This is a genomic window from Acinetobacter pullicarnis, assembly GCF_006352475.1.
GTDB classification, from domain to species: domain Bacteria; phylum Pseudomonadota; class Gammaproteobacteria; order Pseudomonadales; family Moraxellaceae; genus Acinetobacter; species Acinetobacter pullicarnis.
This window is the reverse complement of sequence record NZ_VCMZ01000001.1, coordinates 2,710,557-2,825,899: the sequence shown is the minus strand read 5'-3', so window position 1 is coordinate 2,825,899 and position 115,343 is coordinate 2,710,557. Positions and strand designations below refer to the sequence as shown.

The 115,343-nt window shown below is 40.6% G+C and carries 108 protein-coding genes, 5 tRNA genes and 2 pseudogenes (2 of these 115 cut by a window edge); 53 read left to right on the top strand and 62 right to left on the bottom strand.

From position 1 onward, the window contains the following. Positions 1-201, bottom strand: partial view of a DOMON-like domain-containing protein gene (locus tag FD716_RS12515; RefSeq protein ID WP_139852645.1) — the 5' portion only. 339 nt of this gene lie to the left of the window's left edge; the window shows 201 of its 540 coding nt (coding positions 1-201); its start codon is at positions 199-201; the stop codon falls past the left edge of the window. A gap of 12 nt (positions 202-213) precedes the next feature. Further along, complete coding sequence (yhbY, locus tag FD716_RS12510; RefSeq protein ID WP_139852644.1) at positions 214-537, bottom strand: ribosome assembly RNA-binding protein YhbY; 324 nt, start codon at positions 535-537, stop codon at positions 214-216. 194 nt (positions 538-731) lie between these two features. Here yhbY and rlmE point away from each other — a divergent pair, with 194 nt between their 5' ends. The 3 genes from rlmE to folP all read left to right on the top strand — a co-directional run bounded on the left by rlmE (position 732) and on the right by folP (position 4,425). Continuing rightward, positions 732-1,382, top strand: a complete 651-nt coding sequence (gene rlmE / locus FD716_RS12505) for a 23S rRNA (uridine(2552)-2'-O)-methyltransferase RlmE (protein WP_139852643.1) — start codon at positions 732-734, stop codon at positions 1,380-1,382. Between the two features lie 136 nt (positions 1,383-1,518). After that, the gene (ftsH, locus tag FD716_RS12500) at positions 1,519-3,411 is read left to right on the top strand and encodes an ATP-dependent zinc metalloprotease FtsH (RefSeq protein WP_139852642.1); all 1,893 of its coding nucleotides are present in this window, start codon (positions 1,519-1,521) and stop codon (positions 3,409-3,411) included. A 162-nt stretch (positions 3,412-3,573) separates the two neighbouring features. Next, complete coding sequence (folP, locus tag FD716_RS12495; RefSeq protein ID WP_139852641.1) at positions 3,574-4,425, top strand: dihydropteroate synthase; 852 nt, start codon at positions 3,574-3,576, stop codon at positions 4,423-4,425. 281 nt (positions 4,426-4,706) lie between these two features. Here folP and FD716_RS12490 read toward each other — a convergent pair. After that, positions 4,707-4,792 (bottom strand) — tRNA-Leu (locus tag FD716_RS12490). A 293-nt stretch (positions 4,793-5,085) separates the two neighbouring features. On the opposite strand from FD716_RS12490, the gene FD716_RS12485 reads away from it, so the two are divergent. Then, the gene (locus tag FD716_RS12485) at positions 5,086-6,852 is read left to right on the top strand and encodes an alkaline phosphatase D family protein (protein ID WP_139852640.1); all 1,767 of its coding nucleotides are present in this window, start codon (positions 5,086-5,088) and stop codon (positions 6,850-6,852) included. Positions 6,853-7,010: 158 nt separating this feature from the next. On the opposite strand, the gene FD716_RS12480 is transcribed toward FD716_RS12485, so the two are convergent. Both FD716_RS12480 and FD716_RS12475 read right to left on the bottom strand, forming a co-directional pair. Next, a tRNA-Leu gene (locus FD716_RS12480) sits at positions 7,011-7,096 on the bottom strand. Between the two features lie 13 nt (positions 7,097-7,109). Continuing rightward, positions 7,110-7,183 (bottom strand) — tRNA-Cys (locus FD716_RS12475). A 151-nt stretch (positions 7,184-7,334) separates the two neighbouring features. Between FD716_RS12475 and folD the strand changes: the two genes are divergently transcribed. Further along, positions 7,335-8,183: a bifunctional methylenetetrahydrofolate dehydrogenase/methenyltetrahydrofolate cyclohydrolase FolD gene (gene folD / locus FD716_RS12470; RefSeq protein ID WP_139852639.1), complete on the top strand. Its 849-nt coding sequence runs from the start codon at positions 7,335-7,337 to the stop codon at positions 8,181-8,183. A gap of 92 nt (positions 8,184-8,275) precedes the next feature. Next, entirely contained in the window at positions 8,276-8,953 is a 678-nt protein-coding gene (locus FD716_RS12465; RefSeq protein WP_139852638.1) for a class I SAM-dependent methyltransferase, read from the top strand. 69 nt (positions 8,954-9,022) lie between these two features. On the opposite strand, the gene FD716_RS12460 is transcribed toward FD716_RS12465, so the two are convergent. Continuing rightward, a complete protein-coding gene (locus tag FD716_RS12460) occupies positions 9,023-9,451 on the bottom strand; it encodes a hypothetical protein (RefSeq protein WP_139852637.1) in 429 nt (142 codons plus the stop codon). A 337-nt stretch (positions 9,452-9,788) separates the two neighbouring features. Between FD716_RS12460 and glpD the strand changes: the two genes are divergently transcribed. After that, positions 9,789-11,303: a glycerol-3-phosphate dehydrogenase gene (gene glpD / locus FD716_RS12455; protein WP_139852636.1), complete on the top strand. Its 1,515-nt coding sequence runs from the start codon at positions 9,789-9,791 to the stop codon at positions 11,301-11,303. Positions 11,304-11,366: 63 nt separating this feature from the next. Here glpD and FD716_RS12450 read toward each other — a convergent pair whose 3' ends face one another. Genes FD716_RS12450 through FD716_RS12435 form a run of 4 tightly spaced genes read right to left on the bottom strand, consistent with a single transcriptional unit; the run spans position 11,367 to position 13,711 of the window. Then, complete coding sequence (locus FD716_RS12450) at positions 11,367-11,768, bottom strand: DMT family transporter (protein WP_139852635.1); 402 nt, start codon at positions 11,766-11,768, stop codon at positions 11,367-11,369. Then, positions 11,765-12,127 (bottom strand): EamA family transporter, encoded by a 363-nt coding sequence (locus FD716_RS12445; protein WP_139852634.1) that lies wholly within the window; start codon positions 12,125-12,127, stop codon positions 11,765-11,767. Before FD716_RS12445 ends, FD716_RS12450 begins: the two co-directional genes overlap by 4 nt. A 13-nt stretch (positions 12,128-12,140) precedes the next feature. Further along, positions 12,141-12,998 (bottom strand): alpha/beta hydrolase, encoded by an 858-nt coding sequence (locus FD716_RS12440; protein ID WP_139852633.1) that lies wholly within the window; start codon positions 12,996-12,998, stop codon positions 12,141-12,143. Further along, complete coding sequence (locus FD716_RS12435) at positions 12,995-13,711, bottom strand: MtnX-like HAD-IB family phosphatase (protein WP_139852632.1); 717 nt, start codon at positions 13,709-13,711, stop codon at positions 12,995-12,997. The genes FD716_RS12440 and FD716_RS12435 overlap by 4 nt, the downstream gene beginning before the upstream one ends. A gap of 655 nt (positions 13,712-14,366) precedes the next feature. Here FD716_RS12435 and FD716_RS12430 point away from each other — a divergent pair. From FD716_RS12430 to FD716_RS12415, 4 genes are all read left to right on the top strand, one after another. Continuing rightward, the gene (locus tag FD716_RS12430) at positions 14,367-15,134 is read left to right on the top strand and encodes a MipA/OmpV family protein (protein WP_139852631.1); all 768 of its coding nucleotides are present in this window, start codon (positions 14,367-14,369) and stop codon (positions 15,132-15,134) included. 131 nt (positions 15,135-15,265) lie between these two features. After that, complete coding sequence (locus tag FD716_RS12425) at positions 15,266-16,645, top strand: aspartate aminotransferase family protein (RefSeq protein ID WP_139852630.1); 1,380 nt, start codon at positions 15,266-15,268, stop codon at positions 16,643-16,645. A 9-nt stretch (positions 16,646-16,654) separates the two neighbouring features. Next, positions 16,655-17,725, top strand: a complete 1,071-nt coding sequence (locus tag FD716_RS12420) for a GNAT family N-acetyltransferase (protein WP_139852629.1) — start codon at positions 16,655-16,657, stop codon at positions 17,723-17,725. Beyond that, positions 17,722-18,609 carry a hypothetical protein gene (locus tag FD716_RS12415; protein ID WP_171477040.1) on the top strand — a complete coding sequence of 296 codons (888 nt, stop codon included), beginning with the start codon at positions 17,722-17,724 and terminating at the stop codon, positions 18,607-18,609. Before FD716_RS12420 ends, FD716_RS12415 begins: the two co-directional genes overlap by 4 nt. Positions 18,610-18,685: 76 nt before the next feature. On the opposite strand, the gene FD716_RS12410 is transcribed toward FD716_RS12415, so the two are convergent. From FD716_RS12410 to FD716_RS12375, 8 genes are all read right to left on the bottom strand, one after another. Then, positions 18,686-19,141: an Mpo1 family 2-hydroxy fatty acid dioxygenase gene (locus tag FD716_RS12410; RefSeq protein ID WP_139852628.1), complete on the bottom strand. Its 456-nt coding sequence runs from the start codon at positions 19,139-19,141 to the stop codon at positions 18,686-18,688. 294 nt (positions 19,142-19,435) lie between these two features. Beyond that, the gene (locus tag FD716_RS12405; protein WP_139852627.1) at positions 19,436-20,047 is read right to left on the bottom strand and encodes a septal ring lytic transglycosylase RlpA family protein; all 612 of its coding nucleotides are present in this window, start codon (positions 20,045-20,047) and stop codon (positions 19,436-19,438) included. 284 nt (positions 20,048-20,331) lie between these two features. Beyond that, the gene (gene mltB, locus FD716_RS12400; RefSeq protein WP_139852626.1) at positions 20,332-21,333 is read right to left on the bottom strand and encodes a lytic murein transglycosylase B; all 1,002 of its coding nucleotides are present in this window, start codon (positions 21,331-21,333) and stop codon (positions 20,332-20,334) included. A 17-nt stretch (positions 21,334-21,350) separates the two neighbouring features. Further along, entirely contained in the window at positions 21,351-22,493 is a 1,143-nt protein-coding gene (gene rodA / locus FD716_RS12395; RefSeq protein WP_139852625.1) for a rod shape-determining protein RodA, read from the bottom strand. 127 nt (positions 22,494-22,620) lie between these two features. Then, positions 22,621-23,274, bottom strand: coding sequence for a hypothetical protein (locus FD716_RS12390; protein WP_139852624.1), 654 nt, complete (start codon positions 23,272-23,274; stop codon positions 22,621-22,623). Between the two features lie 22 nt (positions 23,275-23,296). After that, positions 23,297-24,130 carry an NADPH-dependent 7-cyano-7-deazaguanine reductase QueF gene (gene queF, locus FD716_RS12385; protein ID WP_139852623.1) on the bottom strand — a complete coding sequence of 278 codons (834 nt, stop codon included), beginning with the start codon at positions 24,128-24,130 and terminating at the stop codon, positions 23,297-23,299. After that, the gene (locus FD716_RS12380) at positions 24,130-24,903 is read right to left on the bottom strand and encodes an ABC transporter permease (protein WP_139852622.1); all 774 of its coding nucleotides are present in this window, start codon (positions 24,901-24,903) and stop codon (positions 24,130-24,132) included. The genes queF and FD716_RS12380 overlap by 1 nt, the downstream gene beginning before the upstream one ends. Then, entirely contained in the window at positions 24,900-25,835 is a 936-nt protein-coding gene (locus FD716_RS12375; protein ID WP_139852621.1) for an ABC transporter ATP-binding protein, read from the bottom strand. Before FD716_RS12375 ends, FD716_RS12380 begins: the two co-directional genes overlap by 4 nt. 186 nt (positions 25,836-26,021) lie before the next feature. On the opposite strand from FD716_RS12375, the gene FD716_RS12370 reads away from it, so the two are divergent. Further along, positions 26,022-26,097, top strand: a tRNA-Arg gene (locus tag FD716_RS12370). A gap of 243 nt (positions 26,098-26,340) precedes the next feature. On the opposite strand, the gene FD716_RS12365 is transcribed toward FD716_RS12370, so the two are convergent. Then, positions 26,341-27,075 (bottom strand): DUF1266 domain-containing protein, encoded by a 735-nt coding sequence (locus FD716_RS12365; RefSeq protein ID WP_139852620.1) that lies wholly within the window; start codon positions 27,073-27,075, stop codon positions 26,341-26,343. A gap of 301 nt (positions 27,076-27,376) precedes the next feature. Here FD716_RS12365 and FD716_RS12360 point away from each other — a divergent pair, with 301 nt between their 5' ends. The 5 genes from FD716_RS12360 (at position 27,377) to FD716_RS12340 (ending at position 29,379) form a co-directional block, all read left to right on the top strand. Continuing rightward, the gene (locus FD716_RS12360) at positions 27,377-27,760 is read left to right on the top strand and encodes a hypothetical protein (protein ID WP_139852619.1); all 384 of its coding nucleotides are present in this window, start codon (positions 27,377-27,379) and stop codon (positions 27,758-27,760) included. Positions 27,761-28,018: 258 nt separating this feature from the next. After that, entirely contained in the window at positions 28,019-28,216 is a 198-nt protein-coding gene (locus FD716_RS12355) for a hypothetical protein (RefSeq protein ID WP_139852618.1), read from the top strand. Positions 28,217-28,405: 189 nt separating this feature from the next. Further along, positions 28,406-28,660: a putative hemolysin gene (locus FD716_RS12350; RefSeq protein ID WP_139852617.1), complete on the top strand. Its 255-nt coding sequence runs from the start codon at positions 28,406-28,408 to the stop codon at positions 28,658-28,660. Between the two features lie 162 nt (positions 28,661-28,822). Further along, positions 28,823-29,017: a hypothetical protein gene (locus FD716_RS12345; protein WP_139852616.1), complete on the top strand. Its 195-nt coding sequence runs from the start codon at positions 28,823-28,825 to the stop codon at positions 29,015-29,017. Between the two features lie 104 nt (positions 29,018-29,121). Further along, positions 29,122-29,379, top strand: coding sequence for a hypothetical protein (locus tag FD716_RS12340; protein ID WP_139852615.1), 258 nt, complete (start codon positions 29,122-29,124; stop codon positions 29,377-29,379). A 291-nt stretch (positions 29,380-29,670) separates the two neighbouring features. Here the strand turns inward: FD716_RS12340 and FD716_RS12335 are convergent. Together FD716_RS12335 and FD716_RS12330 are read right to left on the bottom strand one after the other, a co-directional pair. Then, positions 29,671-30,761, bottom strand: a protein-coding gene (locus FD716_RS12335; RefSeq protein WP_088631513.1) for an IS4-like element ISAba1 family transposase whose coding sequence is annotated in 2 segments (ribosomal slippage) — positions 29,671-30,221 and positions 30,221-30,761 — 1,092 coding nt in all. Because the reading frame shifts where the segments join, the coding sequence is not laid out codon by codon here. A gap of 137 nt (positions 30,762-30,898) precedes the next feature. Then, positions 30,899-31,600 carry an exonuclease domain-containing protein gene (locus FD716_RS12330; protein ID WP_139852614.1) on the bottom strand — a complete coding sequence of 234 codons (702 nt, stop codon included), beginning with the start codon at positions 31,598-31,600 and terminating at the stop codon, positions 30,899-30,901. A 346-nt stretch (positions 31,601-31,946) separates the two neighbouring features. On the opposite strand from FD716_RS12330, the gene glyA reads away from it, so the two are divergent. Beyond that, on the top strand, positions 31,947-33,197 hold the full coding sequence (glyA, locus tag FD716_RS12325) for a serine hydroxymethyltransferase (protein ID WP_139852613.1): 1,251 nt from the start codon (positions 31,947-31,949) through the stop codon (positions 33,195-33,197). A 192-nt stretch (positions 33,198-33,389) separates the two neighbouring features. Then, a complete protein-coding gene (rnk, locus tag FD716_RS12320) occupies positions 33,390-33,794 on the top strand; it encodes a nucleoside diphosphate kinase regulator (protein ID WP_139852612.1) in 405 nt (134 codons plus the stop codon). A 168-nt stretch (positions 33,795-33,962) separates the two neighbouring features. On the opposite strand, the gene FD716_RS12315 is transcribed toward rnk, so the two are convergent. From FD716_RS12315 to FD716_RS12290, 6 genes are all read right to left on the bottom strand, one after another. Further along, positions 33,963-35,513 carry a DUF4139 domain-containing protein gene (locus FD716_RS12315; protein WP_228714948.1) on the bottom strand — a complete coding sequence of 517 codons (1,551 nt, stop codon included), beginning with the start codon at positions 35,511-35,513 and terminating at the stop codon, positions 33,963-33,965. Between the two features lie 202 nt (positions 35,514-35,715). Further along, the gene (locus FD716_RS12310; protein WP_139852610.1) at positions 35,716-36,117 is read right to left on the bottom strand and encodes a DUF3106 domain-containing protein; all 402 of its coding nucleotides are present in this window, start codon (positions 36,115-36,117) and stop codon (positions 35,716-35,718) included. Continuing rightward, positions 36,107-36,430, bottom strand: coding sequence for a hypothetical protein (locus tag FD716_RS12305; RefSeq protein ID WP_139852609.1), 324 nt, complete (start codon positions 36,428-36,430; stop codon positions 36,107-36,109). The genes FD716_RS12310 and FD716_RS12305 overlap by 11 nt, the downstream gene beginning before the upstream one ends. Next, the gene (locus FD716_RS12300; RefSeq protein WP_171477099.1) at positions 36,420-37,040 is read right to left on the bottom strand and encodes an RNA polymerase sigma factor; all 621 of its coding nucleotides are present in this window, start codon (positions 37,038-37,040) and stop codon (positions 36,420-36,422) included. The genes FD716_RS12305 and FD716_RS12300 overlap by 11 nt, the downstream gene beginning before the upstream one ends. A 158-nt stretch (positions 37,041-37,198) precedes the next feature. Continuing rightward, entirely contained in the window at positions 37,199-37,975 is a 777-nt protein-coding gene (locus FD716_RS12295; protein ID WP_139852607.1) for a TrmH family RNA methyltransferase, read from the bottom strand. 49 nt (positions 37,976-38,024) lie between these two features. Further along, the gene (locus FD716_RS12290) at positions 38,025-38,999 is read right to left on the bottom strand and encodes a class 1 fructose-bisphosphatase (RefSeq protein WP_139852606.1); all 975 of its coding nucleotides are present in this window, start codon (positions 38,997-38,999) and stop codon (positions 38,025-38,027) included. A 175-nt stretch (positions 39,000-39,174) separates the two neighbouring features. Between FD716_RS12290 and FD716_RS12285 the strand changes: the two genes are divergently transcribed. Then, a complete protein-coding gene (locus FD716_RS12285) occupies positions 39,175-39,354 on the top strand; it encodes an NF038105 family protein (protein ID WP_139852605.1) in 180 nt (59 codons plus the stop codon). Between the two features lie 94 nt (positions 39,355-39,448). Here FD716_RS12285 and pal read toward each other — a convergent pair whose 3' ends face one another. The 6 genes from pal to ybgC all read right to left on the bottom strand — a co-directional run bounded on the left by pal (position 39,449) and on the right by ybgC (position 44,687). Next, on the bottom strand, positions 39,449-40,021 hold the full coding sequence (gene pal / locus FD716_RS12280) for a peptidoglycan-associated lipoprotein Pal (protein ID WP_139852604.1): 573 nt from the start codon (positions 40,019-40,021) through the stop codon (positions 39,449-39,451). 52 nt (positions 40,022-40,073) lie between these two features. Then, positions 40,074-41,357: a Tol-Pal system beta propeller repeat protein TolB gene (gene tolB / locus FD716_RS12275; protein ID WP_139852603.1), complete on the bottom strand. Its 1,284-nt coding sequence runs from the start codon at positions 41,355-41,357 to the stop codon at positions 40,074-40,076. A gap of 368 nt (positions 41,358-41,725) precedes the next feature. Beyond that, positions 41,726-43,105 carry a cell envelope integrity protein TolA gene (tolA, locus tag FD716_RS12270; protein WP_139852602.1) on the bottom strand — a complete coding sequence of 460 codons (1,380 nt, stop codon included), beginning with the start codon at positions 43,103-43,105 and terminating at the stop codon, positions 41,726-41,728. 3 nt (positions 43,106-43,108) lie between these two features. Further along, positions 43,109-43,558 carry a protein TolR gene (gene tolR / locus FD716_RS12265; protein ID WP_139852601.1) on the bottom strand — a complete coding sequence of 150 codons (450 nt, stop codon included), beginning with the start codon at positions 43,556-43,558 and terminating at the stop codon, positions 43,109-43,111. Further along, the gene (tolQ, locus tag FD716_RS12260; protein ID WP_139852600.1) at positions 43,558-44,256 is read right to left on the bottom strand and encodes a protein TolQ; all 699 of its coding nucleotides are present in this window, start codon (positions 44,254-44,256) and stop codon (positions 43,558-43,560) included. The genes tolR and tolQ overlap by 1 nt, the downstream gene beginning before the upstream one ends. Before the next feature lie 23 nt (positions 44,257-44,279). After that, a complete protein-coding gene (gene ybgC / locus FD716_RS12255) occupies positions 44,280-44,687 on the bottom strand; it encodes a tol-pal system-associated acyl-CoA thioesterase (RefSeq protein WP_139852599.1) in 408 nt (135 codons plus the stop codon). A gap of 560 nt (positions 44,688-45,247) precedes the next feature. Here ybgC and FD716_RS12250 point away from each other — a divergent pair. Continuing rightward, positions 45,248-45,661, top strand: coding sequence for a hypothetical protein (locus tag FD716_RS12250; protein ID WP_139852598.1), 414 nt, complete (start codon positions 45,248-45,250; stop codon positions 45,659-45,661). 685 nt (positions 45,662-46,346) lie between these two features. Here the strand turns inward: FD716_RS12250 and FD716_RS12245 are convergent. Further along, a pseudogene (locus FD716_RS12245) lies at positions 46,347-46,493 on the bottom strand (ISNCY family transposase); the annotation flags it as partial. Positions 46,494-46,659: 166 nt separating this feature from the next. Here FD716_RS12245 and FD716_RS12240 point away from each other — a divergent pair. Both FD716_RS12240 and FD716_RS12235 read left to right on the top strand, forming a co-directional pair. After that, positions 46,660-47,040, top strand: coding sequence for a hypothetical protein (locus FD716_RS12240; protein WP_139852597.1), 381 nt, complete (start codon positions 46,660-46,662; stop codon positions 47,038-47,040). A gap of 515 nt (positions 47,041-47,555) precedes the next feature. Then, entirely contained in the window at positions 47,556-48,224 is a 669-nt protein-coding gene (locus FD716_RS12235) for a hypothetical protein (RefSeq protein ID WP_139852596.1), read from the top strand. Positions 48,225-48,350: 126 nt separating this feature from the next. Here FD716_RS12235 and ruvB read toward each other — a convergent pair whose 3' ends face one another. The 3 genes from ruvB to FD716_RS12220 form a co-directional block, all read right to left on the bottom strand. Beyond that, on the bottom strand, positions 48,351-49,358 hold the full coding sequence (ruvB, locus tag FD716_RS12230) for a Holliday junction branch migration DNA helicase RuvB (RefSeq protein WP_139852595.1): 1,008 nt from the start codon (positions 49,356-49,358) through the stop codon (positions 48,351-48,353). A gap of 14 nt (positions 49,359-49,372) precedes the next feature. Beyond that, positions 49,373-49,975 carry a Holliday junction branch migration protein RuvA gene (ruvA, locus tag FD716_RS12225; protein WP_139852594.1) on the bottom strand — a complete coding sequence of 201 codons (603 nt, stop codon included), beginning with the start codon at positions 49,973-49,975 and terminating at the stop codon, positions 49,373-49,375. Positions 49,976-50,138: 163 nt separating this feature from the next. After that, a complete protein-coding gene (locus tag FD716_RS12220) occupies positions 50,139-51,479 on the bottom strand; it encodes a deoxyguanosinetriphosphate triphosphohydrolase (RefSeq protein WP_139852593.1) in 1,341 nt (446 codons plus the stop codon). A 352-nt stretch (positions 51,480-51,831) separates the two neighbouring features. On the opposite strand from FD716_RS12220, the gene purL reads away from it, so the two are divergent. The 5 genes from purL to FD716_RS12200 all read left to right on the top strand — a co-directional run bounded on the left by purL (position 51,832) and on the right by FD716_RS12200 (position 58,089). Further along, the gene (gene purL, locus FD716_RS12215) at positions 51,832-55,671 is read left to right on the top strand and encodes a phosphoribosylformylglycinamidine synthase (protein ID WP_139852592.1); all 3,840 of its coding nucleotides are present in this window, start codon (positions 51,832-51,834) and stop codon (positions 55,669-55,671) included. Between the two features lie 252 nt (positions 55,672-55,923). Next, positions 55,924-56,064 (top strand): KGW motif small protein, encoded by a 141-nt coding sequence (locus tag FD716_RS18915; RefSeq protein ID WP_171477039.1) that lies wholly within the window; start codon positions 55,924-55,926, stop codon positions 56,062-56,064. A gap of 155 nt (positions 56,065-56,219) precedes the next feature. Continuing rightward, positions 56,220-56,717 carry a hypothetical protein gene (locus FD716_RS12210; RefSeq protein ID WP_139852591.1) on the top strand — a complete coding sequence of 166 codons (498 nt, stop codon included), beginning with the start codon at positions 56,220-56,222 and terminating at the stop codon, positions 56,715-56,717. A 177-nt stretch (positions 56,718-56,894) separates the two neighbouring features. Then, positions 56,895-57,209, top strand: a complete 315-nt coding sequence (locus tag FD716_RS12205) for an NGG1p interacting factor NIF3 (protein ID WP_139852590.1) — start codon at positions 56,895-56,897, stop codon at positions 57,207-57,209. 193 nt (positions 57,210-57,402) lie between these two features. Then, positions 57,403-58,089 (top strand): hypothetical protein, encoded by a 687-nt coding sequence (locus FD716_RS12200; RefSeq protein ID WP_139852589.1) that lies wholly within the window; start codon positions 57,403-57,405, stop codon positions 58,087-58,089. Positions 58,090-58,171: 82 nt separating this feature from the next. Here FD716_RS12200 and FD716_RS12195 read toward each other — a convergent pair whose 3' ends face one another. Next, on the bottom strand, positions 58,172-58,750 hold the full coding sequence (locus tag FD716_RS12195; RefSeq protein WP_139852588.1) for a DJ-1/PfpI family protein: 579 nt from the start codon (positions 58,748-58,750) through the stop codon (positions 58,172-58,174). Positions 58,751-58,977: 227 nt separating this feature from the next. Next, positions 58,978-59,778 (bottom strand): enoyl-CoA hydratase-related protein, encoded by an 801-nt coding sequence (locus FD716_RS12190; RefSeq protein WP_139852587.1) that lies wholly within the window; start codon positions 59,776-59,778, stop codon positions 58,978-58,980. 101 nt (positions 59,779-59,879) lie between these two features. Between FD716_RS12190 and FD716_RS12185 the strand changes: the two genes are divergently transcribed. After that, complete coding sequence (locus tag FD716_RS12185) at positions 59,880-60,467, top strand: nicotinate-nicotinamide nucleotide adenylyltransferase (protein ID WP_139852586.1); 588 nt, start codon at positions 59,880-59,882, stop codon at positions 60,465-60,467. Positions 60,468-60,486: 19 nt separating this feature from the next. Here FD716_RS12185 and FD716_RS12180 read toward each other — a convergent pair whose 3' ends face one another. Then, a complete protein-coding gene (locus FD716_RS12180) occupies positions 60,487-61,407 on the bottom strand; it encodes a LysR family transcriptional regulator ArgP (protein ID WP_139852585.1) in 921 nt (306 codons plus the stop codon). A gap of 107 nt (positions 61,408-61,514) precedes the next feature. On the opposite strand from FD716_RS12180, the gene FD716_RS12175 reads away from it, so the two are divergent. The 3 genes from FD716_RS12175 (at position 61,515) to FD716_RS19095 (ending at position 63,295) form a co-directional block, all read left to right on the top strand. Beyond that, a complete protein-coding gene (locus FD716_RS12175) occupies positions 61,515-62,123 on the top strand; it encodes a LysE/ArgO family amino acid transporter (protein WP_139852584.1) in 609 nt (202 codons plus the stop codon). A gap of 103 nt (positions 62,124-62,226) precedes the next feature. Next, a complete protein-coding gene (locus tag FD716_RS12170) occupies positions 62,227-62,529 on the top strand; it encodes a hypothetical protein (protein ID WP_139852583.1) in 303 nt (100 codons plus the stop codon). A gap of 652 nt (positions 62,530-63,181) precedes the next feature. Further along, entirely contained in the window at positions 63,182-63,295 is a 114-nt protein-coding gene (locus tag FD716_RS19095; RefSeq protein ID WP_228714947.1) for a hypothetical protein, read from the top strand. Between the two features lie 380 nt (positions 63,296-63,675). Here FD716_RS19095 and FD716_RS12165 read toward each other — a convergent pair whose 3' ends face one another. The 6 genes from FD716_RS12165 to tssH all read right to left on the bottom strand — a co-directional run bounded on the left by FD716_RS12165 (position 63,676) and on the right by tssH (position 71,571). Then, positions 63,676-64,650 (bottom strand): M15 family metallopeptidase, encoded by a 975-nt coding sequence (locus FD716_RS12165; protein WP_139852582.1) that lies wholly within the window; start codon positions 64,648-64,650, stop codon positions 63,676-63,678. A 1-nt stretch (position 64,651) separates the two neighbouring features. After that, positions 64,652-65,296 carry a hypothetical protein gene (locus tag FD716_RS12160; RefSeq protein ID WP_139852581.1) on the bottom strand — a complete coding sequence of 215 codons (645 nt, stop codon included), beginning with the start codon at positions 65,294-65,296 and terminating at the stop codon, positions 64,652-64,654. Positions 65,297-65,308: 12 nt separating this feature from the next. Further along, the gene (icmH, locus tag FD716_RS12155) at positions 65,309-66,112 is read right to left on the bottom strand and encodes a type IVB secretion system protein IcmH/DotU (protein WP_139852580.1); all 804 of its coding nucleotides are present in this window, start codon (positions 66,110-66,112) and stop codon (positions 65,309-65,311) included. Positions 66,113-66,239: 127 nt separating this feature from the next. Further along, positions 66,240-67,604 (bottom strand): type VI secretion system baseplate subunit TssK, encoded by a 1,365-nt coding sequence (gene tssK, locus FD716_RS12150; protein ID WP_139852579.1) that lies wholly within the window; start codon positions 67,602-67,604, stop codon positions 66,240-66,242. Positions 67,605-67,610: 6 nt separating this feature from the next. After that, positions 67,611-68,702, bottom strand: coding sequence for a type VI secretion system protein TssA (gene tssA / locus FD716_RS12145; protein WP_139853680.1), 1,092 nt, complete (start codon positions 68,700-68,702; stop codon positions 67,611-67,613). A gap of 91 nt (positions 68,703-68,793) precedes the next feature. After that, positions 68,794-71,571 carry a type VI secretion system ATPase TssH gene (tssH, locus tag FD716_RS12140; protein WP_139852578.1) on the bottom strand — a complete coding sequence of 926 codons (2,778 nt, stop codon included), beginning with the start codon at positions 71,569-71,571 and terminating at the stop codon, positions 68,794-68,796. 332 nt (positions 71,572-71,903) lie between these two features. On the opposite strand from tssH, the gene FD716_RS12135 reads away from it, so the two are divergent. The 11 genes from FD716_RS12135 to FD716_RS12085 all read left to right on the top strand — a co-directional run bounded on the left by FD716_RS12135 (position 71,904) and on the right by FD716_RS12085 (position 85,833). Next, positions 71,904-72,542, top strand: coding sequence for a hypothetical protein (locus FD716_RS12135; protein ID WP_139852577.1), 639 nt, complete (start codon positions 71,904-71,906; stop codon positions 72,540-72,542). 26 nt (positions 72,543-72,568) lie between these two features. Next, positions 72,569-73,078: a type VI secretion system contractile sheath small subunit gene (tssB, locus tag FD716_RS12130; RefSeq protein WP_139852576.1), complete on the top strand. Its 510-nt coding sequence runs from the start codon at positions 72,569-72,571 to the stop codon at positions 73,076-73,078. Next, entirely contained in the window at positions 73,071-74,552 is a 1,482-nt protein-coding gene (tssC, locus tag FD716_RS12125) for a type VI secretion system contractile sheath large subunit (RefSeq protein ID WP_139852575.1), read from the top strand. Before tssB ends, tssC begins: the two co-directional genes overlap by 8 nt. A gap of 43 nt (positions 74,553-74,595) precedes the next feature. Beyond that, on the top strand, positions 74,596-75,099 hold the full coding sequence (locus tag FD716_RS12120) for an Hcp family type VI secretion system effector (RefSeq protein WP_139852574.1): 504 nt from the start codon (positions 74,596-74,598) through the stop codon (positions 75,097-75,099). A 342-nt stretch (positions 75,100-75,441) separates the two neighbouring features. Further along, a complete protein-coding gene (tssE, locus tag FD716_RS12115) occupies positions 75,442-75,915 on the top strand; it encodes a type VI secretion system baseplate subunit TssE (protein ID WP_139852573.1) in 474 nt (157 codons plus the stop codon). Between the two features lie 15 nt (positions 75,916-75,930). After that, entirely contained in the window at positions 75,931-77,739 is a 1,809-nt protein-coding gene (tssF, locus tag FD716_RS12110) for a type VI secretion system baseplate subunit TssF (RefSeq protein WP_139852572.1), read from the top strand. Beyond that, on the top strand, positions 77,703-78,698 hold the full coding sequence (gene tssG, locus FD716_RS12105) for a type VI secretion system baseplate subunit TssG (RefSeq protein ID WP_139852571.1): 996 nt from the start codon (positions 77,703-77,705) through the stop codon (positions 78,696-78,698). The genes tssF and tssG overlap by 37 nt, the downstream gene beginning before the upstream one ends. Continuing rightward, a complete protein-coding gene (locus FD716_RS12100; protein ID WP_139852570.1) occupies positions 78,695-80,086 on the top strand; it encodes a hypothetical protein in 1,392 nt (463 codons plus the stop codon). Before tssG ends, FD716_RS12100 begins: the two co-directional genes overlap by 4 nt. 99 nt (positions 80,087-80,185) lie before the next feature. Next, positions 80,186-83,998 carry a type VI secretion system membrane subunit TssM gene (gene tssM / locus FD716_RS12095; protein ID WP_139852569.1) on the top strand — a complete coding sequence of 1,271 codons (3,813 nt, stop codon included), beginning with the start codon at positions 80,186-80,188 and terminating at the stop codon, positions 83,996-83,998. 105 nt (positions 83,999-84,103) lie between these two features. Beyond that, positions 84,104-85,069: a type VI secretion system-associated protein TagF gene (gene tagF, locus FD716_RS12090; protein ID WP_139852568.1), complete on the top strand. Its 966-nt coding sequence runs from the start codon at positions 84,104-84,106 to the stop codon at positions 85,067-85,069. Continuing rightward, positions 85,066-85,833, top strand: coding sequence for an OmpA family protein (locus tag FD716_RS12085; RefSeq protein WP_139852567.1), 768 nt, complete (start codon positions 85,066-85,068; stop codon positions 85,831-85,833). The genes tagF and FD716_RS12085 overlap by 4 nt, the downstream gene beginning before the upstream one ends. An 89-nt stretch (positions 85,834-85,922) precedes the next feature. Here FD716_RS12085 and FD716_RS12080 read toward each other — a convergent pair whose 3' ends face one another. After that, positions 85,923-87,110, bottom strand: coding sequence for a L,D-transpeptidase family protein (locus tag FD716_RS12080; protein ID WP_139852566.1), 1,188 nt, complete (start codon positions 87,108-87,110; stop codon positions 85,923-85,925). A gap of 207 nt (positions 87,111-87,317) precedes the next feature. Here FD716_RS12080 and hemE point away from each other — a divergent pair, with 207 nt between their 5' ends. The 5 genes from hemE (at position 87,318) to FD716_RS12055 (ending at position 92,212) form a co-directional block, all read left to right on the top strand. Further along, positions 87,318-88,394, top strand: coding sequence for a uroporphyrinogen decarboxylase (gene hemE / locus FD716_RS12075; protein WP_139852565.1), 1,077 nt, complete (start codon positions 87,318-87,320; stop codon positions 88,392-88,394). Between the two features lie 23 nt (positions 88,395-88,417). After that, positions 88,418-89,212, top strand: coding sequence for a DUF817 family protein (locus FD716_RS12070; RefSeq protein WP_215895465.1), 795 nt, complete (start codon positions 88,418-88,420; stop codon positions 89,210-89,212). A 291-nt stretch (positions 89,213-89,503) separates the two neighbouring features. Next, a complete protein-coding gene (locus FD716_RS12065; protein WP_407641893.1) occupies positions 89,504-91,540 on the top strand; it encodes an FAD-dependent oxidoreductase in 2,037 nt (678 codons plus the stop codon). An 86-nt stretch (positions 91,541-91,626) separates the two neighbouring features. Further along, positions 91,627-91,716, top strand: a tRNA-Ser gene (locus FD716_RS12060). Between the two features lie 136 nt (positions 91,717-91,852). Continuing rightward, complete coding sequence (locus FD716_RS12055) at positions 91,853-92,212, top strand: hypothetical protein (protein WP_139852562.1); 360 nt, start codon at positions 91,853-91,855, stop codon at positions 92,210-92,212. Positions 92,213-92,274: 62 nt separating this feature from the next. Here the strand turns inward: FD716_RS12055 and FD716_RS12050 are convergent. Continuing rightward, positions 92,275-92,571 (bottom strand): annotated as a pseudogene (locus tag FD716_RS12050) (tyrosine-type recombinase/integrase); the annotation flags it as partial. Between the two features lie 284 nt (positions 92,572-92,855). Beyond that, positions 92,856-93,716: a formate/nitrite transporter family protein gene (locus FD716_RS12045; protein WP_139852561.1), complete on the bottom strand. Its 861-nt coding sequence runs from the start codon at positions 93,714-93,716 to the stop codon at positions 92,856-92,858. 881 nt (positions 93,717-94,597) lie between these two features. Here FD716_RS12045 and FD716_RS12040 point away from each other — a divergent pair. The 4 genes from FD716_RS12040 (at position 94,598) to FD716_RS12025 (ending at position 99,637) form a co-directional block, all read left to right on the top strand. After that, entirely contained in the window at positions 94,598-95,131 is a 534-nt protein-coding gene (locus FD716_RS12040) for a fimbrial protein (protein ID WP_139852560.1), read from the top strand. Between the two features lie 78 nt (positions 95,132-95,209). Next, on the top strand, positions 95,210-95,935 hold the full coding sequence (locus FD716_RS12035) for a fimbrial biogenesis chaperone (protein ID WP_139852559.1): 726 nt from the start codon (positions 95,210-95,212) through the stop codon (positions 95,933-95,935). A 151-nt stretch (positions 95,936-96,086) separates the two neighbouring features. Beyond that, complete coding sequence (locus FD716_RS12030) at positions 96,087-98,648, top strand: fimbria/pilus outer membrane usher protein (RefSeq protein WP_171477038.1); 2,562 nt, start codon at positions 96,087-96,089, stop codon at positions 98,646-98,648. Beyond that, positions 98,645-99,637, top strand: a complete 993-nt coding sequence (locus FD716_RS12025; RefSeq protein ID WP_139852557.1) for a fimbrial protein — start codon at positions 98,645-98,647, stop codon at positions 99,635-99,637. The genes FD716_RS12030 and FD716_RS12025 overlap by 4 nt, the downstream gene beginning before the upstream one ends. An 87-nt stretch (positions 99,638-99,724) precedes the next feature. On the opposite strand, the gene folE is transcribed toward FD716_RS12025, so the two are convergent. From folE to FD716_RS12000, 5 genes are all read right to left on the bottom strand, one after another. Continuing rightward, complete coding sequence (folE, locus tag FD716_RS12020) at positions 99,725-100,273, bottom strand: GTP cyclohydrolase I FolE (RefSeq protein WP_171477097.1); 549 nt, start codon at positions 100,271-100,273, stop codon at positions 99,725-99,727. A gap of 91 nt (positions 100,274-100,364) precedes the next feature. Then, positions 100,365-101,057: a Smr/MutS family protein gene (locus FD716_RS12015; protein ID WP_139852555.1), complete on the bottom strand. Its 693-nt coding sequence runs from the start codon at positions 101,055-101,057 to the stop codon at positions 100,365-100,367. 20 nt (positions 101,058-101,077) lie between these two features. Continuing rightward, positions 101,078-101,884, bottom strand: coding sequence for an indole-3-glycerol phosphate synthase TrpC (trpC, locus tag FD716_RS12010; RefSeq protein ID WP_139852554.1), 807 nt, complete (start codon positions 101,882-101,884; stop codon positions 101,078-101,080). 10 nt (positions 101,885-101,894) lie between these two features. Further along, positions 101,895-102,941 carry an anthranilate phosphoribosyltransferase gene (gene trpD, locus FD716_RS12005; protein WP_139852553.1) on the bottom strand — a complete coding sequence of 349 codons (1,047 nt, stop codon included), beginning with the start codon at positions 102,939-102,941 and terminating at the stop codon, positions 101,895-101,897. 9 nt (positions 102,942-102,950) lie between these two features. Continuing rightward, the gene (locus FD716_RS12000; RefSeq protein ID WP_139852552.1) at positions 102,951-103,535 is read right to left on the bottom strand and encodes an anthranilate synthase component II; all 585 of its coding nucleotides are present in this window, start codon (positions 103,533-103,535) and stop codon (positions 102,951-102,953) included. 402 nt (positions 103,536-103,937) lie between these two features. Between FD716_RS12000 and FD716_RS11995 the strand changes: the two genes are divergently transcribed. Next, positions 103,938-104,228 carry a hypothetical protein gene (locus FD716_RS11995; RefSeq protein WP_139852551.1) on the top strand — a complete coding sequence of 97 codons (291 nt, stop codon included), beginning with the start codon at positions 103,938-103,940 and terminating at the stop codon, positions 104,226-104,228. A gap of 326 nt (positions 104,229-104,554) precedes the next feature. Here FD716_RS11995 and FD716_RS11990 read toward each other — a convergent pair whose 3' ends face one another. From FD716_RS11990 to FD716_RS11955, 8 genes are all read right to left on the bottom strand, one after another. Further along, positions 104,555-105,073, bottom strand: a complete 519-nt coding sequence (locus FD716_RS11990) for a tetratricopeptide repeat protein (protein ID WP_139853679.1) — start codon at positions 105,071-105,073, stop codon at positions 104,555-104,557. Positions 105,074-105,483: 410 nt separating this feature from the next. Continuing rightward, entirely contained in the window at positions 105,484-106,233 is a 750-nt protein-coding gene (locus FD716_RS11985; protein WP_139852550.1) for a HesA/MoeB/ThiF family protein, read from the bottom strand. 83 nt (positions 106,234-106,316) lie between these two features. Beyond that, positions 106,317-107,000, bottom strand: coding sequence for a respiratory nitrate reductase subunit gamma (narI, locus tag FD716_RS11980; protein WP_125298085.1), 684 nt, complete (start codon positions 106,998-107,000; stop codon positions 106,317-106,319). Then, positions 106,997-107,662 carry a nitrate reductase molybdenum cofactor assembly chaperone gene (gene narJ / locus FD716_RS11975; RefSeq protein WP_125298087.1) on the bottom strand — a complete coding sequence of 222 codons (666 nt, stop codon included), beginning with the start codon at positions 107,660-107,662 and terminating at the stop codon, positions 106,997-106,999. The genes narI and narJ overlap by 4 nt, the downstream gene beginning before the upstream one ends. A gap of 3 nt (positions 107,663-107,665) precedes the next feature. After that, positions 107,666-109,204, bottom strand: a complete 1,539-nt coding sequence (gene narH, locus FD716_RS11970; protein ID WP_139852549.1) for a nitrate reductase subunit beta — start codon at positions 109,202-109,204, stop codon at positions 107,666-107,668. Between the two features lie 23 nt (positions 109,205-109,227). After that, positions 109,228-112,929 (bottom strand): nitrate reductase subunit alpha, encoded by a 3,702-nt coding sequence (locus FD716_RS11965; RefSeq protein WP_139852548.1) that lies wholly within the window; start codon positions 112,927-112,929, stop codon positions 109,228-109,230. Between the two features lie 403 nt (positions 112,930-113,332). Then, the gene (locus FD716_RS11960; RefSeq protein WP_139852547.1) at positions 113,333-114,715 is read right to left on the bottom strand and encodes a NarK family nitrate/nitrite MFS transporter; all 1,383 of its coding nucleotides are present in this window, start codon (positions 114,713-114,715) and stop codon (positions 113,333-113,335) included. Positions 114,716-114,725: 10 nt separating this feature from the next. Beyond that, positions 114,726-115,343: the 3' portion of an MFS transporter gene (locus tag FD716_RS11955; RefSeq protein ID WP_125298094.1), read on the bottom strand. Its footprint extends 624 nt past the window's final position; the window shows 618 of its 1,242 coding nt (coding positions 625-1,242); the start codon falls outside the window, past its right edge; it ends in the stop codon at positions 114,726-114,728.

Genomic DNA, 115,343 nt, shown 5'->3' with positions numbered 1-115,343 from the left:
GAAAATTTCGAAGCAGGATTTTTCCCACAAAAAATCTTCACGTGGATGTGCGCTGACGATTTGTGGCCAAATGATCGATTGCTCTGGATCATTTAACCAAAAACCAACATTTAAAATATTTGGACTTTGCTGTTCGATTGCCGCAACCACAGAAATGGCGTGAAAGTGGCGATCAAAGGCAGCGAGTTCGTAACTTGCCATAAATCAGACAGCTCAGTTAGATAGGTGCGCGTGACGAACAAGATTAGAAAGTTTAGGATTTTGTTGTTTTGCTTTTTTATAAAGCAATGCAACTTTACCAATACTTTGTACCAATTGAGCCTCAGTCGCTTCAATCACTGCGGTGATCGCTGCACTACGTGCTTCGCGATCTTCGCCTGCAATTTTGATTTTGATGAGTTCATGATCGTTTAGTGCGCGGTGCGTCTCTTCGATGACTGATTCAGTCAAGCCTTGTCCACCAATCATCACAACAGGGTTGAGTGCGTGCCCAATTTGACGTAAACGTTTACGCTCTTGGATAGATAAAGCCGCCATTACATATAACCTAAGACTGAAAACGGCTTAGTATAACAAATGAGGTATTTAAACGCTGCATAAATACAGAAAAAATTCAGTTTATAGCATTAGTGTTGTTAAAATTTTGAGAATTTAGATACAGATGTATACTGCAATAGCCACTATTTTCACGTACAATAAAAAATTAGATGATTTTGTATATATAGAGAGTTATGGCAACACGCATTACCAACCAAAAGTTATCCAAAAGTAGTCGCGAATGGATGAGAGAACATCTCGATGATCCATTTGTGAAAAAAGCACAAAAAGAAGGCTATCGTGCTCGTGCAGCATATAAACTACTGGAAATGCAGGAAAAATATAAACTCATCAAACCTGGTATGACGGTTGTTGATTTAGGTGCTGCGCCAGGCAGTTGGTCACAAATCGCTGGAAAGTTGGTGGGTGATAAAGGTTTAGTGATCGCTTCTGATATTTTAGAAATGGATGCTTTACCAGATGTTACATTCCTGCAAGGTGACTTTCGTGAGCAAGAGTTTTTCGATAAATTGTTAAATCTTTTAAATGGACGCAAGGTAGACGTTGTAATTTCAGATATGGCCCCCAATACTTCAGGTAATAAGGCAGTAGATCAGCCGCGCCAAATCTATTTATGTGAACTTGCTTTAGATTTTGCCAACAAGGTGTTAGATACAAAAGGGCAACTTGTGGTAAAAGTATTCCAAGGTGTTGGTTTTGATGAATTTCGAAAACAAGTGGTTGACAGTTTTGATGTGTTAAAGACTGCCAAACCCGCTGCATCTCGGGCGCGTTCGAAGGAAGTTTTTTTAATTGGACAAGGCCGTAAAAAGGTATCGCGATAAACTTTGCTTGCCAAGGATCTAAAAATTGTGCATTTTGTATCTTTTTTAGAAATTGTTGCGAAACGATTTACTCACTTTTGTTAAAGGTCATCCATGTTAGGCATGATCAGAATTAGATTGATATGGGAATAAAGCTTTGAGCGATCTCTTCAAAAATGCCGTGTTGTGGCTCATTATACTGGGTGTACTGATTCTAATTTTCAGTAACATCAATAGCAGCGAGAAGCCATCAGCGATGAATTATTCTGAATTCGTCACTGCGGTGAATGCTGGTCAAGTAAAGCAAGTGACAATAGACGGTTTGCAAATCACGGGTGAAAAAACCAATGGTACTCAGTTTGAGAGTGTTCGTCCTTCTATAGAAGACACTCAATTGATGCCTAGCCTAACGAAGAATAATGTCGTTATTGAGGGCACTGCGCCACAGCGTCAAGGTTTGATGATGCAGTTGCTTATCGCCAGCTTCCCTGTACTTTTAATTATTTTGTTATTCATGTTCTTTATGCGCAATATGGGTGGCGGTGCAGGTGGCAAGAACGGCCCAATGAGTTTTGGTAAGTCAAAAGCGAAAATGCTGACTGAAGACCAAATCAAAGTAACGTTTACTGATGTTGCGGGTTGTGATGAAGCGAAACAAGAAGTTGTCGAAATTGTTGATTTCTTAAAAGACCCTGCAAAATTCAAACGCTTAGGTGCAACGATTCCTAAGGGTGTATTGATGGTGGGTCCACCGGGGACAGGTAAAACTTTACTTGCGAAGGCCATTGCTGGCGAAGCAAAAGTTCCATTCTTTAGTATCTCAGGTTCTGATTTCGTTGAAATGTTTGTGGGGGTCGGCGCATCACGTGTACGTGATATGTTTGAACAAGCAAAACGTCATGCACCATGTATTATCTTTATTGATGAAATTGATGCAGTCGGTCGTCATCGTGGTTCGGGTACAGGTGGTGGTCATGATGAACGTGAGCAAACCCTGAACCAGATGTTGGTTGAGATGGATGGTTTTGAGGGCAATGAAGGTATTATTGTTATTGCTGCAACCAACCGTGCTGACGTACTCGATAAAGCATTATTGCGTCCAGGTCGTTTTGACCGCCAAGTGATGGTTGGTCTGCCAGACATCAAAGGACGTGAACAGATTCTGAAAGTACATTTGAAAAAATTGCCTTCAGTTACTGGTGTTGATTTGAAAGTGCTGGCACGTGGTACACCGGGTTTTTCTGGTGCACAGCTTGCCAATCTTGTGAACGAAGCGGCTTTATTTGCTGCACGTCGCAATAAAAATACAGTCGACATGCATGACTTTGAGGATGCTAAAGACAAGATCTATATGGGTCCTGAACGTAAATCGATGGTCATTCGTGAAGAAGAGCGTCGTGCGACGGCTTATCATGAATCTGGCCATGCCATCGTTGCTGAAATTCTTCCTGGCACTGACCCAGTGCATAAGGTTACGATTATGCCGCGTGGTTGGGCTTTGGGTGTGACATGGCAACTGCCTGAACATGACCAAACCAGTCACTATAAAGACAAGATGTTAAATGAAATATCGATTCTTTTTGGTGGTCGGATTGCTGAAGAAATATTTGTAAATCAGCAGTCTACTGGTGCATCAAACGACTTTGAGCGTGCAACGAAAATGGCACGTGCGATGGTGACCAAATATGGTATGTCAGATAAGTTAGGTGTGATGGTTTACGAAGAGGATTCTCAGCAGTCTTTCTTGGGTAGTATTGGTAGTCGTACGATTTCTGAAGCAACGCAACAACAAGTTGATTTGGAAGTACGTCGCATTCTAGATGAGCAATATAAAGTCGCATGGGATATCTTGGAAAATAACAAAGATATGGCGCATGCGATGGTGAAAGCACTGTTGGAATGGGAAACTGTAGATCGTGATCAGATCCGTGACATTATCGAAGGTCGTGAACCACAGCCACCGAAAGTGTATATAGCTGACAATCCAGTTGTGGATACCTTACCACCGGTAGATGGCCCATCAACGCCACCGCCGCTTCCTGCAAGCTAAAAGATCGAAGAAGATAGCCTCGTTAAGAGGCTTTTTTTATGGCTAGCGCTTGGTTTTATGGTTTAGTAACTTGTGAGTATTTGAATATTTGAGTATTTAGCTCATTTATATTTGGGCATCATGTTGATGTTGTTGATATTGAATTTTTGAAAGGAAAAAAGCATGCGCTTAATGCCTCTACCGCAGCGACAACTAAGTTGTGGACGTTTGAATTTGGACTTGTCTATTCCACATGTGATGGGGATTTTAAATGTTACCCCAGATTCATTTAGTGATGGTGGTAAATACCAGCATGTAGCGTTGGCGGTTCAGCATGCAAAAGAGATGATGGCTGCAGGGGCAAGCATTATCGATATTGGTGGTGAGTCTACGCGGCCTGGTGCATCTGCTGTCGCGGTGGGGGAAGAGATCGATCGTGTGATTCCAGTCGTACAGGCACTTTCTCAGCATGATGTGGTCATTTCCATCGATACCTCAGCACCTGAAGTTATTCGAGCAGCTGTGGCCGCTGGGGCGCATATTTGGAATGATGTTCGTGCATTGACACGTGACGGTGCATTACAAACAGCCGTTGATTTGGATATTCCTGTCATTGTGATGCATATGCGTGGTGAGCCGACCACCATGAATGATTTGGATCATTATCTGGATGTAACCCAAGATGTGATTACTGAGCTACAACAGCGTGTCGATGTCGCATTGGCCGCAGGCATTAAACCTGAACATATTTTGATTGATCCTGGCTTTGGTTTTGCTAAAAATGCGGAACAAAATCTAAAATTACTGCACGAGTTTGATCAGTTAAATGTGATGGGATATCCCATCGTCTCGGCATTGTCACGCAAACGTTTTATTGGTGCTGTCGTTGGTGGCACAGAGGCGAAAGATCGTGTCATTGGCTCCGTTGCTGCGCATCTGATCAGTGTGCAACAGGGGGCATGCATTGTTCGTGCGCATGATGTCAAAGAAACAGTAGATGCCTTAAAAATGTGGCAGGCACTACAATCGAGTTGAGTGCGATAGGTGGGCTGCTTATGGTCAGCAACTGCGTGGAGATGAATATAGCGGTCAAATAACTTGATCGGATATCGTTATTTTAGCAAAAGCTGCAAAGCAAACCGAGAAATTGGGCCTACGTACTGAATTTGTTGAGTTGGCTGAAACGGCGCAGAAGTTAAGCAGTCAGTCTTAAGTTCTATAATGCAAGTTATGCGTTATGGTTCGAGATCAAATCAATAGACATAAAAAAACCAGCAATCGCTGGTTTTTTTGACACCATTTCCATTGCATGAAAATGGTGCCCGGGGCCGGACTCGAACCGGCACGCTTTGTGGGCGGGGGATTTTAAATCCCCTGTGTCTACCTATTTCACCACCCGGGCATGTGCGCAATCATAATGTACCCGCCATGTCTTGGCAAGATGTCGTGCAATAGTTTGCTTCCTTTTCAATCAATTCAGCAGGTTGATTGTACAAAGCTTTGGCAATATTGAAAAAAATCAAATTATTGAGGCGTTCAGTGAGTGGTGCTATTGGCGAGCATTGAGCTGCATCTGTTGCTGTTGATTGCTGAAAGGGGGTGATTAAAATGTTTCGCTGTATAGGACGCCAGCGTTTTAATATAATTGAGATATTTTTTGGTTAAATTAAAAAAATAACATTTTTGGAAAATAACATGTCATTTAAAATATCCCGTCGTGAGCTTATACAAAAAACACTCGCTAGCTTCGGTGCTTTATCGGTTCCTGTTGCATTGACTGCGTGTGGGAGTGATGACAAGGAAGCCGCTGCACCTTTGGTGAATGCTGAGTTTTTACATGGGGTGGCCAGTGGTGATCCATTAAAGGATCGGGTCATTCTATGGACGCGCCTTACACCACAAGATTCATCTGCAAGACTTGAATTGGTTTGGGAAATTGCCACTGATGATAAATTTGTTCAAATCATCAATAGTGGTCGAGTACAGACGTCAAAAGCGCAAGACTTCACTGTTAAGGTGGATGCTCAAAAATTAAAATCGGATCAACGTTATTTTTATCGTTTTCGTTATGGTAGCGTGATTTCACCTGTAGGGCAGACCAAAACGTTGGCAGAAAGTACCCAGTCGGTAAAATTTGCGGTGTGTTCTTGTTCGAATTATCCTGCGGGATATTTTCATGTCTATCGGGAGATGGCCAAACAAGATGTGGATGTGGTTATTCATCTTGGTGATTATATTTATGAATATGGCGCAAATGGTTATGCGACTGAAGATGCAGAAGAATTAGGGCGGAGTTTGCCAGAAGATAACAATAAAGAAATTATTAAGCTCGATGACTACCGTAAGCGCTATGCCTTGTATCGTAAGGATAAAGATTTACAAGCAGCACATCATCGTCATCCGTTTATCGTGATTTGGGATGATCATGAGTTGGCCAATGATACATGGAAAGCCGGTGCAGAGAACCATCAGCCCGATGAGGGCTCATTTGTTGAGCGTAAGTTGGCTGCATTACAGGCATATTTTGAGTGGATGCCAATTCGACCCGTTGCTGAAAATAATCATCTGAATATTTATCGACAGTTTGAGTTTGGCAATTTGGTACAACTCACCATGTTGGATACGCGTATTTTGGCGCGAGATCAGCAGTTGGACTACGCCGACTACCTAACTGCACAAGGTATGGACCTTTCGCGCTTTCAAGCAGACCTGAGCAATCCTAAGCGTACCATTATGGGGTATGAGCAGCGTGAGTGGTTACAAGCACAGCTGGCGCAATCTAAGGCGACATGGCAGGTGCTTGGGCAGCAAGTGTTGATGAGTAAAATGTTAATTCCTGCTGAGTTGCTGACAGCTTTGGGAGGAATTATGAATGGTCAGGCAGATGAGGCGAGCATTGCCAAGCTTTATCAGCAGGTCGAAGAGTTGGTGATATTGAAATTACGCTTTAAGGGAAATGATCCAAGCTTGACCCAATTAGAGCTTGCGCGGATTAACACGGTTGCACCGTATAATTTGGATGCATGGGATGGTTATTTTGCAGAGCGTGAGATCATCTATCAAAGCTTAAAAGCCATGAATAAAAAAGCGGTGGTCCTAGCAGGAGATACTCATAATGCTTGGTCATCGACATTACACACCCTACAAAATGATTTTATTGGGGTTGAGTTGGCTTGTAGTTCGGTTTCTTCACCAGGAATGGAACAATATCTAAAAATTCCAGTGGAGCAGTTGCAGCAAATTGAGATGGCATTTATGACATTAATTGATGAGCTGGATTACTGTAACCTAAATCAGCGTGGCTATTTGCTGGTGAATTTTAATGCGAAAGATTTGAAAGCAGAATGGGTGTTTGTTGACACGATTAAGTCGAAATTATATCAGGTTGATCAAAGTCGCGGTTTTGAGTTGGCGCTAAATACTGATTTAAAGAAAATGAATCATGTGATGAGTGAGGCTTAGGGGCGTCGTACCGCACATTGGTGGGTCATATGTGTTAGAGAAGCCAAGTCAATGACTTGGCTTTTTAACTTTTTAATTGGTATAGATCACAAAGTGACAGGCGAAAAAAAACCAGCCTAAGCTGGAAGTTTTTACACCATCTTTCATTGTGTGAAAAATGGTGCCCGGGGCCGGACTCGAACCGGCACGCTTTGTGGGCGGGGGATTTTAAATCCCCTGTGTCTACCTATTTCACCACCCGGGCGTTACACAAGATTTGGAGGCGGAGGTCGGAATCGAACCGGCGTACACGGAGTTGCAGTCCGCTGCATGACCACTCTGCCACCCCGCCATCTCTTGGTGATGCACATATTAGCAACCTTTGAGAAAAAAACAATAGAAAATTCAGTGAAGATGGACATAAAAGCAACACCCAAAAGAATTTGAGCCCAATTATCATGTATTATTTGCAAAATTATTCATATCTAGTTCGGAGATGTGCCGTGGCGTTGCTTTTAGATGGTCGAGCATTAGCAAAAAAAATTGAAGCAGATTTGTTGGTACGCGTAGAAGCGTTAAAAGCAAAATCAGGACGTACCCCAATTTTAGCGACGATTTTAGTCGGTGATGATGGTGCTTCTGCGACATATGTACGCATGAAAGGTAATGCATGTCGTCGTGTTGGCATGGATTCCATTAAAGTTGAATTACCTACAGAAACCACCACTGCGCAATTATTGGCTGAAATTGAAAAACTCAATGCCAATCCAGATGTGCACGGTATTTTGTTGCAGCATCCAGTACCCGCTCAAATTGATGAGCGCGCTTGTTTTGATGCGATTTCTTTACAGAAAGACGTGGATGGTGTGACCTGTCTTGGTTTTGGTCGTATGGCAATGGGGGAGTCTGCTTATGGCTCTGCAACGCCTGCAGGCATTATGACCATTTTGCAAGAAAACCAAATTGAAATCGCAGGTAAACATGCGGTTGTGGTGGGTCGTTCGGCTATTTTGGGCAAACCAATGGCAATGATGTTGCTACAAGCCAATGCCACCGTAACGATTTGTCATTCACGCACGCAGAACCTCGCAGAGTTGGTGAAACAAGCCGATATTATTGTTGGTGCTGTAGGCAAAGCTGAATTAATTCAAAAAGATTGGATTAAACAAGGTGCAGTTGTGGTTGATGCTGGCTTCCATCCACGTGATGGCGGTGGTGTCGGTGATATTCAACTTGAAGGCATTGAAGATATTGCTTCTGCTTATACCCCAGTTCCTGGTGGTGTTGGTCCAATGACCATTACGACGCTGATCCGTCAATCTGTTGAAGCTGCAGAAAAATCAATCGGTTAATTCATTATTAATTTTCTAATTGTGATGCCACACTGACAGATTGTTCGTGTGGCATTTTATTATGATTTATAAATATTGCTAAAGGCGTGAATATGCAAGAAATCCACGATTCTGTTGATGCTGCGCAAGCACCACAACATTTATTAGATGCATTGCAGCTGGTCATTCCAAATTGTACCTTGATGGCGCAACAACTCCCCGATACGCCAATCTCACTGTGGTTAATTCCACCGGTATTTCCGACTGATCGTTTAGATGATGAGGTAATTCGGCGCATTTGGGCAGATACCCCATATTGGATTTTTTGTTGGGCATCGGGCTTAGCCATGGCACAGTGGTTATTGGCAGAGCCACAACAGGTAAAAGATAAAGTGGTTTTAGACTTTGGCGCAGGATCAGGGGTCGTTGCGATTGCTGCAAAAATGGCAGGTGCGCGTCGTGTGATTTGCTGTGATATTGACCCGATCAGTTTGGCTGCCTGCCGTGAAAATGCATTATTAAATGGCGTTGAACTTGAATACCTTGATGATTTATACCAAGCCGAGCAAGTTGATGTATTGCTTGCCGCAGATGTGCTGTATGACCAGTGCAATCGTTTTTTCTTGGATGAGTTTCTGAAGTTTTCTAGCACTGTTTGGGTCGCAGACAGTCGCGTTAGAAACTTTAGCCATCCTGAATATATTAAAATGGATGAGCGTAGTGCGAGCACTTGGCCAGACCTCGATGAGGCCAAAGAATTTCGTAATGTGAGCTTTTATAAAACAAAATAACGGCCACTTGTTTGACAAGTGACCGTTATAGAAATGCAGTATTAATAAGCAGTAGTAAAGGTTAAAGGCTTAAGAGCAAGAGTAGCGAACCACACGAAGCGTACTTGGTTTGGTTTCAAGTGCTTGGCGAGTTGCATAGCCTTCAGAATTGTTAAGATCTGGCGTATTAGACAAGCTAAAAGAAGTATGTGATTTACCCAGTTGCACGCCAGGCTGTGCTGCTTGAATAGCGGCAGGATTGGCAATTTCATTAATACTTAAGACTTTAAGTTGATAGGTCTTGTTGTTATTGAGAACTTTCTGGCAAGCACGCTGTAACTTTTCTTTATCTAACTCTCGATCAGCACGGCCTGCAAGTGTATAGGCTAAGATCGCGCTATTATTATCTTGAGATTCTATTTGATAACCTGTAATTCCATTATATTGTCTAGGTGTGGTTTGGCAGCCAGCAAGAGCTAAAACGATACAACTTAAACCCAGTATTTTAATATTTCTCATGTCAAAGAGTTCCTAAAAGTGCTTGAACGCAGTATGCCATAGCATTAAAAAATAAACGATCAGCTTTGTATAGAATTTTAATCTGCGAAAATGCAGATTGTGGTATTCGCAGGCCTCGAGTGAGTGCAAATAATCCCAGCATTTAATTCTTTATTGAGCATATCTGCTTATAGCCGATTGAGCGACATAAGATTCAATACGTCCTTTTATACTGGCTATTTTTGCTTTATTGAAGTTGGAAAACCAGTTGTGTATTAAATCTCGTCATCGTCGGTTAATATGAATGAACTTATAATCAATTTAATAATAAATTTGCCCTGCAATTGAGGTAACTGTAATGCAAGACAATATAAAAATTTATGACATGGTCATTATTGGTGGTGGTATTAATGGAACAGGAATTGCTGCTGATGCTGCAGGGCGGGGCTTGTCAGTTTATCTGTGCGAAAAAGATGATCTTGCCAACCATACTTCATCTGCAAGCAGTAAGTTAATTCACGGTGGTTTACGCTATTTGGAACATAAAGCTTTTCGTTTGGTGCGAGAAGCTTTAGCAGAAAGAGAAGTATTATTAAACAAGGCCCCACATTTAATTAAAGCCATGCGGTTTATTCTGCCGCATCGACCACATTTGCGCCCAGCTTGGTTAATACGTACAGGGTTATTTTTTTATGATCACTTGGGGAAGCGGAAAAAATTAGCTGAATCACGGTTCATCTCTTTGGCCAATGCGGAGAGTCCTTTAAAGGCAGAAATTACCCAAGGCTTTGAATATTCGGACTGCACGGTTGATGATTCGCGTTTGGTGGTGTTGAATGCGATGCAAGCGCGTGAAAAGGGAGCTGATATTCAGACACGGACACGTTGTATTGCCGCACAGCGCGAAGCAGACTACTGGTTGATTAAACTTGAAAATCAGCAGGGTATATTTCAGATCAAGGCAAAAGCATTGGTCAATGCCGCAGGCGCATGGGTCGCACAATTTATTCAAACGCAACTAAAATTACAATCTCCTTATAAGATGCGTTTAATTCAAGGCAGTCATATTATTGTACCTAGGCTTCAACAGGATGATCGTGCATTTATTTTGCAAAATGAAGATCAGCGAATTGTATTTGTGATTCCATATTTAGATCAATACAGTTTAATTGGCACGACAGATCGTGAATATTCTGCCGATCCTGCAAATGTTGTGATTAGTCATCAAGAAATTGATTATCTGTTGAAAGTTTCCAATGATCATTTTAAAACGCAGTTAAATCGCACTGATATTATTTCTTGTTACTCAGGGGTACGGCCTTTATACGATGATGCATCAGATAATCCATCTACGATTACCCGAGATTATATTTTGGCATTATCATCCGAACAGCAATTGCCATTGCTTTCCGTGTTTGGCGGGAAGATTACAACCTATCGAAAGTTGGCAGAAGCTGCATTAGAACAACTCCAAGTATTCTTTCCTAAAATGACAGGTGCATGGACTGCGACTGAAGTTTTGCCAGGAGCTGAAAACTTAAATCATCTTGAGGATTTAGTGTTCGAGATTCAGCATCAAATTGCTGATGTACCTCTACAGCTTGCACAGCGGTGGGCCAATGCTTATGGAACACGGGTATGGCGTATGTTAAATCAAGCCAACTCTTTACACGATTTAGGTCATGATTTTGGGCATGGCCTCTACGCGAAGGAAGTTGACTATCTTGTAGAGGTCGAATGGGGCATGTGTAGTGATGATATTTTATGGCGTCGCAGTAAACTTGGATTGCTGTTTAGTCAGTCTGAAATAGCGAATTTAGATGAATATCTTGTCAAATTGCAGCGCTTACGTGCGCGTGAAGACGCTGCATAACGACCCAAGGTCTCCATAATATTGTTTTTAGGGAGACCTTGCGGATCACGTTGAAGTGCTGACTTAAGGGTGCGGAGATTTAACCACTTGCACATCTTCTTCGGTTTCTTCTTTGGCTAATAAAATTACCCCAAGTAAGATAAATCCTGCACCAACAACTTTGGCGATTGTGAGGGGTTCATTGAACAACCAGATAGAGAATAACGTGACAGTGATTAATTCAAGGTGAGAGGCGGCAAAAGCTGGGCCAATTGGCGCATGCTTGAGCAAAGTCATCCAGGTGAAAAAAGCACCAATATAGCCAATAAATGCCCCATAAATCCAAGGGTGACTAAAGACCCGCGCAAGCCATGCCACATCGAATGTGATCGGCATTGCATGTATAGATGCGAATTTAAAACTAATTTGAGTGAGGGTGTCAAAAGACATGAGAATTAAAAAACCAACAATATAAAAATATCTCATGAATTACCCAGTCCGACTATTGCGACGCCAATGGAGATGAAAATCACACCTAAGAGTCGATTTCGAGTGAGTTTTTCTTTAAAAAATAAACGTCCAGCAATGAGAATAACGGCAATATTAATACTGCCAAGCATGACACCATCGGAGAGTGGTACCAGTGAAAGAAATGCCAACCAAATGACAAACTCAAACACATAGCAAATAATCCCAGCCCAAAGCCAAGGACGACCAAACAGTTTGCGCCAATAGGTTAGTCCTGCATGGGTTTTATTCTCTAAAGCTGCTGCTTTAAAAGCCAATTGACCAACAGTATCGATGAGGATCGTAAAAAACCAAACCGTGATAACAATGGCACTCATAAAGTGTCCTCGATTAGACCGAGCTATGCTGGGTCATGGTTTGGGGGTGATCGTTCATATTCACTTTAGAATGCTTTTGAATGAAATTTATACTTTCACTAATCACTTGCTTGCGATCGTTATCTATGGTGATCATGTGATAGCTGTTATGCAACCAGACCAGTTTTTTCTCACCTTGAACGCGATCATAAATAATTTGGCTGTTATTTCGGTCTGCCACATCATCGTTATAGGCATGGATCGAAAGGCTAGGTGCTTTGATCTTGCTAAGGTTTTTCTTCACTTGGCGTGATAGGCGTTGTAACTGGTAGAGCGAATGCCAAGGATTGCCTGGAAGTCCTGCTTCAGCACTATCACCACTTTGCATGGAATGTACAATACGTGCACGCAGTGGTTCGTTCTTTATGCCATAAGGTTCGGCTTCATCAAAAGTACGATTTGGAAAAAGATTAAGATGATAGATCGGAGGAAGAAGAAGTGGCCCAGCCAGTTTTGACCAGCGTGGAATACTCCAACCGTCATAACGAAAGGTTGGGCTATAACTAATCACACCCGAAACTGGATATTGAGAGGCGTACTGCAATGCCAATAATGCTCCCATGGACAAGCCTGCTACAAAAATCTCATCAACATGTTTTTTAAGAATAAGTGCGCCTTGATAAACACTTGCGAACCAGTCTTCCCAGCGTGTTTGTACCAAGTCCTCTAAACTGCCGCAGTGCCCCGCCAGCTGTACGCCATATACGCTATAGCCTGCTTGGTTCAGGGTTCGAGCAATGCCACGCATTTCATTTGGGGTACCAGTTAAACCATGAATCAGAAGAACACCAGTACGGCTACCTGGAAGATAAAAAGAATGATCATTTATCATGAATTTACCAATAAATCGTTTTCAAAATGCATGCTTTGATTTTGTAAAAGTTGTGTAATTGGCTGAATGAGCTCAGATAAACTTTCAAATGGCATATGTGCGATTTGTTTATCCTGACAATGTTTAATTAAACTTTTTTTTGCAAAGACATAGTCGGCTTGTTCCGCAAGGCAGTAGTCAGAGCGGCCATCGCCAATCAATAACACGCGATTCAGTAGGGGGTGTTGTGCAACATTACATTTGCAGGTACCACTTTGGCTCATGCAATCCGCTTGTGCATATGGGAAATTAAGTTCCCAAGTACGTTGTGCGCGTTGGGTGAGCTTATTGGCGATAATTGGTAAATGTTCAAGTTGATGTTTTTTTAAAATATAGCGAATAGCCAAATCTAAACCATCACTGACCACACTGAGTTTGATTTTAGATTGGGCAAATAAATTGACGATTTCAATAAAACCAGGATCAATCTCGATTTGATCTAAGCACGCATGAAACTCTTGTTCAGACATATCCAGTAGAGCGATTTGTTTTTGCATGCACACTTTAGAGCCAATGAGTCCATCTTCCCACTGTTTTTCAATTTCTAACCAACCATCTTGGGCAAATAAATTTAATAATTGGTCGGTTGTATCTTTTTGACTAATCGTACCATCGAAGTCACATATGATATGCCAAGAGTGGTCTAGGTTTAAGTTTTGGCGAATAAATGACATGTATCATCTCACTGTACGATCTTGTAACTTTTAATGGTTTTGGTATTTCTTTGTGATAAGAAATATAGATGAACCTGAAATTCTCTTAGATTCAAGTAAGAAGTGCAAGATCAGCTTGGTAAATAATCCTTGATATATTACATGAATGAATTGCATTTAATCTATAAGGTTCTTAAAAAATGATTATAAAGTCGATGATTTTTTTATAATTAAAATATCCGCATCGTGTTTAAAGTAAATGGAAGTATTCATTTTTTATAATAAAAAAATAGGAAACAATATTTAGAGGTTTACCGTGTTAATTTTGAATGGAAGTAGTGTGTAGAGTATGTGGATATAGTGTGGATTAATAGCGTAGAATTAATTGATGCTGATTTTTTAAACAGGATTTTTTCAAAATAATAATGTGGAAGTATTTAATTATAAATAATTTGATATTAGGGCTTGATCTTGTATCTTATTTTATTAAATAATAGCTGGATAAATATCAATAAATAATACAGTGTTAGCTAAATATAAAATTTATATAGTTGATTTGTTATTGTTTATTTAATTTTAACTATTTTGGGTAATTACTTTTTTTCAGTTATTTCATTATTTCGATTTAATGATTTATAGATCCTACTGCTCATATGCTTTCTTAAAGTGATGTTCTATGTCAAAAAACAGTATTTTGTTGAGCTCATTTGAATTTACTAAAAGCGCTTTGTTTTTATGTCTGGCGGGATCGACGTCGGTATTTGCTGAGCAGGAACAGCCGAAGCTCACTGTTGGTCTTAGCGTTGCCGCTGATTATCAGGCCTATAAGGGGCATCGAATTGAGTACAGCGTGTTGCCTGATTTTTTTTATGACAATGATCGTATCTATGCCGAAGGGGATGAGGCGGGCGTCTACTTGCTCAATGATGATGAAAATGAATTAAGGCTGAATGCATATTATGACGGAAGCAGTTATAGACCCAGCGGACCATTACATGAATTAGATAAAAGACAGTGGTCGGTCATGATGGGGGCGAGTTATATGCATATAACCCCTTTTGGTGGTTTTAAACTGCAAGTTGGGCAAGATGTTTTAGGGCGTCATAAGGGAATGGTAAGTCGCTTGGCCTATTTGGCTGAGTTTAAAGAGGGTCCTTGGTCTGTATATCCTGAGCTTGGTATGCAATGGAATAATGCCAAATATAATCAATATTATTTTGGAGTTAGTGCAGAAGAATCTGCGCGAAGTGGAATAGATCCTTATACCGCTCAGAATAGCGTACAGCCATATGCAAGTATGGTGATTGATTATCGCATGAATAAACATTGGGATTTTTTCACAGTTTTTGATTTTAATTATTTATCGAATCAACAATATCGCAGTCCAATGATTTCGTCTCGCTATGAGTTTGAGCCGAGAATTGGGTTGAACTATACATTTTAACGGTATTTCTTTGGTGAAATACTAAATAACAGCATCGATTTACGAGTGGCGTAATGAAATGTTGTTGGGTGAACATTTTTAATGACAAGTTATGTTTAAACATAACAATTAAACTCTCGAAGGAAAGTCTTATGACAATTAATGAAGCTCAACTTTTAGAAGATGAAGCGCTTTATTGTTCGCATGGTGATACAGTTCACTATGTAAATCCCCCTAAAATCTTCACCAATTGTCAGGGAAGTTATTTATATGACGATCAGGATATTCCATATCTAGATTTACAGATGTGGTATTCAGCAGTTAACTTTGGTTATAAAAACCCACGCTTAGATAAAGTGCTTATTGATCAGATTAATACACTGCCACAAATCGCGAGTCAGTATTTACACCCAACTAAAATTGAATTGAGCAAGGTCATTGCACAAGACATCCTGAAAAAAACTGGGGTTAAAGGTCGCGTTCATTATAATGTTGGTGGTTCACAATCTATCGAAGATTCATTGAAATTGGTTCGTAACTTTTGCGGTGGTAAGAGTCGTATGTTTGCCTTTGAAGGCGGCTATCATGGTCGTACTTTAGGTGCTTCTTCTATTACCTCAAGCTATCGTTATCGCCGTCGTTATGGCCATTTTGGTGAACGTGCACAGTTTGTACCATTCCCATATCCTTTTCGCCGTCCAAAAGGAATGACACCTGAGGAATATGCAGAGAAGTTAATTGCTGAATTTGCACGTTTATTTGAAACTGAGTATCACGGTGTATGGGATCCGAAAGCACAAGAAAGTGAATTTGCTGCATTCTATATCGAGACGATTCAGGGCACAGGTGGTTATGTTATTCCACCGATGAACTTCTATCCAGGTCTTAAAAAAGTACTTGATCAACATGGTATATTATTGGTTGTTGATGAAGTGCAAATGGGCTTCTATCGTACGGGTAAATTGTGGTCATTTGAACATTTTGATATTAAGCCTGATGTCGTGGTCTTCGGTAAAGCATTGACCAATGGTTTAAATCCATTGGCTGGTTTGTGGGCGAAAGAAGAAATGATTAACCCCGAAATCTTCCCAGTGGGTTCTACGCACTCTACTTTTGCATCAAATCCGTTGGGTACTGCGGTTGGTCTTGAAGTGATGCGTATGACAGCTGAAAGAGATTATGAACAACAAATTATGCAAAGTGGTGCTTACTTCTTGGAAGGCCTAAAAGACTTACAATCTCGCCATGTTGAAATCGGGGATGTGGATGGTCTTGGTTTGGCGCTACGTGCTGAAATTTGCCAGAAAGATGGCTTTACACCAAACAAAGAACTGTTAGACAAAATGGTTGATATCGGTTTGTCTGGTACCTTGGAATATCAAGGTCAAAAATGTGGTTTAGTCCTTGATGTTGGCGGTTATTACAAAAACGTGATTACTTTTGCTCCATCACTCGAAATTAGTCGTGCTGAAATTGATCAAGCGATGGTATTGCTTGAGCAATTGTTGAGCCGTGCTAAACGCGAACTATAAAATAGGCTTATGCAAACTAATCTTAATCAATTAGAACCGCAAAGTTTGGTGGATGCTTTTTTAAAGCATCCACCTCAAAATTTTAATGTGCAAAATTATGCAGATTTTCTACCATTTTTTAGCACAGATTTTGATTTGCTCACCACCTTAGATACACCTGTACGTCAGCGTATTAGTAAACTTCCGGCTTATGCCTATTGGGGAAAGTTGCTGCACTTGTCCACCTGTTTTATTGGGACGACAGTGACAGAATATAGCTTGCTCAGCCCAGCATTGGCGGTTGATGTGCTATTACGGAAGCTGAAGCAAAATGTACGTAAAAATACACTGACAATTATTAAAGATTTACCAATCAACTCACCTTTGTTGAGTACAGAAGAAAATACCTACAGTGCCGAATTGGTGTGTCAGTCTGAAAATCAGGGTTTTATTACAGTTGAAGGCCAAGCCTTGGCTTACGTACCTATTGATTTTCAGAATCGTGCCGAATATTTGGCACGCTTGTCGCGGAGTCGTCGAAAAAATTTAAATCGCAAACTCAAAAGTTTGGATCTTCTGCGCGTCGAAGTACTGGCCACAGGTGATTCACGTTTTGCCAATGCTATTTTTCGCGATCAACTCTATCAGCTTTATTTTGCGGTTTATCAGCAAAGTGATATTCACTTTGACTTACTCAGTCCTGCATTTTTTGATGCTGTATTACAAGATGTTCAAGCTGAGGGTCGGGTATTTTTCTATTGGTATGAAGAAAAACTGGTGGGTTATAACATTTGTTATATCCATAGAGGTAATTTAGTTGATAAATATATTGGCTTTAATTATCCACTGGCCTTAAGTTTTAACCTTTATTTTGTGAGCTGGTTCGTCAACTTAGATTATGCCGTACAGCAGGGGTTGAAGTTTTATATTGCGGGTTGGACCGATCCTGAGGTGAAGGCCCAATTGGGGGCGAAATTTACCTTTACGCGGCATCTGGTGTGGATACAGCAACCTGCACTACGCTATGTGTTAGGTAAATTTAAGCATTTATTTGAAGCTGATGCACATTGGCATGAACAAAAGCAGGAGTCTTCAACGTGAGTATGCAATCGCAACGTCATCCTTTGGTGCTCAATTTTGACGATTCTGCAGGTCAGCCTGAACAGGGCATTAATATTGATTTAAGTACTTGGCAGGAAATGATCCGCTTTGGTTGTAAATGGACCGAATTTGAAAGTTTGGCCTTGCATCTTCAGGATCGTCTACCATCAGCCGAAAAATTGGGCTGTGTCTTAATGGGAAGTGGTGATTATCACCATTTGAGTCAATTGCTTTTATCGCGTATTCAAGATCAACCGAAGATTCACTTAATTGTTTGCGATAATCATCCTGATCATATGCGTTATCCCTTTGGAATACATTGTGGTTCTTGGGTGTATTGGGCGAGTCGTTTAGCACATGTAGCACAAATTGATGTGATTGGTATTGGTTCTGAGGATATTGGCTTAAAGCATGCTTGGGAAAATCATTGGGGGCCCTTAATTAAAGGGAAGGTGCGTTATTGGAGTGTGCGGCAGTCTGCAGCGTGGACGCGATGGATTGGTGCAAAACGTGCTTGGCGGGGTTTTGACTCGGCAGATCAATTGATGACAGCATTCTTGTCACAGTTGCAAAGTGATTTGCCTATTTACCTGTCAATTGATAAGGATGTGCTTTCCGAAACAGTGGTTCAGACCAATTGGGATCAGGGTTCATTTTTAGAGCAGCATTTAATTGATTTGATTCAAGCCTGTAAGCACCGCTTAATTGGTGCTGATATTACGGGTGATGTATCCGCCTATCATTATAAGAACCGTTTTAAGCGGATCCTCAGTGCCTCAGATGGGCAAGCGGAACCTAGTGCTGAAGACGTCGCACAATGGCAGGTTGAGCAAAAGGCATTGAACCAGCGCTTGATTAGTGCAATTGATCAATCTTGGCAGTAAATAGATTGGGCATCGATGCCTATTGTTGCAGTAAACCAAAGCAAGTCACTGACTTGCTTTAATTTTTTGAAATTTATTAAGTGGTTTGTAAAATATTTTGAGGTTTTTTCCAATATTTTGGGCATATTTTTGCAAGATAAGCATCCATGCACCATGCTGGGCCTATAAGTAAAAACTGTAAGTCTTTAAAAAAAGATGGTTTTTTACCTTCGACTTTATGGCCATAGAATTGTCCGATCCAAGCTACGACAAATAGTCCAAGATAAAAGCCAATGCCAACGGGGAGAATGATAATGAGCCAAGCCATAACAAACAGTAATGCTGCCATCGCAATGGCAAGCATCAGATCCAGTTTTGCGTAGAAAATTAGCGTGAGCACAAGCAGTACCGCAGTGAGTAAAGCACTAAAATGCGCCAAAATACCAATGATTGAAAATAGAATTGTTGGAACACAAACCCAGTGAATGAGTTTGTTGGTTTTGTTTTGGTGACTGTCACTATATTCATCAAACCATTCTGTCTTTGTCTTCATGATGCACTCCATGGCGTGAAATTATTTATTGTTCAAAACGATATTAGATGACTTTTCGAGTGAAAACCACACCATCAACTGACTGGGTGGTTTTATATATGGCGTTATTTGTTGATGAGAGGCGATTTGGCGCATTATTTTCCGCAGAGCACATCTTATGTTGTATTTATACATTCTGGGCTAAATGACGTCATTGGGCTTGTTGTGCATGCATCAGCGAATTTCATGCAATCTGAACACATAAAAAAGGCCACATTGAAGTGGCCGTTTTAAGATAAATGCAGTTAGTGAGGTTTAGGAGTTCGGACCATCAACACGTTCAATACTTACTTTCGCGGTACCAGAGTTGGTAATACCTAAGCGTTTTGCTGCGCCATAAGATAAGTCAACAACACGGTTACCATGAAATGGGCCACGGTCATTTACTTTAACCACAACACTTTTACCGTTGTCTTTATTGGTTACGCGAATAAAGCAGTTTAATGGCAGGCTACGATGTGCAGCAGTCAACTCATTCATATCGAAAGTCTCACCACTGGCTGTTTTACGACCATGGAACTGACGACCATACCAAGAAGCAACGCCTGTTTGGCTGAATTTGCGGACTGTATTGGATGCAACCGTATTCAATTTATCAATCACTGAAGGCTGGTCTGCTGGAATCGCAACTTTGGTTGCAATTGTTTGACGACGGATTTTATCGCCAGAACTTTCAGTCATTGTTAAACTGTTTAAGTTTGAAAAGTGCGAATTAAAGTTATTTGAATCTTTGCTAATCACACGTGAAGCAAGACTTGAATTGTCAGCATCGTTATTTAAATAAGATGACTGAACCAGTTCGGCTTGAGATTGCGTTAGGCTGAAGCCCATCGTTATTGCAAGCACATATTTCAGTGAAGCATGCATCGTTTAACTCCTCGGAACCTTGCTTCGAAACATTCAATTCACTGAAAATCACGGGCAGAGTCTGTAAATTTACTGGTGCAACTACATTTATCGGTAGGGGATAATATTCATGCTGTAATTATGCTGTCTACCATTATTTAAGATTCTTTTGAAAAAAAGACAAAATCACGCAAGAACTGATTAAAAAATAATCTAAATTGTAACTATATATGTTTTTGACTGATTATTTGAACAGTTTCACGAAAATAATTCTTGACTTTTCGTGAAACTTTGAATTTCAAGTCTTAGCGACTTGCAACTTCAAGGCCTAATTGCCATACCGCTGTGGCATATAAGCGGCTGCGGTTATAGCTTGTAATCACTTGATAGTTTGGGTAAGTGATGTAATAAATTGGACCATTACGATCTTCTAGTTGGATGATATTCACTAAGTCTAGGTCATCAATTTTTATAATTGAATTGATTGGACTAATACCGAGGTTTTTGACCACACCATAAGGGGTTGGTTGACTTAAGTCTTTAGCAATGACTTCCTCTGGGTTGTTACCGCTATAGCGGGCTAAGAAACCGATAGGCTGATTTTTTTGCCAACCATATTTAGACATGTAGTTTGCAATCGAGGCAATCGCATCTGCTTCAGAATTACGTAAATCGATATGGCCACTTTGGTCATAGTCCACACCAAATTTATCGATATTACTTGGCATAAATTGAGGATAGCCAATTGCGCCAGCATAAGAGCCGACAATACTGCCTGTCGGATAACCCTCTTTATAAGTCCAAGCAATCAGCGCTGAAAGCTCATCTTGGAAGTATTCGGCACGTCGAGGAAAACCAAAGCCAAGTGTGGCAAGTGCATCACGGGTTATAAAAGAACCTTTATTGGCACCATAGCCTGTTTCTACCCCAAGAATGCCCAGAATGATTGCCTGAGGTACACCAAATTCTTGTTCAGCACGTTGTAGTAGGGCTGCATTTTGATTTTTAAATCGAACACCCTTTTGAATAGTACCCTCATTGAGGAACATTGCTTTATAGGCATACCATGGCTTACTTTCGCCAGGACGATTCATAATATTAATAATATTGGGTAGGTTTTTGGCACCGCTCATTGCTGAATCGACTTGCTGGCTGCTTAAACCATAGGTTTGCATGGTTTTGGCTTTAAATGCGTCATATTGAGGATTTTGAGCGAAATCATTGGCTTGAGAAAAGCTTGAAAAGGAAAATGCAGCAACACATAAGGTCACATTTTTGAGTTTATGCAAGAAGTTCAGCTTTAACATGTATTAGATATTCCTTATTAGCGATGCGTATGAATAGACATGACAATACCAAAGGTTGCCATCAAAGTAATAATGGCGGTACCACCATAACTCATAAAGGGTAAGGGTACGCCAACCACAGGCAAAATTCCGCTTACCATACCAGCATTTACAAAGACATAGACGAAAAATGAAAGTGCAAAGGCTGCTGAAACAAGGCGGCCATAGTTATGAAAACTTTGTAAGCTTATTTGAAAGGTTCGAACAATAATCAAAAAATAGAGCGTAATTAAAATCAGGATCCCAATCAGGCCGAACTCTTCAGAATAAGCAGCAATGATGAAATCGGTATGGCCTTCGGGTAAAAAGTGTAAATGGGATTGAGTGCCTTCTAAATAGCCTTTTCCCATAAAGCCACCTGAACCAATGGCTGTTTTAGATTGAATAATATTCCAACCAGTACCCAAGGCATCGGCTTCAGGATTGAATAAGGTGAGAACACGTTGACGTTGATAATTATGGAGTAAAAACATCCATGCCAGTGGGACGATTGCACCCACTGCGGCAAAAGCAGCAAGAATCATTTTCCACGATAGGCCACTGACAAATAAAACAAAAATTCCACTCGCAAGAATTAACAGTGAAGTGCCTAAGTCGGGCTGTTCTGCGATGATGACAAAGGGAATAATAATCAAAATTAATGAAATGATGACGTTTTTAAAGCTTGGTGGGAGTGGATTAAGCGATAAAAACCAGGCCACCATTAATGGCATACCGACTTTCATAAACTCACTGGGTTGTACACTCCCAAAGCCAGGAATATCAATCCAGCGCTGTGCACCCATACGTACTTCACCAAAGATCATCACTGCGACGAGAGAAAGCAAGCCAAAGCCATAAAAGTAGGGTGAAAAGGCTTGGTAGACCTTGGGGGGAATTTGCGCTAATAAAATCATCACCACAAAGCCAATACCAAAACTCATGGCTTGTTTTGAGACAAGTCCGAGGTCTTGTGCTGAGGCACTATAGAGTACGGTAAGTCCAAGTAAGGCATTCAAAATTAAGAATAAACATAACCATGGATCGATATGTAGACGTTGCCATCGAGAAGGTTGCATGGCGGTGCTAAGACCATCACGCGGTGATTGGCGTAAAAACTTGTATTGAGAACTTGGCGGCATGAGGATGATTTTTATATTGAATAAAATGCTTTTGGCATGCTATCACAATCCGAGTTGAAGACAATCTGTATCAACAAGATGATAAAAAAAACCGAGCAAAAGCTCGGTTTTTAGCGTGCTGAAGGGCTTATTCTACAAAAAATAAACCGTCATGATATTCAGCAAGTGCTTTAAGTTCATCATGACTGAGATGTGGGATTAATTTGTTGATCGCAATATGAACGGCTTTTGTCACTGCCACAGCGCCTAAATCAGCCACTTTGGCTTTGATCATACCCAAGCCGAGGGTTTTGTTGAATTCGACCATAAAATGGCGCACAGTCGCATCTGCAAACTGTTTGTAATATTCAACCAAAGCCGTGCGGTCGACTTCTTTGTCCGCCATAACATCCGCAAAACATGCTTTAAGGTTATTGACCAAGCTGAGATCCAGTGCTTCACCCACATGATATCGGCCAGTTGTATCTTTAAACAGACTGCGTTCAGAGAACGCGATTGAGTCACGAACCACATCATTCGGTGCTTTACTCAATAGTTGTTTCAAAAGTACTGCAACTGTAGATTTGATATAACCTGCTAATTTTTCAGCAGTATCACGTTTATCACTGACTGGAAAATGATGTACAACGTTGGTCAATATCGCATCAATAATCTCATCATTGATGAGTAATGCGGTCTTGTCACGTAAAAGGTAGAGTGGTTCGTTAGAATTTTTTTTCTCAATACCATCCTGAATACTGTTTAATAAGTTTTCAGAAGGTACAAAACCAAAAAAGGGCATTGTCTATTCCTCAATGTTACTTTTATTGTCGTGCCAGTCGGATTGGGCTCGGCAACCATGCTAAGTCCGATACACGGCAGGGATTAATATCTAAACCGCCACGACGCGTATATGCTGCATAAACCATCAGCTGTTCTGGTTTTAAATTTTGCCAAATATCGGCATAAATTTGCTCCACGCATTGCTCATGGAAACCGTTGTGCTGACGAAAAGAGATAATATAGGCTAATAGACTGTGATAACAAGGTTTTTTACCTTTGTAACGGATGAAAACCGTGCCCCAATCGGGTTGACCTGTCACTGGGCAATTACTTCTAAGTAAATGAGAAAAAAGTTGAATCTCTTCAGCTGGCTGACTTACTTCAGTGCATGCTTCTATCGTCTCAAATTTGAGTAGGCTAGCATCTGGATGTTCAGAGAACTGTGTCGGGGCAAAGCCATCAAGACAAATGCCTTGTGGTTGCGTCATCAGGAGTTCATCTACTTGAAATAGCTTAAGCTTTACTGGTGCAGTCGCAGCATCTGAGAGGTCTTGCTCTACCGTTGCAATAAATGCAGCTTCGGAATCGAACTTGGTGAAATTCATACTGTTAAAATACAGTTTGAGTGATTTTGATTCGATTAGAAAAGCAGAGGATGCGGGTAAACTGATTCGGCCAATTGCAACTTGTGGAATACCTTGCTGATTGAGCCAAGAGATCTCAAAAACATGCCACCAGTCCTGACCTTGATAAATACCTGGGACGTCCGAATAGCTTTCACGTGACGCTGCACGTGAAATTGGAAATAAGACATCAGGACTATATTGAGTTGGATATTGGGTTTCTTTACCCAATTGAGAGAGTTCTACAGTCATTATTCACGCATTCCTGAACCACGAGCGAGTAAATAGTACGCAATGCCATAGAGCACTGCACAGAAAAAGGTGACCACGGTGAGTGACATCGCCACATTGACATCACTGTGTCCTAAAATACCGTAGCGGAAGGCATTGACCATATACACGATTGGGTTGATTAGGGAGAGATTTTGCCAGAATGTGCTAAGCGCACTAATTGAGTAAAATACACCACCAAGATAGGTTAATGGTGTTAGTACAAAGGTTGGAATAATTGAAATGTCATCAAATGATTTGGCATAGACGGCATTAATTAATCCACCAAGTGAAAATAGTAACGATGTGATAATCACGGTATATACAGTCACGAAGACATTATAAATACTCAGTTGGGTAAAGAACAGACTCATCGCGGTGACAATCGCACCAACCAAAACACCACGAGCCACACCACCAATCACATAACCCCATAAGATCAAATGGAGCGGTACAGGACTCATGATCAGTTCTTCAATGCTCTTTTGAAACTTTGCACTAAAGAAGCTTGAAGATACATTGGAATAACTATTGGTAATCACAGCCATCATGATCAAACCAGGCACAATGAACTGCATATAGCTAAAGCCGCTCATTTGTCCGATACGAGAACCCACTAAATTGCCAAAAATCACAAAATACAGGCTCATGGTAATCGCAGGCGGTAGCAGTGTTTGTGGCCAAATTCGCATGAAACGACGAATTTCTTTTTGCACTAGCGTAAGTAATGCAACTCTCAGTTGAGTGAAATTCATGGCGTCACTCCATCTAGATTTTTTTCAACCATTTTGACAAAGAGCTCTTCGAGTCGATTGGACTTGTTACGCATACTACGAACTTGAATTCCGAGAGATTCAAACAACTGAAATAAATCATTTAAACTGTGTGCTTTGTCCATTGTCACTTCAAGTGTCATCGGATCAAGTAAGCTAAACTCAAGCCCAGCAATTGGAATATCGAGCGGTTCAATCGCCTCTTCTAAGTCGAAGATAAAAGATTCTTCATTCAACTGACCGAGGAAAGCTTTCATGCTGGTATCTTCTTTAATCACACCGCGATCGATAATCGCAATGCGGCGACACAGCATTTCAGCTTCTTCAAGATAATGCGTGGTGAGAATAATAGAAGTACCTTTTTCATTCATTTCGGTGAGAAAATCCCACATAGAACGACGTAACTCGATATCAACACCGGCAGTCGGCTCATCTAGAATGAGTAGTTTCGGTTCATGCATCATGGCACGTGCAATCATTAAGCGGCGTTTCATCCCACCTGAAAGCATCCGAGCCTGAACATCACGTTTATCCCAAAGCCCAAGCTTTTCTAAATACTGTTCAGCGCGTTGCTGAGCAAGCGCTTTGGGAATGCCATAATAACCCGCTTGCGTCACTAGAATATCAAAGGTCTTTTCAAAATGACCAAAGTTAAACTCTTGTGGAACGACCCCGAGACATTGCTTTGCATGTGAAGGGTGGGTGGTGAGGTTATGGCCAAATATTTCGACTGTACCACTGGTTTTTTGGATGAGTGAACTAATAATGCCAATTGTGGTTGATTTACCCGCACCATTTGGCCCTAAAAGCGCATAAAATTCACCTTCGGCAACGGATAAGTCGATGCCTTTAAGCGCCTGAAATCCATTGCTGTAGGTTTTTGCTAAATCTTTGAGTGTCAACGCCTCAGTCATGAAAAACTCACTTACTCCGATGTGCGCCTATTGTGAGCGATCTATCGCAATAAACCAAGTTAAAATGGCGCAATCGAATGTTGCATAAATGGAACATTGTTTAAAGCATAAGCAGTAAGTCGTGAACACTCTTATAATTGCTTTACCTTTGCAATATTTTTGCTATGATGTCCGCTGTATTTTTATGCGCTCATAGCTCAACTGGATAGAGTACAGGTCTCCGAAGCCTGTGGCGTGGGTTCGAGTCCCGCTGAGCGCACCACACTCTTCAATATAATCAATAACTTATCTGTGCCTTGGCGGGAATTTGGCGTCAGCAGGTTATAAACTATACATCTATATATAAAACTCGCTGTATTTTGCTGTGAAATTTCTTCGCTACATTCTAACCTTGCTTGAGAGTCATACCGTGATTGGTATAACCTGTATGGTATTCATTTTAGATAAATTAAATACTGAGCGACGGAGGAGAATATTTCGAAGATTTTCCAGAACGATAGATCACTTATACAAAAGAATATCTTTGATAAATATCAATATCTTGTATTTTACGTAAAGATGGATTTTTACTATGCAATAACTGTGTGGTCTCGATAATTAATTCTTCTAAATCATATCCTTGAATGGTTCTTCCAAGTAGGAAAGAGACAGTGTAATCGGTCCAGTTTGTCCCATGTTCTGAAGCTATTTTTTCTGCTAGCTCTATAATCGTCCATGCCTCGCTTTCGGATAAATAACCACTCCAAAAGCACCATTTAGCCAATGAAACGGCACGACAAATATCCCATGCGTAGGTAGATTGTGTTTGTAGAACCAAGGAAAGATCTATTTTTAACGCTTTGGCTATTTGCTTTTGGATTTTACTTAAATCTTCAGACGGTTGCTGTAATAACGCATCAATTTGCTGACTTCGTTGCAATTCAAGTAGATTTTTTAATGCCTCTTTGGCTTCCTCCGCATTGCTAATCTCCCATTGTTGAGCTAATTCATGTTTAAACTGGCTCAAATCTATATCGTCTGGATAAAATTTTAAAATCTTTTCTCCACGATAATAAAAAAGAATCGCACCCAAGGCCAATCTCTTTTCTTGTTGCTTGGTTAATGGTTTTTCAACATTGTTGAGCTTGAAGTCATCAAAACTTTTTTGCTTTCTTTTTTTCATGATTGTACTTAAGACAACCATGTAAACAATGAATACGCAGGCGATTCCACCGATGATCAAATAAATATTCGTGTTCATTTATTCCCCTTTCTATGATGATGTTGATGTGTCTGAAAATAGAGATTTTTTATGGTAGAGCAAAAAATCAACGGCACTTTATCATGAATAAAAAATGAAATACTTCTTTAGATAATTAAATTAATAGAATTTACCGTGCGTTATTTTTAATACTAGGTATGTCGAGCGTTTAAGCTGTATATAATAAATTTTATCAGATCTTGTCACGATTACCCTTAAGTGTTTTAGACGTGCAACTGCATTTTTAAGAAAAAGGGCGTGCATGTTTTGACAATAACTTAATCTCTAACAGTGTTTAATTATGGAAGACATATCAATATTTAGTTTGCTTTTTTCAGGGGTGATTTCTAGCTTTGGCATGTCACTTCCAGATAACGAAAGATTCGCGTTTATTCCAGAGCGTGGAAAGCCTATGGTCTTTACTGGAACAGTGGGTAAAGGTCTTTCAAGTGCGGAAAATACAGAGGCCGAGCTTAAAGCGCATGTTTTAAGGCTAGATAAGCCAGTGTTTTTTAAAGGGGCCGTTTGTGGTGAAATTACACAGAAAAGAATAGCTTTAAATCATTCTGATGTTGCTGTATTTCAAGGTGAGCGTGTCATTATTGAAGGGATAGTTTTGTGTAATATTCAGACTCAGAAAGAATATTATATAAATGACTTTAGTATCAAACGGGTTGCTGAATAACTTTAAGTTGATAATAAGTCTTATTAAAATAAAGTTACCTAAAATCTAGAACATACAAAGCTCAATAATGTTATTAATAGGCCCTTTCATAAATATGAAAATACGCTTTGTCTTTCTCGTATTCGGTGTAATGAAAAGATTTATGAAAGCGGTCTATTAAATTTAGAATGAATAGTCACTTAACTTTGCGATCTGAGTAAAAGAGAGTATAAGATATATACTTGAATATTTGATTAGAAACTTAATGTGAGTAAAAATATGTCGACAAAATTTATAATTCGCTTTGCAGGTGTTCTTTTACTAATTTTGATACTCGCTGCACTTTGTATTCAATTGTTCTCTACGCCAGCAATAACCGTTGTCATGTGGATTTTTGCAATGCCAATTATTCTTGCAGTTCCTATTTTGGCTTCTGTAGTCTTGGCAAAAGATGCAGAACTTGAAGAGTCAGTTTAATCACAGTCATTGGCTAAAATAAGCGTTTAGTGAAAGTGGAGCCCATCGTCAGATGGGCTTTTTATTTGTCAAAGCCAATTTAAAATAAAGTATTACGAGTATGTTTGTTTAGGTGCTTTTTGTTGCATAGACAATCTCTAGACTTATTTTTTGATATATTTTATTTTTAAAATTTAGCTGTTGAATCAGATGAAAAAAATTATTTATATTCTATTGGCTGTTACTGCAACTGGATTGACAGCCTGTTCAAATATTGCAAATAAAACAGAAGCTAACTCAATGAAAATCAATATGGCAAATCCTGCGAGTCAATATTGTGTCGATCAAGGTGGAGAATTAAAAATTAAAACTGATGCTGAAGGTGGTCAGTCTGGTTATTGTTATCTTCCAAATGGGCAGGTGGTTGAAGAGTGGGAGTTTATGCGAAGCAATCAGCCTCAATAATAATTTCCAATGAAATTGAAATACAAACCATCTTCGGATGGTTTTTATTTTAAAAGCAATGATAAAGGATGATTAGAATATAAGTCTGGGTGTAAGGTGTTGTTCAAATTCAATAAATCCATTCTAGAGCAGTTTAAAGCTAGAGATCGTTTGGTTGGAGTAATGCAAAACACAGTTATTCCAATGTTCTTGATCAATCGAAAAAATGCCCCAAACGCTGGCATATATATGACGCAGCAGTATTGTCGATTAATAGATCATCCCAAGCTGCTAGCACTGGATGATGTTGCGCATTGGCCGCAATGGCAATCACCAGATCAAATCATTCAAAAGTTTATTAATGTACTTTCAATATAATTCTCATCTGTTGTGAACAGATTTATACCGTCATCTAAGCTTCATATAAACAGGATAAAATTTTATTGCTTGAATTTATTAAATCATGATTATTGGGGTAGAAAATGTTAAACATTAAATCGCTGTGTGTGATTGCCTTGGCTTCTTCTGCATTGCTGCTTGCGGCATGTGGTAAAAAAGATGCAGCTCAAAATGTAGAAAGCCAAGCTGCAAGTCATGCAAATGCAGCACCGGAAACTGTTGAGCAATCCGCACCAGCACCTGAGATGAGTGCTGATCAACCAGCAGTAGAGTCTGCACCTGCTACAGAACAGTCACCTGCTGAAACTGAAGCGATTAATGCAATCGATAAGCCTTCTTAATCTGAAAATAAAGAGGCAAGTTGAATTGATAAAGCCCATTTTGTGAATGGGCTTTTTATGTAAAATTTAAAAAATCTAAATAAAAAACCAAGTACGGGTACTGAAAAAAGATAAACCGAATTTAAAAAATAACGGATTTGATGAATATTATTGAACAATAAGTAGTGGGGGAGGCCAGATTTAAATGAAATATAAGTTTGGATATAAAAAAAACCCACCGAAGTGGGTTAAATTGTTACCGAAGTAACTAAATGAAGTTTCATTAAACAATATCTCTGTACACGACAAATTTCACAGAACCCTTATCCTATCAGGGTTCTGCCTTCTTAAAATTGCCAAAATTTCCTTAAACTCTTCTTTTTTCCCAAAACCAATTAAACGCTGAATCGCCATTTGAACATAGTCTAAACCATAGCGAAATAAACTCATTGAGAGTCGTCCATGCTTCTTTATTTTTATCACTTTTTTTTGATCATGTTGCCATTCACCCGTTAAGTAACACCAACAGAAGCTTATAGCTAACACCGCAATCAATTTTTTCACTCGTCTAGGGTCTGTCAAGCGCGTATTTTCAAGATTAAACCCGCGTCCTTTGAGACAACTGAATAAGGTTTCAATTTCCCAGCGTAATGCATAATCCTGAATAGCATTGGCATTAAACTGAGGAGAAACGACGAGTAAAAGCTCTCCATTTTCTAACTGTAGTGCACTTATATATAGTTTCACCCGACCAACCAAAATCCGTCGTTTACGACATTCAATTTGACCAACTTTAAGATGGCGAAATAAATCACTAATTTTATGATTCTTTCCTAAATGATTGGTGACAATGAAGTTTTTTTAACACGAATGCAGAAGTTGATGTCTTGTTCAATTAACCATGTAAACCACTGCTCACCGATAAACTCTCTGTCTGCGAACACATTCACAATACGGTCTTTACCAAAAATGGCTATAAAGCGTTGAATCAAAGCAATACGCTCTTTCGTATCTGAATTTCCACGTTTATTAAGCAATGTCCAAAGGATAGGTATCGCTATTCCACGATAAACGATTGCGAGCATCAGGATATTAATATTTCGTTTTCCCCATTTCCAATTGGTTCTATCTAAAGTCAGTTGCACTTGGTCGAATGAAAACATATTGAAAATCAACTGAGAAATTTGACGATAATCAAAATACTGACCTGCAAAGAAGCGCTGCATACGTCGATAAAATGATTGTGGTAAGCACTTGATGGGCAAGGCTTTAGATGCAGAAGAAAGATTACATGTTTGCTTTAAAATAATCACAAGCATGATGAGCGCAAAGCACTTTAAATGTGACTTGTTCCATTTTAGATATTTGTTTAAGATAAGATATAACTCATTGAGATGTGTCATAGTATTCGTCGTTAGAAAACAATTATTATGACATTATTTCAATGAGTTATCTATTTTTGTCGTGTACAGAGAAACAATATAAAAGAAAATGCATCTATTAGACTTTAGCTTAGCAAGTAATTTGCTGATTGTTAAAATTAGCTGCTAATCAGGTTTTTATTTTCTAGGGCTTTACGTAGATAAGGATCCAAATCTTCTTGGCGTAATAGCCATTGCACATAATCACCTGGGAGATCTTTAATTGCTGTTCCCCGATGTTTGCCAAAGGTAATGCTTTTCGGAATACGAGCCTCCTCGGAAGCTGTATAAAGTTCTTCAATATTTTGAATATTTAAGTGATGTACGATATGCATCAAAATATTGGCAGTTAAAATAATATCAGCATCGGCACGATGTGCGCCTTTGAGCATACTGCGGGCTTTTTCACTGCCTTGACTGATTTGGTAGATGAGAGCAGAGATATTGTGGGCTTCAACATCTGGCCAAACGGCACGGGCCAAAGCGAGGGTACAGATTGCTTTAATATGATCAGTATTAACACCACATTGTTGAATTGCACGAATATCGTAGTCAATATTGTGACCAATGATATAGCGTGTGTCTGCAGGAAGTTGAAACTCACGGTAGCTTGGTTTGCCGATTAGATCAGATTCTAAAATATGATGTACAGCCATTGAGCCAAAAGAGATTTTCTCATCACCAATACTATAAAGCTGATCAAACATCTGCTGGCGATCTAAGCTTAATTGAGCGTGATGAATCTCAATTGGGGCATAGGCAATTTCAATCGGTAAGCCATTTAAGCTATGCGTTTCTGTGTCGAGAATAATAGCCTGCATATCAATATACCTAAGTGGAGGTCTGTTTTTTAATTTACCTGATCTGATTCGATCATACAAACCAAGAGTTGATTGGAGCTGTATAGTGAATAGGCGAACAAATCAGCTTTTACCAATGATTGGGATAATAAAGTACATTTTAAAGTAAGTTAGTATAAATAAGCTGCGAAAATATAGAAATATTTAATAAAACTATTGGGTTAATTTGTTTTTAAATCACTTATATAGATGAATAATTTTAATTTAATAATGATCAAAGTTCATTCTGTATAATGGCAAACTTCATGGTACAATGTGCGCCAATCTGAGCACGGCTTCACAGCCTTTTTTAATTAGGATTTCGCTAATGTTTGCCAATATTTCTATTTCTGAATTTGACCCAGAACTAGCTCAAGCAATCACTGCTGAAGATGCGCGTCAAGAAGCGCATATTGAGTTAATCGCATCTGAAAACTACTGTTCTCCAGCGGTGATGGAAGCACAAGGATCGAAGCTTACCAACAAATATGCAGAAGGTTACCCAGGTAAACGCTATTATGGCGGCTGTGAATATGTTGACGTGATTGAGCAACTTGCAATTGATCGTGCAAAAGAATTGTTTGGTGCAGACTATGCAAACGTTCAACCGCATGCGGGTTCACAAGCAAACGCTGCAGTTTACCTTGCATTGCTTAACCCAGGCGACACCGTTTTAGGTATGAGCTTGGCGCATGGTGGTCACTTGACACACGGTGCTAAAGTTAGCTTTTCAGGTAAAACATATAATGCAATTCAGTACGGTTTAAATACTGAGACTGGCGAAATTGATTATGAAGAAGTTGAGCGTTTGGCTTTAGAACATAAACCACGTATGATCGTTGCTGGTTTCTCTGCTTATAGTCAAATCATCGATTGGCAACGTTTCCGTGATATCGCGGATAAAGTTGGCGCTTACTTGTTTGTTGATATGGCACACGTTGCTGGTTTAGTTGCTGCGGGTGTTTACCCAAGCCCAGTAAACATTGCTGACGTAACCACAACCACAACGCATAAAACACTTCGTGGTCCACGCTCTGGTCTAATTTTAGCTAAAGCAAACGAAGAGATTGAGAAAAAATTACAATCTGCAGTATTCCCAGGCAACCAAGGTGGTCCTTTGGTTCATGCGATTGCTGCAAAAGCGATTTGCTTTAAAGAAGCAATGACTCCTGAATATAAAGTTTATCAACAACAAGTTGTTAAAAATGCTCAAGCAATGGCTGAAGTATTGATTGCACGTGGTTATGATATCGTTTCTGGCGGTACTGAAAACCACCTATTCCTGTTGTCGTTGATTAAACAAGATGTGACCGGTAAAGAAGCAGATGCATGGTTAGGTGCTGCGAATATTACCGTGAATAAAAACTCTGTACCAAATGATCCACGCTCACCATTTGTGACTTCTGGTATTCGTATCGGTACGCCTGCTGTGACCACACGTGGTTTTGCTGAAGCGGAAGTTCGTGAATTGGCAGGTTGGATTGCTGATATTCTAGATAGCAAAGGTGACCAAGCGGTAATCGATGCAGTTAAAGTGAAAGCTGAAGCGGTCTGCGCTAAATTCCCTGTTTATGCATAATTGAAAAACTTGAGAAAGCCCCCCTCAAGGGGGCTTTTTTTATAAAGCGTTAAAAGTAAAAAAAGTAGTTTTAAATTTAACGACTGCTTTTGTTGTAATCTGTTATAAATAATTCATACGTTAATTCAAATATGACGATGTTATTCAGGGCAATATGGCCTGTGAAATTTCGAGTTTTAAGGAGTCGCTAAGATGGCTAAACCAAGTATTATTATTTCATCACAAGATTTACAGCGTTTGGAAACAATGTTAGAGCATCAGGCTAAATTGACGCCTACAATGCAACATTTGGAAGATGAATTGGCACGTGCACAAGTCGTTGAACCGAAAGACATTCCATCGAATGTGGTCAGCATGAATGCAAAAGTGATGATTCAAATTGCGCCTGCGACTGAAGCGACTGAAATTACCTTGGTTTATCCGCATGATTTCCGTGGTGAAAAAGGACAGGTTAATATTGTTGCCCCTGTTGGTGCTGCAATTTTAGGTTTGGCAGAAGGTCAAGAAATTGAATGGCCACAGCCTGATGGACATATGATGAAAGTGAAAATTGAAAAAGTTGTTTTCCAGCCAGAAAGAGAAGGCGACTTTTTATAATGGCTGCACACAGTATGATGCAATTAGCCAAGTGATCAAGCGCGTTAAAAGTATTAAAAAAGCAGCTCTATTGGAAATCGAGCTGCTTTTTTTGTGGCTAGGATTTGCATATGACTAAGTTGGCTAGCGTCATATTTTTCGGCATTCTGTGATTTCTATCGCTGAGCCTTAAAAACCAGAAGTATGCCCTTTACTTGGATATTTAAACAGATGCTCGAGTTGAAGTTGAAACTTCTGCTGTGGTGCTAAAGCAATGATCCATTGGTTAATATTCGGTTGGCCTTGCCAGGTCGTTGTTGATGGTTTGATGCTATAGCTGCTTTGCGTGCTCAATTGGCTTTGACGACTTTGTGGCACAGCATCAAAGAGGCTGACTTGAACCGGATAGTTATGCAGGTTTTGGATGACGTACTGCTGTTTTTGCAAAGTCTCCGCTTGAGTTTTGCCCATCATATTTTTTTTGTCTACTAGATCAACAACCTTGACCTGAATCTGCTCATCGACTCCAAAATTCATGTTGAGTTTTTCATCTGGGCTATTGTTCCAAGCACGTTGTCCAATATAGTCACCATCACGATATAACTTGACCATACCTGATGGCCAGTTGTTGTCGAGTGTGGAAAGTTCAGCATTAATCGTGGCTTGAGGAGACTGTCTTGGAATCACCCAAACAGACAGTGCGACAGGAAATTGCTCTGTTTTTAAAGGAAGATATATTTGTTGCTGACTGCTGGCCAGTGAGGTCTTGGTATCTGTACGAAATTCAGCGCTGTAGTTGAGTTCATTGGCTTCAAATTCAGGGAATTGTGGTGCAGCAGCTTCAACTTCAACGGTGTTATCCATTTCTATTGATTTTCTTTCTTTGGTCATTGCATAGGCCGCCATTGGCACGGGTGCAGGACGAATAATGGGTGTCGGCTCATAGTAGTTAACTGACCAAGGTTCTGGTGTAACTTGTCTCACTTGGCCTTGTGGCTGAGCAGTTGATAAAACTAATTTGACGTTGTTCCAATCTTCACCGGTTTTTTGTGAAAGCATGGCCATGCGGGTGAGGGTAATTTGTTTTTGAGCGCTGTTTAGTTCCGCTTTATAGATCGGTTGCCAACGTGCATAGGGGACGATATAGCTGATTTTAATTTCGCCTTTCTGTGCTGCTTGAACGTAGAATTTTAGACTACGTTGATTAAATTGGTGATCCCCAATTGCATTTAAATCTTGCTGTAGTTCTCTATGACGTTGTTCTAATTCTTTTTTTTGCTGAGTAGCAGCATCTATCGCGATAAATGCATCATAGGCTTGATTGCGAACTTTTGTGCCTGATCCAGTGGTTAGGTTGGTTAAAAATTTATTTTGCAATTCAGCTGCTTGAATAATGGCACGTTGTGCTGAAATCTGTGTTTCGAGCAGTTTAATTTCATTTTTGAGTTGATGTGATTCTTGCCCAGCGGGTTTATTTAATGCGCTATCTTGATGTGATACTGCATTGACATCGATATTTGAGGTTTGATATTGCAATTGTGATATATCAAAATTTGCAGGAAGTCCGTCTAAAGTCACCAAGTGTTCACCAGCTTTGACCGGAATACTTCGTTCAATTTTTGCTGAATTGGGATATAAAGTGACCTGTTGAATGGGGGCTTCACTTAGGCTGAGTGCATAAACAGTGGTTGAAAGAGCACTATAAAGTGGAACAAAAAGAAGTGTCGATGTTATTTTCACGGGAGCGTCCAAGTCACATTTTAAAGCATTATGCATGAATGACGGACTAGATATAAATAGTAGAACCAAATTGATTACAACTATTTAAATTTAATGGGAAAACTAAGGCTGAACAATTAGGCTGTACAAGCTTCGGGGTTTAATCGCATCTTCTTCGTTTTAGATTTAAGTGATTGGTCATTTAAGTTATCGAGTACTTAAGTTATTTAGGGTCGGTATTGCTGAGATATTTTTGGAGGTATTGTCCTCGAATTTCAGCGCGCTGTTCAGCAGTGGTCGCTTTGTCGAGTTTTTTGCGCATGGTGTGACGTTCATCACTGCTCATTTGTTGCCAAGCTTCCCGCATTTTTTGTTTTTCTTGTTCTGGAAGTTGGGTGAACCAATCCATCCGCTGTTGCAGGGAAACGCTTTGGGTTTCTGGAATTTCTTTTAAATTTTGGTAGCGTTTAATTAGGGCACGTTGTTCATCTTCTGACAAAGTGTCCCATGCTTCAATCTGCGTATTGGGATTTTTTGAGAAAATCCAAAAGCGGTCAAAACCAGCAAAGCTGGTTTGTAAGAAACTCAATGCACAACATGCCAATATAAAACGTTTAGCTGCCATGTGACGTTTTATCCTCAGCAAAAACAGAAAGCATTTCCAAATCTTCGACCATTTGAGGGGAAAGTTTTGGTGTGGTAATCGCTTGTTGGGTATAGGGCTTACTGTTGAGCTGCATGACGTTCGGGACAACCATGACGCCCATAATTGCTGCGGTGACCGCAAAACCTGTCATTTTCCAAAGACCAAGATAGGATCTTGGTTTATTTCCAATTTCAGTAAGTACTTTTTCCATCACTACGGCTTTATTGCGATGCTCATGAGCAAGCGTATCTAGCTTTTTGGTGACTTGTTGGTTGAAAAGATCATTCTTCATTCGGTGTACCTCTCATAAATGGATCTAAATGAGATAGCGTTGTTCTTAGGGCTTTTATGGCACGGTGATAATGGGTTTTCACGCTTCCCTCACTACAACTCATGATTTGAGCGGTGGTCTGCGTATCAAAACCTTCCCAAGCACGTAACATAAAGGCTTGTTGTTGGCGAACAGGTAGTTTTGCGATTGCCGCTTGAATTTCTTCAACGGTGACTGCCTGATCTAAAAATGCTAATGGATTTGGGGTTGATTCATCAATGATGTCTAAAGCATCTTCGTCGTCTGAATCTAAATTTAATTTACGGAATAAGGAAAAGGGCGAGGCACGTCGGGCTTCTTTGCGGCGCCAATCTTGTAGTTTATTGGTGAGGATGGTGTAAAACAACGGATACCATTCGTCTGTATCTTTTTCGGCATAGGCTTTGTGCAGGGAAATAAAGGCTTCCTGCACCAAATCCATCGCAATGCCATGATGTCCTTGGGTTGCGCTTTCCATCATCACGAGGGCACGACCAGTCACGTCTTGCATAAAAAACTTAAGACGTTGTTCAGCGGTACTCTGTTGAGTACTGCTGCTTTCAGACTGTGACTGTTTAGGTGCTAAATCCATAGAGATGGAAAGTCCCGACATTGGGTGCCCACCGATTTTTAATTCGTTAACTCAATTAACGCTTAAATATCGGATTCGGTTGACATCGTGAACAAATATTTTAAACAGTGTAAATGATTTTGATGAAACTTTGAGGGTAAATTAAATAATTTAACCAATTAAACCCGTTGTCGAACCATTTCAAATAAACAGATAGAGCCAGCAATTGCGACATTGAGTGATTCTTGTCCACCGGGTTGCGGAATTGAAATCGCTTGTGCGTGTTGCAAAGCAAATTCAGAAACCCCTTGGCCTTCATTGCCCAAAATCAAAACACACTGCGCTTTAAGATCTTTGCTATATAAACTTGAAGCTTGATGCGAGCTGGTGGCATACACAGGAATCTTAAACTGATCTAGAATTTGATCAAGTTTAATGTTTTCATAGGTATGCAATGAAAAGTGTGCACCCATACCAGCACGTAGTACGCGTGGTGACCAGAGGGCAGCAGTGCCTTGGGTTGCGACAATTTGATCAAAACCGGCCGCAGCAGCGGAGCGAAGTAAAGTTCCGACATTGCCTGGATCTTGAATATTTTCAAGAATAAGTGTGTCTTGAGTAAAATCTAAGCTGTGTCGTGATTGCGGTAAATCAATAATCGCGAGACAAGCTACAGTATTGGTCAATGGGCTTAAATCACGATAGAGTACTTCACTGATTACAAAGATATGGCAACTGTCGAGATCAATTAATTTTTGTAGATCAGGGTGCTGTAACGCTGCTTCTGTACTAAAAATTGAATTGAGCTTATGACCTTGCGCGATCCATGCTTCGCATAAGTGGTTACCCTCAAGGATGGTTTGTCCTTGCTTTTTACGATAGCTGGCTTGTTGAATTAAGCCACGTAGGTGCTTGATTTTGGGGTTTTCTTTAGATTCTAAAAAGATAATAGACATCGTACACAGGTCCAAGGAAGTCAGCTTAAACACTGACTTCCATTGTAGATTAAAGGTGGTATTGGGTGACTAAATCAACTTCATTTTTAGAGCCAATCACGACAGGCACACGTTGATGCAATTCAGTCGGTTGAATATCTAAAATACGAACACGTCCAGTGGTTGACGCTCCGCCAGCTTGCTCGATCAGCATGCTCATTGGATTGGCTTCATACATTAAACGTAAGCGGCCTGCTTTGCTTGGATCTTTGCGGTCATAAGGATAGAGGAAAATACCGCTACGACATAAAATACGGTGAATATCACCAACCATACAAGCCACCCAACGCATATTAAAATCTTTGCCACGTCCTGCAGTTTTACCCAGTTGTAGCTCTTCGATATAACGTTGAACTGGTGCTTCCCAGTGACGTTGATTTGAGGCATTAATTGCAAACTCTTGAGTATCCGCAGCCACTTGAATATTTTCAGTGGTGAGGAAGTATTCTTGCGTTTTTGGATCGAGCGTGAATGCAACCACGCCAGTACCAACGGTCAAAACCAACATGGTTGATGGACCATAAAGCACGTAGCCAGCAGCAACCTGTTCCGTACCTGCTTGAAGGAAGTCTTCAGCTTGTGTCACTGCATTTTTTGCAGGCAGAATAGAGAAAATTGTACCGACACACATATTGATGTCGATATTGCTTGAGCCATCTAATGGATCGAACAAAACCAAATATTCGCCATTTGCTTGTGCAGGGGTGAACTCATCAAGTTCTTCAGAAGCCAAGCCACCCACGTGTTGATGAACTTTTAATGCATCAATCAGATAGTCATTGGAAATGATATCCAGTTTTTTCTGAGTTTCACCTTGAACATTTTCATGCTCAGCACTGCCAAGAATGCCAGCGAGCGCACCGCTTTGAAGGGCTTGATCAATCGTTTTACAAGTGTCGGCGATCGTGTTGATAACATCAGCCAACGCAGGTGTTAAATTCCCTTGTTGTAATGCTAAATATTGGGAAAGTGTACGATAAGCCATAGCGAGATTGCTCCAAGAACCGAAAAAAAGGGGTAAATCAATAATGCCGGCTATTTTAGATGAGTTCGCACTAAAATAGAAACAATACCCGTTATTTGTGCTTATTTTAAACTTGCAACTCAGTTAGAACCTGCTATGTTGATTAAAGCGGTGTCAAAGTACAAGGAGTATGCCCATGACAACCAAAACCTTTGATGCGATGCCATCATCTACCGAAGCGATTGATCTTCAAGATATTAGTAGCGAAAGTGTCAAGAATGCTTGGAAAGATTACGCAGATAAACCTGAGTATAAAACATTCAACAAACATGACATGATTGAGTCAATGCAAGTCAAACCGCCAGAGCAAGAATAATCTGTTTTTTAATAAAAAAGCGCCCATCTTAAATGAGCGCTTTTTTTGATAGATTGCTGTGTATTGACACGTCAATCGACTTCTTGCGTATTGCTTATTTTAAAAGTGGTGGGACTGCTTCATAGTTCAATTCTACGCGACGGTTTTCTTTCCATGCAGCTTCGTTATGACCCAGATTAACTGGCATTTCTTTACCATAACTGACGGCTTCAAGTTGACCTGGATTTACGCCATTGGTGATTAGGTAGCTTTGTACCGCTTTTGCACGACGTTCGCCAAGTGCCATATTGTATTCACGCGTACCACGTTCATCTGTATGACCAGTTAATGCAATTTTAGAGTTCGCATTGGCCATGAGGAACTGTGCATGTGCTTGTAGCGTGCGGTAGTCATCATTTGAAAGGTCGCTGCTGTCATAGTCAAAATGTACAACACGTTTGGCTAAAAATGCTTTATTGGCTTCGGTCACACCTTTAGAAGACGCACCCGCAAGACTTTGTGCACTGAGCGCTGCATCTTCACTTAAGCCCGTAGTATTGACCGTGATCGCTTCGGTTGGTGTTGTGGTGCCTGAAGTAATATCGACAGCCGGTTTACGACTTGCACAGCCAGTCATAACCAGACTGAGTGCAAGTAAAGGAAAAGCTAAATATTTAATCGATTGCATGCTGTTCTCCATGAACATAATGAGTCAGTGTGAGGAAGTCGGTGTAGAGGCGTTATTTCGGTGCCCAAGCCGGTTCGCGGACTTCGCCTTGTTCACTTGGCAAATTCATACGGAAGCGCCCGTCTGTAGACATAATCGCAAGTAAACCGCGGTTGCCTTCGCGTGTTGCGTAAACTACCATTTGACCATTCGGTGAGAAACTTGGTGATTCATCTAAACTGGTTGGGGTTAAAATATTGGTAATGCCAGTTGAGATTTCTTGAATCGCAACTTTGTAATTACTGCCCGCAGGGCGGTGTACCAAAGCGACATATTTGCCATCAGCGCTGAGTGCGCCACGGGCATTAAATGCGCCTCTAAAGGTTAGGCGTTTGACTGAGCTATCGTTAAATGTATAGCGATAGATCTGTGCAGAGCCACCACGATCTGAGGTGAAAATAAAGGATTTACCATCTGGGGCATAACGCGCTTCGGTATCAATCGCGCTGTCATTGGTCATACGGGTGACTTGACGGGTATTTAAATCCATCTGGTAAATTTCAGGATTGCCATGCATCGATGCGGTGAACAGCATGGTTTGCCCATCTGGTGAAAAACTTGGCGCACCATTTAAACCGACAAATTTAGCCAAGACTTCACGTTGTCCTGTTGCCAAGTCTTGCAAATAAATGGCAGGTCGTTTGGTTTCAAAAGACACATAGGCGATTTTTTTGGCATCCGGTGTCCATGCTGGCGATAAAATTGGATCACGCGAGCTCAGTACGGTTTTGGGTTGTTCGCCATCAGTATCAGCAATTTGTAAGGTATAGCGCTGCGCAGGGGTTGCCTGATTACGCAATACATAAGCAATACGCCCCGTAAAGTCACCTTTAATCCCAGTGAGTGCTTGATAGATGGTGTCACTGATCATATGTGAGGCTGAACGTACACGCGAAGCAGGAACGGTCAACTGTTCATTTAATAAATAGCTTTGTTTTTCGACATCATACAGTTGGTAATGGATCACATAGGAGCCATCTGCTGTTGGTTTTACCTCACCAAGCACCACATAGGGAACGCCTGCGGCTTTCCATTCTGCTGCATTGACATTGTTAAGTGTCGCTGTTGCAGGCAAATTGGTTGAAGCACTGCTAAAACGTCCTGAGCGATTTAAGTCATTTTCAATAATCGGGTAAAACGCACGATCATTACTGAACGGAATGATGGCAATTTTTGGCGCTTGTTCTGGCGCTTTGGCAATTTCAAAGTAAAGCTGTGCGGAAGCGGTGGTCACGAGTGCAGGGCTAAGCGCTGCCACTATGGCCAAACCGAGAAGATGTCTAGTCATAATTTTCATTGGTCGTCATATACTCAATATATTGTTTGTTCAGTTACGTTCATTTTCTAGCATAACCGCATGATTCTAAGCTATATAAAGCACGCAATGATGAATAAAAAATGAATCAATAAATTAAAATTAAAATGATCATAATCTAGTGAATAGCATGTGTCATGCTTTTTTTGGTAGCCAAGCCGATTGTCAAAGCTGCCGTGAGCATCGGGAGACAAGATTCAAATAGATGAGATTGATTATTACTGCAAGTTTCACATTATTTAACGGTGAGGTTTGCAGTGATGTTTTTAACAGTATTTAAAAATTAATAAGGGGCAGTATCACTTGTGATGAACAATAAAAAATCCCTGCGCAGGGCAGGGATATTCTGTTTATTGCACAGTGAGTACAGTTTTAAAAGATCGCGCTAGTTTCCTTGCCTCAGGATCTGCAGGCATTGGATAGGGTGCCGCAGCACGAACTGCTTTTTCAGCACTGGCTTTTACATTGGGGTCAGATGCAATGACATTGACACTGGCAATTGAGCCGTTTTCATTTAAGACAACACTAACTGTGGCCTTTTCTCCAGTCTTGCCAAGAGGTGGATTCCAAGAAGATTTGACTTTACTTTTAAACGCACCAACAGAATTTGAAGCCGTTCTTTTCGCATTCTGCGTGTTGGTGGTTTTACTTGCACCTTCAAGTTCATCATTAATGGCTTTATCACGAGCAGCTTTGTCACGAGCAGCTTTGTCACGCGCGGCTTTATCAGCAGCAGCCTTATCACGGGCAGCTTTATCTCGAGCGGCTTTATCAGCAGCAGCCTTGTCACGTGCAGCTTTATCGCGCGCAAGTTTGTCAGCATTGGCTTTATCAGCGGCAGCCTTGTCACGTGCAGTTTTATCACGCGCAAGTTTGTCAGCATTGGCTTTATCTGCAGCAGCCTTGTCACGGGCAGCTTTATCACGTGCAAGTTTGTCAGCATTGGCTTTATCAGCAGCAGCCTTGTCACGGGCAGCTTTATCACGCGCAAGTTTGTCGGCATTGGCTTTATCAGCAGCAGCCTTGTCACGTGCAGCTTTATCGCGCGCAAGTTTGTCAGCATTTGCTTTATCAGCAGCAGCTTTGTCACGTGCAGCTTTATCACGCGCAAGTTTATCGGCATTGGCTTTGTCGCGTGCAATTTGCGCATTACGGACCTTTTCAACCGCTATGGCTTTTGCTTTTGCCGCAGCTTCAGCATTGGCTTTCGCGGTTGCTTCGGCTTGTGCGCGTTGTTGTGCTTCTTTTCTTGCTTTTTCAGCTGCTTGTTGCTGTTGTTTTACCAGTGCTTGGGCTTTGGCACGTTCAGCCGCGGTATTGGCTTGGCGTGCTTTTTCTAAGGCCGCTTGATGGGCTTTTTCAGCAGCCTCCGCTTGTTGTTTGGCTTTGGCAGCGGCTTGGGCATTGGCATTTTGTTCAGCTTGATGTTTGAGCTGCAATGCTTTTGCCGCAGCAACTGCTTGTCGTTCAGCAGGGGAAGGGCCGCTTGGCTGTGGCGCTGCGACATTTTCCTGTGCAGTTTCAGGCGCATCGGTTACTTCTACTGGCTTGGGTTCTGGCAGTGGAATATCTTCGGGTTTAATGAGAATCGTCTTAATGGGTTTTGGTGGTTCAGGAACTTTACTTAGACCCAAAAAAAGTAAACCCGTAATGGCCACCACATGCACCGCAACGGTAAACCCGAGTGCGATGATTTTTTCTTTAGAAGGTGGTTGCTTAGAATCTTTCATAACTTACTTAATCGGCTCGGTCAGTAATCCAACTTGAGTCAATCCTGCATCTTGTAATGTCGCCATGAGCCCCATTACATCACCGTAGGCTCGAGTTTGGTCACCATTGATGAGTACAGTTAATTGAGTTTTATTTTCTTGTGCCTCTGTTTGTGCTGCACTTAAAATCTCTTTTAACTGCTCAAGGGAGAGTTCTTCTTGCTTATGATCTTTATATTCTAAAAGAATTTTTCCTTCGGCATTTAACGTCACCATTGCAGGCGTATCTTCGCTCACAATCGGATTGTTGTTGGCTTGAGGAAGATCGACTTTAACCCCTGATGTGATCATCGGTGCGGTGACCATAAAAATCACCAGCAGCACCAACATGACGTCAATATAAGGCACGACATTCATATCACTTTGCAGTGGTTTTTTGATGCGTTTGAAACGACTAGAACGTTGAATTGCCATTATTCAGCTTCCTGTGTCGTATCCACAGATTGACGTTGCAGGAGTGCCATCATTTCTTCAGCGAATAAAGCGCGATCTGAATAGATCTCTTCGCCTTTTGAGGTGTAATGGTTAAATGCTAACACTGCAGGAATTGCAGCGAATAAACCAATGGCAGTTGCAATTAACGCTTCGGCAATACCTGGTGCAACGGTTGCTAAAGTCACTTGCTCAACTTGAGCCAGACCAATAAAGGCATTCATAATGCCCCAAACCGTACCAAATAAACCAATATAAGGTGCAACTGAACCGATACTGGCCAATACATTCAGACCACTTTCAAGATGGCCTTGGTCTCGGCTGAGTCCAACGCCTAAGATACGTTCAGTACCAGCAATCATTGAATTGGTTTCGGCATGGCGTTTTTTCAGTTTGAGGAATTCACCTAAACCATGATAGAAAATATCTTCTAAACCTTCGCGTTTAGAATTGACCTGCGCATTGTTGAATAAGGTATTCAACTCTGCACCAGACCAAAAGACTTTTTGAAAATGCTCATCGCCTTGACGGGCTTTTTTATAGCGCATATGCAGTTTAGCAATCACGTACCAACTGAATAGGGACGCGAGTACTAAAATTAGCATGACCGCTTGAACCACGGGGCTCGCTTGTAAGATTAGATCAGAGATGTGCAGTGAAGATTCGATTTGTGTTGCCATAGGTACATGTGCCAATCATATTTTTATGCATGGGCCAATTCCTTTTGAATTAGCTCACGAATTTGGTTTGGAAGTCTGAGCGGTTTCATTGCTGTACTGATACATGCCAACTCTACCTCGCCAGAAGCAAGCATGATTTCACCACGATAAATATTCTGTTGCAATACAAATGATGTAGATTTACAAGAAACGACGCTCGCCGTCACAGTAATGAGATCGTCCATCAGGATAGCACGCTTATATTTCAAAGAAATCTTATGTACTACAAAGTGATAATCTTTTTGATGCCAATAATGATCGATTCCAGAAGCGCGGAGCCATTCGGTACGTGCGCGTTCCATAAAACGAATGTGATTGGCGTGATAAACAATACCACCTGCATCTGTATCTTCAATATAAACGCGAATTTGGAATTCGAAATGATTGGCCATGTGAATCGAGTGTCCCTTATAAATAAGATGATGTGCTAAACCGCTTACAGCATAGTGTGAAGGCTGCGAAGTTGTTTGATGCAGATGTTTGAATATAGCGGGGAGTTTATCATAATGATTTTTGTGGCAAATGGCGCAAGAGATCAAACTGCGGTGAAGTTGAATTGCTGAAGCATATTTATACAGTGAACTGAATCGTGTATAAATTTAAACTTTCAATAGCCTAAGCATATTTAATTGTCGTGCACGCTATTGGCTTTTTAATACTTCGATGCTGCGCCTCGTTGTATGCGTATGTGTTCAAGTTAAAACCAAGAAGTGGGCCATTGGGGATACGACTGGTTGAATGACTTTGCTTGATTATTCAAGGCTCTGCTTTAATTTTGTGAAATAAGTATTACATAGTCGTTATTTAAATGAGTTGCTTTGATTTATTTAAGGAATTGGGTCGGTGTTCAGTCTTTGCATTTAAGCTGAATTAGAGCAATGGAGCAGTATCTATTTGCTTTAAAACTTTATGATGCAGATAATATAGCGAAATATAAAGCAATGTTTAGCACATGAAAAAGATATTAATTTGTTTTTTAGCCGTTATTGGTTTTGATGTAAATGCTCAAGAGATTGACTATAGCGTGGCATGTGCAAAATTTAATGAGTCAGCTAGGCTTGTTATGACCCAAAGGCAAGAAGGATTAACATCTCTTGAGCTAATAATACAAACATTCGAGAGCATAGAAGAGCAATACAGTGGGAATATGAAGCTAAGGCAGAGAGCCCTAGATGGCATCATGAATCTCGTTGAAAGGGCTTATGAAGTTCCAGTACATGAATCTGAAAATGATAAATTAATTGCTATTGAAAAATTTGGTGCTGATGTAGAGGATCTCTGCAATAAAGATATTACCAAGCTATTAATATACAAAGCTGATTTTGGTCTAGGCTCAAAAAGATATGATGAACTTGAAAGAGATTGATCGTTAAATTGTATTCGTTCCGACTTAATCGAATGTTGCGTTGCAGAATATCGAAACATGGCAAAATAGTTGATGTAGAGAGAGTGAGTAAGGCCGAGACTGAGTAAATTGAAAGCCCCTCATTTTGGAGAAGGTATTTGCTCATTCTATTGGATGTATAAAGAATCCTAGGCAATCAGGATGTTCGTTATGATGAAATATATATTGTTAAATTATTTAATGGGGAAATATCGTAAATATCTATCTATTGCTTCAATAGTCATAAGTTTTATTATTACAGTTAGATACTATTTTATATTCAGGGCTGATTTTTACTTTCCCAGTCTTTTTTTATATTTGTTAATACCTATGCCATTGATAGTCGTACTCAATAATACCCCAGTATTTGGATCACCGTCTGTAAATGAAAACTCGAGTGATTTGGATATTTTTTTAAGATATTGCTCTTTGTTAGGAACATTATTACCATTCATTCTTGTAATATATTTGACTTTTTACCCAGAAAAGTATTTTGAATATTAGGGTTCTGTCGTATTAAAAATTCCCTAAAATGAATATTAGTCTCTAGGTAATGTTATGCAAAAATCCTCACTTTGATCTGCCCGTAGAAAGTGAGGAAATATATTCACAACTATTTTGTTTTTATGAATTTTTGAGAAGGTCTTTGCTCATTCTATTAATAGTTTGCATCACCCTGAACCTTGTATCCTTGAATTAATCTCCGAATCTGGCGTTCTGATATTTGTAATAGCTGAGTGGCTTTAGATTGTGTAATGCGCCGATCACAGATTTCTTGCAAGACTGACAATTGCTTAAGTTCTTTATCCGACATAGATACCAACATCTTAAACGGCCCGCTAAGAAAACTTCTGAAAAGAGTATTCTATAAGCGGACATTTCTATTTTGGACTTACATCTGAACTTCATATAACGCCCATTATGTTAAATTGATCCGAAATCCTTAATGCGATAGAACTCTTAGAATGTTGAAAACTGATATGAATGTTCAAAAACACTCCAAAACTGATCATAAATTATTTATTCTAAATGCTTATTTAGATTGTATGGCTACCTTAAACAGTCATACTGTATCGCATGATTTTTATATAGAGCCCATATATAACAAAGGTTCACTTCAAAATAGTCTCACAGAATTTTTTATTCGAGAATCAATAAGACACTCTGAATATAATCACTCTCCATTTTCTAAATTAAATTTTACATATGAACCAATATTAGGTTGGAAAACGCAGCTTAATAAATCCTTAAATGAATGGCTCTTTGGTGACAATTTTCAAATTTCAGATGAGCATGAGATTGTTAAAAAAAATATAATTTCAAAAATTATAGAACTTCTGGAAAGCATATTCAGAATATGAGTTAAAGCTATATTTGCTAGATAACAGCTCATTTGATGTTTGCTATCTTGATTATGTAGTTACATATCAAGATGACTATTATTATTTACACTTTTCTTGGAATGATTAGAAAATCTAAAATCAACATAATACACCTTATGCGAAATAATTATTTAAGGGGGGAGCATTACCCTCTCAGCATATTGGGAAGACTGTATTCTTATTGCTACCGACAAACGCTCTATGGTCTGTGATTTAGAGACAGGAAATTTACAGCTACATTCAGACCAAGAACAAAAAATTAAACTGTAGGGCTATGGAGCAGTTACAGGAACTGGAGAAACCCTGTGCAACAAGGGGTGACACGACCAACTAAATAACTTTGGTTAATAGTTCATTTGTTACAACAGTGGTCTTTTGCTTGATTATTCGACGCTATGCTTTAAATTTGTGAAATAAGTATTAAACAATCGCTATTTAAATGGGTTATCGTCATTGATTTAAAAGACTGCATTGGTATTCAGGTTTTATATTGAATGGCTGTTGAGGGAATGCGTGTGGCACAACAAGAAAATGTTCAAACCATTGTTTTAGAACAAGCCAGTGATCAGAAAATTAATTTAGAGTTATTACATTCCACCGATTGGGTGGTGGCCATTTCGATCTTGCTGTCTTGTGTGGTGAGTTTGATTGGCTTTTTAATCACGGCTTATATTGTGAGAAAAACCACTGAACAAACCATTGCTTCGAATAAATATTTAATCTCTGCGCAAAATGAATTGAAACTCACCGATTTAAAAAGTGACAATCTGCTGCAACTGCGAAAATTGATTGCAGAATATTATTTTCAGTTTGAATTATTTGAGAATGCTTCTGGAGTGACCATCCACAATCATTATATTTGTGAAGGGGAGGTCAGCATTGAAAAGAGTCAACACTATATTAAAGAAGATTTATATCAGCTCAATGCGTTGGCTGCAAAAATTATGATTTATCTCGATCTCAATGTTGATCATCATTTAAATATTAAGAATGATATGAAAAAAATCAACACGGCTGCGTGGGAGATCTATGTTTCTTTTGATGCCAGTTATGCCGAGGCGCAAGTGCAATTACATGACTTTAAAAAAGCATTTGAGGAACTGCAAATGCATCTGAATAATTTCGTGCTTGCTGCACAAAAAGAAATTTATGAGTTGAAGTGAAGCTGTTTGAGAATCATCTGTGCTAGGGCGATATTAGACTGCTTTCATAAAAGCGATTTAGGAAAACGGTCTAATATATCGGTCCTTCGCATTTTACGACGGATTAAAATATCGTATTTTTTTGAGCTACTTTTCTTTCGGCTCAGGTGGCGTCATACCAAACTGTAAATAGGCTTGGTTGGTGGCAATGCGACCACGTGCGGTACGCATGGCATAACCTTGCTGAATTAAATACGGCTCAATCACATCTTCAAGCGTGCCTGAATCTTCCGCCATTGCTGCCGCCAATGCTTCAACCCCAGCAGGGCCACCATCAAAACGTTCGAGTAACATGCTGAGATAACGACGGTCTAGGGTATCGAGACCATCTTTATCGACATTGAGCATGTCCAGTGCGCGTTGCGCCATTTCTTTGGTGATTTCACCATTGCCTTTGACTTGAGCATAATCACGCACCCGACGTAATAAACGGTTGGCAATCCGTGGCGTGCCACGTGCGCGCCGTGCAATTTCTAAAGCGCCATCAGAAGTTGTCGGGACATCCATTAAATTGGCAGAACGTGCCACGATATGGGTGAGGTCTTCCACCGAATAAAACTCTAAGCGTTGCACAATCCCAAAACGATCACGCAACGGCGAGGTCAATAGCCCCGCACGTGTGGTTGCTGCAACCAAGGTAAAGGGGGGCAGATCGAGCTTAATCGAGCGTGCACCGGGACCTTCACCGATCATGATGTCGAGTTGATAATCTTCCATTGCTGGATAGAGAATTTCCTCAATCACTGGGGATAGACGATGGATCTCATCAATAAACAGCACATCGCCTTCTTCAAGGTTGGTCAGGATGGCGGCAAGGTCGCCAGCACGTTCCAGCACTGGCCCAGAAGTGGACTTGAGGTTACCGCCCATTTCACGTGCAATAATATTGGCCAAGGTGGTTTTCCCCAAACCCGGTGGACCAAAAATTAAGGTGTGATCAAGCGCTTCACCACGGCCGCGTGCCGCACCAATAAAAATTTCCATTTGTTCACGCACCACTGGTTGACCAATATAGTCAGCCAATGAGGTCGGGCGAATGGCACGATCAAAATGATCTTCAGGTTTTTCAGAACCACTGATGAGGCGATCTTGCATAGGAATTGAATTCTTTATTTCATCATTGATTTAAGTGCTGCACGAATAATATCGGCAGATTCGGTAAAGTCGCCTTTGGCCGCAGCCACTGCTTTTTGTGCTTCGGCAGGTTTATAACCCAGCGATTGTAGGGCGGCTTCTGCTTCGGCAACTGGTGAATTGGCACTGAATTGAATTTGGGTGTTGGTTGAATTGGCGGGCGCTGGACTGCTTGCCAAAGCTTTAAAGCGATCACGTAACTCAATCATCAAGCGTTCAGCGGTTTTTTTACCCACGCCTGGTACTTTAATTAAGGTATTGATATCTTCAGTTTCAACCGTATGAATCAACAGTTCCACACTGAGGGTCGATAAAATTCCCAACGCCATTTTCGGGCCAACGCCATTCACTTTAAGTAGGGTACGGAAAATAATTTTATCTTGCTGTTCTAAGAAGCCATACAGTTGCTGTGCATCTTCGCGGACCACAAGATGGGTCCATAATGTGACCTTTTGACTTTTTTGCAATTGGCAAAATGTCGAAAGCGGGGTATCGACTTCATAGCCGACACCGTTGACATTTAAAAGTACAGTGGGTGCTTCTAAAGCCAAAACCTCACCGATAAGACATCCGATCATTTAATGATTCACTTCTGGGTTAGTGTAGTTAATGTATGGGTTGCTGCTTGCATAGTAGTTGCCATTTGTTCTAAACGCAAAATTGCTTTGCGCAGCATTTTGCGCTGGCGTACCGATTTGATCCATGCAGGCAGATGAAAGAAAGAACAAGCATAGCCTGCATCTATAAAAAACCGACTTTGTTGCCTTGTAACTCTTGCGCCAAATGATAAGCCTGATGATCTGAGAATTTACTCACAATATCGAGTACTTGCATAATATTGTCATAGTGATCATCGCTGAAACGTGCGCCAAAGCGATCTAAAATCGACATTAACCGACTTTCTTTAAAGCTTAAGGTTTTATGCGGGGTGGTCAGTGGAATAAAGGCATCTAAGATATGTTGCAAACTTTGATGGGCAATAATTTCCAGTCCCGACTTTTGTGGATGCTGAAAGATTTTATCGCGGGCCAGATTTTTAGCACGGTTGATCCCAACTTCAATATCTTCAGCGCAGTACTGCAATAAGCTGCCTTTCAGTTGCCCCGAAATAATCTCAAAATGATGTTTGGCGAAGGCTGTAGTAACTTCTTCAACCAAGCGTTTCATTACGCGACCCCGTAAGGCTGCGATTTTTTGCTGCCACGTACTGTGTGGCATGTGTAGTTCTTCAGGGCGTGGATAATCCCCAATCAAGTCCAAGAAGATCGGTTCAACTTCTTCATAGCTGAGCATATTTAAAATAATGCCATCTTCTAAATCGATCAGCGCATAGCAAATGTCATCGGCAGCTTCGAGCAAGTAGGTTAGCGGATGACGACAATAATGATATTCACTGAGTTTGATCAGTCCGAGTTGTTCTGCAATTTGCTTTAAAATCTCTTTTTCAGCTTGGTAACAACCAAACTTGGCACGTTGACTGGCTGGTAGATCGGCTTGTTCGGCAATGGTTTTAGACAACCATGGATATTTTAAATAGGCCCCTAAAGTGGCATAGGTCAGACGCATACCGCCATCATTGGGATGATAATCAATTTTACTGAGTAGTCTGAGTCCTTGAGCATTGCCTTCAAATTGGCGCACATCGGCTTGTTGTTCTGGACTTAAGTCTTTGAGAAAGTCGGTGTGCGAGGCATCATCAAACCATTCTCGAATCGCATATTCGCCGGCATGACCAAAGGGTGGATTGCCAATATCGTGCGCCAAACAGGCCGCTTGGATAATCGCACCAACATCGGCAGGGGAAATCCAGACGGGTAATTCTTTTTGAATTTTTTCAGCAGCCAGCATGCCCAGTGAACGACCAATACAGGACACTTCCAGTGAATGGGTCAGGCGGGTATGAATTCCATCATGCTGGGTGAGGGGATGGACTTGGGTTTTGCGATTGAGCTGCCTAAAGCTTTGAGAGAAAATAATACGATCATAATCTTTATGGAAAGGGCTACGGGCTTGTTCTGAACTTTGGGTTTTACGCCCAATTCGAACGGTTGAAAGAAGTTCTAACCAACGCATTTGCATCATTTATCATTATTCGCTATGTCTTGTCTGCCATCATGCCAAAAAAATATTTAAAGCACTAGCATGCCACGACATGATTTGTCTTGGTGCAGGTTTTTTTCAGGGGTGGCTAAGGCTGCCCATAGAAATACTGGGGCATTAATCGCATTGTAAGTAGAGTTTAGTGCTTATTTTATCGACGGTTAAAGCATAAACACTGGTACTTTATAGGGGAATAATGGGATTTGATGAATAAAACTCGATTTTAACAAGTGGATATGACTAGCTGAATGGATGCTTTCGCAGTAGAATATGCGCTCTCTTCAAGTCACATTGCGGTAAGGTTTAGCGACCTGCCCGTGGAGCCAAAATCAGCATGTTTATCGTGGCCGGTGCACCAGCACACTCTTCTTTTAAGAAAACTCAACTCATAAATCGTCTAGAATCAACGAGTTCTGTTCAGTCTTTCGAAAGCCAATGGGTTTATCTGTTTGACCAAGCGCTCAACGAGCAACAACAGCAATCCGCCATTCAGTTGCTCAACGATGGTGAAAGCTTCGAACTGCGCCAAGCTGCCAGTGATGAAATTCAAGTTTTAGTCACGCCGCGCGTGGGTACGATTTCGCCGTGGTCATCGAAGGCCACCGATATCTTTGCCAATTGTAATACCCCTGTACACCGCCTAGAACGCGGTGTTTTGTTTACTTTAAAAGGCATTAACACTGTTTCTGCTGAATTAAAGTTGGCATTACATGATCGCATGACAGAAAGCGTCTTCAATCAAATTGAAGATGCCCGTGCGCTCTTTTCAGAAACTGAACCAAAGCCGCTGAATGCCATTGATATTTTAGGTCAAGGCAAAGATGCATTGGTAAAAGCCAATAACGAATTTGGTTTTGCACTTTCTGCTGAAGAAATCGATTATTTAACCGAAGCGTTCATTAAAATTGGTCGTAATCCGCATGACATCGAATTGATGATGTTTGCGCAGGCCAACTCTGAACACTGTCGTCATAAAATCTTTGGTTCAGAATGGACAATTGATGGTGAATTACAGCCATTGTCTTTGTTCCAAATGATTAAAAATACCTATAAAGAATCTCCAACCGACGTATTGTCTGCCTATAAAGACAACGCGTCTGTGATTGTGGGCTTCGATACCCAACGTTTCTATCCTAAACCAGACCCAGAAACGGGCCATCAGGTTTATAAATATAAGAGCCAAGCTGCTCATATATTGATGAAAGTTGAAACCCATAACCATCCAACTGCGATTGCCCCATTTGCCGGTGCTGCAACGGGTTCAGGCGGTGAAATCCGTGATGAGGGTGCTACAGGTCGTGGCGGTAAACCGAAAGCGGGTTTAACTGGCTTTACCACATCAAATCTGAATATCCCAGGCTTTGAACAACCGTGGGAAGAGCAGTATGGCAAGCCATCACGTATCGCTTCACCATTACAAATTATGATCGAAGGCCCATTGGGCGGTGCTGCGTTCAACAACGAATTTGGTCGTCCAGCCTTGAACGGTTATTTCCGTACGTTTGAACAAAACGTCAATGGCGATGTAAAAGGCTTCCATAAGCCGATTATGATTGCTGGTGGTTACGGGAATATTCGTCCAGATCACGTGGAAAAAGATGCGATTCAACCGGGCGATTTACTGATCGTTCTGGGTGGTCCAGCGATGTTGATCGGCTTAGGTGGTGGTGCTGCATCTTCTGTAGACAGCGGAACCATGGGTGAAAACCTCGACTTTGCTTCGGTACAACGTGAAAATCCAGAAATGGAACGTCGTTGCCAAGAAGTCATCGATACCTGCTGGCGCTTTGAAGATGAAAACCCAATTGTATCGGTACATGATGTCGGTGCAGGTGGTGTATCCAATGCGATGCCAGAATTGGTGAATGACCACGAGTTGGGTGCAATCTTAGATTTACGTAAGATTCCATCGCTTGAACCAGGCATGTCGCCAATGGAAATCTGGTCAAATGAAGCGCAAGAACGTTATGTCTTAGCGATTCGTCCAGCATCTTTGCCATTGTTTGAAGAAATTTGTGCGCGTGAACGCTGCCCATTTGCGGTGCTCGGTGAAGCCACTGAAGCACGTGAACTCATTGTTGAAGATCCATTATTCAACAACAAAGCAGTGGATATGCCAATGCAAGTCATGCTTGGTGGTACACCACGTATGAGCCGTTCATATGAAACTACTGAACGCCAAGGCACTGAATTTGATGTACAGAAAATTGATCTCAAAGATGCGATTTTCCGTGTACTGAAAAACCCAACGGTTGCGTCTAAATCGTTCTTGATCACCATTGGTGACCGTTCGATTACCGGTATGGTGGCACGTGATCAAATGGTCGGTCGTTGGCAAGTACCTGTGGCAGATGCTGCAGTGACCACCACCAGCTTAGTTGGTTATACCGGTGAAGCATTGGCGATGGGCGAACGTCCTCCAGTGGCTTTACTCAATCCAGCTGCATCTGCGCGTTTGTCTGTGGCTGAAGCCATTTCAAATATTATGTGTGCCAATATTGACCAGATTAGCGACATTAAATTGTCTGCAAACTGGATGGCAGCAGCAGGTCAAAGCGGTGAAGACCAAGCCTTATTTGAGGGTGTCAAAGCCATCGGTATGGAAATGTGTCCTGCGCTCGGTATCGCAATTCCAGTGGGCAAAGACTCATTGTCAATGCGTACCACGTGGCAAGATGATGCAGGTCAAGATAAATCAGTGACCTCACCAATGACGGGTGTCATTACTGCATTTGCCCCCGTGCTTGATGTACGTAAAACTTTAACGCCTGAACTCAAAGCCGATACCGATTCAGTCTTGGTACGCATTGATTTGTCTAAAGGTCAGTTCCGTTTAGGCGGTTCGATCTTGGCGCAAGTGTATAAAGCGCTTGGCAAAATTACGCCAGACGTAGATAGCTTTGACGATTTCAAAGCTTTCTTTAATTTGGTGCAAGACTGGAATAACCGTGGTCTGATCCAAGCCTATCATGACATCGGTGATGGCGGTTTAGTTGCAACGGTTGCGGAAATGATGTTTGCTTCACGCTTAGGTGTGGCACTCACAGAACAAAGCACTGCCAGCCTATTTGCTGAAGAAATTGGTGCGGTGTTGCAAATGACGCAAGCGGCTTGGGATTCAGTCCAAGCTGAATTGGCAAGCTCACCATTACACGCTGCAATTGCAGTGGTTGGTCAAGTCAATACGACAGATCAATTGACTGTAAATGGCTTAACCCTTGGCCGTGTTGAATTACAACAGGCATGGGCTGAAGTATCGCATCAAATCCAACGCTTACGTGATAATGTTGAAACGGCTGATCAAGAATTTAGCCTGATCGCAGACAGCGAGCACAAAGGGATTATTGCATTACCGACATTCGATTTGAATGAACCCGTTGAAGCACCATATCTCAATATACGCCGTCCAAACATGGTGATTTTACGTGAACAAGGCGTCAATGGTCACATTGAAATGGCAGCGGCTTTTGACAAAGTTGGCTTCAATACCGTCGATGTTCACATGAGTGATCTATTGGCTGGACGTGTTGATTTGAGCGACTTCCAAGGTCTCGTAGCATGTGGTGGTTTCTCTTACGGTGATGTGATGGGCGCTGGTGGTGGTTGGGCGAAATCGGTGTTATTTAACCCGAAATTGCGTGATCAATTCCAACAGTTCTTTGAACGTGATGAAACCTTTAGCTTGGGGATCTGTAACGGTTGTCAAATGTTGTCACAATTGGCACCACTGATTCCGGGCGCAGAAGCATGGTCACGTTTCCATCGCAATACCTCAGAAGTGTTTGAAGCGCGTGTGGTCAACGTCCGTATCGAGAAGTCTAACTCGGTCTTGCTTGAAGATATGCAAGGTTCAATTTTACCAATCGCAGTTGCGCATGGTGAAGGCCGTGTGGTGACATCAGCTGAAAACTTGGCCAGCTTAAATGCCAATCAGCAAGTGATTATGCGTTATGTCGATAGTCATGGTCAGCCGACACAACAGTATCCATTGAATCCGAATGGTTCGCCAGAAGCGATTTCAGGTTTAACCTCACGTGATGGCCGCGCTACGATTATGATGCCGCACCCTGAACGTAACTTCCGTGCAATACAGCATTCTTGGAAACCAGAAGAGTGGACCGAAGATGGTGCATGGTTACGTATGTTCCGTAACGCACGTAAATTTATTGGTTAATTCATCAAAGCATGTTAAGTCTTTAAGAGAGCCTCCATCAGGAGGCTTTTTTATTGCGTTTAGCAAAATAAAAAGTGGTTTAAATGTTGCATGAGGATGCTTGAAATAAAAAGTTGTGCAGTAAGTTGTTTGAATTTTAGTCAGATCATGCTATTGATGAATCTTCAAAATGCATAATGATGGTTAAACAACGCCTGAGAGCACAAGCAAGTGAGTGCAAAGGTTATGCTATTCGAAACCGAGAGGTGTCACATGATTAAACTAGAAAAAATTACACCCCATGTGCTGATCGATAAAGCGGCATTAAGGCGACAAGGTTGGAAATGGTTTGCTGCAGTGATTGGCTTACAATTGGTCTTTATGCTTTGTATATTGTCTTGGCAGCAGTTTTAAGCGCGTACCATTTAAGTAATATGCCTCATATCGTGCTGGCCTAAGCCGATTTAAAAGCCATTGAAATGAATGATTGATGGCGATATTTAATTTATAAAAATAAACCTATAAACTGATTCAGTCGAAATACTTCACTGAATATATAGGGATTAATAATGAAAAAGCTGAGTTTCTTCATCATGGCTGTAACGCTGAGCGCCACAGCATCAGCCAAAGAAATTAATGTCAACACACTCATTAATACCGACGCACTCAATTGTAAAATACCGAGTCGTATGATGAACTTTGTTTACGACTTTCATTCTCTGGGAAATAAAGCCGCACAATTAAATAAAAATAAGCAAAGCATGCAGCTCGACCAAAATACTTATCTGGGGATTCAGGGTTATCAGCAATACCAAACCAAAGCCGTGGTACAAAATGACTTTGCCGTTAACTTTAATGTCTATGGCGTGAAAGTGATTAAAATGGCATTGAAAGGCACAGCAACCAAAGGCAAGGAATCATGGGCGTATTATTATGTCTTTGAAGGAAAGCCAGGGCAGGTCAGTCAAAAACTACATCAAGCCATGGGGGATGCATGGACTTATGACTTGCCTTTGCAAGAAACCCCACAAGGCAATAGTAAATTGCTCTGTGATTTTCCGGGATAAATAATCATGCTGCGATTGCCCAAAGTGGTTTTAATCTTGAATCTACTTTGGGTGATATAGATTTATTTTGAAAATATTCGCCAAATAGTCCGCGACTTTAATCTAAGTTGAGCGTGTAAGAAGAATATTGATTTGGGACAATCAGTATCTCAATCGCACAGCCTCTAGGGGTAAGCAATGTTAAAACTCATTTATTATGTACCAGAATCGCATTTGGAAAGTACGAAGGCTGCGATATTTGCAGCTGGGGCCGGTGGTATTGGTGATTATGAACACTGTGCTTGGCAAGTCTTAGGCCTAGGCCAGTTTAAGCCAGTGAAAGCCGCGCAGCCCTTTATTGGCGAATTAAATCAATTAGAACAACTGCCAGAATGGCGTGTAGAAACCATTGTGCCTGAAGCAAAAGCATCACTGGTGGCTCAAGCACTCAAAGCCAGTCATCCCTATGAAGAGCCTGCTTTTGAGTTTATTCAGATGGTAAATATAGATTAGTCTTTTATAAGAATAGACTTTTTATTTCCACCAATGTTGCTTGAGCAATCAACAGACAGCAAACCTAATTACCTTCACTTGCTTTAATTAAATTTCAGGCATAAAGTGAGTGAAATTTTATATTAAATTCCACTTTACTTATTTTTATACTTTTTATTATTTTAAATTTATTGAAAGCATGCTTAGGATGATGATGAAAATAAAGATTTTTCTTGTTCTTTTATTGACCTTAAGTCGCAGTGTATTTGCTGAAAGTTGTGAACAAGCACTGCTTGGTGAATATACGGTTTCAAAGCAAAGTAATCAATTGCTAAATGGAATCATAAAGAAGGCATTGAACAGCAGTCAGTTGAGTCCATTATTTAGTATTGAGAAGCAAGCGAATCAATATAATTTAGTGGTGCCAAGTGAAAGTAACGATGCTTCATCACAGCATCAGGTAAAAGAGATTACAATAAAAACTGGCTCGCATTTTAAACCGAGGAAAACTGAAGACAGTGCAGTAATGAAAGATAATATTGTTGCAGAAACTTTTATTGCTAAAGCTGTAGTGCAGTGTCAGAGTCATTTAAGCCCACGTGTGGTTTTATATAAAGTTGATTTATCTAAACTGGAAGTGAAAGACTTAGCAGCCTACAGTGAGTTTTTAACACAATATAATATCTTTCTAGAAGATTATGAGACTTTTCTTAGGGGCTATTATAAAATTAATGACGGAGTTTTGGTTGATCCAGCGCTTAGTCAGGAAAACAAAGAAAAAATGTGGCAACTCTTTAGTTTGAAAAATATTCAAACAACACAGTATTTTCTTGAATATACTGACCTAATTATGGGATCTACCTCTATTGTATTTACGGTGCCATTAGAAAAAATAAAGTAAAAAGCATGAGCAGCTTAAGATGCTAAAGTGTGCAAAGCCTCAAGCAAATGCTAAGGCTTTGCATACGGAAAAGCGAAGTGGATTAGATCTGAATAGTGGCGCCTAAAGCTTTCACAAATTGTGCCATCCACGCTGGATGTGCAGGCCAAGCTGGTGCAGTGACCAAATGCCCGTCGGTAATGGCGTCTGTGACTGCAATATCAGCATATTGACCACCCGCCATTTTCACTTCAGCCGCACAAGCAGGATAAGCAGAGCATACTCGACCTTTGAGTATGTCAGCTGCTGCTAAAAGTTGTGCACCATGACAAACCGAAGCTATTGGTTTTTGCACGGCATCAAATTCGCGAACGATACAAATGACACGCTCATTCATACGCAGATATTCAGGGGCGCGACCACCTGGAATCACTAGACCAACATAGTCTTGCGTGTTTACAAGATTAAAATCATAGTTAATCGCAAAGTTATGACCACGTTTTTCACTATAGGTTTGCTCACCTTCAAAGTCATGAATTGCGGTTGCAATGCTGTCACCTACTTTTTTGTCAGGACAAACGGCATGTACGGTATAGCCAAGGCCTGTTAAAAATTGAAATGGCACCATGGTTTCATAATCTTCGGCATAGTCACCAACTAACATTAGAATTTGTTTAGACATTTTTTCTCTCGCTCTATGCATTATGGTTGTACAAATTTCAAACTGACCATAGCACAGCTACTTACCCAATTAAAATGCGATTTAAAGGAATGACTTATCATTCAATAAATTAAATGACAAAGATGGCAAGGTGCTGTACCTGAAACAGTCATAAAAAAAGCAGACTTGATCATGATCAAGTCTGCCTTAGAATCATTTAAGCATGATTAAACATGCTTAAAATACGCTTAGTTGAATTGGGTGAAATCTGGTTTACGCTTTTGCATAAAGGCTTGTACAGCTTCCATCATTTCTGGTTGAGCCACACGCTGCATAAAGATATCGGCTTCATTATCAATACAATCGACGATCTCTTGTAAATTATGCTTCATCAAGGCTTTGGTCTGTTTCAGTGAAGCCAATGGGAGCGCAGCCAAGATCTGCGCTTGTTGCTGTGCATGTGCATAAACATCTGTTTCAATGCTATTGACTAAACCTGCATTCAACGCTTTTTCACTGTTGAATTTCTGTGCAGTGAACAGTAGTTCTGCGGCTTTGTGATAGCCCGCTTGTTGAATCAGGAGTTTACTTGCCGCGCCTTCTGGCGAAAGTCCAAGGCTCACAAACGGAATTTGGAACAGCGCCGTATTATCGCTATAGACCAAATCGGCATGCAACAAGACAGTTACACCAATCCCAATCGCGACACCGCGTACAGCAGCAATCAATGGCTTAGAAAACTTTGCTGCGGCTTTAAGCAAAACAAAGGGAGGGCCATCACCCGCTTTTCCATCTAATGGCATTTGTACAAATTTCATAAAATCTTGCATGTCGTTGCCGGCAGTAAAGTCAGCATCGGCACCACGTAAAATGACCACACGAACATCGCGAGATTGATCAGCTTCGTCTAAAGCTGCTGCGATCCATAAATACAATTCACTATAGAGCGCATTCTTGGCTTCTGGACGTTGAATCGCCAATGTAAGGATGCCGTGTTCTAAAGTTGCATTTAAATGTTGATGTGGCTGTTGAATACAACGAAGTGTCATCGTACTATCCTTGTTTACGTTTAAATATATTTATGAAGCTCAGTGTAGCCTAGATTAAATTCAAGGGTGTGACTACAGTGTTCATAAAAACATGATGAATTATGACTGAACGATTTGACTATCTGGTTTTTATTGGCCGTTTCCAACCTTTTCATTTGGCACATATGCAAACGATTTTAATTGCTTTGCAGCATAGCCAGCAGGTGATTTTAGCGTTAGGTTCGGCACAAGATCAACGTAATATTAAAAATCCTTTTACCGCGGCTGAACGCGAGCAAATGATCCTTTCAAACTTTTCTGCCGCAGACCAGCAGCGGATTAAGTTTGTCCATGTGATTGATGTTTATGATGATGCAAAATGGGTTGCCCTAACCAAGTCACAAGTGAATACGCAGCTTAAGCCCAATAGCAATATCGGTTTAATTGGCCATTTCAAAGATGACTCTTCCTATTATTTAGAGCTATTTCCAGAGTGGAAACTACTTGAACTTGAAAGCTTAAAGGGTTCGATTTCGGCTACACCATTACGTGAAGCCTATTATCGTGGTGAAATTGTGGAAGCTGCCTTTCCACTCGGTAGTATTGCCTTTTTAATTGCCTTTCAACAGACTCCGATTTATCGACAATTACAGCAAAAATATTTACAACGTGACCCCTCCGACCTTGAACTTGATGTGGTTGAACCCTAGAGTTTTGCCTGCTGATTTGTTACTGGTGGCGATTGTTGTTGATTGCTGCTGGGCTTAAGTAATGACGTGATTGTTCTAAAATTGTTGTGGTCAACTTTTCGAGTGCTGCGGATTGGCGCTTCCAATGATGCCAATACAGCATGACGTCGACAGGACTATTTGCTGCCAATTCCAGTAATGTGCCTTGTTCGAGTTGATCTTGCATTTGAATCAGCGGCACCAAGCCATAGCCTAAACCGAGTTCGATCATTGCTAAAAATGCAGTCGAGGAGGGGATAAAGTGATGCGGATAAGCTTGGGGGTGTAAACCAAAATTTTCCAGTAGCAGCGCTGCGTGCATATGGTCTTGAGTATTAAAAATCACTGCTGGGGCTTGGCTCAGACTGTCACGATTAATGCCTTGTGCAAACCAATCGGTTTTAAATGTGGGCGTTGCCACCAGTTTATAACGCATTAAACCGAGTGGTTTGGCGACACAGCCTTTCATTGGTTGCTGCTCGGTCGATATACAGGCATTGACTAAACCCGTTTCGAGTAAGTGGTGGGTTTGGGTCTGATCCTCAATTTTAAGTTCAAGTGCAATCTGTTGCTCAATCAAACAATGTTGTAATGCTGGCAATAGCCAAGTGGCTAGACTATCGGCATTGCTGCCGATACGCACTTTATAGAACTGACTATTTTCCGCTTTACCCTGTAAATCTTGTAAAAAACTTTCTTGAATCAGTCGTGTATGTTGTAGGTGTTCAAGTAACATCTGTCCAGCTTTGGTGGCACGACAGGGACGTTCTCGAATCAGTAAAATATGCCCCAAGGCCTTTTCTAAACTTTGGATGCGTAAAGTTACTGCAGATGCAGTCAAATACAGTTTTTCTGCTGCAGCCTCAAAACTGCCGGTTTCCATGACTGCTAAAAATGCTTCACTTTGTTTGCTCTGTAACACAAGATGACCTAAGAAAAATTTAGTTATGATGATATTTTTTTAATAATACTCACTTTTGTATAAAAATATAGATAATCAGCACAGCTTTAAAAAGAGAAGGTTAAAACATGCTCTCCACCTATTTTCAAGGTTTTGCCGTGAGTCTTGGACTGATCCTTGCGATTGGTGCACAAAATGCATTCGTGCTTAAACAAGGTCTCAAACAGCAGTCAGTTTTCTGGGTATGTTTAGTGTGTGCGTTATCTGACTCGCTATTAATTAGTTTTGGGGTATTGGGTTTTTCACAACTCATTTTGCATTATCCACAGGCCATGTTGCTTGCGAAATATTTCGGTGCGGCATTTTTATTTTGGTATGGTGCACAACATTTTTATCAGGCTTATACATTACAAAATATGCAGTTGCAAGCAGCGACACAGTCGTATAAACCTTGGAAGATTATTTTAATATGTTTGGCCCTAACTTGGTTGAATCCGCATGTTTATTTAGACACTGTGGTTTTGATTGGCGCGATTTCGGCATCATTTGAGACAAGCAAACTGTATTTTACTTTAGGTGCAATTACTGCATCTTGGCTGTTCTTTTTTAGTTTAGGTTATGGTGCACGTTTACTGACCCCAATATTTCAAAGTGCAAAAGCATGGCGTATTTTAGATATGATGATTGGGGTTATGATGTGGGGAATTGCGACGTCGTTGCTGCTGATGAGTTTATAAGACGTTATTGGTATGAGAAATTTCGAAGTAATGTCCTTTGACCGCTCGCTGAAAATCATTGCACACAACTTTCATTTAGGCTGAGCGGTATGAGGTAAGAGATATGAACCGTTGGGAGTCTTTTTTTGAGAATATTATCCAACAGCAGTTACCCAAAACGACAATGATTCAAAAATCATTTTATCCAAAGACTATTGCGCAGGACTTTGGTGATCTGGTGCGGTTTGAGTTAGAAATATATCAGAAAATAGGTTTAGTTGATTGTTGGTCGAGTGGCACTGTTTCAATTGAAGTTTTCGATGTAGATATGAATGAGCTGCTTTTCATTATTCTTGCTTTACCTGATGAAATTAACAAAATAAAAAGTACTTTTAATCGCTTGGTTAATGTGTTGAATACTGAGTGAGCTGGTTCAACTGCGTGATTTAATTAGGTCTATATTACGTTTACTCAACGACTTAAAACTGATCTAAAATAAAAAGATATTGATTAGTCACTCAATTATGCCGAAAGGTTTTTAAGATAGTCATGGCGTTTTAGCGTATTAAGCCCAAGAATATAATTGCGATTAATAATTCAATTTAAGTCATCTTGACTATTTTATCTCGTTTTCTACATCATGTAGGTCGCATTGGTTTTGACGAAACTGATTTTATATTTTCTATTGATGCTGCAGGGTATAATAGAAAAATATTCATTTAACCCAGTCGATATGCATCATCTATTGAGAGTGAAGATTCTAATTAAAATAAAATAAAATGGGTATGCGTGGTGTTTTAGAGGTGAAGAATGCTATTTTCTTTAACTTGATAGCGTGGTTACATAAATTAAAGATACTAAAGTTACAATCAAATAATACTTAATAGTTTTTGATTTCTTTAGTAAAAATAATCAATCTTCTTTGTATTGAACCTGATGTTTTAAACACTATCATGTATGCTTGCAATAAACTATAATCCAAAATTATATTTTAAATCATCTTAGTGGATTTAATAAATTAAGGAATATTTTTCCTGGTGAATTTATTAAAGGATACTATTTATAATAGAGAGGGGTAAATGGAGTTACGTAAGTTTATTCGTAGTTTTAATAGCGTGGGCATATATTTAACAATAAGTACGATTGTTCTGATTTGTTTGATTGTTTTTCTATACTTGATCAATCCTGAGTAACTGGATGGATCTATAGGGCTTAGTTTATGCTAAGCCTATAAAAATAGCTCATCAATATACTCAAATAAATAGAAGGCTTGAAGTGAATCGCATAGATATCATGCTATGTTGTTGCTAGACCTATAAATAAAAAGATAATAATTTATTTGAAATCAATAGTTAAATTGATGGTCGATCAACTACTTTAAATTGCTTTAGCTTGTCCAGTTAGCCAAGAAAATACTTGAACTTTTAAATGAGCTGCTATTTTTTGCTCTCATAGATAATACTGATTCAGACAATTTGGCTGAGTAGTCAGTATTTCCTTTATAATGTCCTGCAAGTGAAACAGGCACAGTATAATGCCATCTTTTAATAGAGCATCGCTGATACGGGCTCATTCAAAAGTTATTTTCTCGGCTTTTGTCAGTTGCGAGTTGACCTTCACTGCTTAACTGTTGCGCTATCTCGGCAGTCTTTTTTAAACCGGGTAGACGATATTCACTATGACCATAATCTTTAATTGATTTCCAATGTCCCCCCCATGTTAAACCAACCGATTCAGCAACCTCACCGTAACGTGCATAAGCCTGCATTGCCCATGGATCTTTTTCAGAAATAATGACTTTACCTTCACGTAAAAAGGCAATATCTGCGGCCAAACCAAATTGGTGATAGCTTTGATAGGCTTGAGCTCGAGTCGTATTTGGATTACTGGCAAGCTTATTTTGCCGAGCAGGGCTACGATAACCCTCAAGTAAGACCAAGTCATAATGATATTGCTGTTTCATGATTTTAAAGACCATTAATAGACGTTGTTTATACCGCGGATTCATACGATCCCACTTACGATGAACTAAATCAGTATTCAGTGAAGCATAGCGATCACTGACTTCATTTGGATCGATTGCTTCTATTATTTGACCGAGCTGATCGGATGGTATTGGATCGACTTCGCTTGTTTGCGCTTGCACAATGGCGGCATTAATTAATGCTTCATCAATAACTGGTGGTGGAGTGAGCATCTCACCCTTTAATAAATGATAAATTTGTGGATCGGTTGTTTTTAGATATTCAGCCTCTATTTTATTGGCAGGGATTGGTCGATTAAAAGCAAATAACAAAATGCTGGAAAATAAAAATAAACCAGCAATTAATACCCACCATTGCTGTAAATACCAATGCTGCTGGGTATGCTCTGCAGCGGCAGCATGGTTGAATTGTTGTGCGAAAATACGAAACTTTAGCCATTTCCGCAGGCTTGAAATCCGTATTGATATGAAATATTGCTTCAGTTTTAAGCGTAATGTATAAGACATCAGCAAGCTCAAACTCATGGCTAAGCAAATAAACCCAAAGCAAATAAAATAAATCATTTTAATTTTCTTTGGGTTTTACTGTGATTAGGATTTTCACGGGAGGCGTCTTGTCGATTGTCGGGCTATCACTGACTTCAGTGGCAATCCCAGTATTTTCAATAACTTTTCGATTGTTCTGTGGTGTTTCTGCGCGGAGATGGTTGGCTGAATTGTTTTGAGTTTGAGTTTGAGTTTGAGTTTGAGTTTGTTTGGGGCGTACTGTCTTATTTTTAGCTTGCTGCTGTTGGATTTGCTGAAATGGGCTTATTTCGATGGCTTCAACTGGTTTTACAGTGGCGGAAGGATGTTTGAATAAATGACTGAGCTCAGTGTTATTGACTGGTGTGGGGTGAGGCATTGTCTGAAACGGATGCGCATCATTGGGTTGTTGATTAAGTTGATTCAAATATTGATGACTGGTCTGAACTTCCTCAGCACGATTCGAACTGCCTGAAGGTGTGTTTGGAGGACTATTTAAGGGGTAATCCAATCGGGGGGGCGCTGTTGATGTTGGTGAACGATTTGCAGTCAGAAAAATAAACACAACGCAGAAGATGACACCTGCAATAAAACCAATCAGCAGATGCAGCATGGTTTTTTTAGGCGATTTGTTCTTGTATTTAGCCTGTAGTATGCGAACTGAATTGGGTTTTTGCTGTGGCATAATCGGAATCTTTTAAGGTAAATAGATGATAATGTTTGCCTGCTCTCTGGCAGGTTGAATAATATTTTTATAAGGTAATAACGCTGCATATTCATCACTTGCCAACATATAACGCAGCCCTGCAAAAGTCAGTAAGCTAAAAAACAACAATAGAATCAACATCCATAGAAATGGCAATTCATGATGAATGATATTCCTGATTTGATCGGGGAGAGCGGCATATGGGGCAAAAGCATTTTTTTTACCTTTTAAGTATTCAATTTCATCACCTACGCGTGTGACCAAATGCTTTAAATGCTCAACTGATCCAATTCGGTACTTTCCTTGAAAGCCCAAGAGTAAACAGTAGTAAAGGATTTCTAAGCTTGCTAAACGGTCTTTGCCTTTGCTGCGTAATTGTTCCAGATGCTCAAAGAATTGATCTCCTGCCAATTGCGAACCAAATAAATTTAGTTGTAAAGGATTGATTAGCCATATGTTCTGTAAATTGAAAAGACGTGGATCCGTTTGAGTGACTACGGTTTCATCCAGTAATGCACAGTATGCATATTTGGCATCTTCAATATCTTCTAGAGAGAATTGCAACTTTTTAGCTTGCTGCTCAAAACGATTGATTAAGGCTAAGATTTTTTCCCGAAATGCTTCAGCGTCTTCTGGTACATAGCCATTTTTCAATAAAAATACGATATAGAAACCATCGTAGAATAAATCAATTAGATTCACCGCTTTATGGGATCTAGGCTCAATTTGTGGATATGCAGCTAGACGCTGCTGATCGGATTCAAGCAGCGAGGAGGCATTATTGCTTTGATTCATTATGATGGTCCTTGTCATTATTCTCTTGGCTATATTTAACTTAATGAGTTGTTTATAAAATAATTATTGTCTTGTGTTAGTTTGAGTCATTATGGTTTAAGTCACTCTGGTCATTCGTTTTTAGTGATTAGTTGTTGATGACAGCAATGACCTCTAGGCTGAGCTCTTGAAAGCCTGCTGGGACATAGATGCAAATACCTTCTGAATCTAACATGCGTTGATACAGTTCATGATGTGGTTCAATTTCAAAATAACTAACACCTGACCGGACTGGTATTGCACTTGGGACTTGCATGAGATGGTGCAAGGGCACTGCGGGTAAGGCTGAAACTACACGTTGTTCGACATCAATATTGGTACCGACTTTAAAGCGTAGTGGGACAATTTGTACCAATTCATGTGTTTGCATAACGGTACTGGAAATGGCCAAATAAATACGGCTCTCCCGATTGATTTTGTCACTTTCCAAACGACCAACCCAATAAGAAGGACGAGTTTCTTTTAAGGCAATGCTGATATAACGATTAGAAATAATGGTATCTAATAAATCACGAAGAATAACATCAAGTTGTTGAAAACTTTGCTGTAGATGATGGTGTTTATAGGGCGGTAATTGCTCGATCTCATAGGCTGTTGAAAAGGTCAGCAGCGAGCCAGTTAAACGTAGCAATTCACAATAGAGTCGCTCAGGATGAACTTGTGCATTTTGCAAAAGGTGGTGGAGACTGGCGTGTGCGGTATTGAGCGCGTTGACTAGCCAAAAGGAGACAATATCACCAGAGCGAAACTCAATCAGTTTTTGTTCATTTTCACGATTATTGGATTGAATAGTTTTAATTTTGGCTTTGATCACATTGAGCGTACGCTTTAGATTGTTAATTAAAACAGGGCTGGATTCAATATGCAGAATCGGCGGAATAAAATCACTATCTAGCTCAAAACTGCCTGTATTTTTCCTTTTAATTTTTCCGATCGGCAAATAGAGAAAACCATCAACTTCATGTTCAAGATCGGCATGCAGACTGAGTAACTTAAATTGGGCACGGCGTCGTAGGAGCGTAATACCAGCTACGGCTGCGTCAGTAAACAAGTCATGAGTTTCCAGTAAATAGGCGTGGTAACGACTTGGTTGTAATTTTTCATCAAAGCAGACATTGCGTTTATTGGCTTGAACAATGGGTAATGCTAAATAAATCAGCATCTCAGCATCCATTTGTAATTCATCCAGTTGAATCGGCTCAGGCAGTAAGTCTTGACTGGGTGCTGCATAAATTTCGCCATCCTGCCAAATCATTTGAACTTTCTCTAAGGCCAGGAGATGGGTATTTAATTGGGCTTCATCAAAGCGAAGTTGTTGAATACCATAAGCAAATGCAATGGTTGCACGAATGGTGTGATTTAAATGCTGCTCGTGATAGCGGTCTTGCAGCTGAAAATGTTGTGGACGTAAGAATAGGCCTTCGCCCCAGAGTATTTTTTCTGCTTTAAACATAATAGATTATCCATGCGTTGATTCATTGCGATTGGATTGAACCCCAAGTAATTCTTGAATAGATTCAAGCGGATTCTCATTTTTAATGACTTGTGTTAGCCATTCATGTAGTGGAAGTTGACTCCAGTGAATCGTTTTTTTGAGCATATAACTGACGGGGCTATGAGGTTCATGCAGTTCGAAATAATCTGAGATTTCTTGTAAAACCAACAGGGCTTGTTGACGATTCTGACAATGATTTTGTGATGAGAATTTAAAATCAGCCATGCTATTGAACATCGGCAAGTTTGGGGGAGGTGTTGTTGGAGGTGATCGAACTATTACGGTTGGGATGGCATTTGATGTGGGGGAATGATCGATTTTCAGAACTTTTTGAATGTTTTTTTGTATGCTCTGTAACTGGGTATCGACATGCGAAAAGCGTGGCGCATCGTGTGTCATCAGTTGATTGAGGACTTGTTTTAACTGTTCCCAGTGTTTGAGAATTTCTGTAACCTCTTGATCAAGTTTACGTAACTCACTTTCTGAGTTTGTGGCAATCGCCAATTCAAACTGTTCAATTTCAATCCGCGTTGCTGCATTTATAGTCTCTGAATGTTTAAGCCGATTATTGTGCTGATATAAAATATTTTCGTAATCAAGCACGTTGTAACAGGGTTGTTGCTGATTAAGTGGAACCAGTTTGATTAAGGTCGGGAGTTGATTGAGTAGGCCTTGGAGCAAGCCCAAGCGTTGGTCGAGGTCTTGCTCTTCAATCCGTGGATGGATCTCAGTCCAATATTGTTGTAGTAGCTGATGTGAAAGTTCAATTGCAGCAGCAATTCCTGCAAAACCATAGAGATGTGACCATGCTTCGGTTAGCCAAGTCAGTAGACGAATATCTTTGGTTTGTTGGCTGAGTAATTCTGTGGACTTTAATGCGACAAAGGACCAGTCCGCTTGCTTTGGTTCTGTAATCCAATCACCTTGATCTAACAACACATCATCATGAGTTCTGGCTATTTTTATGTCATGAAAGGCTTGGGAAAATGCGAGATCTACTCCACAAGGTTGATCTGTAGAAATTGCATGTTGTAAAGGGTACAGGTCTAAATCCATCATCACTTACTCTTTTATTGTTATTTGGCATATCGCGTTATTGCTTATGTCATTATTTTATTTTTTCAACGTATTGTATTCTCTGCTGATCTTAGTGAGACTCCGTCGTGTGTTGATCCTTTGAGGCTGTTTTAGTGTGGGCTTTAAAGCTATTTTTAGCAGCGGTGCTTGGCTTAATTTTTGGAGGTGTTACGCTATTGGCTAGGCGCTTTTTCTTCGGGTCGAGTTGATAGGATATTTGTGCATCATCGACCACGATTCGAATTGTTTTAGGAAGTCTCTGTTCACTTAAAGCGACTAAAATGGTTGTGGCGAGCTCGGGTAGTACAGAGCCATTTAGAATATGTTCAACATTGCGTGCACCGCTGTCGACTTCACGACAACGGTCTAATAAAAGCGTTATTAAATCAGTGGAATATTCAACTTGAATGGCATATTGCTGCTCAATACGTGCGCTGATTTTGTGAAGCTTGTGTTGAATGATGCGTTGCAGCAAATCATCATGTAATGGGTAATAAGGCACAATCCGCATACGTGCTAGAAAGGCCGCTTTAAAATTCTGATATAAGATTGGCTTAAGTTTTGACAGTAGTATTTCAACATCTGGCCATTCAGCGACAGGGTGATTTAAGCAAGCTTGCATAATAGTGCTGGAACCGACATTGGAGGTTAGCAAAATAGTGGTATTTTTAAAGTTAATAACTTGACCTTCACCGTCTTCAAGTCGTCCTTTATCAAAGACTTGATAAAATAACTCCTGTACATCAGGGTGCGCTTTTTCAATTTCATCGAGCAGAATCACACTATAGGGATTGCGTTTAACGGCTTCGGTCAAGATGCCGCCTTGGCCATAACCGACATAGCCGGGTGGTGCTCCTTTGAGTGCAGAGACACTATGTGCTTCTTGATATTCAGACATGTTAATACTGATCAGATGTGAGGCACCACCATAAAGTTCATCTGCGAGTGCCAGTGCTGTTTCAGTTTTACCGACACCACTTGGACCGACTAAGAAAAAAACACCTTGTGGTTTATTGGGGTCTTCAAGTTGGGCTTTTGATGTTTTAATGCCATGTAGTAATTGTTCGAGTGCATGGTCTTGACCGAGAATGCGTTCAGCCAATTTTTCTTTTAAATTTAAGATCTGTTGAATCTCATCTTGCAACATTTTACCGATCGGAATACCCGTCCAATCTGCAATAATTTCATTCACAATTTGTGAATTTACGCGTGGAAAGACCAAAGTTTCTTGGGCTTGAACTTGGCTGAGTTGCATCTTGAGCTGAGTCAGTGTTGCAGCTGTATTTGTGTTGTTTTCAAGCTCTAATGCATTGATCTGATTGACTAAAGTAAGCTCGGATTGCCACTTTTTCTCTGTGGTCGCGATCTCTTGTTGCTGTTGTCTGAGGAATTGATTCAGTTGTTCGATACGGGGTTGATGAATGTTTGTATGTCGCTGTTCCTGTTGAATAATATTAAGTTCAAGCTGTAGATTATGCTGCTGCGCACGAAGTTGCTCTAGCTTTACCGGCTGAGCCGTTTGTGTCAGTGCTACCCGCGCTGCGGCAGTATCTAAAACGCTTACGGCTTTGTCGGGAAGTTGACGACCACTGATATAACGATGGGATGCGTAGACCGCTGTGCGAATTGCTTCATCATCAATTTGTAAATTAAAATGTTTAGTCATGACTGGAATCATGGCGCGTAGCATATCGACAGCAGCTTCAGGACTTGGTTCAGCAATTTTGATCACTTGGAAGCGACGGCTTAAGGCGGCATCTTTTTCAAAGTATTGCTTATATTCAGCCCAAGTTGTTGCTGCAATGGTACGTAGTTCACCACGCGCCAATGCAGGCTTTAGTAAGTTTGCAGCATCATTTTGACCAGCTTGTCCACCAGCACCAATCATCGTATGTGCTTCATCTATAAATAAAATAATAGGATGGCTGGCACTTTGAACTTCGCTGATGACTTGTTTTAAACGGTTTTCGAACTCACCTTTTATGCTGGCTCCTGCTTGCAAAAGACCAATATCAAGTACATGGAGTTGTACATTTTTGAGTGCATCAGGCACTTGATGCTGAACAATTTTAAGTGCTAAACCCTCAACGACAGCAGTTTTACCGACCCCCGGTTCGCCAGTCAGAATTGGATTGTTTTGCCGGCGTCGCATTAAGATATCGATGATGAGGCGAATTTCAAATTCACGCCCTATAACAGGATCAATCTCTGCATTTTTAGCCTTTTCAGTGAGATTGACGGTATATTGATTTAATGCCAGAGTTTTAATTTCAGTATGATGTAACTGGTTTTTAATTGTGGTGCATTGTGCGGTTGGATGCGTTGGATGCGTTGGATCTAGTCGATGACTGGGCTGGGCTGCGGTCTGGCTGATGTGTTCAATACTCTCTTGGCAGTCATCTATAAATTTATGTTTGAGTGTATCGATTGGAATTAGATCAAATAGGTTCGAAGCACGAATCGCCAATTGATATAAATCGGGTGCGGTTAATAATGCCACCAGCAAATGCCCACTTCGAATGGTCGGGTTTTGTTCTGCACTGGCCAATAACCATGCTTGTTCGAACAGCTGCACCATTGACTTGGCAAAAATCGGGGTGCGCATATTACCTTTTGCTAAAAGCGAAATAGCCTGTCGTAGATCTGTAGATAATGCTCGCCTAGATGTTTTATATTTTCTTAATAATATACTTATGTCGTTATTTTCTTGATGGTTAAGCAGTTCATAAAATAAGTGCTCAATTTCAATTTCATAATTTTTTTCGCTAATACAATAGTTTGCTGATTGTTCTAAGGCACGACGTGTTGGCGCGGAGAGCTTTGTAATTAAAACTTTTAAATTAGACATTGGAATGCTCGATTTATTTTAAATTTATTAAAGATTAACTATAAAAAACAATTGATTATAATTTTATTTGCGTTAGGTTTTGTGCCATTTCCTTTTTTGGTCGAGTCCTTTATCTCACATACGCTATCAGAAAATATTTCCAATAGGTTTTACATTTTTTTAAAAAAATGTAAAACCGCTGTTGGTTGACATACAATTTATTGGCGCGTATAACTTGATCGCAGTTGAGTTGTATTGTTAAAAAAATATAAATAATAACGATAAATTTCTGAGTGGTTTGAATTAAATTTTGAACATTTAATCAAGAATTTAAAAATAAAAAGAGGTGCGTTTTGAAAACAATAATCGTACTTACTGTGTTGGTCTCTGTATCCGGTTTATGCCCATTGGCATTCGCGGAAGATCCCACACTAAAAAGGAGTTGCCTGAAATATAACCCGTTGGCAGTTGGGGTTATGGATTCGCAACTCATCAATATTTACACCCAACTCTGTGATAAAAAAAATAAGGACAATAAAAATGCCTATTTGGTGCAAGCTGCGCAACGCTTTCAGCAATTGGGTTTAAATGATCGAGCGATTCAAATTGTAAATGGGTTAGAGCAACAAAATATACGTAGCCCAACTTTAACCGATACTAAGTTTTTAATTGGCGTTAAATTTGCCAATGATGCCTTGCAACAAATGCGAGAAAAGGAATCACGTTCTTTATCTTCAGATTTGACCTACCCAGCGGCAAAATTCCTCATCGGCGATATTCAAAAGTCGCTGCCCATTGCTGCCATGAAATCTCAAGCAGCGGTTTCAGAAAAACAAGTGAGAACGAAAGTAATATACACAGCCAAACCCAGAGTAAAACAAGCAATACGACAAAAGAGCATTGTAAGCAAAGCAGCTACAGCCGTTCCAAGCAAAGCAGCAGCGCATCCTACAGCAGCAAATCCTTTTGGTTCTCTGGCAAAAACACCATAACACTGACTAAAAAGAGAAAAAGCGTCATGGCAAAAAAAGAAAGTATTCAAAAAAAATTACAACGGATTCGCCCGCCACGGGTACAACTAACCTATGACGTCGAAGTTGGTGATGGCAAAGAAGTCAAAGAACTCCCTTTTGTCGTTGGAGTAATTGCTGACTTTTCTGCTGCATCTGAATTGGAAAAATCTAAATTAAAAGACAAGAAATTTATTCAGGTAGATTTGGAAAATATAGATGATGTCATGGCTTCATTGGCACCTCGTGCTGCATTTCGCACAGAAAATACCTTAACCAAGGAGGGCGGTAGTATTGGGATTGAATTAACCTTTAAATCGATGGATGACTTCCGGCCTGAGCAGGTGGTTCAGCAAGTTGATCCTTTGCGTAAATTAGTTGAAGCACGTGAACGTTTAACTGATTTGCGTAATAAAATTTCCAACAGTGAAAAGTTAGAAGACCTCCTTGATGAGGTGCTCAAAAGTACAGATCAAGTACGTAAATTGACGCTTGAAGCAGGAGATGAACATGCCTGAGGTTCAACACGCGGCAACACGATCACAGCAATCAGAAGTGACGGGTCTACTTGATTCAATTGTTGAGAAAAGCCGAATTGCACGTACAGCACAGGAGCATGATCGTGCTAAAAGCCTGATTGGCGAATTGGCTAAAGAGGTGATGGCGGGCACCATTGTTGTATCCGATAACATGACCTTATCACTCGACAAGCGCATTGCGGAAATAGATGCCCTGATTTCTGAGCAGCTGAGTAAAATCATGCATAGCCCCGAATTTCAAAAAATCGAATCAACTTGGCGTGGGCTTTACTATTTTTGCCAAGAAACCCCATCAAATCCACTGATTAAAATTACACTGCTGAATACCACCAAAAAAGAATTGATTAAAGATTTTCAAGGCGCGACTGATTTTGATCAAAGCACGTTGTTTAAAAAAATCTATGAAGAAGAATATGGTTCCTTTGGCGGCGCACCTTATGCGGCTTTGATTGGTGATTTTGAATTTGATCGTACGCCTTCAGATCTGTATTTACTTGAACAAATCTCTCACATTGCTGCGGCTGCACATGCGCCATTTATTTCCGCTGCAAGTGCAGATATGTTGGGCTTAGCTTCCTTTACGGATATTGATCGTCCACGCGATGTTTCTAAAGTGTTTGAAACTGCCGAATATGTACAATGGCGCTCGTTTCGTGACAGTGAAGATGCGCGCTATGTCGCATTGACCATGCCACGGGTATTGGGACGTTTACCCTATCATCCTAAAGAAGGGACGATGACCGAAGGCTTTAATTTTGTTGAAGCAGTCTCTGGCCAAGACCATAACCAATATTTGTGGATGAATGCGGCCTATGCATTTGGCACCCGTTTAACCAATGCCTTTGATATGTATGGATGGTGTGCGGCCATACGTGGGGTAGAGGGAGGTGGTTTGGTCGAAGGCTTGCCAGTACATACTTTTAAAACCAGTGATGGTGAAATCACCTTTAAATGTCCAACTGAAATTGCGATTACAGATCGTCGTGAAAAAGAATTGAGCGATCTTGGGTTTGTGCCCTTAGTTCATTGTAAAAACACAGATTATGCCGCATTTTTTGCAGCACAATCGACACAGAAACCCAAGAAATATAGTCGTGATAGTGCCAATGCCAATGCGGCCTTGTCGAGCCAGATTCAATACATTATGGCCGTTTCTCGGATTGCACATTATTTGAAAGCAATGATGCGCGATAAGGTTGGCAGCTTTGCTTCTGCTGGTAATGTCGAAGCATTTTTAAATGAATGGCTTTCTCAATATGTATTACTTGATGATGGTGCTTCACAGGAAGCGAAAGCACAATATCCGCTACGTGAAGCATCGGTAAAAGTTGTAGAAAACCCTGCAGCGCCAGGGCACTACAAGTCGGTGGTCTTTTTAAGACCGCATTTTCAACTCGATGAGTTATCGGTTTCATTGCGGCTCGTGACTGAATTACCTCAGTCTTTGAATTAACCGAGCAGCTCAAGCATAAAATTTAATAAATAGGAAAAGTACAATGAAAGATATATATGTTCAGTTTATTGGTAAATATAAGGTCGATGGTGAATCGCGTGATACTGAACACAAGGATTGGTTAGAGGTCAATTCGTGGTCACATAAAATTCGTCAGCCGAAGTCAGCGACGTCTTCCAGTGTTGGTGGGCATACTGCTGAACGGGTTGAACATTCCGATATGATTTTCGCCAAAGACTTAGATGCGACCAGCCCTAAACTTTGGGAGGCATGTTCTGCTGGTTATACCTTTGATGAAGTGTTAATTGATTTTTATCGTGCCAATGGTGATAAGCGGATTAAATACTTACAAGTGAAGCTTAAACATGTATTGGTTTCAAGTGTCACGCCAACCGTCGATGAAGAGGGCATTCCCAAAGAATCATTTGGTTTAAAATATGCGGCAGTTGAATGGACCTATAATCAACAAGATATTAATGGGACAGCCAAAGGAGCAGTCACTAAAAAATGGTCACTTTCAAATAACACCGCATCTTATGCGGCTTAATTTTCATTATTGTTGATTTAGGTTGATCAGAATAGCGTGGAATAAAGGTATACGCTGTTCTGGTTAAAGCCAATCCAATAGATTTTATGCATTATGTTGGATTGCCTACAATATTAAAAATAGAAGTAGAAAGCGAATATTGGAAAGTACAGACCACAATACCTGAAAACCAAGACTAGAAAAACAAGACAAGAAAGTCATTATTTAAAACAAAGATCAGCAGCGCCATATTACTGAGTTCATGCTGAATCATCAAAATACAAGCCATACCTAATCGTTTATTGGTCCATGTTAAACATTGTCGGTTAGGCATCGCGGATTAAATATTACAGGTTAATCATTATGAATCTAGATCATCTTTATCCCTATGGGTTTAGATCGACATTATTCGATCGTTTAATTTTAGAGCATAGCGATCAGCATGGGCTTTCGATTCAAGCATTACGTGAATCTGTCGCCTGCGATCTAGAAGACTTACTCAATAGCCGCATGGCTAAACTTGATCATGTGATGGATGACTTTCCTTGGGCTAAAAAATCAATTCTGCAATTTGGCATTATTGATTTTGTGGGCTTATCAACCGCAAATCCTTTAGATCGGCATAAAATTTGTCAGTCGATTGAACAATCGATTGCCGCGCATGAACCACGATTAAGACAGATCAAAGTCGAGATGTTATTTGAGGGGGATAATAGGGGGGCGCTGTGTTTGAGTATTCAAGCCTATTTAAATATCCATCCACTGTATGAGCCGATTGTCTTCGATGCATTGTTGAAACCAACGACTCAACAATATGTGATTTCTGCAAGTGCTTAGACAAGGAGCTTTACTGTGATTGAAGAACTGCTACCTTATTATGAAAAACAATTACAAGAGTTTGGCCAACAATCACGGGAGTTTGCACAGAAATATCCAAAAATTGCACAGCGCTTATCATTAAATCAAGAACAGATTGATGATCCACATATTGAGCGTTTGATCCAAGCATTTTCCTTGATTGCAGCACGTATCGATAAAAAGCTGGTGGACAGTTATGATATTTTTACTACTGCATTATTTGAGGTGATGTTTCCGCAGTATTTAAAACATTTTCCATCCTGTAGTGTGGTCAGTTTTGACGATATCAATAAACAAAAACAGCTTAAACATCCCCACTGTATTGCAAGGCAGAGCAGTTTAAAGTCACAGAGTTTCAAAGGGGTGCAGTGTGAGTTTAAGACCAGTCATGAGGTCCGCTTACTTCCCATCCAATTGCAAACGCTCAACTTTAAAACCAATCCCAGTCAACATTTACACTTAAATCAAAATGCGACCTTAAGCTTTGGTTTTGAAGTTTTTAATCAAGCACATTCGATTTTAGCGCAAGAGAAACTGCCTATTTATTTAGATGCAATTTCTAATTTTCCATTGCACGTTTTAGACAGCATTTTTAGAAAAGAAAGCAGTTTTAGTTTACAGATTGGACAACAAAATTTTGCGATTGAAAATCCTTTTGAAGTATTGGGTTTTGATGAACAGGAAAGCCTCTTGCCAATTGATCAGCATACCCATCATGCTTATCGATTGTTGCTTGAATATTTTTGTTTTCCAGATCGCTTTAGTTATTTAAATCTGGATCTCAGTTTTCTCAATATGTTTAAAGTTGAGCAACAACAGTTCGAATTACAGATTCATTTAAAGCTAAATTTAAATGATCAAGCCGTGATTCGAAATTACACAGCATTAAATGTTGCAAATTTTAAATTATTTACTACTCCGATCGTCAATTTATTTGAGAAAAATGCAGAGCCACAAAAAATTAATCATAAACAGCTCGAATATCCCCTGATTACCGATGCACATCATCCTGGGTTTTATCAGCTTTATTCGATTTTAGAGATGCAAATGATCCGTGAGAAAAACCAGCAAGATCAGGTGGTTTTTCCCGTACATCCTTTTTTTGCGATGAGTCATTATCATGGTAAAGAGGTGCAATTCTTTTATGCATTAAATGCTGCGCAATATCGTGGCAAAAACATTGCCACAGGTTATTCAATTATTTCAAAAGACTTGCAGCCGCATACGATTGCATCTGATTTTATCAGCACTAAAATATTGTGTTCAAATCGTGAATTGCCTTATGAGGCATTAAAACAGTCGAATCACATTTTAAATTTAACGGATCGCAGTATTGCCAGAAGTGCCTTAATTCTTAAGCGACCGACGGCTAGTTTTTATTTTGAACAAAATAAGCAGGAACAATGGCGGATTATTTCACATCTTTCATTAAATAGTTTGGCGCTGATGAAAGGTGATGCGATGAGTCATGTCAAAGAACTATTAGAACTGTATAACCTGCCAAAGTCTAAACACAATCATTTAATGATTGCTTCGATTAAACAGATTGAATTTGACTTAACTCATAAGTTAATAGAAGCACAACCTTTTCCCATGTTTGTGCGTGGCGTACGCGTGAAACTGGCAATTGATCGCCAAGTTTTTCGTGGTCATAGCCTGTATATTTTTTGCCAATTACTCAGCCATATTTTCAATCTCAAAGTACAAGTGAATAGTTTTGTCGATGTCATTATTCGGGATTCAGATAGCCAACAGGAGTTATACCAATGCGTTCAGAACGTTGGTGGCAAGCAGCTTCTGTAATTGAGCAGCTGTTTAAATTGCCGACTGCATTTGAGTTTATCCAAGCAACACGTTTGTTAAGGCATGTTCCTTATGTACAGCAGTTAAAATACTGGGCTGATGATTTTCATTTTCAAAGCTCAATCGATTTAGATTTTCCTCAAGCTGAAATTGAAAGCTTAACGCTCAGCAATAATCGAATTGAACTCAGCAATTTGATGCTTGGACTAACGGGTATTCAAGGGGTATTGCCTTATACTTATACCCAAAAAGTCAAACAGGCACCTAGACGTCAACGCTTAGGTGTACAACATTTTTTAGATTTATTTAATCACCAGCTGAGCGCGCAATATATCGATGCCAGCTTATTTTATAATTTACCAATTCGCTATGAGCTTGAACAAGAAAATCATTATCTGGATATTTTACTGGCACTCAATGGTTATATTCGCCATCAACAGCAACAACAACCATTAGATGATTATTTTGCAGAATTCTCCGGTCTAATGCAGGGGCAAAATAACAGTGCTTACGCTTTAAAAACATTATTGAGCTGTGTCTTTAAACAACAGGTTCAGATCAACCAATATATTCCTGAAAAATTTCAGCTTGCAGAAACGCAACAAACCACACTTGGTGGGTCTGGCACAAATTTATTGGGGAAGAATACATTTTGTGGTGAACGTATTCAACAAGTGGACGGCAAAATTGAAATAGCAATTGGACCATTAAGTTATGCACAATATTTAGAATATTTGCCGCAGCAAAAACAAAGTCAGAAATTAAAAACGATCATTACAACTTGGTGTAGCCCCAGTCTGCTGGTTGATCTACGTTTAGTCTTGGCTAAGGATGAAATTCAAGCGATTCAACTGAGCTCAACAATGAGCATCGGTCTTGCGCAGGGGGCTTTTTTATTACCACAGGCACAGTCGGATAATAACGAAACCTGTTATGCGCTGATCGGGGAGGTCGCATGATTAAAGTAATTTTAATGGTGATCATGGCGGTTTTCTTTAGCGTTGCATTACTGGTGACTTGGTATTGGCGTGATGCGGCTTATGCACCAGATTCTTTGGACCTAATTCGTTATTTCATATTGCTTCCACTTGGCTTGAGTTTCGTCTTGTTGTCACCGTATTTGTTGATGAAGTGGTATAAGCAGCGCAAGGATAATAAAGCCAAAGAGCATGTGACTGAGTCAACCGCGACTTTGCCGAGTGAGGCCACTGAATATAAAACTGAATGGTTACATTTGCAGGTTTTTTCTGCGGACGCCCAAAGTGTCTTAGGCAAAAATGAAAATTTATTAGATGCACTGATTTTACTTCGTGGGCCAATGCTTGATTCAACTTTGGTCGATGGCGTGGGTAATCCTATTTTGTCTTATCGAATGACAGATTTAGATACAGGGAGTGACATAGATTCATCAGAGCATGCGGCATTACAACAACGGATTTATTTACTTTTGCAGCAGCAACTTGAGCAGCATGTTGAGACACTATACTGCGTGGCTCAACAGTTAAAAAAATCAGCCTGTTTTTATGAAACAGCATCGGCGTATCAATATCGTGTGCATCCCGCTTGGGTGGACCCGCAAGCAGTGGATGATTTAGCAGAGGAACAGCAGGTCGTAGTTGCGCCGTTAGCACGTCTAGATGTCTTAAATATTCACCTATTATTGTCTGAGCATTTATTACATCGTTGGGATGAGGCGGAGAGTACAGACCAAATTCAAGTATATTTGCAAACGCTCGGAATCTTCGCGGAGCAAATACAATTTCATTATCATTATTTATCTAAACAGCACAGTTATCCGGATTGGATGGAGCAACTCAAACAGATTGAGCAACAGCACCAGCAGATCAGTTTGGTTATATTGGCCGATTCTGAAATTGATCAAGCATGTATTGACGAGAAAATAGCAATTATACCCAATTATATTCCTGCCGAATTTGCCAGTAGTTGTTGTATTTCAAGTTTAGAAGTTAAAGTTGAAAATCTTGAACCGATTAAATCCGTACAAATTGTATTACATGAAGATCGACTGGTTTCAAGCCTTGAAAGATTAAAAATCACCGAATTAGAACAGTATGCATCGGATCAAGCTTTTGTTTTAATATTGGATCATCCTGCTAATATAAAAACAGTGAAAACATTAGCACAGCACTTTGCACAAACCCCGATTGAACCACAGCATTATATTTATTCGGCACCGAGTTTGGGGCATACCGATAACCTATCGAACCCATTTGGTTTTATGTTGGCACTACAGATAAAAGAGCCTAACTACAGCATGGTGTATACGGTTGAGCAGCCCAAGACACAGGTGTTTATTACACCTATGAATATAAATAGAGCACAGTGACTCCTCTAAGAGCTGAACGAGAAGTTGTAAATTAAAGCAATAAACTAAAGATCAAAACAATAAATTAAAGATCGAAACCACCAATAAAAAGAGAAGCGCATGTATACGATTTTAGGCTACCTTTGGCAATATGTGAGTAACCCCAAAGCCATTATTGCACTTTCAGTTTTAGTGGCATTACTGTCGAGTTATAACGTCATTGCTCGTCCAGTTTTTTGGGGATTATGTGCGACTTATTTATTGGCGTTACTGGGTTATGGACTTTATTGGCTCATTAAACGTAAAAGAAATGTTGCACAAGGTGAGGCGCTGGTTGCTGCGATTGAACAAGAAACCAAAAGTGAATATGCGCAGTCCAAAGACAAGCAAGAATTACAGGGAATTCAGCAACAGATTAAACAGTCGATTCAACTGATTCGAAAATCTAAACTAGGTGATAAAAAAGGCAATGCCGCACTATATGAGTTGCCTTGGTATATGGTGATTGGTAATCCTGCTGCGGGCAAAAGCTCTGCTATTTATAAATCGGGGTTGAAATTTCCATTTGAAGAAAACCATCAACAGGTGATTTCCGCAGGCATGAGTGGCACGCGCAACTGTGATTGGTTTTTCTCAACGGAAGGGATCTTACTGGATACAGCAGGGCGTTATTCGGTTTATGCAGATGATCATTCAGAATGGTTGGGCTTTCTGAGTTTACTTAAAAAAAGTCGCAGCAAAGCACCGATTAATGGACTAATTATTGTGGTAAGCACTGCGGAGTTAATCAGCCAAAGCCCTGAAAAAACCATGCAACTGGCCAAGAATCTACGTTCTAGGATTCAGGACATTATTGAGCGACTCGAAATTTTTGCACCCGTCTATGTGGTGTTTTCTAAAATGGATCTGGTTGCAGGCTTTACTGATTTTTTTCAATGTTATGAAAGTGATGAGTTTGATCAGGTTTGGGGGGCTACTTTGGCTTATGATGCACAATCTAGCCAAAATGCCAGTGAGTATTTTGAGCATCATTATAATATTTTGTTTGAAGGGCTAAAAAGCCTCAGCACCAGCCATTTAAGTCGTCGTCACGAAAATAATATCTCTCCCAGTGTGATGACTTTTCCACTAGAGTTTAAGACCCTAAAACCAATTTTAAAAACGTTTATCAGCACTTTGTTTGAAGACAATCCATATCAATTTAAACCTGTTTTTCGCGGTTTTTATTTTAGTAGTGCATTACAACAAGGTCAGGTTGAAAGTCCAATGACCGCCCATATTGCGCAGGAATTTGGATTAGCACAATCGGCTGCAATCAGCGCAAGTGAACAGCCGCAGATCGAACAGCAGCATGGTTATTTTTTAAAGGGGCTATTTTCTCAGGTGATTTTAAAAGATCAAAATTTAGTAAAACAACATATTAATCCAAAGAAGAAACGTCAGCGCTATTTTAGTTTTATCACTGCATTATTTATGGTGGGATGTTTTTTAGCATTATCCCTCTGGTCCTATCGTAATAATCAGCAGTTGATACTTGAGGTCCAAGCTGATTTAAATAACGTGGTACAGATGCAAAAAACCTCAGGGCAAAGCCTCTCCATTCAACTTGATGCTTTATTGGTATTACAAAAACGTATGCAGCAATTGGATGCATTTTCAGCGGATCGGCCATTTCGGTTTTCATTTGGTTTATATCAAGGGGATCAATTACGTGAAAAACTCAAACTTGAATATCTCAGTGGGATTAAACAACTGATTTTAATGCCTGCGCAACAGAATATCGCGCAGTATTTACAAGGCGTGAATAGTCATGCAGCACAGTTAAAGGCCAATCAAAGTCAGGTAAATGTTGAGCAAGTAACGGCTCAGCCTGATACACCGTTTTTAACGCCTTCCGATCTTAGCCCACAAGATGCTTATAACGCGTTAAAGGCTTATCTAATGATGAGCAATGCACAATATCGAGAGGGTGGGCATTTGGCGGATCAAGTCACACGTTTTTGGCGCAGCTGGTTAGAAGCCAATCGTGGTCAGCATAATTTGACTGAAATGAATCAAAAGGCCGAGCAGGTTTTAAGTTATAGCATGAGCTTGGCCACTGATCCTGAATTTCCAATTTTGACTGCTGATGCACAATTGGTCGATCAGTCACGTCAAGTTTTATTGTCGGTGGTGCGTGGTTTGCCAGCGCGTGATCGCGTTTATAACGAAATTAAAATGCGCGCTGCGGTGCGCTTTCCTGAACTGACCGTCAATCAAATGGTCGGAGAAAATAATCAAGGTACGATTTTGGGCGGCTATGCGATTCCGGGAGTATTCACGCAAAAAGCTTGGGATGAATATGTCAGCACAGCGATTGAGGATGCGGCTAATCGACCCATGGACAGCAAAGATTGGGTGTTGAACAGCAGCCAAAGTGATGATCTCAGTTTTAGCGGTAGTCCCGATCAAATTCGCAAACAGCTTACGCAGTTATATAAACAAGAATATATTGCGCAGTGGCGGAAGTTTTTGAATGCGGTGCACTATGCCAAAGCCGCAGATTTTAACCAAGAAATTAAAGTGATTGATCTGTTGGGAGAGCCGAAAAAATCACCGCTTCGGACGCTGCTGGCGCGTGTGGCACAGGAAACCAGTTGGGATAATCCAGTGGTTCAAGCAGCGTTGGCCGCACCACAAACTGGATTCGTGGCTTGGTTTAAGCGCAAGGTTTTGGGGCAAGGTGATGAACAAGCTATTGAGCGTGCGAAGAATCAAGCGCAAGGGCCGATTGCGCAAGCTTTCGATGTATTTTATCAGCTGTTACGGCAACGTGATGATCAACAAAATCAATCCTTGTTAGATGAATATTTAAATAGCCTATCGCAAGTGCGGAGTAAATTTAATAGCTTAAAAAGTTCAGGAGATATGGGGCCAAGTGCAGTTGGATTGGTCAAGTCCACTATTCATGATCAAAACTCAGTATTCAATGCAACCCAGAAAATAGTCGATGACAAGCTGATGTTGGGTGTAAATGAAGTCGATCAACGTATGTTAGACAAGCTGTTACTACGACCATTAACACAGGCATTTGAGGTGTTGTTGGTTCCAGCCCAAGAGGAGCTCAATAAACTTTGGGTGATGCAGGCCTATCAACCTTTTAATCAAAATCTGAGTCAGAAATATCCCTTCAATAGCTCAGCCACAATTCAGGCAAGTTCTGGTGAAATTGCACAGGTCTTTGGCGAGTCTGGCAGCATTGCGCGTTTTGTCAAAGATAACCTCAATCCATTGCTAATTCGCCGTGGCTATAGTCTGGCAACAAAAACTTGGAAAGACATGGGGATATCACTCAATCCCCAGTTTCTCATGGATTTTAAAACGTATGTTGCACCAGCCAACGGTATTGCCACGGGTGCTGAGCCGACGACAGCAACAGTGACCAATCAATCTAACTTTCAGTTTTTCCCTTTGGCTAATCCTGCATTATTGTCCTATAGCATTGAGATTGATGGGCAACGCTTAGTGTATGAAAATGGGGTGCAACAATGGGTGAGCTTTATTTGGCCCAATCCAGGGGCAATTCCTGGAACACGAATTAGTGCAGTCGATTTGGCTGGCAATAGCCATATTATTTTTGAAGCCCCTGGTGAATATGGCATTAATCGTTTAATCGATTCAGCACAGCGCCAACCACAGAATGGTCACTTTGAATTGAAATGGGTCAGTCCACAAGATCCTAAGCTTTTTGTAAAAGCGACCTTTAGATTAATCAGTGGTTCCGAAGGGGGCAATCGTGGCTATACCGGATTGAAGCTGGTGCAAAGTGTGACCAGCAAAACAGCGAGCAATGTGGTTGCAGCTCAACCAACCAATAGCACTGGCAAGCACGCGGTTACCGCAGCGCCAGCAGCCACGTTGCCCAGCACGGCTCATGTCGTTAACAGGCGTTAAGGATTATTAAAAGAGAAAAATGGATTTTAAAGCGCAATTCATGCCTTAGAGAAGCGTTAAAAATATTAGAACATGTACCAAGTATCACGACTGCGGAGAACAGTTATGCAACAGCTGAGATCAACGCCACTGTATTACGGGAAAAGTCCCGCGTGGGGGGATTTTTTAAAAACCAAAGGGCAGGCGAGTGTCATTCAAGGCATTGATCAATGGATTAATGCTGCACTGGAGCTTGCTATGCAACACCCCAATTTTGATGAGAAATATAATGCTTTGCCGGCTTTAGATATTTTTATTGGCAACCCCCAAGAAACGCTATTTTTGGTTGCAAATTTAATTGCCAGTATTGATCGGTCGGGGCGAAAATTCCCCATGCTGCTGTGTCACTTACTTGAAGTGCATCTGCCACTGGATCATTTGCGCACGGCCCCCTTTATTTATAAGCAAACATTGATTGATCTGTATAAAAAAAATCGCGCGATCCGCGGCACCCAAAATGCCGAGCAATTGCAACGGGAACTGGCGAAATTATTGCCCGATATTCAAGTGTATAGCACCACAGATCACAGCGCATTTTTTGAACAGCAAACGATGCATTCTTTTGCGCAACTGATGAAAATCAATGTTGAACAATTGGCTCGTTATATGATGCGTTTGGGGCTGCTGCTGCAACCGCTCCAGATACAGAATCGCTGTAACTTAGATCAAGCAGTGCGAATACCCATTAATAATCAAAGCTATTGTTATGAAATTTCAGCCTTTTGGGTCAGCCTTATGACTAATTTTTTGGCAAAACTGAACATTGAGGTTTTTATCGCAATATTACATGCAGAATTACCAGTGCTGATTTTTGGCGCTCAAGGTGCAGATATTCAAGTGCTTAGCGACATTTTTATCCAAGAGATGCAGTCAGCGCATTGGTTCTCTTTACTGGAGAGCAGCAGCTTCGATCATCGTATTGAGCGCAGCCAGAAGTTGCTTGAACTGGAACAGGCCTTATGCGGCAATAACTTGAGTCTAAATCAAGGGATAGATTTATTCCAACAGCGCTTTAGAGTGAGTGCAATATGAAAAATAAAAAACAATTTAGCATGAGCTATGTGGTGTTATACATGTTGGGGCTAAGTTTGAGTGCATCGGTTATCGCAGCGCCAATTGTGATTGAGGGTGTGGTCCCCAATCAAGCCTCAAAGCAAGTTTTGCTTAATAAAATGCGTGAAATCTATGGGCAAGATCAGGTTGTTGATAAGCTGCAAGTGGCTGCGGTGGCAGCGCCGAATGGTTGGAGTGACTCGGTTGCAGCGCTGATTACGCCTGAGTTAAAGAAAGTTTCCAAGGGGCAGTTGGTGGTTCAGGGGACAACTGTCGCATTGCGCGGATTGATCAATAATCAAAATGAAGTGGCGAGTATGAGCACGGCTTTTCAGGCTTTACTACCGGCACCATATCAGTTGAGTTCGCAACTTAGCGTTAATCAAGCCGAGCAAAAAGTCATAGATGATGCGTTGAAAAATCGGATTATCGAATTTGAATCAGGCAGTGCAATTCTGACGCCTGTCGGCACACAGATTTTAGATGAAATGGTCGTTGCACTGAATAAGGTGCAAGAAAAGAATATTAAAATCATTGGTCACACCGATAATTTAGGTGACCCTAAAAAGAATATTCAACTGAGTCAGGCGCGTGCCGAAGCGGTTAAGCAATATTTAGTGAGTAAAAATATTGCGTCCTCACGGTTAAGTTTAGCTGGGCTGGGTGCAAATCAGCCAGTTGCAGACAATGGCACTGCAGATGGTCGCCGTAAAAATCGAAGAATTGAATTTGAAGTCTTGTGAGCATAAGCATGTGAGCTAAAAAAACCTACATGACGTAGGTTTTTTATGGCTGGCGGTTGTGCCGCATTCGGCACTTTAGCCTAAACCACTTATTCTAAGAAAATAACTGAAACACCAGCTTTGACTTTTTTACCAAGATCATTGGCATCCCAGTTGGTGAGGCGAATACAACCGTGCGAAGCGCCTTTCGAAATCATCGAAGGATTTGGTGTACCGTGAATACCAAATGATTTTTTGCTTAAACCAATCCAGATATTACCAACAGGGCCATTTGGACCAGGAGGTAATGACAATGCTTGACGGTTATTGCCTTGTAGGAAGTTACTTGGTGAATAGCTGTACCATGGATTTGGTGCAACGCCAGTCACTTTATAGCTGCCTGTTGGTGAAGGGGTATCTGTACTGCCAATCGTCGCGGGGAATGAACCAACCATTTGATTTTGGCTGTTAAACAGATAAAGCTGTTTTGCACCTTTGTGCGCCACAATCAAATGAATGTTTTCAGGCAATTCATTGCGAATGTTGGTGACAACAATTCTTTCACCGGCTTTTTTAAAGGTCGCATTTGGATTCAACTTTTGTAAAAAAGCTTCATCCATATGGAATTTTTCACCAAGCATTTCAGAGACACGGGTGTAGTACAGGCCTTTCATTTTTGCTTGTAATGCATAGTCTCGTGGAATTGATGCTGCATATGGACCTTTTAAGTCTGCTTCGGTAATGGTGTATTCAACAAATGCAGGTTTATTGCCTTGTAGGCTAATGAGACGATCCCAGGTTTCCTGATTGAGAACACCGGAAGGATTCAAGCCCTGCATTTTTTGGAAAGAAGAAATGGCTTTGAGGGTATTCATCCCACTGGTGCCATCAATGGCGCCTGGCGAAGCATGAGCGTTGTTCAACATAACATGCGCGCGCGCATAGACAGGGAACTGACCTCGGCCGATATTGTCATACCATTCGGCATTGTTGAGACCATCCAAAGTCCATGAAGCTTTTGCAACTTTGTCTGTTTTCTGAGTATCCGTATTTTTTGGACTGGTTGGCGCTTTGCCAATCTCAGCATTTTGATCTTCTGCTTTGCCTAAACTTTGTAGTGTAGAAGCAGCTTGATTTAGATCTTTTTGTTCTTGCTGACTAATTTGTGTTGCGGCTGAGCTTGATGCCTGATTAGTCGCATCAATCGCTAATGGATCGATAGGATCTTCTACGGCAGCATAGACATTGCTTGCAATAATGCAACTTAAACTCAAAGCTAGAATTGAGCGAACGAACATGAAATTCAACCTTAACAATTATTCGTATTGGAATATAAAAAACCGAATAAGTATTACAGAAATCAGGTGTTGTTGCAGTATTTGTTTTGTTTAATTCGTTCTTTTTTAATCTAATGTTAGAGGATGGCGGCTACACGAAGATATTATTTTATCGCGTGTCTTTTTTGTTATGATAGTGCCGATTTTAACTTGAGATTGGGAAAGTAAATGACGACCTTAAAAAATGATCGTTTTCTACGTGCCTTATTGCGTGAGCCTGTAGATACCACGCCAGTATGGATGATGCGTCAAGCTGGGCGTTACCTCCCTGAGTATCGTGAAACCCGCGAAAAGGCTGGAGACTTTCTCTCTCTTTGCAAAAACACGGACTTAGCTTGTGAAGTAACCTTACAGCCGTTACGCCGTTATGCATTGGATGCCGCGATTTTATTTTCAGATATTTTGACGATTCCTGATGCGCTTGGTTTGGGTTTATATTTTGAGGCAGGCGAAGGTCCAAAGTTTCACAAGACCATTCGTACTGAACAAGATGTTGCTGCATTGCCAAGTTTTAATGCCAAATCAGATCTATCTTATGTGATGGATGCGGTGAGTACGATTCGTTCAGCATTATGTGGCGATGTTCCTTTGATTGGCTTTTCAGGCAGTCCTTGGACCTTGGCGACCTATATGATTGAAGGTGGTTCGAGCAAAGATTTCCGTTATAGCAAAGAAATGTTGTATAGCAAGCCAGAAGTTTTGCATGCTTTGTTGGACCGATTGGCTGACACCGTTATTGATTATTTAAATGCACAGATTGATGCTGGTGCACAAGCTGTACAGATTTTTGACAGTTGGGGTGGTGCGCTTGCACATCAACAATATTTAGATTTCTCTTTGCAATATATGCAGAAAATTGTGACAGGCTTGCAGCGTGAAAAAGATGGACGCAAAATCCCAGTGATTTTGTTTACCAAAGGTGGCGGTCAATGGTTAGAGCCAATGATTGCAACTGGCGCAGATGCTTTGGGATTAGATTGGACCACGCCTTTAAATACGGCACGTAAAGTGGTTAATGGTCGAGTTGCATTACAAGGTAACTTAGATCCAGCAACTTTATATGGTTCAAATGCTGAAATTGAAAAAGCAGTCAAAGCCATGTTGGATGATGCTTATGCCAATGGCGAGAAAACGGGTTATATTGCCAACCTCGGTCACGGTATTACCCAGTGGGTGAATCCAACACAACCCAAAATATTTATCGATACCGTACATGAGTACAGCGCAAAATATTTAGGCAACTAATTTGCTGAGAAGATTAAATTTAAATGTTATCGCTTCATGTATATAGCAAAATCATGCTTAAGGCAGCTTCGGCTGCCTTATTTGGTATTTTATTATTAATTGCTTTTGCTTTCACCTCTCCAATGGGAGAGCAAGCCTATTACGGGCTATTTCGTTATGATTATTTACTGTTTTATGCTTTGCTGATTCAGCTGGGTTTAATCTATTTAAAATTAGAATCATGGGCAGAAGTCAAAGTGATTGCCTTATTCCATTGTATGGCAATGTTAATGGAAATCTTTTTGACTCATCCAGCCATCGCATCTTGGCAATATCCACAACCTGCTGTTTTTAAACTGTATACCGTGCCATTATTTGCTGGCTTTATGTATTCGGCTGTGGGCAGTTTTTTTGCACGTAGTATTCGACTTTTTCAACTTTCATTTAGCCAGCTACCCAGTTTTCCAAATATGCTGTGCTTATCAGTTGTGTCCTATATTAATTTCATGAGCAAATTTTTTATTTATGATCTGCGCTATGGATTATTTTTATGGAGCGTACTGATTTTCTGGAAGACGCGCGTCCATTTTAAACTAGATCAAATACAGTGCCGTATACCGATGCTGATCATTCTGATTATTTTTGCTTTTATTATCTGGATTGCCGAAAATATTAGTACTTTTTATAAAATATGGCTCTATCCAAGTCAGGTGGATGCTTGGCATATGGTGAGCTGGGGTAAATTGGGGTCGTGGTATTTATTATTATTGCTGAGTTTGGTTCTGGTTTTGAAAATACTGGGTCAGCGCGACCAGCAGGGCAATTGGCATTTAACATAAGCCATGCTTGGGATTTAAAATAACCTCGAAGATGTACCCAATTAAGTTGTACTCCATTCGATAGTGGCTGCTGAGTTGGTCTACTATCGATTTTTATACTCATAATTTGTATTTTATCGAATTTTATCTACAGTCATGTGTTGGCTGTTGCTGCTCGTACTGCTTCCAGATAGCCGCTCAATTGCCCTATTGGCAAAATTCTGCAGAAGATAAACCGAACAGTCATCAAAAATAATACAATTTCGGTTAAAGTGTTATGCAACAAGTTGCAAAGCTATTTTACAAGGATTCATGATGACCGCTCGCTATGCACATCTCTTAAAACCATTAGATCTCGGCTTTACGACCATCAAAAACCGTGTGGTGATGGGGTCAATGCACACTGGTTTAGAAGATCGATTTTATAATTATCCCAAACTTGCCGCCTATTTTGGCGAGCGTGCTCAAGGTGGGGTTGGCCTGATTATTACTGGTGGAATATCACCAAACCGTACTGGCTGGTTATTGCCAGCGGGTGGAACCATGAACCATTTGGGTGATGTGGTCCCACATCGTCTGGTCACTCGTGCAGTGCATAAACATGGCGGCAAAATTTTAATGCAGATTTTGCACGCAGGCCGTTATGGTTATCAGCCCTTTGTGATGTCAGCCAGTCCAATTAAATCACCGATTTCACCGTTTAAACCGAGGGAAATGAGTGATAAGCAAATTTTAAAAACCATTCGCGACTATGCAACCACCGCCAAACTTGCGAAACATGCCGGTTATGATGGGGTGGAAATCATGGGGTCCGAAGGTTATTTACTTAATCAGTTCCTCAGCCGTCATGTCAATAAGCGTGAAGACCGTTGGGGTGGCAGTCTAGAAAATCGTATGCGCCTTGCGGTAGATATAGTGAAAGCGATTCGTGCCACAGTAGGTGAGAAGTTTATTATTTGCTTCCGCTTGTCGATGCTTGATCTGGTACATGATGGCAACACCATGGCAGAAGTCATTGAAGTTGCACAAGCCTTGGAACAGGCTGGTATTAACCTACTCAACACCGGAATTGGTTGGCATGAAGCACGTATTCCCACGATTGTTACTTCAGTGCCACGTGCAGCATTTGTTGACTATACGGCCGAGGTGAAAAAACACGTTGCGCTGCCAGTCATCGCATCGAATCGAATTAATATGCCAGATACGGCAGAAGAAATTTTAACTGCTGGTAAAGCCGATATGGTACAAATGGCGCGTCCATTGTTGGCCGATGCATTTTGGGTCGAGAAGACTGCAACCAATCGTGTTGATGAAATTAATACCTGTATTGCCTGTAACCAAGCTTGCTTAGATCACACTTTTAAAAATCAACGTGCGACGTGTTTGGTGAACCCACGTGCAGCGTATGAAACTGAATTGGTCTATTTAAAAACTAAGAAAGCCAAACGGATTGCGGTGATTGGGGCTGGGGTGGCAGGGATGTCCGCAGCTACTGTTGCGGCAGGGCGTGGTCATACGGTGACTTTGTTTGAAGCCAATAGTGAAGTCGGTGGTCAATTTAACTTGGCTAAAGTGGTACCGGGCAAAGAAGAATTTCATGAAACCATTCGTTATTTTAAAGTGCAAATTGAAAAGACTGGGGTTGAGCTGCGTTTAAATACCAAGGTCAACCGTGAGCAATTAGAACGTGAAGGTTATGATGAAGTTGTGGTTGCCACTGGGGTCATTCCACGTCGCTTAAAAGTAGAAGGTGGTGATGCAGCACAAGTCTTGTCCTATGCGGAGGTTTTACGTGGCGCCGCTGTTGGTCAACGTGTCGCCGTGATTGGTGCAGGCGGGATAGGCTTTGATGTTTCCGAGTTCTTACTGAAGCCTGAGCATCAGCCACAACCACAGCCTGTAGATCAGTGGAAACGTGAATGGGGTGTTGATACTGACCCAGATTATATTTCAGAGGGGGGGATGCAACGGGCAGAAGTTGATGCCCCAATCCGTGAGATCTATTTGATGCAACGTAAAACCACACCGCTTGGGATTGGCTTGGGTAAAACCTCAGGTTGGGTGCACCGCGCACAATTGAAAAAACATGCTGTGAAAATGTTACGTGGTGTGCAATACAAAGCGGTAACGGATGAAGGGCTATGGATTGAAAACAATGGCCATGATCAATTACTCCGTGTTGACACCATTGTGGTGTGCGCTGGACAAGACTCGGTAAAAGATATTATGCCGACTGAACAGGAAAAAACCCTCGCCAACTACCATATTATTGGGGGGGCAAAACTGGCTTCAGAGCTTGATGCCAAGCGCGCAATTCGCGAAGGTGCTGAATTAGCAGCCAAATTGTAGAATATTGATGAAACAATATGCACTTGATCGCTATGTTGCAAATTTTTCTTGAATAAAATGAAGAAGCTTTGTATTCTTCTCGGCATGGAAGCGTGGCAGAGCGGTTGAATGCACCGGTCTTGAAAACCGACGAGGGTTTACGCCCTCCGTGAGTTCGAATCTCACCGCTTCCGCCAAATATTAAAAATACCCTTGATACTCATCAAGGGTATTTTTTTATGTCTGGGGTTTTGTCCCATATAAGAATCTACAGAAAATATTGGAAAGGGAACAGGTTTTCTTCCAAATGAAAAACATCCGGGGGAAAAAATTATGTTATTAAGCGAATTACAAATATCTGATGGTCAGATATTAAAAGTAGAATCTAGTTTATCGAGCCTGAATCTAGTATTTAAGGATTGGAAGGATCAGGAATGGTCAATAATTTTTAGAAACCCTTTAGCTATTCAATCTTTTAGTATTGAGGGGGAAGAACTTTCACATATTGAAATATTGTCAAAAGATGTATTTAAAGATGCCACGATGGAATTCTTTTCTGATGAAAAAGAGGAGTATTTTTGGTGTTTTAGTTTTTATGGTGTTTGGTGTGAGAGACCTTTATTAAAGATAATTGCTAAGGATAATTATGAAATTATTTCAAGTTTTGGAGAGCCTGTAAATAAAACTGTGTAAGTTCCAGCACTTAGAATAAATCAACTAAAACTCCCGCCATGAGTAGTAGGAGTCCTCTTATTTTATGTGGTTGATTCAAATGATGAAACACAAAATACAGCCCAATCGGCCATCAAACCTTTGCGCTTTTCAAGATAGGCTCCCCGTAAATAGGCAGCTTCAACATCATCTGGAAGTTTATGAGTAAGTACATGTTCGCAGACTTCACGAGGGTAATTGGTTTGATCGGCTGACCAGTCACGGCATGTAGAACGAAAACCATGTGTAGTAATCACTCGATTCTGTTTTGGATCAAGATAGCCTAAGTCATTTTCTTTAAACTTCTATTCATGCATATGCTTAATCAAAGCTGTAATTGAAGAATGTAGTTCAATGAAAGGGTAGCGTATAATTATGGAAAAAATAATTAGAAATATAAGAAATTTTTATGTAGTAAGAGTAGTAGTAAAAATTTAAATAAATTTTATTTATATATTAAAATACAGCAACTTAGGTGTTTAATGTGGCTGTCACCGCTTCCGCCAAATATTAAAAAGACCCTTGATTATCATCAAGAGTCTTTTTTATGTCTGGGGTTTATTATGGATCTGGAACTCAAAAAATATTTTATTATTCGAGGCTTGGTTTTTTTAGGTCCCAGATTCTAATATTCATGTCGAGGTTGTACGATAATCTGCTTGTGCTGAGTAGGAATAGGAATAACACGCCGTGCTGCGGTTTTATAATGCGTCGCATAGAGGCTTAAACCTGTGAATGCTAAGCCACCAATTAAATTGCCTAGAACCACAGGTAGTTCGTTCCAAATTAAATAATCCATAATTGAAAACTGACCACCCATAATCATTGCAGATGGGAACAAAAACATATTCACGATTGAGTGTTCAAAACCCATTCCAAAAAACAACATGATTGGCATCCACATTGCCAAGATCTTGCCAGAAACATTGGTGCAAATCATTGCAGCAACAACTCCCGTTGAGACCATCCAATTACACAGTATTGCACGTACAAAAATAGTGAGCATGCCAGCAGCACCATGCTCTGCGTAACCTAGAGTACGTGCCTCACCAATATGTGAAATTGTTGTTCCTACTTTATCAGGAGTAACAGAAAAGCCGAAAGTAAAGATAATTGACATAAACACGGCAATGCTCATTGCACCGAGGAAGTTACCCAGAAAGACCAATCCCCAATTCCTAAAGATGCCTTTTAAAGTTACGCCAGGGCGCCGATCTAGCCAGGCTAATGGGGTTAGCATAAATACACCAGTTAAAAGATCAAAGCCGAGTAAATACAACATGCAAAAACCAACGGGGAAAAGCATTGCACCAATAATCGCGTAGCCTGTTTGAATGCTAACGGTCATTGCGAAAACTGCAGCAAGCGCAAGAATAGCGCCAGCCATATATGCACGAATGATGGTATCGCGTGTAGACATGAAAATTTTTGCTTCACCAGCATCAATCATTTTTTTGACAAATTCTGCAGGTATGAGATAGGACATCTGCATCCTCCTTTATTCTAATTTTATAAACTTGGCAGGGATCGGGGCCAAGGATTGGATTTGTGGTTATCGCATAAATTCTACGTGAGATTTATGATGATTATTACTAGAGCAAAATTTATACCAAATGCTAAATGGGCAATGTCTTTAAAATTGAAAGTATCAACTTAATCGAGCACTTATTGTGCAGGTCAAGCGAATATTACTAACGTGAGAGTGATGTCACTTTACTCATCTGCTTATAGGTATAGACAATACTTGATTGTCAAATTCAGATTTACTTGGTATGCGTTGTTTGTGTGGATTGTGCAGATATTGTTAACTAGTATTGAATATTTCCATTATTAACAATAGTTTAAATATAACGTTAGAGAGCGAAATACGCTGAAATTAATTTAACCACGAAGATGTTGATATTGCTATCTGGTAATTAGTGGATTTAGATACTATTTTTTTAAAAATAAAACTAAATGAAATACAGATAATGTGTCATGCATCACATTGGTTACAAAAACATTGATTCAATTAACATAATTAATCTTCTTTAAAAACATGTATTTGTTTTACTGGGTGGTGAATTGTAGCTTTTGTTGTATTGCTATAGATGAAGGTTCAGTTTACTATCTATTCAATTGTTAAGTTTGATTAAATAGAATTTTCTCATATTTCATTGCTAATTGGGCGGTGAGATCTAGGTTTATTGATCAAATCCTTGCAATTTTAAATGAAGTTTATTAGGTCTTGAATGTAATTTAAGTATTCATTTTAATGTTTGCTAAGTTATTTATTTGAATTCTTAGGTGTAGCTTTCAGCTATAGACCTCGCTGAAAATTTCATTTTATTTTTAATTATTTTATTGCCTAGTGAAGGACATCTACACATGAAAAAAAAATTATTAGTTGCGGCTTTATCTGTTTCTGCTCTCTCTGCTGTACACGCTGCCGACGGTACAATTAATTTCACCGGTAAAGTAACAGCTGATACATGTACTGTTAATAACCCAACCTCAGGTACGAGTTTGAACGTTATATTGCCACCTGTTTCAACAAAATCCTTAGCAACTGCAGGTACTGTTGCGGGTCGTACACCTTTTGCGATTACTTTAAGTGCTTGTAAGGGAACCGAGGTTAATGCTTCTTTTGCAATTGGTACGGACGTTGATTCAGTAACTGGCCGTTTAAAAAATACAGCTGCAACTGCTGCCTCAAATGTTCAAATACAATTGGTCAATAAAGATGGTGGCCAAATTGATTTATTGACGGTCGGTTCTGATGGTACTCAGTCTGGTACGCAGTGGGTAGCGATGACGGGCGAGACTGCTGTATTAAATTATGGTGCAGAATATTATGCAACAGGTGAAGCAGGTTCTGGTGATGTCAATGCTAAAATTGAATACACACTTGCTTATAAATAAGTAGCCAAAGTAAATATAGCTTTTACTTACTTGTTCGCATTTGAGTCATCTGTATTTTTCGTTTTTGAGATCATTACAATGAAGTTTAAATCTTTAATTTCATCACTATGTTTGGTTGTTGTCGCCCAATTATCAGCATCAGCTCAAGCAGAAGTTGTAATTCACGGCACACGTATTGTTTATCCAGCAGATGCACGAGAAACAACCGTACAGGTAACGAGTAGTGGTCTCAAACCCTCATTGGTCCAAGTTTGGATCGATGATGGGGATACAAAAAGTACGCCAGAAAACTCAAATGCCCCCTTTGTGATTACACCACCATTGTCTCGCGTTGATGCAGGTAAAAGTCAGGCTTTTCGCGTATTGGCATTACCTAGCGCAGCACAACTGAGTCAAACACAAGAAACCTTATATTGGTTAAATGTATTAGATATTCCAGCTAAGCCAAAGCAAGAAGAAAATGCTGCACCAATGAATTATTTACAACTTGCGATACGTTCACGAATTAAGCTTTTTTATCGGCCAACCCTAATTCAAGATCAAGCAGCTAAAGCAGGTGAGAAAATACAATGGTTTAAAAGAGATCAACTCATTATAGCTAAAAACCCAACTCCATTTTTTATTACCATTAAAGGGATTAATCAAACGTTGGGTAAAAACACAGTAGATATATTTCCTGAAGGGTTAATGCTTAAACCCTTTTCAGAAGAGAGTATTAATTTAAAGGTCAGTAATTTTGATAAGTTGAGCTATGTGACGATTAATGATTTTGGCGGTGATAATGAGTACAACCTTAAATTCTAATATTAAATATTAAATACTTCTACATATCTTGGTTTTTTATATTTTGAGTATTTGAGAGTTCTTCTGAATTTAGCAATATAGTCTATTCTTGCCTGAAGCATACGTTAATAATTTTATGAAAAGCCAAGCTGAGTTGGGAGGTTGTTTTTTTATGTTGTTTAAAAATAAATTATTAAAAAAATATTCGTTTAAGCTCTCTACCTTGAGTTTTTGTCTAAACCTTTCCTTGGGTTTCGTGCTTGCCCAGTATAATGTGGCTATTCATGCAGAAGAAAATAAAAATACTAAAGATATCGGTTTTGACGCTGACTTTGATGCTGGTTTCCTTTCTGGAAATGCCAGTAATATCGATATTTCTAAATTTAAATTTAATAATCCGGTCTTGCCTGGTGAATATAACCTTGATGTTTATGTCAATGGCAGCTGGCAGGGTCGTAAGAAAATGGTCTTTACGGCCGACAAAAATGAAGATCAAGCTAGCTTATGTTTTACTAAGAAACAGATGGCTGAATATGGGGTTAAAGCCGAAATTTTAAATATAACACTTGCTGCAAGTACATCAGATTGTTTGCCGATTGAGACTTGGGTTAAGGGTGCATTTTATGATTTCAATTCAAATGATTTACGTTTAGATATATCCATTCCACAAATTTCTTTGAATACAGTTGCGCGAGATGTTGTCGATAAAAGCTTATGGGATAGAGGCATTAATGCCGGTTTTTTATCTTATAACGGAGGGGCTTATAAAGTGTCTAACCGTGACCATAATAGTCCGGATAGCACCAGTGCTTATATAAGTCTAACGACAGGATTAAATATATTAGGTTGGCAACTGCGCCATAATGGGCAGTGGAGCTGGAGCGATCAGCCTGGATCGGGATCTTCTTATCAAGCCAATAATACCTATTTACAACGTGCCTTTCCGCAATTTAGAGGTTTATTGACCCTTGGGGAAAATAATACTTCTGGGGATATTTTTGACACATTAAGATACCGTGGTGTGGACTTTACCAGTGATGAACGAATGCTACCCAGTAGTATGTCTGGTTATGCACCGCAAATTCGAGGTAATGCAAACTCTAATGCAAAAGTTGAAGTTCGCCAGCAAGGTCATTTAATTTATCAAACCACGGTTGCTCCAGGGAATTTTGAAATCAAGGACTTGTATTCGACAGGATATGGTGGCGATTTAGAAGTCTCTGTGATTGAAGCAACAGGAGAAACACAAATATTTTATGTACCCTATGCTTCTGTTGTACAGATGTTACGACCTGGTTTAGACAGCTATTCGGTGACAGTCGGTCAATTTAATGAATCGGGAATTGATTTAAAACCTTGGTTTACCCAAGCAAAATATCAACGTGGTTTGAATAACTATATTACAGCTTATACTGGTGTACAGTTATTAGAAAAGTATAGTTCAGTGGCTTTAGGTGCAGCTGTTGGTTTGCCCATTGGTGCAGTTTCACTTGATGTAACCCATTCTAATGCTGATTTTGATTATCACGGGACAAAAACTGGGCAAAGTTATCGGCTTAGTTATAGTAAGTCTTTGCTTGCAACTTCAACAAACTTAACCTTAGCAGCTTATCGATATTCTACTGAAGATTATTATACATTGCGCGATGCGGCGAGAATTTTAGATTATGAAAAGAAAGGTATTGAGACCAGTGCAATTGGTAAGCAACGTAGTCAATTCCAAGTCACGTTAAATCAGAGCTTACCAGCGGGGTGGGGCAACCTCTATATAGTTGGGTCAGTGGTGGATTATTGGAATCGAAATGAGAAAACACAGAGCTTTAATATCGGTTATAACAATCGATTTAAAGCTTTGAGTTATGGTTTATCTGTGAATAATCGTCAACTGATTTATGCTGAAGGTGATTCAAAAAAAGATACTGAATACTTATTGAGTATGTCCTTCCCATTAAGTTTTGGTCAGCGCAGTGTTTCAGTTAATAGTTCGTATACTAAAAATAATCAAAATATCGGCCTGAGTGGAAATGTTGGTGATCGCTTTAACTATGGATTTTCTGCAAATCAGCAGCGAGATTCTGATCCGAGTTTTAATCTAAATGGGAATTACCTCAGTAATTATATGTCGATAGGGGGAGGGTATAACTATTCTGAAAACTCCCAGCAAGTTAATTTACAGTTAAGTGGTAATGTTATTGCACACTCGAAGGGGATCGCATTTGGTCCTGATAACGTAGATACAATGGCAATCGTCTATGCACCTGATGCGACAGGCGCTAAAGTCACAAATATTAGAGGTTTGACAATAAATCGACATGGTTATGCTGTTGTTCCATATATGACCCCTTATCGTTTTAATGATATTCAACTTGATCCAAGTTCGATGTCACTGAATGTCGAATTGGCAGAGTCTAGCCAAAGGATTGTTCCTTATGCAGGGGCGATTCTAAAAGTTGATTTTGAAACAAAATCAGGATATGCAATTTTTATTAAAAGTAAATTGGCGAATGGTGCTGCTCTATCATTTTACTCACCTGTTTATAATGAGAGTAATGAACTGGTTGGTAATGTTGCGCAAGGTGGTTTAGTTTATGTGCGGACCAAAGAGAGTCAAGGCCGTATTAAGGTTAAACTAAATGATGAACAACAATATTGCATGATTGATTATAACGTTGCAGATCAAGTCAAACAGAGTGCTACTAAAATATTAATGACAGAGGCGGTTTGTAAACTATGAACATCTATCTTAAAAAAATATTATTGTCATTGGGTGTTTTAACATCAAATAGTATTTATGCTGCTTGCCTTCCTGAACCTGGTTTTATAATTGAACAATTTAATATTAGTATGGGGGATATTTTAGTTAGGGCAAATGATCCTGTTGGAACGATTCTAAAGTCTAAAAGTTATCCTCCAGGAAAATTATCTTCAAAATTTATATGTGAGCCAAAAGCTAGACCACTTGAAGAATTTAAGTTGTCTAAATTTACATCTAAAAATAATACAGTGAGTGATCCGTACGTTTATAATACAAATATCTCAGGCATTGGTATTAAAATTACAGGTAGTTCTGGTCCTTATCCTAGAAGTTTACGTTTCAACGAGGTTGGCGAAGCATATGTAGAATTAGATGTTAAAGTGGATATTATAAAAACAAGTATGACAACTGGTTCAGGATCTCTTGAGGCTGGCAATTATTCGACTGACTATATGCAACTTGAAAAACCTTGGCTTACAACGTATATGCCAGCAAATGGAACAAGGATTTTCACTTCTAGTTCATGTGAGTTTGTTGAAAGTAAGGATCGAATAATTGTATTGCCTCAAATTTCAATAAACAATTTCAAAGGCCAGAATACTCCGGCTAATGGAGATCGGAATTTTAATTTAAATATAAAATGTGTAGGGGGGGACGGTGGAAGTGATCAGTTCGGTCAAGCTGCTGATCTAAGTTTTACATTTCCAGTTGTCTTAAATAACTCTCTTATAGGAAACACATATAACGGTGCGGATAAGGCAACTGGAGTAGCACTACAATTGAGCAGTCTGTTGCAGGGGAAAACAAATGTATTATTTAATGGTGCGACGATAGATTTGGGGAAACAAAGTTCAGGTCAACAGAATATTATAAATATTCCATTAAAAGTTAGATATTGGCAAATAGCAAACACAGTTAGCCCAGGAAAGGTCGAAAGTAGAGTAACGCTTAATTTTATTTATAAATAGAAAAATGAATTTAAATCTTATTCAATAAAAAAGCGCCAAATATTAAATTTGACGCTTTTTTATTGAGGTCGGTATTAATTGCTTAAATTAATAAGCCTCAGGTACTGCTTGTAAGAATTCACGTCTGACGTCTTTATCCGTTTTAAACTCTCCAACAAAGGAAACTGTACGGGTCGTCGATTCTTGTTTACTTACGCCACGCATCATCATACACATGTGTGCCGAGTCAATCACCACAGCAACACCACGCGCGCCTGTTACTTCGGCAATGGCATGTGCAATTTGCTGGGTGAGTGCTTCTTGAATTTGTAGGCGACGTGCAAACATTTCAGTAATACGCGCAAACTTCGATAAGCCAAGCACTTGCCCTTCAGGAAGGTAAGCAATATGCACACGGCCAGAAAATGGAAGTAAATGGTGTTCGCAAAGCGAATAAAATTCAATATTTTTCACCAGTACCATTTCATGGTTATCTGATGGGAAAACTGCATTGTTGGTCACTTCCTCAAGCGTTTTACTATAGCCCGAGGTTAGAAATGAAAATGCTTTTGCAGCACGCATAGGCGTATCTTTCAGCCCAGGACGGTCGAGGTCCTCACCAACAGCGGTTAGGATATTTGCATAAGATTGCTGCATAGACATAAAACGTGTCCACTTTCTCTGATTAAACTAGGACGGCATTGTAGCAGAAATTAACGTAAAATCTGACAGTAAATCAAGGATCATCTTACTGTTTAAATTTTGGGTTTTTTTCTGCACGTTTAAGTAATACTAAAACAGCGCCAGTGCCACCTTGATTTTCGGGAGCACTGACAAATGCCAAGACATCACGGTGTTGACGTAACCAGCCATTCACATAGGTTTTAAGGATGGCCTCGGGACCTTTGCCATGTACAATTTTAAGGACATTTTGATTTTCATCTTTTGCAATTTGAATAATTTGCAATACAGCACTGCGCGCATCTTCAACCGTACAACCATGTAAATCGACTGCTTCAAACCAACGTAAATTACCGGCTTTTAAATCTTCAAATACTTTGTGCTGTAAGGTTCCAATACGATAACTCAGTTTGGCCTGACTGGCGACAGGATTGAGCATCGCTTGGGTATCAGAAAGTGCTGCGTGATCTGTTTCAAGTGGGCCTTCAGCTGCGGCACGCTTAGCTAAAATTTTAGCTGTGGGTTTCGTTCGCTGTGGTTTTTCTATTTTGGCAAAATTTGGCCGTTCGAAAGCCTGAACGCCTCGAACGGCTTGTTTAAATAGATCAGCTTCATTTTCAACATCATCTTGCTGATCAGCCTGAGCGTGAATCGGCTCAGGCTGTTGCGGTTTGATGGGTTGAGGCTTTAAGATCTGTTTTTTAAATGCATTTAAAAGTTTTTGCTGTTCTTTCGAAAGCGATGAATCTTGATTGCTCATAACCTTACATAAACTACAATTTAAATTGTTTCAGGGTGACCAAACAGGGCTTGGAAAGCTTGATCAGGGTGTGGATGCTTCATAAAACTTTCACCAACTAAGAAGGCGTGAATATCATGATCTTGCATCATCTGGATGTCATCTGGCGTCGCAATACCACTTTCAGTGACCAATAGACGCGATGGCTCAAGCAGTCTTTTTAAACGCAAAGAGGTATTTAAATCTACCTCAAAGGTTTTGAGATTACGGTTGTTGACGCCAAGTATACACTGATCAGGCAGTTGTAGGGCACGTTCCAGTTCAGCTTCATCATGTACTTCAACCAATACATCTAAGTTGTATTCAAAGGCAGTCTGAGACATTTCTTGCAATTGCATATCTGACAGTGCAGCAACAATCAGCAAGATACAGTCAGCCTCAAGAGCACGTGCTTCTACCACTTGATAAGGATCAATCAGGAAGTCTTTACGCAATGCAGGTAAAGTGCAGTTCTCTCTTGCAAGGCGAATATTTTCATCTGCACCTTGGAAAAAATCTACGTCAGTTAGCACAGACAAGCAGGCTGCACCCGCATGTTGGTATTGTTGTGCAATTTGAGCTGGGTCGAAGTTTTCACGGATCACGCCTTTAGAGGGGGATGCCTTCTTAATTTCGGCAATCACGGCTGGGCGCTTATGGTGCAAGGCTTGGGCAAAACCACGAACTGGGCTTGCAGCGCGTGCAATCTGTTCAATATCGTTTAGACTACGTTGTTGCAAACACAGGGCCAGCTCTTGGTGTTTACGATCGATGATTTTACCTAAAATCGTATTTTGAATATTGATCATGCTGCTGTCCTTATGCTGGGTACTGTTTAAGCGCTTTGGTAAATTCTGACAAGACACTTAATTTTTCTAAAGCTTGTCCGCCATAGATAATATCGTGTGCTAAAGCGACACCTTGTTTATAGTTTTTGGTTAAACCTGCGACATAAATGCCAGCACCCGCATTTAAAGCAATCATATTCGCGGCTTTTTCACCGTGCGCAGTTTTGTTTTTAGACAAGGCGTTTTGAATTAAAGCCAGGCTTTCATCTGCACTATCAACGCTAAGACCACTCAGGGTTTGTGAATCAATATCAACATCTTCAGGCTGAATAATCCATTCGGTGACTTCATCATTTTTAAGCTCAGCCACATAGGTTTTTGCAGCTAAACTAATTTCATCAAGGCCATCTTGTGAATGCACCACCATCACATGTTTTGCACCAAGCTGCTTTAATACTTCAGCAATTGGGCGACACAGCTCACTGGAAAACACACCAATCACCAAGCGTTCTACACCAGCCGGATTCGTAAGCGGGCCGAGTAAGTTGAAAATGCTACGGAAACCTAATTCTTTACGTGGGCCAACTGCATATTTCATGGCTTTGTGATGATTCGGGGCATATAAAAAACCAATGCCCATTTCACGAATACAGCGTTCAGTTTGCTGCATATCTAAATCAAGTTGTAGACCCGCTTTTTCAAGTAAGTCTGATGAGCCAGATTTTGAAGAGACGCCACGATTACCATGTTTGGCAATGGTGGCACCTGCCGCAGCAATCACAAAACTTGCTGCAGTTGAAACGTTAAACAGGTTTTGACCGTCGCCACCTGTTCCGACAATATCGACTAAATGTGGTAAATCACTGACATCAATTTTGATGGCAAATTCACGCATGACCCGTGCAGCAGCAGTAATTTCGTCAATGCTTTCACCTTTTAGTCGTAGCCCCATCATTAAAGCACCGATTTGTGCTTGTGTGGCTTCACCTTGCATGATGATTCGCATCACGTCTTCCATTTGAGCCTGAGTCAAATGAATGTTTTTGGTAATATTGCTTAATGCTTGTTGAATATTCATTTTAATCACTTATGCGTAAATTTCTAAAAAGTTTTTGAAGATTTGATGGCCATGCTGACTCAAGATTGATTCGGGGTGGAACTGCACGCCTTCAATTGGCAATGTCTTATGTTTCACACCCATAATCTCTTCGATTGAGCCATCTGCTTCATTGGTCCAGCAAGTCACCTCTAAACATTCAGGCAAGGTCGCTTGATCAATCACTAAGGAGTGATAACGCGTTGCTGAAAAGGGTGACGGTAAGTTACTGAAAATTCCTTTGTCACTGTGGTGCATGTCAGATAAACGGCCATGCATCACGGTTTTTGCTCGCACAATATCGCCACCAAAGGCTTGTCCGATACTTTGATGTCCGAGACAGACGCCAAGGAGTGGGATTTTTCCAGCAAAATGCTGAATGGCAGGAATAGAGATACCTGCTTCAGTTGGTGAGCAAGGGCCAGGACCAATGACCAGATATTTCGGTTGCCATCGTTCAATTTCCTCCAAAGTCACGGCGTCATTACGGATCACTTTTACTTCTTGATTTAACTCGCCAAAATATTGGACGATGTTATAAGTAAATGAATCATAATTATCGATCATGAGAAGCATATTAAACTTAACCTATTGAAATTAAAAAACTTTATTTTTTGGAGTTGAAATCATACTCAATTTCGTACTCAATATTGAGACAACACTCCAATTACAGTGCATAAAAAAGCCGCTTTTACGCGGCTACTTTATCAGATTCAACGCTATTTGTAACAACAGATTGAGCTTTGGCTCGAAGCCATGTTTTTTATGGTTATGGCTTTGATTTTTAAATTTAGATTCGGTTGATGCGTTGATCCATTCGTGGAGAGTGAAAAGGGATCTTATTTGATGGTTTATGCAGAGCCTGCCAAGCGCAAATTTAACGAATAATATTTAGGCAACTTCGCTTTAGAAAATCAGTCATTGCTAAAGACATCGTGTATGGTGTCGACTCTATAAATATGAAGTTGAATATAATCGATGTCTAAAGAATGCTTTGCTATTGAAGTTGAAATTCCTGAAGCAATTTGCCCTAAATTTAAAGGTCGAGATCAGTTTATTGAAGAGGGCATTGCAAAGCTGTTTTTGTCAAATAATACGACTGCAAAAGAAGCGTTAAAGGGATTAACTGTTTATGCTGTCGGTGCTGGAAAAAATGCGGTTGTGGTTACCAAAGCCAGTTTTCCTAAAATTGAAGCGCAGATTACTGCGTATTTAAATGAGCAATTCGGTGATGAATGGAAGCTTACCTTAATGCCAATTAATATTTAATCGTTATTTAAAACGGTCTAAGCCACACCAAGAAATTTAGATCTATACGGTTAGTTTTTTTGGGGTATTGCTGCATAAATACCCCCTAATAATCAAGTGACATACGCTCTATTTTAATTTTAGTATTTTTAGGTTCAGCCTCTGCTGGTTAAACTGGTTAAACTGGTTTAAATGATAAGCTAAATTTTATTATTCAATGAGTTTATTAACCTTTTTTCTGGTGTTGAAGTGAGCATTGTTTATTTACTGCCTAGATGATTAATTTCATATAGGCAGTATTTTATTCTATTGTGATTTTAGAATAGAGCATTGCTATAAAATATAAACTATTTTTTTGATTTATTTAGCCAAGATTGAGCCAAACGTTTATTTTGTTTTACGCCAACACCTTTTTGGTACATCAGCGCAAGGTCTTGCATAGCTTGTTTATTGCCAAGCGTTGCTGCTTCCTGGCGAAGTTGAAATGCTTTGTTTATATTTTGCTCAATACCGCTCTCTTTAAGTGTATATAAATTTGCCAGCTCAACCATTGAATCCGTATGCTTTAATGCTGAAGCTTTAGAATACCACTTGAATGCTTTCTGATAGTTATCAAGCACATCTTTTTTATCATTTTTTTGATTGAATAATGCATAAAATGTATAACCTTCTGCGAGCCAAAACATGGCTTTAGGATTGCCATTTTCTGCAGATTTTATTCCCCAAACCTCAGCTTGTTCGGTATCACGTTGAATACCATTTCCATATAAATAGGCTTCTGCTAAGTCGAGTTGCGCTGTGGTATCACCATTTTGGGCTTGAGTGAGCAATTGATTAGAAAATGCCTGTTCTGCGAATACCTGCATGGAAGCGATTAAAGCAATGCTGGAGAGTATTATTTTTAGACTTTTCATTTTTGGCCCTGATACTAACTGAGTATTGGCTGCATATTACTTTATTTTTATTTGCGCTGCTTATAAAAAATTATCTTTTTAATGTTTATTTTTTATCAATGTTTTTATAATGTGAGTTTATTAAAAGTAAATTATTGAAAATAAATAACTGTTTATTCTGTTTGCTTTTATTTTCATTGCTTAGAATAAATAGATTTTTTAAATGTTATATTAAATGGGTTTGACGTATTTGAGACTTAATATAAGTAAATTGTTAAAGTTGTGATAATCACAGATTTAAATTAATAAATAGCGTGGAAAAATACAGAAAATATTAAATCATTGCAGCTGTTCATTCGTTTTAAGTCAAGTGCAGGCGTAGTTTAACGCTGATTGCCACAGACGGGACAGGCTGGATTTTTGGTCAGTTGCAGAGGATAGGTCTCAAAGTTGAGGCCTTCAAATTGCGTGACTTTGCCAACACTACTGTCTCCTAGGCCGGTTAAAACTTTTATGGTTTCAGCGGCTTGTGCTGCTCCAATCAGATGCACCAAGGGTGAAAAGACGCCATTTTGTGTGCAGCTTGTATCTTCACTGATTACGTTAGGATAAATACAGGCATAGCAAGGGGAGTGATCGAGTCGTGGATCGAAGACCATGACTTGTCCGCTAAACTGAATCACTGATGCGCTGACCAGAGGGGTTTTGCTGTGAACAGCGGTTTGATTGATCAACTGTCTGGTTTTAGCATTGTCGGTACAGTCGATGATGACATCACAGTGCTGAATCTGTTTAACCAGAAAGTCAGCATCCGCCTGTTGTTTGAATGCGGTTATTTGGATGGTTGTATTCCGCGCAGTTAAGTATTTTTCTAAGGAAAATACTTTCGCTTGGCCAATATCAGCTTCACTAAAACCTAGCTGCCGTGGCAAATTACTGAGCTCAATCAGATCATCATCACACAGCACCAGATGACCGACACCCGCACCGGCAAGAATGGGGAGACAGGCATTGGCTAAACCACCGCAACCAATCACTAAGGCGGTTGCTTGATTGAGCTTCTCCTGAAAATCATATTCAAATTCATTTAGTAAAAGATGACGAGAATAGCGCAAGAGCTGTGATTCATTCATGCTTGATCCTTTGAGATGAACGCTGCCCGATCAAAAGTTGATACTGATCGGGCAGTGAGGATATGGTGAAACCGGATTGAAACTTAACGGCGACGTACGATTTGTGGGCGGCGTTTTAAGAAGGTGACTGTTCCAAATCCACTCCAGATATGTACCAATCGAGTAAATGGAAAAATGACAAACAAGGTCATGCCCATGAACATATGAAGTTTAAAGACAGTGGATACATTGGCAATTTGTGCTGCAGCTTCACCATTGAAAGTCACAATATACTGCGCCCAAGTCATTAATCTGACCATTTCCGCACCATCGGTGTGCTGTGCTGAGACGAAAATCGTAGAGAGACCAAGCAGTAAGGTAATGAGAATCCAGATGAGGACCAATTTATCACGCCAAGTTGTGTTGGCATTAAGGCGGTCATTACTAAAACGACGAACCAATAAAATAATCAGACCAATCAAGCAGATTGTTCCCATTACACCGCCAGCAGCCATAGCGAAGACTTGTTTAGTCCCATGCGAAATGCCGAGGCTGTCCCAAACGATAACTGGGGTGAGTAAACCCACCAAGTGGCCGAAAAATAGACCTAAAATCCCGATATGAAATAAAATGTTGCCAAGTCGGAGCTGACCTCTATATAGCAATTGACTCGATTCACTTTTCCAACTGTATTGCTCCCGTTCAAAACGCATCAAGCTACCGAGGAAGAAGATACTGAGGGCAATATAGGGATAAATACCAAAGATAAATTGATGCAAGTTGCTCATGATTTTACTCCTGAAGAATTAGACATCATGCGGCGAGGAGCAATGTTTACGATTTGAACATCCTGATGCTTAGGCGTTAACAGGGGTTCTACGCCTTGTGCATTGGGTCCAAAAAGTTCGAGTGCTTCATCCATATCTTTGACTGGAGATACGCTCAGTTCTTTGGGGGCGATAGGCGATAAACTCACAATTAACTCGAAAACGGGCGCGTAATTTGATTGATTGGCTGCTAGTTTCTGACTGATATAACCAATGACATGCACCGCCTCACCCAACAGTTCGGCTGCATGCTGTTCGCTTTGCATCGAGAGAAACTCTAAAAACAAAGGCAGATAATCAGGCAGCTCAAAGCCTGTGGGTTCAAAGCCTGACTTTTGATATTCATGCAGCAGATTCAACATGGCATCACCACGATCACGATTTTCGCCATGCAAATGTTCAAACAAATGTAGGGAGTGGGTCGGGGTGCGGTCAAAGGTATGCACATAATATTCTTGAATATCGATCAAATCAGTGTTGCTTAGATATTGCATTAATGGGCTCAGTTTGCTTTCCCATTCCGGCAGATCTTTCAGCAAAGGCACAAAATCTTCAGCAACCGCTTGTTGAAGTTCAGCACTTGGATAAGCGAGCAGAACTGAAAGTAATTTAAATTTATTCATGATCTACCCCTTTTTTTTCGTGCTAAAGAAAATCGTTGGTGATGCTTTCTTTTGACCAAATAAACTGGCTTCTGAAGTACCCTCTGAACAGCCATTGCCAAATGTAAAGCCACACGAACCTTTTTCATTAAAGGTGTCTTCTGCATATTCTTTATGTGCAGTTGGAATGACGAAACGATCTTCATAATTGGCGATGGCCATGATTTGATACATTTCTTCAATTTGCGCACCGGTTAAATGGGTCTTCTCCAGGACTTCACTAAAACTCGTGTTGTCTTGTGGGACATGTTTTTGGCGCATATATCGGCGCATGGTCAACATGGTCTCTAAAGCATTTACAATCGGTGTTTCATTGCCTGCTGTGAGTAAGTTGGCAAGATATTGAACTGGAATACGTAAATCTTTGACCTCTGGAATTAAGCCGTGTTTACCAATCAGACCACTTTCAACCGCAGATTGAATCGGAGATAACGGTGGGATATACCACACCATCGGCAAGGTTCTAAACTCAGGGTGCAATGGGAAAGCAACTTTCCATTCCACCGCCATGCGATAAACCGGCGAGTTTTTTGCCGAATCAATCCATTCTTGTGGAATACCTTGTTTTAATGCTTCGGCCTGAACAGCAGGATCATTGGGGTCAAGGAAAATATCCAGTTGCGCTTGATAGAGCGCTTTTTCATCTTCGATTGCAGCAGACTGTTCAATTTTATCGGCATCATAAAGTAATACGCCCAGATAACGGATACGGCCGACACAGCTTTCTGAACACAGGGTCGGTTCACCAGCTTCGATCCGTGGATAACAGAACGTACATTTTTCTGCTTTGCCTGAGGTCCAGTTGTAATAGATTTTCTTATAGGGGCAGCCTGAAACACACATGCGCCAACCCCGACATTTGTCTTGGTCAATCAGTACAATTCCATCTTCTTCACGCTTATAGATGGAACCAGATGGACAAGAGGCAATACAGGCAGGATTGAGGCAATGCTCACATAAGCGTGGCAGATACATCATGAAGGTGTTTTCAAAAGTAGAATACATTTCCTTTTGAATCCCATCAAATAACGTATCTTTGGCTCGTTCTTTAAATTCACCGCCTAAGTCGTCTTCCCAGTTTGGACCCCAGTTAATTTTGTCCATTTTCTTACCCGTAAGCACAGAGATTGGACGGGCAGTTGGTGGGGTGTACATTTCTGGCGCATTTTGTAGATGCGCATAGTCGTAGGTAAATGGCTCGTAATACTGATCAATACTTGGCATGTTCGGGTTGGCGAAGATATTGGACAGGATTTTTAACTTGCTCCCTTGTTTTAACTGTAATTTGCCATTATTTTTACGAATCCAACCGCCTTTGTGAATTTCCTGGTTTTGCCATTGTTTCGGAAAGCCAACACCAGGTTTGGTTTCGACATTATTAAACCATGCGTATTCCACACCATCACGGCTGGTCCAGACATTTTTACAGGTAATTGAGCAGGTATGACAACCGATACATTTATCGAGGTTGAGGACCATGCCAATTTGGGCTCTTATTTTCATCACGCTATTCCTTCTGTTGGCTGCTAGGCTTGATCTTTGGCATTCTGACCAACAGGTGTATCTAGCCAGTCAACTTTCGTCATTTTACGAACCACAACAAACTCATCACGGTTGGTACCCACGGTGCCGTAGTAGTTAAAGCCCCACGATAGCTGTGCATAACCCCCGATCATGTGGGTTGGTTTTAAAACCGTTTTCGTCACAGAGTTATGAATACCGCCACGGAATCCTGAAACTTCAGAGCCCGGGACGTTGATGATTTTTTCTTGTGCGTGATACATCATGATCATGGTTTCAGGCACACGTTGACTGACCACCACACGCGCCGTGATGGTGCCGTTTTGGTTAAACACTTCGACCCAATCGTTATCCACTAAACCAATTTTTTGTGCATCGGTTTCAGAGACCCAAACGTGGGGTCCACCACGCGATAAGGTCAGCATACGAATGTTGTCGGAATAGGTACTGTGAATACCCCATTTTTGGTGTGGTGTTACAAAGTTCAGCACCAATTCTTTTTCACCATTTGGATAGTGACCGAGCATTTTGGCAGTGGTTTTTAAATCGACTGCGGGTTTGTAGACACAGAGTCCTTCACCAAAAGCACGCATCCATTGGTGATCTTGATAGAACTGCTGACGACCAGTGAGCGTTCTCCAAGGAATCAGTTCATGTACGTTGGTGTAGCCTGCGTTATAGCTGACCTCTTCACTTTCTAGACCAGACCAAGTCGGTGAGGAAATAATTTTTCTCGGCTGGGCTTGTACATCTCTAAAGCGAATTGAATCGTGCTCACGTGGTTTTGCCAGATAGGTATGATCAATTCCGGTATTTTGCGACAGTGCATCCCAAGCTTTTACCGCGACATGACCATTGGTTTCTGGGGCTAAAGTTAAAATCATTTCCGCAGCATCAATTGCGGTATTCAACATGGGTTGACCCTTTGCCACGCCTGCTGTTTTGACTTTATTTAATTTACGTAAAATTTCGACTTCGTGATCGGTATTCCAGTTGATCCCTTTACCCCCGTTGCCGAGTGTTTCCAGTAATGGGCCAATTGAGGTGAATTTTTCATAAATGGCCGCATAGTCACGCTCAACCACAGTCATAGCAGGCATGGTTTTACCTGGAATTGGCTCACATTCACCTTTTTTCCAGTCCAATGCATTGAATGCTTGTCCGAGTTCTTGTGGGGTGTCATGCATTAATGGGGTAAGTACCAAATCTTGTTGTACGCCTAAATAATCTTTCGACAATTCAGAGAACTTTTTCGCAAGGCCCTTATAGATTTCCCAATCGGTTTTACTTTCCCAAAGCGGTTGCACTGCTTCGCTCAGTGGATGAATAAAGGGATGCATATCGGAGGTATTCAAATCATCTTTTTCATACCATGTTGCGGTTGGAAGGACCACATCGGCATAAAGACAGGTGGTCGACATCCGAAAATCTAATACGGTCAGCAAATCCAGTTTGCCTTCTGCAGCAGGGCGAATTTTAATTTCTTTGGGTTGAATACAATCGGCTTCATCACTCATCACTGCATTTTGGGTGCCGAGTAAATATTTCAGAAAATACTCATGACCTTTACCCGAAGAACCTAAAATGTTGGAACGCCACACAAATAGATTTCTTGGGAAGTTGGCTGGATTGTCTGGATCATTACATGCCATATCAATCGAGCCATCTTTGAGACCTGTCACGGTATAGTCCACTGGATTGAGCCCTTGTGCATGTGCATCACGGGTAATATTCAGCGGATTTGATGAAAGCTGTGGTGCAGATGGCAGCCAACCCAAACGTTCTGATTTAACGTTGTAATCAATCATCGACATATTGGTCATTTCATGACCTTGAGATGGCGATAGGATCTCGTCCATTCCCAGTTTTTCATGACGCCATTGACTGGTATGCGCATAGAAGAACGATGTACCGTTCATTTGACGTGCTGGACGTTGCCAATCGAGACCAAATGCAAGCGGGGCCCAACCCGTTTGTGGACGCAACTTTTCTTGTCCAACATAGTGACACCAGCCACCCCCTGATTGACCGACACAGCCACACATCATCAACATATTAATAATGCCACGATAGGACATATCCATGTGATACCAGTGGTTTAGACCAGCACCAACAATCACCATCGATTTGCCTTTTGAGTCATGCGCATTTTGTGCAAATTCACGTGCGACTTGAATCACTTTCTCAGCAGCAACCCCCGTATGTTTTTCTTGCCATTTTGGGGTATAGGGAATGTCTTGATCGTAACGGGATGCGACATTTTCATCGTCTAAACCACGGTCAATCCCATAGTTGGCAATAGATAAGTCATAGACGGTGGCCACATAACAAATTTCGCCATTGCCCAGTTGGATTTTTTTCACAGGGACTTTGCGCACAATAATATCGGTTGCATCAGCACCCGCAAAATAATCGAAGGCCACATCTAAAATTTCATCATGGCTATCCATTAAACTGAGTTGTGCCTGAATATCCTGATTGGCACTATTTTCAGCTTTTAGATTCCATTGCCCTTTTTCACCCCAACGGAAACCAATCGAGCCTTTAGGGACTGCAAGGTCTCCAGAATTTTCATCAATCACCAAGGTTTTCCACTCGGGATTATTGTGTTCATCAAAATTAGCACTGAGCTGACTGGCGCGTAGATAATAGCTCGGTGTGTAATGGCCATCGTGTTTATTAAAAGTGACCAGTACTGGCATGTCGGTTAAGCGACGACAATAATCAGTGAAATAAGCCGATGGGTTTTGAAGGTGAAATTCTTTTAAAATTACATGACCCATCGCCATCGCAAGTGCAGCATCGGTGCCTTGTTTCGGTGCCAGCCACATATCACTGAACTTGACCATTTCGCCATAGTCAGAAGAAACAGCAACGGTTTTGGTTCCTTTATAGCGAACTTCAGTATAAAAATGCGCATCGGGAGTACGGGTCATTGGGACGTTTGATCCCCAGACCATCAAGAAGGTTGAGTTATACCAGTCTGCGGACTCCGCAACATCGGTTTGTTCGCCCCAAACTTGTGGACTAGATGGCGGTAAATCGCAGTACCAATCATAAAATGAAAGCGGGACGCCACCAATTAAACTGAGATAACGTGAACCTGCCGCATAGCTGACCATCGACATTGCAGGAATCGGAGAGAACCCAAAAACCCGGTCAGGGCCAAAATTTTTGATGGTATGCGCATTGGCTGCGGCAATCAGTTCATTGGATTCATCCCAATGACTGCGGACAAAGCCACCTAGACCGCGTTTAGATTTATATGATTTTGATAATTCAGGGTCATTAATAATGGTATTCCAAGCCGAAATTGGATCTTGGGTTAAGCGTAATTTACGCCAAATTTTTGCCAGATGACCACGAATCATGGGGTATTTAACCCGCTGTGCCGAATAGACATACCAACTATACGATGCACCGCGTGGGCAGCCACGCGGTTCATGATTGGGGAGATCAGGACGTGTGCGCGGATAATCGGTTTGTTGTAATTCCCATGTGATTAATCCATTTTTAACAAACACGCGCCAACTACATGACCCAGTACAGTTCACGCCATGGGTTGAGCGCACAACTTTGTCATGGCTCCAGCGGTTACGGTAGGCATCTTCCCAGTCACGACTTTCATTGCTTACCATTCCATGATCGTCTGAAAACGTTTCTTGCGTATGACTTAAAAAATTTAAGCGATCTAAAATGTGACTCATTTAATTCTCCGCCCAATACGACAGGCTTAATGGCTATCAGCTGATTTTAAAAAAGTGGCGGCTGAGTAACTATTCGTCAGAGGTAGCGGTGGGAGAATGAAAAACTAAGCACTTTGGCTTAGAGCCGATTACTCCCTTCAGAAATAAACAAAGCTGATCGGGCGCATGTGAGGGGAATGTCCGCTTGAATAGGGGGATGGCTGTCCAGAACAATTCATCCCAAGTGTTCATAGAACGCGGAAAATACATGGGTAATACATCGCGATTTAACTGGTGTATGTCGCAAGATCTATGTGTTATGGCGGGATGTTTTCACAGTTTATTCAGTGATTAAATACACAATGCGCCTCCCATTTTTACGTGGTGGCGCATTTTGTAGAGGCACGGATATGGATTGGCTAAATCAACATTTCACTTCCGCATTTTTACGTGCGTAATACCACCAGTTGATGATGATGCAGCTTGCATAGAAAACAATAAATATGATCAACGCCATGTGTGGGCTGCCGGTCATATCAATCGAGCTACCAAAGCTTTTGGGAATAAAGAAACCACCATAGGCACCCAGTGCACCCATGAAGCCAACCACAGCAGCGGATTCTTTGGCAGCTTCTGTTTCAGCAGCAATTAAATTACCACCGGTTTTTTTTGCTTGACGCTGATGAGTAATCGCAAAAATTCGTGGTGCTTGGGCAAAAGTAGAGCCGTTGCCAATCCCCGTGAAGGCAAAGAGCAACATGAAGCAAGCAAAGAATCCCCAGAAAGAACCCCCCACACCATTTTGGGGTAAAAACTGCATCACGCCGTAAACCGCAATAATCATCACCACAAAGCTGACTTGGGTCACTTTAGCGGCCGCAAATTTATCCGAGAGCCAACCGCCAATCACCCGCATTAAGGCACCGACCAAAGGCCCTAAAAAGGCATATTGGATCGGATTAACGTCAGGGAATTCTTGTTTGGTTAAGAGCGCAAAGCCTGCTGAGAAACCAATAAATGATCCGAAAGTACCAACATACAGCCAGCACATTATCCAATTGTGTTTGCGTTTAAAAATCACCATTTGGTCTTTAAAGGATGCTTTGGCCGAATCGATATCATTCATGCCAAACCAAGCCAAGACTGTAGATAACACAATGAAGGGCACCCAGACAAAACCTGCATTTTGTAGCCAGATCTGTTGGGTTGAGCCGTCTGCAAGGGTGACGGTTTGTGCATCGCCAGCGATCGCACCAAACAGCGCGAAGGTAATCACAATCGGGACGACAAACTGAACCACAGATACCCCAAGATTGCCGAGTCCTGCATTAATGCCCATGGCTTTACCTTTCTCCGACTTTGGAAAAAAGAAGCTGATATTCGACATAGACGAGCTAAAGTTTGCTCCCCCAAAACCACATAACAATGCCAAGATCACCATCACGCTATAACTGGTATTGGGATCTTGTACCGCAAAGCCCAAACCAATCGCTGGAATCAATAAGCTGGCTGTGGATATCGCGGTCCAACGTCGACCACCAAAAATTGGCACCACAAAAGAATAGAAAATACGCAGGGTTGCGCCCGAAAGTGCAGGGAGGGCAGCGAGCCAAAACAATTGGTTTTTTGAATAGCTAAAACCAATACTTGGAAGCTGAACCACAGCGACACTCCACACTTGCCAAATCGCAAATGCGAGTAACAGGGCAGGAACAGAAATCCACAGATTACGTCGTGCAATCGTTCGTCCCGTTTTATTCCAGAAGTCTTGATTTTCTGGCTGCCAAACCGATAAGTTTTTACTCATAACGAGACCTTTAGTTTTGTTTCAAGAGTTCTTTCTTTTGAAGGGGTTTAAATGAGAAATGCATCCAAATGAGACTGATACAGACACATCCGTACAACAGCATGAAGGAGCTCGAACGGATGCCGGTAAAATCGACCAAAAGGCCAAATAAAATTGGGAGCATAAAACCGCCTAAACCGCCCGCCAAACCCACGATGCCAGAGACGGTACCCATGTCTTCAGGAAAGTCATCTGCAATAAATTTGAAAACCGAGGCTTTACCAATCGCCATTGCGATGCCGACCACAAAGAGCACTGCGGTGAACATAACGACATTTAGCCCAATGTTGAACTGCATCACGCCATCTACGGTTTGGATTTGCATCTGGGTTTGCGGATAAGACAAGATGAAAAAAGCCACCCAACAGACCCACATCACGGCCCAAGTGACTTTATAGGCACCATATTTGTCTGAGAGCCAACCACCGAGTGCACGTAAAATCCCACCAGGTAAAGAAAAGCAGGCAGCCAGGAAGGCGGCTTGGGTTAAATTGAAGTGATATTCTTGTACGTAATAACTCACCATCCATAAGGACAGTCCGACATAACCGCCAAAAACAATTGAATAGTATTGGCAATAGCGCAGTAC

What these genes read in the sequence shown, in the direction of transcription:
- yhbY (WP_139852644.1), bottom strand. Translation starts at nt 537, where the DNA reads ATGGCGGCTTTATCTATCCAAGAGCGTAAACGTTTACGTCAAATTGGG.
- FD716_RS11990 (WP_139853679.1), bottom strand. Translation starts at nt 105,073, where the DNA reads ATGCAGGTATTCGCAGAACAGGCATTTTCTAATCAATTGCTCACTCAA.
- FD716_RS19095 (WP_228714947.1), top strand. Translation starts at nt 63,182, where the DNA reads ATGGAGTTACGTAAGTTTATTCGTAGTTTTAATAGCGTGGGCATATAT.
- FD716_RS12210 (WP_139852591.1), top strand. Translation starts at nt 56,220, where the DNA reads ATGAAAAAGCTGAGTTTCTTCATCATGGCTGTAACGCTGAGCGCCACA.
- trpD (WP_139852553.1), bottom strand. Translation starts at nt 102,941, where the DNA reads ATGAATATTCAACAAGCATTAAGCAATATTACCAAAAACATTCATTTG.
- FD716_RS12350 (WP_139852617.1), top strand. Translation starts at nt 28,406, where the DNA reads ATGAAAAAAATTATTTATATTCTATTGGCTGTTACTGCAACTGGATTG.
- tssE (WP_139852573.1), top strand. Translation starts at nt 75,442, where the DNA reads ATGAATCTAGATCATCTTTATCCCTATGGGTTTAGATCGACATTATTC.
- FD716_RS12175 (WP_139852584.1), top strand. Translation starts at nt 61,515, where the DNA reads ATGCTCTCCACCTATTTTCAAGGTTTTGCCGTGAGTCTTGGACTGATC.
- pal (WP_139852604.1), bottom strand. Translation starts at nt 40,021, where the DNA reads ATGCAATCGATTAAATATTTAGCTTTTCCTTTACTTGCACTCAGTCTG.
- FD716_RS12120 (WP_139852574.1), top strand. Translation starts at nt 74,596, where the DNA reads ATGAAAGATATATATGTTCAGTTTATTGGTAAATATAAGGTCGATGGT.
- purL (WP_139852592.1), top strand. Translation starts at nt 51,832, where the DNA reads ATGTTTATCGTGGCCGGTGCACCAGCACACTCTTCTTTTAAGAAAACT.
- FD716_RS12300 (WP_171477099.1), bottom strand. Translation starts at nt 37,040, where the DNA reads ATGGATTTAGCACCTAAACAGTCACAGTCTGAAAGCAGCAGTACTCAA.
- FD716_RS12100 (WP_139852570.1), top strand. Translation starts at nt 78,695, where the DNA reads ATGATTAAAGTAATTTTAATGGTGATCATGGCGGTTTTCTTTAGCGTT.
- FD716_RS12235 (WP_139852596.1), top strand. Translation starts at nt 47,556, where the DNA reads ATGGCTGTTGAGGGAATGCGTGTGGCACAACAAGAAAATGTTCAAACC.
- FD716_RS12085 (WP_139852567.1), top strand. Translation starts at nt 85,066, where the DNA reads ATGAAAAATAAAAAACAATTTAGCATGAGCTATGTGGTGTTATACATG.
- FD716_RS12250 (WP_139852598.1), top strand. Translation starts at nt 45,248, where the DNA reads ATGAAAAAGATATTAATTTGTTTTTTAGCCGTTATTGGTTTTGATGTA.
- FD716_RS12410 (WP_139852628.1), bottom strand. Translation starts at nt 19,141, where the DNA reads ATGAAGACAAAGACAGAATGGTTTGATGAATATAGTGACAGTCACCAA.
- FD716_RS12190 (WP_139852587.1), bottom strand. Translation starts at nt 59,778, where the DNA reads ATGACACTTCGTTGTATTCAACAGCCACATCAACATTTAAATGCAACT.
- tssH (WP_139852578.1), bottom strand. Translation starts at nt 71,571, where the DNA reads ATGTCTAATTTAAAAGTTTTAATTACAAAGCTCTCCGCGCCAACACGT.
- FD716_RS12425 (WP_139852630.1), top strand. Translation starts at nt 15,266, where the DNA reads ATGACAATTAATGAAGCTCAACTTTTAGAAGATGAAGCGCTTTATTGT.
- FD716_RS12200 (WP_139852589.1), top strand. Translation starts at nt 57,403, where the DNA reads ATGAAAATAAAGATTTTTCTTGTTCTTTTATTGACCTTAAGTCGCAGT.
- FD716_RS11960 (WP_139852547.1), bottom strand. Translation starts at nt 114,715, where the DNA reads ATGAGTAAAAACTTATCGGTTTGGCAGCCAGAAAATCAAGACTTCTGG.
- glpD (WP_139852636.1), top strand. Translation starts at nt 9,789, where the DNA reads ATGCAAGACAATATAAAAATTTATGACATGGTCATTATTGGTGGTGGT.
- tagF (WP_139852568.1), top strand. Translation starts at nt 84,104, where the DNA reads ATGCAACAGCTGAGATCAACGCCACTGTATTACGGGAAAAGTCCCGCG.
- FD716_RS12340 (WP_139852615.1), top strand. Translation starts at nt 29,122, where the DNA reads ATGTTAAACATTAAATCGCTGTGTGTGATTGCCTTGGCTTCTTCTGCA.
- FD716_RS12185 (WP_139852586.1), top strand. Translation starts at nt 59,880, where the DNA reads ATGACTGAACGATTTGACTATCTGGTTTTTATTGGCCGTTTCCAACCT.
- tolQ (WP_139852600.1), bottom strand. Translation starts at nt 44,256, where the DNA reads ATGGCAACACAAATCGAATCTTCACTGCACATCTCTGATCTAATCTTA.
- FD716_RS12375 (WP_139852621.1), bottom strand. Translation starts at nt 25,835, where the DNA reads ATGACTGAGGCGTTGACACTCAAAGATTTAGCAAAAACCTACAGCAAT.
- narI (WP_125298085.1), bottom strand. Translation starts at nt 107,000, where the DNA reads ATGAGCAACTTGCATCAATTTATCTTTGGTATTTATCCCTATATTGCC.
- FD716_RS12440 (WP_139852633.1), bottom strand. Translation starts at nt 12,998, where the DNA reads ATGATAAATGATCATTCTTTTTATCTTCCAGGTAGCCGTACTGGTGTT.
- rnk (WP_139852612.1), top strand. Translation starts at nt 33,390, where the DNA reads ATGGCTAAACCAAGTATTATTATTTCATCACAAGATTTACAGCGTTTG.
- narJ (WP_125298087.1), bottom strand. Translation starts at nt 107,662, where the DNA reads ATGAATAAATTTAAATTACTTTCAGTTCTGCTCGCTTATCCAAGTGCT.
- FD716_RS12305 (WP_139852609.1), bottom strand. Translation starts at nt 36,430, where the DNA reads ATGAAGAATGATCTTTTCAACCAACAAGTCACCAAAAAGCTAGATACG.
- FD716_RS12465 (WP_139852638.1), top strand. Translation starts at nt 8,276, where the DNA reads ATGCAAGAAATCCACGATTCTGTTGATGCTGCGCAAGCACCACAACAT.
- hemE (WP_139852565.1), top strand. Translation starts at nt 87,318, where the DNA reads ATGACGACCTTAAAAAATGATCGTTTTCTACGTGCCTTATTGCGTGAG.
- FD716_RS12460 (WP_139852637.1), bottom strand. Translation starts at nt 9,451, where the DNA reads ATGAGAAATATTAAAATACTGGGTTTAAGTTGTATCGTTTTAGCTCTT.
- ruvB (WP_139852595.1), bottom strand. Translation starts at nt 49,358, where the DNA reads ATGCAAGATCGCCTCATCAGTGGTTCTGAAAAACCTGAAGATCATTTT.
- FD716_RS12290 (WP_139852606.1), bottom strand. Translation starts at nt 38,999, where the DNA reads ATGGCTTATCGTACACTTTCCCAATATTTAGCATTACAACAAGGGAAT.
- folP (WP_139852641.1), top strand. Translation starts at nt 3,574, where the DNA reads ATGCGCTTAATGCCTCTACCGCAGCGACAACTAAGTTGTGGACGTTTG.
- FD716_RS12345 (WP_139852616.1), top strand. Translation starts at nt 28,823, where the DNA reads ATGCAAAACACAGTTATTCCAATGTTCTTGATCAATCGAAAAAATGCC.
- tolR (WP_139852601.1), bottom strand. Translation starts at nt 43,558, where the DNA reads ATGGCAATTCAACGTTCTAGTCGTTTCAAACGCATCAAAAAACCACTG.
- FD716_RS12310 (WP_139852610.1), bottom strand. Translation starts at nt 36,117, where the DNA reads ATGGCAGCTAAACGTTTTATATTGGCATGTTGTGCATTGAGTTTCTTA.
- mltB (WP_139852626.1), bottom strand. Translation starts at nt 21,333, where the DNA reads ATGTTAAAGCTGAACTTCTTGCATAAACTCAAAAATGTGACCTTATGT.
- FD716_RS12360 (WP_139852619.1), top strand. Translation starts at nt 27,377, where the DNA reads ATGGAAGACATATCAATATTTAGTTTGCTTTTTTCAGGGGTGATTTCT.
- tssM (WP_139852569.1), top strand. Translation starts at nt 80,186, where the DNA reads ATGTATACGATTTTAGGCTACCTTTGGCAATATGTGAGTAACCCCAAA.
- narH (WP_139852549.1), bottom strand. Translation starts at nt 109,204, where the DNA reads ATGAAAATAAGAGCCCAAATTGGCATGGTCCTCAACCTCGATAAATGT.
- FD716_RS12205 (WP_139852590.1), top strand. Translation starts at nt 56,895, where the DNA reads ATGTTAAAACTCATTTATTATGTACCAGAATCGCATTTGGAAAGTACG.
- FD716_RS12070 (WP_215895465.1), top strand. Translation starts at nt 88,418, where the DNA reads ATGTTATCGCTTCATGTATATAGCAAAATCATGCTTAAGGCAGCTTCG.
- FD716_RS12040 (WP_139852560.1), top strand. Translation starts at nt 94,598, where the DNA reads ATGAAAAAAAAATTATTAGTTGCGGCTTTATCTGTTTCTGCTCTCTCT.
- FD716_RS12025 (WP_139852557.1), top strand. Translation starts at nt 98,645, where the DNA reads ATGAACATCTATCTTAAAAAAATATTATTGTCATTGGGTGTTTTAACA.
- FD716_RS12420 (WP_139852629.1), top strand. Translation starts at nt 16,655, where the DNA reads ATGCAAACTAATCTTAATCAATTAGAACCGCAAAGTTTGGTGGATGCT.
- FD716_RS12380 (WP_139852622.1), bottom strand. Translation starts at nt 24,903, where the DNA reads ATGAATTTCACTCAACTGAGAGTTGCATTACTTACGCTAGTGCAAAAA.
- rodA (WP_139852625.1), bottom strand. Translation starts at nt 22,493, where the DNA reads ATGCCGCCAAGTTCTCAATACAAGTTTTTACGCCAATCACCGCGTGAT.
- FD716_RS12435 (WP_139852632.1), bottom strand. Translation starts at nt 13,711, where the DNA reads ATGTCATTTATTCGCCAAAACTTAAACCTAGACCACTCTTGGCATATC.
- trpC (WP_139852554.1), bottom strand. Translation starts at nt 101,884, where the DNA reads ATGATCAATATTCAAAATACGATTTTAGGTAAAATCATCGATCGTAAA.
- tssC (WP_139852575.1), top strand. Translation starts at nt 73,071, where the DNA reads ATGCCTGAGGTTCAACACGCGGCAACACGATCACAGCAATCAGAAGTG.
- FD716_RS12160 (WP_139852581.1), bottom strand. Translation starts at nt 65,296, where the DNA reads ATGCCACAGCAAAAACCCAATTCAGTTCGCATACTACAGGCTAAATAC.
- FD716_RS12240 (WP_139852597.1), top strand. Translation starts at nt 46,660, where the DNA reads ATGAATGTTCAAAAACACTCCAAAACTGATCATAAATTATTTATTCTA.
- FD716_RS12065 (WP_407641893.1), top strand. Translation starts at nt 89,504, where the DNA reads ATGATGACCGCTCGCTATGCACATCTCTTAAAACCATTAGATCTCGGC.
- FD716_RS12195 (WP_139852588.1), bottom strand. Translation starts at nt 58,750, where the DNA reads ATGTCTAAACAAATTCTAATGTTAGTTGGTGACTATGCCGAAGATTAT.
- FD716_RS12015 (WP_139852555.1), bottom strand. Translation starts at nt 101,057, where the DNA reads ATGAGCAATCAAGATTCATCGCTTTCGAAAGAACAGCAAAAACTTTTA.
- FD716_RS12000 (WP_139852552.1), bottom strand. Translation starts at nt 103,535, where the DNA reads ATGCTTCTCATGATCGATAATTATGATTCATTTACTTATAACATCGTC.
- icmH (WP_139852580.1), bottom strand. Translation starts at nt 66,112, where the DNA reads ATGAATCAAAGCAATAATGCCTCCTCGCTGCTTGAATCCGATCAGCAG.
- FD716_RS12355 (WP_139852618.1), top strand. Translation starts at nt 28,019, where the DNA reads ATGTCGACAAAATTTATAATTCGCTTTGCAGGTGTTCTTTTACTAATT.
- queF (WP_139852623.1), bottom strand. Translation starts at nt 24,130, where the DNA reads ATGACTGTAGAACTCTCTCAATTGGGTAAAGAAACCCAATATCCAACT.
- FD716_RS12220 (WP_139852593.1), bottom strand. Translation starts at nt 51,479, where the DNA reads ATGATGCAAATGCGTTGGTTAGAACTTCTTTCAACCGTTCGAATTGGG.
- tssA (WP_139853680.1), bottom strand. Translation starts at nt 68,702, where the DNA reads ATGGATTTAGACCTGTACCCTTTACAACATGCAATTTCTACAGATCAA.
- ybgC (WP_139852599.1), bottom strand. Translation starts at nt 44,687, where the DNA reads ATGGCCAATCATTTCGAATTCCAAATTCGCGTTTATATTGAAGATACA.
- FD716_RS12030 (WP_171477038.1), top strand. Translation starts at nt 96,087, where the DNA reads ATGTTGTTTAAAAATAAATTATTAAAAAAATATTCGTTTAAGCTCTCT.
- FD716_RS12365 (WP_139852620.1), bottom strand. Translation starts at nt 27,075, where the DNA reads ATGAACACGAATATTTATTTGATCATCGGTGGAATCGCCTGCGTATTC.
- tssB (WP_139852576.1), top strand. Translation starts at nt 72,569, where the DNA reads ATGGCAAAAAAAGAAAGTATTCAAAAAAAATTACAACGGATTCGCCCG.
- glyA (WP_139852613.1), top strand. Translation starts at nt 31,947, where the DNA reads ATGTTTGCCAATATTTCTATTTCTGAATTTGACCCAGAACTAGCTCAA.
- FD716_RS12450 (WP_139852635.1), bottom strand. Translation starts at nt 11,768, where the DNA reads ATGAGATATTTTTATATTGTTGGTTTTTTAATTCTCATGTCTTTTGAC.
- folE (WP_171477097.1), bottom strand. Translation starts at nt 100,273, where the DNA reads ATGCAGCAATCTTATGCAAATATCCTAACCGCTGTTGGTGAGGACCTC.
- ruvA (WP_139852594.1), bottom strand. Translation starts at nt 49,975, where the DNA reads ATGATCGGATGTCTTATCGGTGAGGTTTTGGCTTTAGAAGCACCCACT.
- FD716_RS12295 (WP_139852607.1), bottom strand. Translation starts at nt 37,975, where the DNA reads ATGTCTATTATCTTTTTAGAATCTAAAGAAAACCCCAAAATCAAGCAC.
- tolB (WP_139852603.1), bottom strand. Translation starts at nt 41,357, where the DNA reads ATGAAAATTATGACTAGACATCTTCTCGGTTTGGCCATAGTGGCAGCG.
- FD716_RS12080 (WP_139852566.1), bottom strand. Translation starts at nt 87,110, where the DNA reads ATGTTCGTTCGCTCAATTCTAGCTTTGAGTTTAAGTTGCATTATTGCA.
- FD716_RS11995 (WP_139852551.1), top strand. Translation starts at nt 103,938, where the DNA reads ATGTCTAAAGAATGCTTTGCTATTGAAGTTGAAATTCCTGAAGCAATT.
- FD716_RS12430 (WP_139852631.1), top strand. Translation starts at nt 14,367, where the DNA reads ATGTCAAAAAACAGTATTTTGTTGAGCTCATTTGAATTTACTAAAAGC.
- rlmE (WP_139852643.1), top strand. Translation starts at nt 732, where the DNA reads ATGGCAACACGCATTACCAACCAAAAGTTATCCAAAAGTAGTCGCGAA.
- FD716_RS11985 (WP_139852550.1), bottom strand. Translation starts at nt 106,233, where the DNA reads ATGAATGAATCACAGCTCTTGCGCTATTCTCGTCATCTTTTACTAAAT.
- FD716_RS12045 (WP_139852561.1), bottom strand. Translation starts at nt 93,716, where the DNA reads ATGTCCTATCTCATACCTGCAGAATTTGTCAAAAAAATGATTGATGCT.
- FD716_RS18915 (WP_171477039.1), top strand. Translation starts at nt 55,924, where the DNA reads ATGATTAAACTAGAAAAAATTACACCCCATGTGCTGATCGATAAAGCG.
- tssG (WP_139852571.1), top strand. Translation starts at nt 77,703, where the DNA reads ATGCGTTCAGAACGTTGGTGGCAAGCAGCTTCTGTAATTGAGCAGCTG.
- FD716_RS12035 (WP_139852559.1), top strand. Translation starts at nt 95,210, where the DNA reads ATGAAGTTTAAATCTTTAATTTCATCACTATGTTTGGTTGTTGTCGCC.
- FD716_RS12170 (WP_139852583.1), top strand. Translation starts at nt 62,227, where the DNA reads ATGAACCGTTGGGAGTCTTTTTTTGAGAATATTATCCAACAGCAGTTA.
- FD716_RS12285 (WP_139852605.1), top strand. Translation starts at nt 39,175, where the DNA reads ATGACAACCAAAACCTTTGATGCGATGCCATCATCTACCGAAGCGATT.
- FD716_RS12390 (WP_139852624.1), bottom strand. Translation starts at nt 23,274, where the DNA reads ATGCCCTTTTTTGGTTTTGTACCTTCTGAAAACTTATTAAACAGTATT.
- FD716_RS12165 (WP_139852582.1), bottom strand. Translation starts at nt 64,650, where the DNA reads ATGATTTATTTTATTTGCTTTGGGTTTATTTGCTTAGCCATGAGTTTG.
- tssK (WP_139852579.1), bottom strand. Translation starts at nt 67,604, where the DNA reads ATGTTTAAAGCAGAAAAAATACTCTGGGGCGAAGGCCTATTCTTACGT.
- FD716_RS11965 (WP_139852548.1), bottom strand. Translation starts at nt 112,929, where the DNA reads ATGAGTCACATTTTAGATCGCTTAAATTTTTTAAGTCATACGCAAGAA.
- FD716_RS12405 (WP_139852627.1), bottom strand. Translation starts at nt 20,047, where the DNA reads ATGCATGCTTCACTGAAATATGTGCTTGCAATAACGATGGGCTTCAGC.
- FD716_RS12055 (WP_139852562.1), top strand. Translation starts at nt 91,853, where the DNA reads ATGTTATTAAGCGAATTACAAATATCTGATGGTCAGATATTAAAAGTA.
- FD716_RS12485 (WP_139852640.1), top strand. Translation starts at nt 5,086, where the DNA reads ATGTCATTTAAAATATCCCGTCGTGAGCTTATACAAAAAACACTCGCT.
- tolA (WP_139852602.1), bottom strand. Translation starts at nt 43,105, where the DNA reads ATGAAAGATTCTAAGCAACCACCTTCTAAAGAAAAAATCATCGCACTC.
- FD716_RS12445 (WP_139852634.1), bottom strand. Translation starts at nt 12,127, where the DNA reads ATGAGTGCCATTGTTATCACGGTTTGGTTTTTTACGATCCTCATCGAT.
- FD716_RS12330 (WP_139852614.1), bottom strand. Translation starts at nt 31,600, where the DNA reads ATGCAGGCTATTATTCTCGACACAGAAACGCATAGCTTAAATGGCTTA.